Consider the following 105,855-nt stretch of genomic DNA (forward strand, 5'->3'; position numbering starts at 1 on the left):
GCCGAGTACGTGCTGGAGGGCGAACTGCTGCCGGACACCATGCCGGAGAACCCCAGGGGCACCGCCGCCACCCCGGAGTTCCTCGGCTACCAGGGCACCGCGCACCCGGCCCTGCCGACCGTCCGGATCACCGGGATCACCGCCCGGCGCGGCCCGATCCTCCAGGCGGTCTCCGGCCCGGGCCACGAACAGTCCGTCCTGCTCGGCTTCGGGATGGAGGCGGCCGTGCTGGCCGTGCTGCGCCGCCGCGGCGCCCCGGTCCGGGCGGTGCACTGCCACACCGCCGGCGGGGGACAGCTGATGGTCGTGCTCCAGTGGGAGGCCAAGCGCTCGGCCGAGGACGACGCGCTGGTCCGCGAGGCCTCGCAGGCCGTCCTGGAGGAGTTCCGGATGGCCAAGCTGGTGCTGTCCGTGGACGAGGACGTGGACCTGGAGTCGGACCAGGACCTGTGGTGGGCGATGGTCACCCGGTGGCAGGCGGACCGGGACCTGCTGGTCCTGCCGGACCGGGAGGGCTTCCCGCTCGACCCGACCCAGTCGGTCGCCTACTCGCCCGCCCTGTCGGCGGACGGCCGCACCGCCAAGGCGGTGTTCGACTGCACCGTCCCGTACGCGCAGCGGCGCCGCTTCCGCCGGGCCCGGTTCACCGACGCCCCCGGCTCCGGCTGACGGGCCCGGCGCCCGCGGCCTCCCGGACCGCCGTGGCCTCACGGACCGCTGTGGCCAGCAGCGCCGTGCCCTCGGCGATCCGGGCGCCGGGCAGGGCGGCGTAGCCCATCAGGAAGGTCGGCTCGGCCGGCGGCTCCCGCACGAAGTAGCCCGAGGCGGGGTAGACCCGCACCCCGAGCGCCGCGGCCCGGCGGACGATCTCGTCCTCGCCGACGCCGCGCGCCCCGGTCAGGGCGACCAGGACGTGCAGGCCGGCGGCCGCCCCGGAGATCCGCACCTCGGCGCCGAAGTGCGTGTAGAGGCCGTCCAGCAGCGAGCGGCGGCGCTCCCGGTACAGCCGGGTCATCCGGCTGACGTGCCGGGCGTAGGCGCCGGTGGCGACGAAGTGCGCCAGCGCCTCCTGGTCGACCGTCGGGGTCAGCCGGTCGGTGATCCACTTGATGCCGAGGAACGGCCGCACCAGGCGCTGCGGCACGATCGCGTAGCCGATCCGCAGCGCCGGGAAGAGCGTCTTGCTGAAGCTGCCGACGTAGACCACCGTGCCCTGGTGCCGGGCGGCGGCCAGGGCCGGCAGCCGCTCGGCGGCGAAGGTGAACTCGTTGTGGTAGTCGTCCTCCAGGACGGTCGCCCCGCGCCGCCCGGCCCAGGCCAGCAGGGCCCGCCGCCGGGCCTCGGACATGATGAACCCGGTCGGGAACTGGTGCGAGGGCGTCACATAGATCAGCCGCACCCGGTCCGGGTCCTGGCCGTGCGCCCGGACGTGGGCGTCGATGTCCGAGACCCGCAGCCCCTCCTCGTCCACCGGCACCGGCACCACGGTCCCGGCGGTGGAGCCGAAGACCTGGCGCAGCACGGTGTGGCTCGGGTCCTCGATCACCACCACGTCGCCCGGGCCGACCAGCAGCCGGGCCAGGATGTCCAGCGCCTGGGTGGCCCCGCTGGTCACCAGGATGCTGTCGGGCGAGGCGTCCAGCGCCCGGCTCTGCCGGACCAGCGTGGCGATCTCCGCCCGCAGCGCGGCGGAGCCCTCGGCCGGCCCGTACCCGAGCGCGGCGACGTCCGCCCGCGCGTACGCCTCGTGCACGGACTGCCGCCAGCGCGACACCGGGAAGTTGGCCAGCGCCGGGGTCCCGTGCCGGAAGTCCAGGGCCGCACCGGCCTGTTGCATCGGCGGCGGCTCCCACGGCTGCCACAGCGCGTCCCCGCCGTCGGTGGCGAGCGGCGGCTGCGGCGCGAGCGCCGTCCGGGCCGGACCCGGCACGGCCCCCTCCCCGGCGGCGCGCTCCGCCACCCTGGTCCCCGATCCCCGGCGGGCCGTCAACAGCCCGTTGGCGGTCAGCAGTTCGTACGCCCGCAGGATCACCGTGCGCGACACCCCGAGCTGCGCCGCCAGCTCCCGCGAGGCCGGCACCGCCTCCCCGGCCCGCAACCGCCCCGACCTGACCAGCCCGGCGATCCCGTCGCACACCTGCTGCTGCAGGGGCGTCGCACTGCCCCGGTCCAGCACGATCAGCAGCTCCGACGATCCCACGCCTCTCCCTCCGGCCCCGTTTTCCCGAAGTGTCGCATGCACGACACCTCGTGGGGCCGTCCGGCCACCGGCCCACCCGCCCGGCGTGCCGTTCCGGTCCTTCGGTGGCCGAAGGGGGCGGGAGCGGGGTACCGGCCGGTCCTGCGGAGGGCGACCGGGGGCGGGATGCCCCGTTGTCGGGCGTAATGGAAGGACCCGCCCCCGCGCGCGCACCGCACCGGTCGGGCCGGTGTCGAGTGCCGCGACCGGAGGAGGACGGCGGTGCAGGAGGAAGGCGGTGAACAAGGATGAGCGACGAGCGGCAGTCCGGCCCGGCGGGCCGGGACCGGTGGTCGGAGGGGCGGGGCGAACGCCTGCTGGGGGAGCTGCTCGACCGGTCCCACGAGCTGCCGCCCCAGCTGATCGTCCCGTTGGTCGCCGCCGTGGTGCACGGGCTCGGCGGCCGTGACCCGCTGCTCCTGCTGCAGGACTACGGCCAGGTGGTGCTGGCGCCGCTGCCGGGGCGGGGCGCGGTCGCGGGGGAGCCGGTGCCGATCGACGGCACCCCCGCGGGTGCCGCCTTCCTGGGCGGTGCCCCGGTCGAGGAGCCGACGGCCGACGGGGTGCGGGTGTACCTGCCGCTGCTGGACGGCGGCGACGAGGTGGGGGTCCTGGCCCTCACGCTGGACGCCGTCGAGGAGGACGACCGGCCGCTGCTGCGGCGCCTCGCCGCCCTGGTCGCCGATCTGCTGGTCACCAAGAGCGGCTACAGCGACCGGATCTTCCAGGCCCGGCGGGTCGGGGCGATGAGCCTGGCCGCCGAGATCCAGTGGTCACTGCTGCCGCCGCTGTCGATGACCGTGCCCCGGGTCGCCGTGGCGGGCATCCTCGAACCCGCCTACCAGGTGGCCGGCGACAGCTTCGACTACGCGCTCAACGACGACGTTCTGCACGTGGCCACGATCGACGCGATGGGTCACGGGCTGGACGCCGCGACCATGGCGACCGTGGCCATCGGCGCGTACCGGCACGCCCGGCGTGCCGACATCGGACTGGCCGAGATCTACGCGTTCATGGACCGGGCCATCGCCGAGCAGTTCGGGCCGGACCACTTCGTCACCGCGCAGATGATGCGCCTGGACACCGGGACCGGCCACCTGCAGTGGGTCAACGCCGGGCATCCCCAGCCGTTGCTGATCCGCGGGCACGTGGTCGTCGAGCGGCTGGAGAGCGCCACCACCCTGCCGGTCGGCTTCGGCGGGGAGGAGCCGGTGATCAGCGAGCGGGTCCTGCGGCACGGCGACCGGGTCCTGTGCTTCACCGACGGCCTGGTCGAGGAGCGCGAGGCGGGCGGGGAGCAGTTCGGGGAGGAGCAGCTCATCGACTGGGTCAACCGGGTCGAGCGCTCGCAGAGCGGGGTGCGGGCCGTGGTGCGGGCGCTCTCCCACGTCCTGAAGGAGCGGCGGGGCGGTCGGACGAGCGACGACGCCACCCTCTTCCTGATCGAGTGGCGCTGAGGCCCCTGCTCCGGCTGGGGCCCGGGCCCGGCGCCGGCTGGGCCCGGGCCCCGGCTGCGGCCTCCGTCCCGGCTGCGGCCTCCGTCCCGGCTGCGGCCTCCGTCCCGGCGGGTCGGCTCGGCGCGGGCGGAGTACGGTGGGGATGTCGGAGCGGGCCGGCTTCCTCGGGCGGAGCCCGCTTCCCCGGGCCGAGCGCTCCACCCGACGTGACGCCTGCTCGGGCGAACAGGAAAGGCGGGGCGGAGAGATGTCCGTCTACGTGAAACTCTCGTCCGAGGCCCGGGCGCCGGCGGAGCCGTCGAAGGGGCCGCTGGACCTCCAGTACGAGGACGGCGCGGACGGCGTCACCTTCGAGTACGACCTGCATCCGAGCGGTGCGCTGCGCGTCCTGCGGGTCTACGAGGACACTCCGTACCGGATCGAGGTCTGCTTCGGCCCCGGGGCGTGGCTCCAGGTCGTGGGCAGCTACCTGCGGAGCGGCGCCGAGTACTGACGGCCCCGGCGGCGGGTGGCCGACTGCGCCGACCCCCTCGACTGCCCCGGTTGCTCGACTGCCCCGACTGCCCCGACTGCTCGACTGCCCGGCGATCCCCGGTGCGGGAGGCGGAGGTACACGATGCCCCACTACCGATGGGTCCTGGAGACGCAGGACGACGGCGGCCACTGGTCCCGGCAGGACGGGACCGCGCTGCCGGATCCACTGGACTACGACGGGCCTCCCCAACGGGCGGCCAACCATCTGCGGGACGTGTTCGTACGTACGCTCTCCCGTCCCGCGCCCGGCCCCCGGGCGATCAGGATCCGGCTCTGGGACGGGATCGAACTCGCCGGCCCGCCCCAGGCCGAGGCGGAGTGGTCACGCGAGTGACACCCGGCCGCGGGCACTGTCCGGCTACGCGGTCACTGTCCGGTTGCACGGGCACCGGTCCGGCTACGCGGTCACCGGCCAGGAGGCGGCCCGGCCGCGGGCGACGTCCGCCCGCCTGGCCGCCGCACCGTCGTTGTCGGAGGGAGCGAGGGCCGACGGCAGGAAGTCGGCACGGGATCCCGGCCCCCGGCCTCCGCCGCCCGTCCCCACGGCGAGCAGATCGCTCGCGCCCGTGGTGTTCGCGGAACCGGCGGCCTCGGCCATCAGCCGGGCGGCGTCGTCGGCGTCCGTCTCCGGCGGGACGACCAGCAGGTTCAGTCGGCGCGGGGCGTACGAGAACACCGCGATCGTGTGCTCGTCCTGTTCGGTGGTGAACCAGCCCGCGTGCACGGTGTGCCCGGCGACCGGGATCCGCCGGGGGATGACGGGCCACTGCGCGGGGTTCACGGTGATCCGGGTGATCCGGCCCCACCGCGCGTCGATGTCGGCGGCCAGGGCGGGGAGTTCGAGCAGAAGGTTGCGCGAGCGGGGCCACCAGGCCCCGTCCAGGCGGCCGGGACGCACGCCGCCCGGCCGCACGCCGTCGGGTGTGAGGGAGAGCCGTGCGGTGGGATCCGGGGTGGTGGGCGTCGTCGCACGATCGAGCGTCGTGGTCATGATCGAGAACCTGTCCCCGGGCCCGGCACACGAGGCCGGGTCCGGCGTTGCCGTGCGCCGGAGACGACGCCAGTGTCCGGTGCCGGCATGCGAAGTGCCTTCGGTGATACCCAGGTTACTCCCCGTCCGGTCCGAACCCGGCATGGTTGCGGCGGCCGGTTCCGGTGCCCGGCCTCGGAACCGGCCACCGTTCGGCCGACCGTCGTTCAGCCCAGCAGGAGTTCCGCCGCCGGGGTGTGGTTCCCGGTCGCCGAGGCGCCCGCCATCGCGGCGGAGGCCGTCGCCGCGCTGGTGCCGGGCGGAACCACCAGCAGGAGGAAGTGGTCCTGGAAGCCGCGGGTGACGCTGATCGTCGCGTCGCTGCCGGTGAACCAGTTGATCCTGATCGTCAGGCCGTTCGCGGCGACGGAGCGGGGCACGCCGTCCCAGGCCGAGCTGTCGAGGCCGACCCGGACGATCCGCCCGAAGTGGGCGCCGAGCGCGGTGATCAGGTCCGGCAGTTCGGCGGCGATGTGCTTGGTACGGGGCCACCAGGCGCCGTCGAAGACCCCGTCCCGGGACATCGTCGGTTCCAGCAGCAGGCGGGGCAGCAGTGGCACACCGGGCACCACCCACGGCCCGACGGAGGCGGGGAGGGGGATCGGCATCATCGGAGGCCGCCCGTCCGGTCCACGAGGGACCCGTCATCACCCAGGGCGACGTCGACGCTGATGCCGGTGTGCGGAATGTCCTCGGTTGTCCTCCACGGTACTCCGCGGCGGTCCGCTCCGGCCGTTCCGATCCGCTCACGGCGCCCCGGTCCGCCCGCCGTCGGAGTAGGGTCGTAGACATCCAGGGCATCACGCATTCCGGTACCTGTTCCGGCTTCGTTCTGGGTGAAGGACGATCCGGCGACCCCCGGCGGGCCACCGGAGACGGGAACGGTGAACACCGTGACCATCCACACCCCGCAGACGGAACGGCCCGGCCACGGCCTCACGGTCGCCGACGCCATGGACCTCTGCGACTACCAGATAGCCCACGACAGCACCGTCGACCAGGCCAACGACATCCTCCGCGGCGCCGGCGTCGAGTACCTGCTGGTCCGCGACCACGACGGCCGGTGCGAGGGGCTGGTCACCCGCACCGGGCTCCATCCGTTCCTGGCCCGCTCCTGGTACACCGAGCGCACCGCGATCGGCGCGACCGCCCACCAGCGCGGGCCGTTCGCCTGGCCGACGATGGGACTGTCCCTGGCCGCGATCGCGATGCGGGTCAAGCACCTGGCGCTCTGGCCCGTCGTCGACGAGGACGGCTACATCCTCGGCGTCCTCGACGCCGACCGCGCCAGCGGCCTCCTCACCACCGGTCTCCTCGCCACCGCGTCGACCCCGTGAGCGGCTCCGTGAGCGGCTCCGTGAGCGGCTCCGTGATCGGCTCCGTGATCGGCTCCTTCTAGGACTGAATCTGTCCTAGAAGGTCCCTACTGTCTCTCCCGAAGGCAATGGCCGGAACGGTGACGGGGAGGGATCCGCCATGATTCTTGTGATCGGTGCGACGGCGCACTTCGGGCGGCAGACGGTGGAGGCGCTGGCGGGCGCCGGGCGGAAGGTCCGGGCCCTGTCGCGGACCCCCGAGAAGGCCGGGCTGCCCGAGGGGGTGGAGGTGGTGCGCGGGGACTTGGCCCGACCGGAGACACTCGGGGCAGCGCTGGACGGTGTCACCGAGCTGTTCCTGGTGCTGCCCTACGGCACGGACGTAAAGCCGTTGCTGGAGCGGGTGCGGCAGGCGGGAGTGCGGCAGATCGTGTTCCTGTCCTCGGGCGCCGTCGTCGACGGCGCGGACCCGCAGCCCGATGTGATCGCCGCCTACCACGCGCGGGTGGAGCAGGAGATCACGGCGACGGGCATCGACCGGACGTTCCTGCGACTGTTCTTCCCCGCGATCAACTCGCTGGCCTGGGCGATGCAGTTGCAGGGCGGCGACGTCCTCCGCGGCCCGCATGCCGCGGCCGCCGCCTCGCTCGTGCACGAGCGCGACGTCGCCGACGCGGCCGCCGCCGTGCTCGGCAGCCCCGAACACTTCGGCCGGGTGTACGAGCTGACCGGCCCGCAGTCACTCACCCAGACCGAACAGGTCGAGACGCTCGGCCAGGTCCTCGGCCGCGAGCTGCGCTTCGAGGAGGTGCCCGCGCCGGCCGTGCGACAGCAGCTCAGCCAGTTCATGGACGCCGACTTCGTGGCCGCCCTGCTGGACCTGATGGCCGACACGGCCGGCAGGCCGGCCCCGGTCAACGACGCCGTCGAGCAGCTGACCGGTCACCCGCCCCGCCCGTACACCCAGTGGGTCACGGACAACCTGGCCGCCCTCCGCTGACCACGCGCCCCGGCGGAACGCCGAGGGGCCCGACCGCGTGCGCGGTCGGGCCCCTCGCGGCGTTCACGGTCCGTCCGCTCGCTCCCGCTGCTCAGTCCGCTACTCCGTCCGCAGGACCTCCGCGACCGGCGCCTTCGCCGCGCCCCGGGACGGGAGGTATGCCCCCAGCGCGGCGATCACGGCGCCGGAGAGCGCCAGCAGCACCACCGTCGGCCAACTCCACACCTGCAGCAGCGAGTCCGGTAGATCGAGCCCGGTGCCGCGTCCGGTCAGCGGGACGACGATCCGGTGCGCGAGCATCCCGAGCGGCGCGCCGATGATCCCGCCGACCGCTCCGAGCGCCGCCACGGACGACACCGTCATCGCGATCACCTGGCGCGGCGTCATGCCGATGGACTTGAGCATCCCCAGGTCCTTGCGCCGCTCACGGGTGTTGAGGAGCACCGTGTTGAACACGCCGAGGCCGGAGACGACGACCAGCATCAGGGTGAGCGTCGACACCACACTGATGATGACCTTCTCGACGGTGTCCGAGGCGCCGTTCACCGAGGCGTTCAGCCCCGGGTCCGTGCCGGCCGCCGCGGTGGCGTAGTCCTGCGCGTCGGTGCCCTCGGTGAGCTGGACGGAGAAGCTCTGGGCACGCTGGACCGGGCTGAGCAGGACGAACCGGTCCCAGTCGAGGGTGGTCACGTCCCAGCCCTCGGTGGTCTCGCCGACGACCTTCTGCGGCTGCGGCCCGTCGCTCGTGTCCAGCGTGATCGTGTCGCCGAGGGACACCTTGTGCCGGTGCCAGAACTCGGACGAGACCACCACCTCGTTCGGCCCCTCGATCCAGCGCCCCCGGACCAGGTCCGGGTGCATTGCGGCCGTGTCGCCGCTCTCGACGCCCACCCGGACGATGTCCGGCGAGCCGGCCGTCCGGGTCTCCACCACGCTCAGCGCGGACACGTGGGCGGTGCCGGGCAGCGCGCGCAGCAGCGCGAAGAGCTGCTCGTCGGAGTGGACCGGGCCGGGCTGATTCCACTTGGGGTTGTTGAGGTCGACCCGCACCTGGACCCGGTCGGTCCGGTCCCGCAGCTTCCCGAACTCGACGACCGAGGCGGAGATGCCGAGCGCCATCGTCACCGTCATGACGCCGAGCACGACGGTCGACAGGGTGAGGGCGGTGCGACCGGGCCGGGTGAACGGCCACCCCAGGCCCAGGCTCACCGGGCGCGGCAGCCGGGACCCGCCGAGCCTGCGCTGGACCGCCAGTCCGCGCCCGGTCCGCTGGACGCCGCCCGCGCCGATGGCGACGGCGGCGGGGAGGCGGCGGGCGCGCAGCGCCGGGACGAGCGCGGACACCGCGACGAGCACCGGCATCCCGAGCAGCACGACCGGGTGGACCCAGGTCGGGACGGCCGCCCGGTCGATGACGAGATCGTTGCCGAAGATGCCGAAGAACGCCTGGTGCACCAGCTTCTTGCCGACGAGGCCGCCGATCACCGAGCCGAGCGCGCTGCCGATCACCGCCGGAACGGTGACCATGACGAGGTAGACCGCCGTCACCTGGTTCGGCGTGAATCCGAGCGCCTTGAGGACTCCGATGTGCCGGAAGCCCGAGACGACCGCGCCGCTGACGACGTTGCCGACGATCAGGACCGAGACGATCAGGCCGAGGACGCCGAAGACCGTCAGGAACGGCACATAGGTGTTGGGCCCCTTGGCGAGCTCCGCCTTGATGGCCAGGTAGGAGCCGGTGCCGGTCAGGGCGTCCGACGGCAGGCCCGCGGTGGCGGCGGCCGTGCCGGCCTTGAGCGCCGAGTCGGACCCGGCGTCCTCGAAGCGGTACATCATCTGGAACGAGGCCGGGTTCAGGGCCCGGGCCTGGTCCGGTGTGACCCAGCCGCCCGCGGACCGGCTCGCCGAGGCGGCGTAGCCGACGACCTCGAGCCGCACGCCGTCCGGGGTGACGACCTGGTGCTCGGACCGGATCTCCGTCCGGCCGAGGGACGCGGGCGCGTTCAGGACGATCTCGCCGGGGCCGGAGGGCCAGCGGCCGGCGCTGAGTTCGAGGGTGTCCACCGGGGTGTCCGGCCGGTCGCGGCCGACGACGGTGAACGAGCCGGACATCCCGATCGGGTGGTCGCCGGTCTCCGAGGGCGAGTGGAGGACGGCCATGGGATACGGGCCGGCGACGGCCTCGACGCCGGGGGCCTTCGCGGCCCGGTCGATCTGCGCCGCGGTGACCTTGGAGCTGTCGAACTCGGCGACGACGTGCGCCCCGTTCGCGGCGTCGTAGGCCCGGTCGAAGGGGCCGGACACGGCCGCCAGCAGGCCCAGGGTGGCGATGGCCATGGCGCTGGAGACCATGACGACGACGCCGAGGACGAAGGTCTGGAACCTGCGCCGGTTCACGGCTGCCCGGGCGGCCCGCCGGACGGCGCTCATCGGGCGACCTCGGCGACCCCGGTGATTGCCGCGTCCGCCGCGCTGTTCGTGGCGCTGTCCCGGGCGATGCGCCCGTCCGCGACCTCGACGACCCGGCGCGCGCACCGCGCGGCGAGCCGCGGGTCGTGGGTGACGACCAGGAGCGTCTGGCCGAGCCGGTTCAGGTCCATGAGCAGTTGCATCACCTGGTCACCGGAGCGGCTGTCCAGGGCACCCGTCGGCTCGTCGGCCAGCAGCAGCGCCGGCCGGTTCATCAGGGCTCGCGCGGTGGCGACCCGTTGCCGCTCGCCGCCGGACAAGGAGGCGGGATAGACGTTCCTCCGGTCGGCGATCCCGAGTTCGCCCATGAGCTCCAGGGCGCGCTTGCGGGCCACCGGGGCCTTCAGGCCGACCAGTTGTCCGGACAGGGCGATGTTGTCCAGGGCCGGCAGGTCGTCCAGCAGGTTGAAGAACTGGAAGATCATGCCGACCCGGCGGCGGCGGAACAGCGCCAGACCCTTCTCGTCCAGCCCGACCAGGTCCTCCCCGCCGACGACGACCGATCCGCCGGACGGCCGGTCCAGCCCGGACACCATGTTCAGCAGGGTCGACTTCCCGGAGCCCGAGGGCCCCATCACGGCGACCGACTCGCCCGCGCCGATCGTCAGCGAGACGCCGTCCAGGGCCGCGTAGTCGCCGAAGTCCTTGCGCACGTCCGTGAGTCGGACGACGACGTCCCGTTCCTCGTAACCGCCACTGTTGCTCATGGCGAGAACACTGCCGATCGCCCTGGTCGAGGGGCATCGGACCGCCGTCCACACCCCGGGGCCGGGATACCGACCCAGGGTGTACACCCTCGGTCCGATGCCCCCCGGACGATCACGCCGTTACGATCGCGCCATGCCCACGACCCCGCCCGCGACGCTGCTCCACCGTGTGACACCCGGCGCGTGGACGGCGCTCGTCTGGTGCGTGTCCACGCTGTACTCGTTCGTTGTCCAGATCCGTTGGCCGGGTGAACAACTGCAGCCCTGGGGCGAGAAGAGCCACCGCATCGAGCCGTTCGCGATGCGCCCCGGCGAGCAGGCGATGCTGCTGCTCGCCGCCGCCCTGCTGGTCGGTGCCTGCCTGCTGCTGACCCGCCGGGCGCTCGTCTCGACGACGCTGCTGGTGCTCAGCGCGCTGGTCCTGACCAACGGCCCGCTGCACACGACCAGCATCGCGCCGCAGCAGTACCTGCCGGTCTGCGTGGCCCTCTGCTTCGCCGCCGCCATCGAGACGCGGCGGACGTCGCTCTGCTGCGCGGGGCTGGCCCTGGCCGGGCTCCTCGGCTACGTCGGCACCCGCCTGGCGCTGGGATTCCGGGTGGGCACCTCGGTCGAGGCCGTGGTCCTGATGACGGTAGTGGTCGCCTGGGTGGTCGGGAACTCGCGACGTCAGGAACGCGAGCACACCGAGCAGATGCGCGCCCGGGTCGCGGAGCAGGCGGTGACGGCCGAACGGCTGCGGATCGCCCGCGAGCTGCACGACATGGTCGCGCACAGCATCGGCGTCGTCGCGATCCAGGCCGGGGCCGCCAAACGCGTCATCGACACCCAGCCGGAGGGCGCCCGCAGGGCCCTCGGTGTCATCGAGGACACCAGCCGGGAGACGCTCGCCGGGCTCCGGCGCATGCTCGGCGCCCTCCATGACGCCGAGTCGGGCGACGCCGGGAAGCCGCTCGCCGGGCTGGCGGACGTCGACCGGCTGGTGGAGAACGTCCGCGACGCCGGCATCCGGGTGGACGTCGAGTGGCGCGGGGAGCGGCGCCCGCTGCCGCCCGAGGTCGACCTGTCCGCGTTCCGCATCATCCAGGAGTCCGTCACCAACGTGGTGAAGCACTCCCGGACGCAGCAGTGCCGGGTCTCCGTGGTCTTCCGGCCGGGCGACCTGTCCGTGGTGGTCGTCGACAGCGGCACCGGAACCGGCCGGGGCGAGGGCACCGGCTACGGTACCGCCGGAATGCGAGACCGGGTGAAGCTGCTGAACGGCGACTTCACCGCCGGTCCGCGCCCCGAGGGCGGCTACCGCGTGACCGCCCGTCTTCCCGTCCCGATGGAGGTCTGATGCCGGTCCGCGTCGTGCTCGCCGACGACCAGCCGCTGATCCGCGCCGGCCTGGTCATGGTGATCACCGACATCCCGGACATCGAGGTCGTGGGCGAGGCCGGGAACGGCGCCGAGGCCGTGCGACTGGTCCGGGAACTGGCCCCCGACGTCGTCGTCATGGACATCCGCATGCCCGGCATGGACGGCATCGAGGCCACCCGGATGATCACGAAGGAGGCCGGCGCCCCGCACGTCCTCGTCCTGACGACCTTCGACGACGACGACAACGTCTACAACGCCCTGCGGGCCGGGGCCTCGGGGTTCCTCGTCAAGGACATGGCCCTGGACGACATCATCACCGCGGTCCGGGTCGTCGCTGCCGGGGACGCCCTGATCGCGCCGAAGGTGACCCGCCGCCTGATCGAGGAGTTCGCCGCCCGCCCCCAGCACCCCACCGCCCCGCGGCCCAAGGAGATCCAGGGCATCACCGACCGCGAACTCGAGGTGCTGACCCTGATCGGCCGAGGCCTGTCGAACGCCCGCATCGCCGAGACGATGTTCATCAGCGCCGCCACCGTCAAGGCCTACGTCACCCGCCTGCTCGCGAAACTCGACGCCCGCGACCGCGTCCACCTCGTCATCCTCGCCTACGAACACGGCCTGGTCTCCCCGACCGGCTGACCCCGCCACCATCGGCACTTCCCCCGGGCCCGGGAATCCCGCGACCGGACGGGGCCGGTGGAACGACGAAGGCCCGCACCGCTGAACGGTCCGGGCCTTCTGCCGGCGGAGGATACGAGATTCGAACTCGTGAGGGGTTGCCCCCAACACGCTTTCCAAATCTCCCGAACCCCGTCCGCCGGGGTCCATGCCCGTCCTGAACTGCGGCGGAACGATCCGCCGGCGTGGCTCTGAACCGCGCCGGACGAGGGCGAACGAGACCAAAACGGAGACCAGGCCCGCCAGAGGCCGTGTGGGCGGTGATGCCCAGAGGGTGCCGTTTCGTGTCCGGGGCGCGGCCCCGCTCCCGGGTGGTGGGGCTGGTTGCGACGGATGAGTCGGTCGACAGCGGGTGCGTGCCACGACGGGCCCGCGCCAGGGTGCCGAACGCGGCCTGAGGCAATCCGTCACATCACACCCACGCTGCACCCGGGGCTGCCTGCCAGGGATTCTCGGGTGCCGGGGGTTCGGCGGTGGGGCGGCGGCAGATTTCGTGATGCTGCAGATGGGCGATCAGCGCCGCCTCCAGTCGGGAGGCGACACGGAGCTTGCCGAGCAGTGCGGTGACGTGCTTCTTGACGGTTCTTTCGGTGATGCCCAGCCGCCGGGCTATCGGCGCGTTGCCCATGCCCAGGGCCACGAGCAGCAGGACGGAACGTTCCCGAGCGGTCAGGGTCTTCAGGTCGCGCGGGGCGCGAAGAGTGCTCGCCGCACACAAGCAGGCGCTGGTGTGCGGCGGGGCGGAGAGCATGGGCACGGGGAGTTCCGTTCGTTCGTGAGGGGCGAAGGCACGGGGGTGGGGTCTCGGGGGCGGTCAGGGCAGGCGCACGTCGTGCATGTGGTCCAGGGCTCGGCCGATGGCCGGTTCGTGCCGGTGGGGTGCGAGTCTGCGGCGGTACTCCCCGGCCAGTCCCGTGGGGAGCGCACCGGTGAGGTCGACGGCCTGGTGGGCCGCCTGGGCGGCGACGTCGAGCTGGCCCAGGGCGAGATGGGTGTCGACGGCGTACAGCAGCCACACCGCGGTACGGGGCAGGGGCGCGGTGGCGCGCGGGGCGAGGAGGAACTCGGTGACGGGCCGGAAGAGTTGCTCGGCCTTGCGCGGCTCGTTCAGGTACCACCACATCGCGCCCGCGCTGGCGTTCAGATAGAGCTCGTAGCCGATCCGCCGGTTGTCCCAGAGGGATCGCGCGGTGGCGGTGGCGGCGTCGGCCAGGCATCGGCCGGCGCTGTCGAGCGAGGCTTCGGCGTCGCGTGCGCGGGCGAGCCGGGCCAGGATGACGGCCTCGAAGTTGTGCAGCGACACCGTGGGCGCCTCGGCGGTACACGGTTCTGCCTCGCGCGCCGCGCGGACGAGGAACAGGGCGTCGTGCGCTTCGCCCGTGACCAGGTGGTGGCGTGCCAGCAGGGCCATGGCCCGGGCGACGAGCGGAGCGTGGCCGGCCGCCGCGGCCGCCCGAACTGCGGCGAGCAGGTGGCGCTCCGCCCGCCTGGCCTCGCCCAGCGCCCCGCCGAGCCAGCCGCACACCAGCCCGGTGCGGGCGGCCAGCGCGAACAGCCGCGCCGCCGCCGGGTGCCCGTGCCCCAGCCGTGCCAGCAGGAACACCACAAGACGCTGTTCCGCGTGCGCCGCCGCGTACAGGCCCACCGGTGACAGCAGAGTGCCGTGCTCGTGGGCTTCCAACGCCTCCACCCGCGCCTCGATGCCCGCCAGGCGCCCGGCCATCTCTGCGGGCACCGGCCCCGGTACCAACGGGGACACGGCGGCCAGACGGGCCAGGGCCTCGCGCATCTGGCGCTCGAGCGGAGCACCGCACAGCACCAGGCCCGGAGGCCGGCCGTCGTCGTCCGGTTGCGCGGTGGCACTCAGGACGCTCGTCGCCCCCTGAGCGGTGTAGGGCTGGCTGAGCAGGGCAGCGTCCCGGGTGGCCAGATGGGTCCAGTACGGCCAGCCCAGACGGCACACCTCGGCAGCCGGGATCCCGTGCAGGTGGGCCATGGCCACCTGAGTGGTGAAGTCGGGGACGATGCGTCCCGACTCCCAGCGGGACACCTTTTCCCGGCGGGCGGCGAGCGTTCCCAGGCCGAGGTCACGGTGCGTGCGCGCCACCAGGAGGGCGTACTCGGGCTGCGACAGCCCCAGCATTGCCCGGAGCAGGGTGAGGGTATGTGCCATGGAGATCGCCTGGTTCTTTCGTGCCCGGTACGCTCATTCGATCGTAGGAAGACCGTCCGGCACATGCCAAGTGGCGGGGCACCCCCGGAGCACCCCCGGGGTCCCGTGCTCCTGCCCGCCCGGACGGTCGGACGAGCAGCACGGTCGTCCGGTGGCCCGCCGCAGGGTGACGGTCCTCGGGACCGCGGCGTCCGCGCCACCCGGTCCGTCCCGGCGGGCGCCCCTGGATGGGAGTGGTGCCCTTCGGGACACCGGCCCCAAGGTGCCCTGTCGCCGTTCCTGTGTGCCGGAGAGACTTCCGCTGTTGCCGGACGAACCGCCACAGGCACCGGCGGAACCGGAACAGTCGGTCGATCGTCTGCTCGGTCGGCATTCCACCTGGAAGGAACCAAAAAACGCTATGCGTACCCGTACGCGGATTGCCGCCGCAGCTCTCGTCGCCACCGCTTCGCTGATGGCCGTCGCCCCGCTCGCCACCGCCTCACCCTCCGGCCTCCCCGCTGCGGGTCCCGCCGTCACCGTCGACAGCGGGACCACCCGGCTCACCCCCGCGGAGGCCGCCGAGCTCGACCGGCTCATCGCCGAGGTCCAGCGCGAATTCGCCCAGACCGGCACCCACAAGGCCGACGTCACCACGTTCGGTGCCAAGGAGGAGGCAGGCAAGAAGGTCATCGCGGCACTCAAGAAGGCGGGACCCAAGGTCTACCGCGCCGCGATCGACGCGGCCAAGGGCGGTACCGCCTCCTTCAACAAGTGGGTCGGGGGCCTCGCTTGGTACCACCCTGTGCGCATGCTCATCAGCGCCGGTGGCGGTGAGCTCGTCGACTGGCTCGTCGGCCAGCTCATGGGCGGCTAGGACCAGGCCCCGTGACTCCGGACAACCCGTCCTCTCCAGGAGTCAAGGCGGAGCGCCAGCTCTGGGGATCGGCCCTGGTGTTCACCGCTGTGTGTCTCGCCGCTCATCTCGGGCTGACTTCCGACAGTGGCGCCCTGGCTCGCCTTGGCGAACGTTACGAGCACAGCACATCGTTCCTCTATGCCGTCGGTTGGCTCGGGCCTGTTGGCGCCCTCCTGCTCTGCGTATGGCACCGCAGAGCGCCTTGGGGCGGAGCGATCGTCCCGATTGCCGTCCACGGTGCCCTGGGCCTGTACCTGGCATTCGGGTGAGCCGTCCCGGTCGGGCCGGTCGGCGGACCGGCCCAGCATTTGTTCATCTCTCCGGTCGGCGCGTGCAGGCGCCCGAAGGTCACGTGCTGCCATCTGCGCGCCGCGCTCGTGCCCTTCCCGTCGTTGTCTCCCACGCCTTCGGCGTCTTCGACAAGACTCTTTGCGGGATGCAGGAAATCGGCATGTCGCCATCGGACAACTGGTGGTCGTCCTCGAAACGGGGAGCGCCTGTGGTGCCTGCCGGGCGGAGGCGAGTGCCATCGACGCCCGCTGGCCGCAGGCAATGAGGGGCGAAAGCGCGCGGGTCAGTGTGGCCCGTCGCCATGATTCCTTCCCGTTCGACGTCGACTCGCGGGTGATCCGGAAGATCATCAGCTCGATCATCCCGAAACGGCCCATGGCTTCGGAACGATGCAGACGGGTTCCGTAATGTCGACACCGCTAGGGCGCTTGCGAGCCTAAGTGCCGGACTCATGCGATCGCTCGGCTGGAAATTCCCAGCCGAGCGATCGCATGAAGGAGCTGGCTAGATCGGTGACCCTCCGTGCGGGGCGGAATCTCTCCGGAGCCCTAAGGGTCGGGAGGTGCCGGGCGCCTGGAGTGCCTGCCCGGCTGCGGGGTCGACTGCGACAGCAAGCCCGGCTGCTGCAAGCAGCTGCTGCGCAGGAACGAGGACACCACAGACGCCAAGTCGAACGCGGCTCCCGAACCGGGGCGTTGAGACTACGGATGAGACTGTGAACGACGAAGGCCCCGACCGGTTTCCCGGTCGGGGCCTTCGTGCTGCCATGGCTGGCAGAGGCGGAGGATACGAGATTCGAACTCGTGAGGGGTTGCCCCCAACACGCTTTCCAATTCTCCTCGGCGCTGTCCGCTGGGATTCACGCCTGTCCTGACCTGTGGCGGAGCCAGCGGCTGGGAAGCGGCTGAACCTCGTTGAATGGGGGTGAATGAGACCAGAACTGAGACCACACCGCTTGGCGTCCACGGCCGGATCGACCCGCTCCGTTGCTGGTCAGCTGTCCGTGTCCTTGGGGTGCCGGGAGGAGGCGTAGACGAGGTGGACGGTCCGGCCCGGCTCGTCGACGAGGTAGCGCACGCGCCCGCCGGCGGTCACCTCGTACTCCCACTGCGGTAGTTCGTCCCCGCCGAGAACACGCGTCGAAAGGCGGCCTCGTAGCCGGTGCTGCCGATCGGGGTCACTGGCGGACAGGGGGTCGGTGCGGAGGGCTTCGAAGCATCGTCGGGTGTTCCCCGGCGCCTCCGCGCAGAGGTCGCCCCATCCCTTGGCAGCTTCGTTGGTGGCGAACCGCAGCCGCCACTCGTCGCCGACCGGTGGCGGCGGGACGTCGTCTCCGCGTTTGGGGCTCACGGGGCGAGCACCTCGCCGTGGTCATCGCCGGGGAGCGGCTCGGTGAGCCGGTCGCTCAGGTCGGGGTCTGCCAGGATTCTCGCGGTTGCCCTCCACTCGACGATAACCCGGTGCAGGTTGGCGTGGACGTCCAGCTCCACCACGTCACGGGTGGCATTCACGAGGTCGACGACGAACTCGCGCACCTCCTCGGCTGACAGGTGCCGGGTCCAGGGGAAGACCTCGGGGAGGGCGAGGAGGACCGCGCGCGCACCCTCGTCGCTGGTGATCAGCGCCGCGAACAGCCGCGCGGTGACATCGGCGGTCTCCTCGCGCTGGCGGTCGTGACGCTCGGTGGTGAGGTACAGGTCCTCCCCGTCACGTCGGGTGACGTGGACGCGCTGCGCCTGCTCGACGGTGTCCGCGACGCGCTTCGAGTTCTTCGACAGGTCGGAGAACGACACAGTGAGAGTGGACATGGCTCGACGGTACTTCGGAACGTGTTCCGAAGTCAATCGAAATTGAACGGCAGTGGGTGCGGCCGGGGCCGTGCCTCCGCCCTGCGGCGGAAGCTACGGAGAGTATCCAAGATCATCATGCCCTTCAGGGGGAGTCGGATTCCCAGAGAGCCCTGAAGGCTTCTCGTGGCATGCCCTCCCAGAAAATGTGAAGTTCACGATTTTCTTCATGTGTCGGCCGACTGTAGGGATGAGTTCGCGGCTCGTCTGTAAAAGAGCAGTTCAAGGCCCACCAACTTGCGTGGCGACCTGCGCTTCCCTCGAAGGTTGCCACAGTAGCGTTCTTGCGCACTTCAGTGCGCAGTTGATGGCCTGGTGGCCGGCCATCTAGCTTTGCCTCAACGGGGAGCCGACTGATGAGGGGGAGAGTGACTGCGTTGAGTGAGAAGAGTAGGGACAGAGGACTCGTCTCGCGAGCCGAGATCGCAGAGCTGGCCGGCGTCGGGGCCTCTGCGGTCACGAACTGGCGGAACCGCCATCCGGACTTTCCGCAGGAGCTGCGGCGCGGTCCCGATCGGCTCTTCCGGCTCGCCGACATCGTGCGATGGCTTGACGCCCGGTCCGTGCCCAAGTCGGCGCGGAGGGAGGAGGAGCCCGCAGGGGTCACTTACGGCGACAGGGCCCGAGCTTGGTTCGGGCAGTCCGAGGGAGTGCCCGTGGCCGGCCGGGCTACTGGGTTCGTCGTGCCTTCGCCGAGTGCCGAGCAGCAGCGGTCGCGGTCTCGGCAGGTTCTGGCGGAGTTGCTGAAGCCCCGGATGGTGAAAAGTTGGGGCGCGCCGTCGCTGACGGCTTATCTTCCCCTGCCGACGTGTCTGATCTTCTTGAGATGGGGAGCACCCGAAGACTGGGCAATCCTGCAGGAGCGGGTCGACGCACACCTGACGATTACTCCCAAGGGCTTCCTCGGCGAGGTGGGGGAGCGAACCGATCGGTTGCTGAAGACCTGTGGGGTGGCGCCGGCCATGCGGCTCGCGCTGCAGGGTTTTGAGCCCCTCCCCGTTGCTGACGTACCGCAGTTGATGTCCTCAGCGGCCGAACTCGACCGGGATGCCTTCCGGGATCTGCTCGACGCGCATGCCGACGTCGTGCGCATGGACAGTCGTAGTGCCTTCACGCCCAGAACGGTGGTGGCCCTGCTGAGCGAACTGGTTGCTCCGGCGGGTGTGTCGGGCCGGATCCACGATCCCTATCCGCGTGGCGGTGAACTGCTGTCGGCCATGGTGGCGGCCGATGGCGGCGGCTCGGTGTCGGCGGTGACGGTCGGAAAGCCGGACGAGGCGACGCTGCGCCTGACCGCGATGAACTTGATGCTCCACGGTGTGACTCCACGGGTGGGCACCCATGACCTCGCACCATGGCCCGAGCCGTCGGAGCGACGGCAGGAACCGGTGGACCTGATTCTGACCAATCCGCCGTTCAACGCCGAATCGGGCCGGGGCGTGGCCGGAGGGTGGCGATATGGGGCCCCGCCTCCGTCCAATGCCAACTTCGCCTGGATCCAGCACGTCCTCTCCACTCTCGGGCCCGGCGGGCGAGCTGCGGTGATCATGGCGGACAACGCTGCCGTATCCGACCAGCCGAGGGAGCGTGCGATCCGGCAGGCCCTGGTCGAGGACGGGGTCGTCGACGGCATCCTCGCCCTTCCTCCGCACCTCTTCACCGGGACCGCGGTGTCGGCCTGCATCTGGTTTCTGTCGGCACCGTCGCAGCGCGCCAAGGTGCACTTCATCAATGCCCGCGAGTTGGGTGAGTTGGTCACTCGGACCCGCCGAGAGCTGAGCGCCGACGATGTGCGGCTCCTGGGGCAGATTCACCGATCGCTGCGTGCTGGGGACCCGATGCCCGACGAAGCGCGTGCGCTCGGTCGATCGGTCTCCGTGGAGGAGATCGAGCAGCGTGGTTACTCGCTCAGCCCTGTCGACTACGTCAGCCTCGGTGCGTACGAAGCGGCGACACCCGCCCAGGTGGAATCCGCTCGTCGAAAACTCGACGGTGCCTTGGATCTGGCGGGATCCCTGGACGAGGAAGCGCGGCGGTGCTGGGAGCGGGCCGCGCCCGGCCGCAGTCCGGAACCCAGTGCGGGTGGCCGACGGAACGTGCTCCTGCAGGATCTGTGCAAGGTGCAGCCCGGACCGTCACCCTCCTTGCTGAAGCCCGGGATGTACTCCAAGGACGGCCCTGTTCGAGTGGTGCTGCCCAAGCACCTGCGAAACCGGCGGATCCACGGCAGCGAGGACACCAGGATCTCGGCACGCGACGCGCAGCAGCTCGAACGATTCCTGTTGAGCGAGGGCGACATCCTTTGCACGCGTACCGGGACGGTCGGACCCGTGGCACTGGTGGGAGCGGAGGGGGCCGGCAGCCTCTACAACGGAAATCTCCTTCGGCTGCACGGCTTCGAGCCCGGCGTGGACCCGCGTTTCGTTCTGGCATACCTCTCCCTTCCGGGAACCCAGGCGTGGATCAAGGACCGGGCGGCGATGTCGACCGTTGACTCGATCAAGACCAGCGCGATGAGGCAGCTCCCGGTATCGCTGCCGCCGTACGAGGAGCAGCACCGCATCGGAGAGCTTCTGCGCGTGTTCGACGACCAGGTCGCAGCCCACCAGCAAGTGGCTGCCGCAGCCGATGCCGCCAGGGGCGAGCTCGCGACGCTCTTGATGGACACCGCGGCGATGCCGACCGCCCACCAGCCCGATACCGGACTCGTCCCCCCTTACATCGACCACACCGCAGAAGAGGAAGCCGAAGATGAGTAGCCTGCCCGTCGTCACGCGAGTTCCGTGGCTGATCGTCTCCGCGCTTACTTCCGTGATCATCGCCCTGCTGGCCTTCATGCTGAAGCGGAGCGCCGGCACGGACCGGCACAGTGCTGTCATCACGGCCGGCGCGGCCTTCGCCAGCTGCATGCTGCTCTGCCTCGCGGTTCTCTCCGCAGCCATGAGCGGTTGAACCGGAACACCGAAAACGACGAAGGCCCGGACCGCTGAGCGGTCCGGGCCTTCTGCCGGCGGAGGATACGAGATTCGAACTCGTGAGGGGTTGCCCCCAACACGCTTTCCAAGCGTGCGCCCTAGGCCTCTAGGCGAATCCTCCGTGGGAGAGCTTAGTACATGTTTTGGGGTGGTCGCGACCACGTATCTCGCAGGTAGGGGGTGGGGGTGGCCTGCGGATGGTGGGACGGGGTGGTGGTGGAGGGGTGGGCCCGGGATCCGGTAGTGTTGGGGCCAGCCCCTCGTGTGGCGCTATCTCTCTGAACTCCCCCAGGGCCGGAAGGCAGCAAGGGTAGGAGGGCTCTGGTGGGTGCACGGGGGGTCTTTGCGTTCCCGGGGGCCGGTGGGGCGCGGGGGGTCGAGGGGCGACGCGTTTGTCGGTCCGTCCCGATATCGTCGGGGGTGTGTCCCTAGCCCTGTACCGCCGCTACCGCCCGGAGACCTTCGCGGAGGTCATCGGGCAGGATCACGTGACCGCTCCGCTCCAGCAGGCCCTGCGCAACAACAGGGTCAATCACGCGTACTTGTTCAGCGGCCCTCGCGGCTGCGGCAAGACGACGAGCGCTCGCATCCTGGCCCGCTGTCTGAACTGCGAGCAGGGGCCGACGCCCACGCCGTGCGGTGAGTGCCAGTCCTGCACGGACCTCGCCACGGGCGGGCCCGGGTCGATCGACGTGATCGAGATCGACGCGGCCTCGCACGGTGGTGTGGACGACGCGCGCGACCTCCGCGAGCGGGCGTTCTTCGCGCCGGTGCACAGCCGGTACAAGATCTTCATCCTGGACGAGGCGCACATGGTGACCTCGGCCGGCTTCAACGCGCTGCTCAAGGTGGTGGAGGAGCCGCCGGAGCACCTGAAGTTCATCTTCGCCACCACCGAGCCGGAGAAGGTGATCGGGACGATCCGGTCCCGGACCCACCACTACCCGTTCCGGCTGGTGCCGCCCGGCACGCTGCGCGACTACCTGGCGGAGGTGTGCGGCCGGGAGGGGATCCAGGTCGAGGACTCCGTGTTCCCGCTGGTGGTGCGGTCGGGCGCCGGTTCGGTGCGTGACTCGATGTCCGTGATGGACCAGCTGCTGGCCGGCGCCGCCGAGGGCGGTGTGACGTACGGGATGGCCACTTCGCTGCTCGGGTACACGGACTCGGCGCTGCTGGACGAGGTGGTGGACGCGTTCGCCGCGCACGACGGGGCGACGGTGTTCCAGGTGGTCGACCGGGTGGTCGAGGGCGGTCACGACCCGCGCCGGTTCGTCGCGGACCTGCTGGAGCGGCTGCGCGACCTGGTGATCCTCGCCACGGTGCCGGACGCGGGGGAGAAGGGGCTGATCGACGCCCCGGCCGACCGGATCGCGGTGATGCAGGCGCAGGCGGACGCGTTCGGGGCGGCGGAGCTGAGCCGGGCGGCGGACCTCGTCAACACCGGGTTGACGGAGATGCGCGGCAACGCGGCGCCCCGGCTCCAGCTGGAGCTGATCTGCGCCCGGGTGATGCTGCCGGGCGCGTACAGCGACGAGCTGTCGTTGCAGGCGCGGCTGGACAAGCTGGAGCGGCGCGCCGCGAGCGGCGGGTTCGCCGTGGCCGGCGGTGTCGCCATGGCCGGCGGCCCGGTGATGGCGGCGCCGACGATGCCGATGGCACCGGCGCCGATGGCACCGGCGGTGTCCGAGATGCCGCAGGTCGCGCCGCCGGCGCCGGTTCAGCCGGTTCAGTCGATGCCCGCGCCCGCGCCGACCCCCGCTCCCGCTCCCGCCCCCGCGCAGCCGGCCGGGCCGGCGCCCGGGGCGTGGCCGATCAAGCGGAGCTTCCCGGCCGCCGGGGAGGCGCCCGCGCCGGAGGCCCCGGCCCCCGCGCAGCCCGCTCCGGCGGCCGCTCCGGCCGCACCCGCACCCGCGCCCACCCCGGCCCCCGCCCCCGCTCCGGCGCCCGGCGGGCAGCCGTCGGCGGCGGCGCAGCAGGGCGCGGGCCAGGTCCGGCAGCTGTGGCCGCAGATCCTGGAGGCGGTGAAGAACCGGCGCCGGTTCACCTGGATCCTGCTCAGCCAGAACGGCCAGGTGGCCGGGTTCGACGGCAGCGTGCTCCAGGTCTCGTTCATCAACGCGGGTGCCCGCGACAGCTTCGTGAGCAGCAACAGCGACGACGTGCTGCGGGCCGCCCTCGCGGACGCGCTCGGCGTGGACTGGCGGATCGAGTGCATCGTCGACCCGTCCGGTGGCGCGGGTGGCCCCGGCGGCGGCTCGGGTGCTGTCGCCGCCCCGAGCGGCAGTGGTGGCGGGGGCGGCTGGGGTGCCCCACCAGCGCGTCCGGCGGCGCCCGCGCCCCAGATGGCGCCCGTCGCACCGGCTCCCGCGGCCGCGCCCGCTCCGGCGCCCCGCCCGGCCGCGGCGCCGAACCCGGCGCCGGTCGCGCCGGTGCAGCCGTCCGTCCAGGCACCGCCCCCGCCGTCCCCGGCGTACCCGGCGCAGGGGGTGGCCCCGGAGGACGACGTGCCGGAGGAGGACGACCCCGATCTGAACGAGGACGTGTTCTCCAGCCAGGAGCTGATCATCCGCGAGCTGGGTGCCACGGTGCTGGAAGAGATCCGGCACGGCGGCAACTGAGCAGCACGTAGGCTCGTCGAGGACGTAGTAGGAGCGGACCGAACGCAAGGAGTGAGCCGTGTTTCCCGGTGGTGGCCAGCCCAACATGCAGGCGCTGCTCAAGCAGGCGCAGAAGATGCAGCAGGACCTCGCCCAGGCGCAGCAGGAGCTGGCCGAGGCCAAGGTGAGCGGTTCGGCGGGCGGTGGCCTGGTCGAGGCGACGGTGACCGGTTCCGGCGAGCTGGTGGCGCTGACCATCGCGCCGGCCGCGGTCGACCCGGAGGACACCGAGACGCTGGCCGACCTCGTCCTGGCGGCCGTTCGGGACGCCAACCAGGCCGCGCAGAAGATGCAGGCCGAGCGGATGGGCCCGCTGACCCAGGGCCTCGGCGGCGGGATCCCGGGCCTGCCGTTCTGACGGCGGCCCTCCGGGGCCGAGGTTCCGGCCCCGGTCTTCCGGCCCCGGTCTTCCAGTCGTGACGGCCCGGTCGTGACGGCCCGGCCGTGACAGCGGGTACGGGCCGGGACACCGGAGCGTACGGGGCGGACGGTCGGGTCCGGAGTTCGGACAACAGACCTGTGTGATTAATGCGGGAGTCGGGCGTCGGGCGATGCGCCCGGCGTCCGATTCGTTGGATGATGGCACCGGAGCACCCCGCGCGGGTGCCACCGGTCCAACCCGAGGGAAGGCGCGACGTTGTACGAGGGCGTGGTTCAGGACCTGATCGACGAACTGGGCAGGCTGCCCGGCGTCGGGCCCAAGAGCGCGCAGCGGATCGCCTTCCACGTCCTGCAGGCCGACCCGGTCGACGTCCGCCGGCTGGCGCACGCGCTGCTGGAGGTCAAGGACAAGGTCCGGTTCTGCGCCGTCTGCGGCAATGTCGCGGAGGCCGAGCAGTGCCGAGTGTGTCTGGACCCGCGCCGCGACCTCGCGGTCATCTGCGTGGTCGAGGAGCCGAAGGACGTCGTCGCCATCGAGCGCACCCGGGAGTTCCGCGGCCGCTACCACGTGCTGGGCGGCGCGATCAGCCCGATCGAGGGCGTCGGCCCGGACGATCTGCGGATCCGGGAGCTGCTGGCACGGCTCGCCGACGGCACTGTCACCGAGCTGATCCTGGCCACCGACCCCAATCTGGAGGGGGAGGCGACCGCCACCTACCTGGCCCGGCTCTGCAAGCCGATGGGCCTGAAGGTGACCCGTCTGGCGAGCGGCCTGCCCGTCGGCGGGGATCTGGAGTACGCGGACGAGGTCACACTCGGTCGCGCCTTCGAAGGGAGACGACTGCTCGATGTCTGACCGGACGATCAACCAGCAGCCCCACGCGCCCCATCAGGTCGGGCCGGAGGAGGAGCGGGACACCGCGCAGGTGCCGCGCCCCCCGCACACGCACGCCCACGGCTCGGAGCCGGACGACTTCGCGGTGCAGATCGCGGACTCGGTGGAGAGCTTCGTGCTCTCGGTGACCGAGGTCGCCAAGGGTGACGAGCCCGGCAGTGCCGTCTCCCTCCTCCTGCTGGAGGTCTCGCAGCTGCTGCTGGCCGGCGGCCGGCTGGGCGCCATCGAGGACGTCGTCCCCGAGGACCGGTTCGAGCCCGACACCGGTCCGGAGCCGGACGGCGAGCAGCTGCGGGAGCGGCTGGCCGTGCTGCTCGCGCCGATCGACGTCTACCACGAGGTCTTCGACCCGTACGGGCCGCCGGAGAAGCCGAGCGCGTTCCGGATCTCCGACGACCTGGCCGGGGTGGTGAGCGAGCTGCAGCACGGGCTCACCCACTACCGCGAGGGCCGGGTCAGCGAGGCGCTCTGGTGGTGGCAGTTCTCGTACCTGTCCAACTGGGGCACCACCTGCACGGCCGTCCTGCGGGCGCTGCAGTCGCTGATCGCGCACGTCCGGCTGGACAGCCCGATCGGGGCGGCGCCGGACGGTGCGGACACCGACAACGACGGGCTCACCGACGAGCAGCTGGAGCAGCAGGCCGGTGACCTGATGGCGGCCGAGCTCGGCCTGGGGCACTGACGCTGCCTGGGGCACTGACGCCGCCCGGGCGCGCGGGGACACCGGCCGCCCGGGGCCACCGGCGGCGGGAGTGTGACGGAAACCTCACTCCGGGCCACCGGACGGAAAACCCCGGGGCGGCCGTCCCTTCGTCCGCCGATTCTTCGGAACGGCGGACGCCCGCCCGCAGACCTGCCGGTGGCGGTATCCGCACCCCCGCTCACCTGCCGAAACGTGTGTCTCATCATATGGAAAGCGGAGGTTGGGACACCCCCGCTCGGTAGACTGGCGCCGACCGCACAGCCCCCGCCACCCGGGGGTGCGGGGGCCGAGGGCCCCCGGAAACGACACAAGTCGAGGAGCGCACGTGGGCCTTGTCGTGCAGAAGTACGGCGGCTCATCCGTTGCGGATGCCGAGGGCATCAAGCGCGTGGCCCGTCGAATCGTTGACGCCAAGAAGGCCGGCCATGAGGTCGTCGTCGTGGTGTCCGCGATGGGCGACACGACGGACGAGCTCATCGAACTCGCGGAGCAGGTGTCACCTCTCCCCGCCGGCCGCGAGTTCGACATGCTGCTGACCGCTGGAGAGCGCATCTCCATGGCACTGCTGGCCATGGCGATCAAATCCCTGGGCCACGAGGCGCAGTCGTTCACAGGAAGCCAGGCCGGCGTCATCACCGACTCCGTCCACAACAAGGCGCGCATCATCGATGTGACGCCGGGCCGCATCCGCACCGCCCTGGACGAGGGCAACATCGCGATCGTGGCCGGCTTCCAGGGCGTCTCGCAGTCGAGCAAGGACATCACCACGCTCGGCCGGGGCGGCTCGGACACCACCGCCGTCGCCCTCGCCGCCGCCCTCAAGGCCGAGGTCTGCGAGATCTACACCGACGTGGACGGCGTTTTCACCGCCGACCCGCGCGTGGTGAAGAAGGCCCGCAAGATCGACTGGATCGCCTACGAGGACATGCTGGAGCTGGCCTCGTCCGGTTCCAAGGTGCTGCTCGACCGCTGTGTGGAGTACGCGCGCCGCTACAACATCCCGATTCACGTACGCTCGTCGTTCTCGGGTCTTCCCGGGACGATCGTCAGCAACGACAACCCGCACCAGCCCGAAGGGGGCGAGATGGAGCAGGCCATCATCTCCGGAGTCGCCCATGACACGTCCGAGGCCAAGGTCACGGTCGTCGGCGTCCCCGACAAGCCGGGCGAGGCGGCGCGCATCTTCCGCGCCATCGCCGACGCCGAGGTCAACATCGACATGGTCGTGCAGAACGTCTCGGCGGCGTCGACCGGTCTGACCGACATCTCCTTCACCCTGCCGAAGGCCGAGGGCCAGAAGGCCATCGACGCGCTGGACCGGGTCCGGGAGGGCATCGGCTACGAGTCGCTCCGCTACGACGACGCGATCGGCAAGATCTCGCTGGTCGGCGCGGGCATGCGCTCCAACCCGGGCGTCACGGCGACCTTCTTCGAGGCGCTCTCCGCGGCCGGCGTCAACATCGAGCTGATCTCCACCTCGGAGATCCGGATCTCGGTGGTCACCCGCGCCGACGACGTCAACGCGGCCGTGCAGGCCGTCCACTCCGCCTTCGGGCTGGACAGCGAGACGGACGAGGCCGTGGTCTACGGGGGCACCGGGCGATGACCCGGCGGCCGAACCTCGCCGTCGTCGGCGCCACCGGCGCGGTCGGCGAGGTGCTCCTCGGCCTGCTCTCCCTCCGCCAGGACATCTGGGGCGAGATCCGCCTCGCCGCCTCCCCGCGCTCGGCCGGCCGCAAGGCGGTCGTGCGCGGGGAGGCCGTCGAGGTCCTCCCGCTGTGCGAGGAGCTCTTCGACGGGGTGGACGTCGCGCTGTTCGACGTCCCCGAGGACATCTCCGCCCGCTGGGCGCCGATCGCGGCGGCCAAGGGCGTCGTGGTGGTCGACAACTCCGGTGCGTTCCGGCTGGACGACGCCGTTCCCCTGGTGGTGCCCGAGGTCAACGCGGCCGCCGTCCGGATGCGCTCGCGCGGGATCGTGGCGAGCCCGGACTCCACCACCCTGACCATGCTCGCGGCGATCGGCGCCCTGCACGCCGAGTACGGCCTGGAGTCGCTGGTGGTCGCCTCCTACCAGGCCGCCTCCGGGCTCGGCCGGGACGGCACGGACACGCTGCGCGCCCAGCTCGCCCAGGTGGCCGGCACCGAGGTCGGCGAACAGACCGGCGACCTGCGGGCGGTGATCGCCGACAACGGACCGTTCGCCGCCCCGCTCGCGCTCAACGCGGTGCCCTGGGCCGGTGTGCTGACCGACGGCGGCTGGTCGTCGGAGGAGCGCACGGTGCGCGACGAGTCCCGCAAGATCCTCGGCCTGCCCGGGCTCAAGGTCTCGGCGACCTGTGTGCGGATCCCGGTGGTGCGCACCCACGCGCTCGCCGTGCACGCGGTGTTCGAGCGCGAGGTCACCCAGGAGCACGCCCACGAGATCCTCCGCGACGCCCCCGGGGTGCTGCTGTACGACGATCCGGCGGCGGGCGAGTTCCCGACGCCGAACGACGTGGTGGGGACGGACCCGGTCTGGGTCGGCCGGCTGCGGCGCGCCCTGGACGACCCGAACGCGCTGGACCTCTTCCTCTGCGGCGACAACCTGCGCCGTGGTGCGGCGCTGAACGCCCTTCAGATCGCCGAGCTGGTGGCGCGGGAGATCGCCGACCGGGCCGCGACGGCCGAGGACGCCGGGCCGGCCGGCGGGACGGGTGCCGGGTCGGGCGCCGGGGGTGCCGAGGGTGCCGGAACGGGCGCGGACGGTGCCGGAGCGGCCTGAATCCGCCCGTCCGCCCGGAGTCTGCGCCGTTTGTTCGCGGACTGCTTGACGAATCCTCGCCGAATTCCCTGGAGGGGCGTTCGGCCCATGCGCGAGAATGTGCGCCGGGCCGGGCAACCATGACAGGGGATCGAGTGTCAAACGGGCGTGGCGAACGTGATGGTGGGGGCAGGAGCGGGCATCTCGGCGGCAGCCGCGGTGACGTTCCCGTCGCGTGTCCAGTGGCCTGCGGATAGGCCGGAAGAAAGCCAGATGACGGCAGTTGCACCCGGTGCCGCGGGTCCTGGCGCCGGTACCGCTGCCGGTACCAGCGAGGACCTGCTCACCGAGACCTATCAGGCGCACTACCGCTCCTTGCTGCGGCTGGCCGCGCTGCTGCTCGACGATCTGTCGAGCTGCGAGGACGTGGTCCAGGAGGCCTTCATCCGGGTGCACGCGGCCAGGCGCCGGGTGCGGGAACCGGAGAAGACCCTCGCCTATCTGAGGCAGACCGTGGTCAACCTGTCCCGGTCGACGCTGCGGCGCAGGATCCTCGGGCTGCGGCTGCTGCCCAAGCCGATGCCTGACATGGCCAGTGCAGAAGAAGGCGCCTACGATGCGCTGGAGCGGGACCAGTTGAAGGTCGCGCTACGGGGTCTGCAACGCCGTCAGCGGGAGGTGCTGGTGCTGCGCTACTTCGTGGACATGACGGAGGCGCAGGTCGCCGAGACCCTCGGCATCTCGCTCGGTTCGGTGAAGGCGTACGGCTCACGGGGGCTCGCCGCGCTGAGGGTCCAGATGGAGGCCGGGCATGGCTGAGGACGGTCGGACGGTTGACGGCGGCGGCGCGGGCGTCCCGGCGTCGGCCGGTCACGAGGAGCGGCTGGTCCGGGAGCTGATGCTGCGGGCGGTCGCCGAGGTCCAGCCGGACCCCGGCGGACTGCAGCGCATCCGCCGGGCGGTGCCGCGGCGGAGGGCCGCCCGGCGCGGGGCCTGGACCGGCGCCGCCGCCGTGGCCGTGGTCGCCTCCTTCCTCCTGCCGGCCCTGCACACCACGGACCACCTCGGCCTGTCCGGCGGCCCCGGCTCCTCCGGCGTGGGCAGCGGCAGTGTCTCCCCGAGCGTCGCCGGCACCGTCCCCGGCGGAGGTTCCGGCGGCGCCCACCGGCCGCCGGTCTCCGACAGCGGGACCTCGACCGCCCCCGGCAGCCCGTCCGGCAGCGTCGACGGTGGGGCGAGCGCCGGTGCGAGCAGCACCGGTCAGCTGCCCGGCACCTTCGGCCCGAGCCCCGCCGCCACCGGCGGCGGGACCGACGCCCCGGTCCTGGACCTGTGCACCCGGGCCGACCTCGGACAGGGCACCGCGCAGCTCGGTGCCCCGGACGCGGACGGCCGGGTCTACGGCTCCTTCACGATGACCAATGTCTCCGGACGCAGCTGCCGGCTCGGCGGGCCCGGATCGGTCACGGTCACGGGCCGGACGGGAGCCGGCGGCACCACCGGCAGCACGGGGGCGGACAACGCGAGGATCCGGATCGCCTTCCACACCGCCGGAGACCCGGCGACCGGTCTGCCCGCGCCCGGGCCCTCGGCCGGCCCTGCGGCGGGGGCCGACGCCGGGAGCAACGGCCTCGTGCTCGCGCCGCGCGCGGTCTACCGGGTCGACATCGCGTGGATCCCGGACCCGGCGGGCTGTCCCGTCCCGAGTGGGACGACCTCACCGAGCGCCTCCGCCGGTTCCGGGGGAGCGGGCTCGACCGGTGGCGCCACGGCGGGCGGGGCGAGCGGCGGCGGGGCGGCCGGTGGCGGTGCCACCGGGTCCGCGGTGGGTGACGGCGGCGCGACCGGCGGCCCGGGGACGGGCGGGGGCGGCGCCCTGCCGGGGGCCGGCGGTCCCGGCGGTGCGGGCGGCCCGAGCACCACGGGCTCCGGTTCCGGTTCCGGCTCCGGGTCCAGCTCCGGTGCGGGTTCGAGCGGAGGCACCGGCTCGGGTCCCGTCGGCATCGCGGCGACCGGCGCCCGGCCGGGCGGGCCGGGCACGTCGACCGGTGCTCCCGTCGGGGCGAGCGAGCAGAGCGGGGCGACCGGGGCGACTCCGGCGGTCGGTCCCACCGGGTCGCCGAGCACGGCCCCGCAGCCGAGCGGCACGACGACCGGGGGGAGCACCGGGACCCCGAGCCCGTCCGCGACCCCGGTGCCCGGGCCGAGCAGGGCCTCGTCGAGCGTCACCCTGGCGTACACCCCGGCCCCGGGCAATCCGACCGCCGCCCGGGTCGTCCTGGCCGATGCCTGCGCGGGCACGGTCTACCGCACCGCGCCGCGGGTCGTCGCGCCGGACGCCCAGGCCCCGACGCCCGGCGCCTCGCCGTCGGCGGGGTGAGGACGGCGGGGTGAGGACGGAGGGGTGAGGGCGGCGGGGGCGACCTCCGCGACCTCCGCGACGTCCGCGACGTCCGCGACGTCCGCGGCCTTCACGACGTCCGTGACGTCCGCGGGGTGACCGCCTCGTCGGCCCCCGCCGGAGCCGCGCGGGAAGTCGGCGGGGCCGACTTTCCGGTCCGAGGTGGGGGCCTGGGGACGGGCGGAGTGTGAGGAGTGGTTACCGTGGGGGGTGTGTACCGGTTTCTCCTCACCCCGCGCTGGCTGAGCGGCACCGCGCTGGCCGTGGCGGCCGTCGCGGTGTGCGTCTGGCTCGGCTCCTGGCAGCTCGGCCGGTTCGAGGACCGCGTCTCCTCGCACGAGGAGATCAGCCGGGCCGTGAACGACGTCGGCGCGCCCCGTCCGCTCGGCGAACTGCTCGCCGCCGACCGGCCGCAGGTCACCACCGACACCGTCGGCCGCGCCGTGACGGTCACCGGCACCTTCGACCCGCAGCACCAGCTGCTGGTCCCCAACCGCGTGCTGGACGGTCGGCAGGGCTACTACGTGCTCACCCCGCTGCGCACCGACGACGGCCGGACGGTCGCGGTCGTCCGCGGCTGGGCGCCCGGGACACCGTCGGCCGGGGCGTCCGCGCCCGGGGCCCCGGTGGACACGCCCACCGGCGAGGTGACCCTCGGCGGCCGGCTCCAGGCCGGCGAGACCAGCGGCAGCAACGGCGCCGTGGCCGGCGGTCTCCCGGAGGGGCAGCTCGGCACCATCAACCGTGCCGCCCTCGTCAACAAGCTCGCCCTCGACGGCTGGTACGACGGCTGGGTGTCCGCCGACGTCGCGCCGGAGGGCCTCACCCCGGTGCCGACCGTCCAGCCGCAGGGCGGTGACGGCCTCTCCCTGCGGGCGTTCCAGAACCTCGGCTACACGCTGGAGTGGTTCGTCTTCGGCGGTTTCGTGGTGTTCATGTGGTTCCGGCTGCTGCGCCGGGAGGCGGAGGCCGAGCAGGACCGGGCCCTCGGACTGGACCCGGTCCTGGACTGACCGACGACTGCGGCGCGCCCCGGCCCAGGGGCGCGCCGCAGTCGCGTCAGCGGGTCGGCTTGGCCGGCGGTACGGCCGGTACCGCCGGGGCCGCCGACTTGGGCGGCAGCACCGGCGACGGTGCCTTGCCCGACGGCGTCGGGGCCGCCGCCGTGCCCGACGGCGTCGGTGACGGCGAGCCGGTCGGGGACGGCGAGGCCGTCGGCGGCGGGTTGTCGCACCGGCGGGCGTTGTTGTTGCCGCTGCCGTTGGAATCGTCGTCCGAGTCGTACCGGTCGGTGTGGTGACGCGTCGTGCGGCCGCTCTTCGAGCTCTTGGAGCTCTTCGACCCCTTCGAGCCCGACTTGGCGAGCAGCACCACACCGCCCTGCTCCCCGACCCCGCCACCGGCCACCGCCGTGCGGAAGGCGGCCTTCACCGCCGTGGAGGCGGCCGCCGACGGAGCGACGGCCACCGGAGGGGACGACGAGGGCGGGGACGACGGCGCGGCGGAGGACGGCGAGGAGGACGGCGGACAGGCCGCGCTCCCGCCGCCGTCACCGCCGTCCTGCCCCGAGCAGCCGGTGAGCACCAGCGCCCCGGCCACCCCCGCCCCCAGGATCGTCAGCAGGCGTCTCACCCGTGTCCCCCGTTCGCCACTACTCGATGTCCGCCCGATTCTCGCCGACCGGCAGGCCGCCGAGGTGCCGGCGGACGAAGTCGATCTCCAACCGCAACTGCTTGATCCGCTCGTCCACGACCAGCGAACCGTGCCCGGCGTCGTACCGGTACACCTCGTGCGGCTTGCCGAGCCGCTCCAGCTCCTCGACGTAGTTGTCGATCTGCTTGATCGGGCAGCGCGGGTCGTTGACCCCGGCGCTGATGTAGACCGGCACCGCGACCCGGTCGATGTACGTCAGCGGGGAGGAGGCGGTCCAGCGCTCGGGCACCTCCTCGGGCGTGCCGCCGAAGAGCGTGCGGTCGATCGCCTTCAGCGCCTCCATCTCGTCGTCGTACGCGGTCAGGTAGTCCGCGACGGGAACGGCGGCGACGCCGAGGCTCCACAGCTCGGGCTGCACGCCGAGCCCGAGCAGCGTGAGGTAGCCGCCCCAGGAACCGCCGGCCAGCACCAGCCGGTCCGGGTCGGCCAGTCCGCTCTCCACCGCCCAGCCGCGCACGGCCGCGATGTCCTCCAGCTCGATCAGGCCGACCCGCTCGCGCAGCGCGTCCGTCCAGGCCTGGCCGTAGCCGGTCGAGCCGCGGTAGTTGACCCGGACCACCGCGAAGCCGTGGTCCAGCCAGGCGGCCGGCCCGGCCGCGAAGGAGTCGCTGTCGTGGTGGGTCGGACCGCCGTGGACCTCGAACACGGTCGGGAACGGGCCCTCGCCCGCCCCGGCCGGCCGCTGGACCAGCGCGTGCACCCGGCCGCCCGGCCCGTCCACCCAGACGTCCTCGACCGGCACCGAGCCGGGCGGGACGGCACCGGGCGCGCGCAGCACGACCGTGCCGGCGGTGGAACGGACGGCGGACGGGTCGGCGGCGGAGGACCACAGGAACTCCACCGTGCCGTCGGGGCGCGGGGTGGCGCCGCCGACCGTGCCGCGCGGGGTGTCCAGCCGGGTGAGCACGCCGTCGTCCAGGGAGTAGGAGAACAGCTCGCTGCGCGCCTCGTACTCGTGCTCGATCAGCAGCGCGCGGGCGCCGGGGCGCCACTGGGCGGAGAGGTCGCCGGGCAGCTCGCGGCCCTGCTCGTCGCGGAGCGCCAGGGCGGTCTCCTTGCCGGTCGCGACGTCCCAGATCATCGGCTCCCAGCGGCCGGTGCGCTGGTGGGCGACCAGCAGCCGGGTGTCGCCGTCGACGGGCGCGAAGCCCAGGCAGGCGACCCCGCGCGGGTGCTCGTGGCCGGTGACCTCGTCCAGCTCGGCGACGGTGGGGACGGCGGAGACGCCGTCGGTGGCGGTGGCGTCGTCGCCGGAGAGGCGGACGACCCGGATCGCGCCGTGCATGGCGTCGCCGTGCTCGGTGTGGTCGATGGCCAGCAGGGTGCCGTCGTGGCTCAGGTCGCCGACACCGCCGTACTCGGCGTGCCGGTAGATCTCGACGGCCTCGGCCGCGCCCGGGCGGCGCAGGTGCAGGGTGGTGCCGTCCTCGTCGGTGGACCGGCCGACCACCACGGTGCCGTCCCGGCCCAGGGCGAGACCCGCTTCGTAGGACGGGGCCAGACCGGGGACGGCCTCCTCGTCCGGACCGGTGGCGCCCTCGGGACGGCCGGCGAACGGCTGGCGGCGCCAGACGCCGTACTCGTCGCCGTCGCTGTCGTCGAACCACCAGATCCACTCGCCGTCGGGGGACAGCTCGGCATCGGTGGTGCCGTTCGGGCGGTCGGTGGCCCGCCGGTGGGTGTCGGTGGCGCGGTCCCAGGCGTAGACCTCGTAGGTACCGCTGGAGTTGGACACGTACAGCGCCCGGTCGGGGGCGTCCTCGGCCCAGTCCGGCAGGGAGACCCGTGCCGCCCTGAACCGCTGCTCCCACGCCGGAACGGCGCTCTTCTCCTCGCTCATCCACCCACCCAACCAGATCGGGGCGAGGAAACGGAACGGGACGGGGAAACGGGGGAGGGGAGGGCCGGTGCGGCCCTCCCCTGCCCCGTTCCTCCGGGCCTCGCGCTCCTGCGGGTCCTGCCGGTCCTGTGGGTCGTTCCGGTCCTGTGGGTCGTTCCGACGGTTCCGGTCCTTCCCCGGCCCGTTCACCCCGTCCGGCGGGGCAGCAGCTGGACCAGGCCCACCAGCAGCACCTCCAGGACCGCCAGCGCTCCCAGGCTGCGCCCGAAGGCGGTGGCCGGGTCGGCGGCGCCGTAGTAGAGGATGCCGATCAGCGCGACCCCGAGCGCCCCCGCCACCTGCTGCACGGTGGCCACCAGGCCCGCGGCGGAGCCGGCCAGCCGGGGTTCGACGCCGGCCAGCACCAGCGAGGTCACCGGGGCGATCACCAGCCCCATCCCGAGCCCGTCCACGAACAGGCCCGGTGCCAGCCACCAGACGCTGCCGGTGGTGCCCGTCAGGTGCACGGCCAGCCAGAGCAGGCCCAGACCGGCGGCCATCAGCAGCCCACCCAGCGCGATCGCCTGCCGGCCGAGCCGGGCGGCCACCCGGTGCGCGGCGGTGGAGGTCAGCAGGTAGCCGAGGCCGATCGCGGTGAAGACCAGGCCCGCCCCGAGCGCGTCCAGGCCGAGGCCCGGCTGCAGGTAGAGGGCGAGCACCAGGAAGAACGAGGCCTGGCCGAGCCAGAAGACCAGTTGGGCGAGCAGACCGGTGGTGAAGGCGCGGTCCCGGAACAGCCGGGTGTCGACCAGCGGCGAGCCGCCCGACCGCCCGCGCCGGTGCTGATGAACGGTGAGGAGTACGAGCAGCGCCGCAGCCCCGGCCAGGCAGAGCCCGGTCCACAGCGGCCAGCCGCTCTCGCGGCCCTGGATCAGCGGCAGCACCAGGCCGGTCAGGGCGAGGGTGACCAGTACGACGCCCACCGGGTCGAGTCCCGGCCGGTGCGGGGCGCGGGACTCGGGCAGGCAGCGCCGCACCAGGGCCAGGGCGGCCACGCCGACCGGCAGGTTGAGCAGGAAGCAGCTGCGCCAGTCCAGGCCGAACAGGTCGGCGCGGATCAGCACGCCGCCGATCAGCTGGCCGAACACCGCTCCGAGCCCCATCGTCAGCCCGTACATCGCGAACGCCCGGGCCTGCGCCGCGCCGCTGTACGCGGTCCGCAGGATCGCCAGCACCTGCGGGCCCATCAGCGCCGCCGCCAGCCCCTGGGCGACCCGGGCGCCGACCAGGGTGCCCGCCGTCGGGGCCAGGCCGCAGGCGGCCGAGGCCAGGGTGAACAGGGCCAGGCCGAGGCCGAACGTCCGGCGGCGGCCGTACCGGTCGCCGAGCCGGCCGGCGGTGATCAGCCCGACGGCGAGGGCGAGGCCGAAGCCGGCGACCACCCATTGGACGGCGGCGGGGCCGGCTCTCAGGTCGGTCTGGAGGGAGGGGATGGCGACGTTGACGACGAAGACGTCGAGGGCGGTCATGAAGGTCGCGGTCAGCAGGACCGGCAGCAGGCCGCGCGGGGCGGGGGCGGCAGCGGCCGGGGCGGCGGTGGTGCGGGTGGTGCGCCGGTCGGTGCTTCGGTCGGTGCTTCGGTCGGTCAGGGTGCTGGACATCGTCTGCTCCGGGTCGGTACGTGGCGGGAGTGCGTGCGGCGGGACATGGCGGGCGTTCCGGGACCAGGGCCGGGGCCGGGGCGGGGCGGGCGCAGGTGTCGCCCGCCCCGGTGGGTACTGCCGGCGGTCGGAGGAGGCCGACGGCTCAGGCGCCGGGGACGCGGTCGAGGAAGCCGTGCACCGAGGCGATCCGGCCCTCCGCGTCGGCGACCAGCACGTCGAAGCCGATGACCAGCGGCTCCTCCCCGGCCGGGCCGAGGTTCCACGTGAAACGGGCGATGTCGTGGTGGGCGTCGACCGGGCCGAGGGTGAACACCAGGCCGGGGAACTGCCCCTGCGCCGCGCCGATCAGCGCGTCGACGCCCTCGCGCCCGGTGACGGCGGCCAGCGGGTCGGTGTAGCGGCCGTCCTCGGCCCACGCCTCGTCGATCAGCTTCCGGCGGGCGGCCGGGTCGGTCTCGTTCCACGCGGCGAGGTAGCGGGCGGCGAGCTGTCCGAGGTCGGTGGGCAGGTTGGCGTTCATGGTCTTCTCCCTTGTCCGGTGCGGTGGTTGGTGCGGTGCTCGGTGCGGCGGCCGGTGGGCCGTTCCCGCTGGTCGAAAACTTACGGACGCCGGCCGGCGGGCGAATCGGTCACGGATAGGTAGGGGGTACCGAGGTGGGCGCCAGTAGGGTCGAACCCGCCGGACACGGGGGTCGGCGGGGAGGGGGACCGGGGTGCTGTACGGACGGGAACGGGAGCGGGCCGCTGTCGACGCGCTGCTCGACGGGGCGCGTGGCGGTCGCAGTGGCGTCCTGCTGCTGCGCGGCGAGCCGGGGATCGGCAAGACGGCCGTGCTGGAGTACGCGGTGGCGGCGGCCGGCGACGGGTTCCGGGTGGTCCGGGCGACCGGTGTCGAGTACGAGGCCGAACTCCCCTTCGCCGGACTGAGTCTGCTGCTGTCGTCCGGCCTGGACCGGCTGGACGCCCTGCCCGGCCCGCAACGGCGTTCGCTGGAGGGCGCGTTCGGACTCGGCGAGCCGGCCGGTGGCGCCGACCGGCTGCTCACCGGGCTGGCCACGCTCGGGCTGCTCGCCGAACTCGCCTCCGAGCAGCCGCTGTTGTGCGTGGTCGACGATGTGCAGTGGCTCGACCGCTCCTCGCTGGACGCCCTGCTGATCGCGGCCCGCCGGCTCCAGGCCGAGGGCGTCGCCCTGCTGCTCGCCGCCCGGGACACGGGGGCCGGGGAGGGCGGCCCGGCCCGGCCGGGGACGGCGGTCGGACCGCTGGCCGGCCTGCCCGAGCTGCGGCTCACCGGCCTGGCCGAACCGGACGCGGTCCGCCTGCTCGACGACCGTTCGGGAGCGGCCCGCACCGGACCTGCCCTGACCGGTCCGGCCCGTCGCCGACTGCTCGCCGAAGCCGCCGGCAATCCGCTGGCCCTCGTCGAACTGCCGTCCACCGAGGCTGACTTGGCGTCGGGCGGGCTCGCCCTCACCAGTCGGCTCCGGATCGCCTTCCACGGCCAGGTCACCGGTCTGCCGCCCGCGACCCAGACCCTGCTGCTGGTCGCCGCGGCCGAGGAGAACGGCGAGCTGGACGTCGTCCTGGCTGCCGCCGCCGCGCTCGGGGCGGGCGCCGACGCGCTGGAGCCCGCCGAACGGGCCGGACTGGTCGCCGTCGGCACCGACCGCCGGTTCGCCTTCCGGCACCCGCTGCTGCGCGCGGCCGTCCTCCAGCGGGCCCCGCTCCAGCAGCGGTTGGCCGCCCACCGGGCGCTCGGCGAGGTTCTGGAGGAGGGCGACCGGCGGACCTGGCACCTCGCGCTCGCCGCCACCGCGCCGGACGCCGGACTCGCCGACGCGCTGGAGCGGACCGCCGCGCGGGCCGAGGCCCGGGGCGCCCACGGCGGCGCGGCCGCCGCGTACGAGCGCGCCGCCGGGCTCACCCCGGACCGCGACGGTGCCACCCGCCGCCTGGTGCTGGCCGCCGAAGCCGCCACCGAGGAAGGGAAGTTGGAGCTGGCCGAGGCGCTCGCCGACCGGGCCGGCGAGCGCACCGACAGCGTCTTCGCGCACGCGCTGCTGGACCAGGTCCGGGCCGTCGCGCACTTCTGGCGCGGCGCCTACCCGGCCGCGTACCGGCTGCTGCTGGACGCCGCCGCGACCGACATCGAGCCCGCGCACGCGGCCCGGATGCTGCTGCAGGCCTTCCACGCCGCCTGGTACGTCGGCGAGGAGCCGGTGGCCACCGTGCTCGACCGGCTGGCCGCCCTGCCGCTGGGCGCGGACGAACCGCTCGCCCCGCTGGCCCGGCACCTGCCGGCCGCCGTGCTGCCCGCGCTGGGGCGTCCCGCCGGCCCCCTGCCCGACGTCCGCGCCACCGCGGCGGCGGCCCGGAAGGCCGGGGCGGAGAGCCCGGTCGACCTGGTGCAGCTGTGCGGGGCGACCCTCGTTCTCGGCCGGGATCACGAGACGCTGGAGCTGGCCGCCGAACTCACCGCCGAGGCCCGCGTCAAGGGGACGGTCGGGGTGCTGCCGACGCTGCAGTTCTTCCTCGCCGAGGCCGAACTGTTCCACGGCCGGCACCGCGACGCCGAGGTGACGGCGACGGAGGGCCTGGCGCTCGCCCGGGACACCGGCCAGGCCCAGTGGACCAGCCAACTCGCCTCGCTGCTGGCCTGTGTGGCGGCCCTCGCGGGGGCCGACGAGCGGTGCGCGGAGCTCGCTGCGGCGGCGCTGGTCCCCGGTTCGGCCGCGCCCGCCGCCGGGGAGCCGTGGGCGCACTGGGCGCGCGCCCTGCTGGACCTCGGCCGGGGCCGCGCGGCGGCGGCCGCCGACCGGCTGCACACGCTCACCACCGGGCCGTACCGGCACCATGTCGGCGCCACCCGGGCCGTTCCCGACCTGGTCGAGGCGGCCGTCCGGCTGGGCGAACCGGAACGGGCGGCCGAGCCGTACGAGCGCTTCGCCCGCTGGGCGGCCGCGGCCGGGACGCCCTGGGCAGAGGCCCTGCGACTGCGCTGCCAGGCGCTGCTCGGGCCGGACGAACTCGCCGAATCCGCCTACCGGGCGGCCCTCGACCTGCACGAGGGTGCCCACCGTCCGTTCGAACGCGCCCGCACCGCGCTGCTGTACGGCGAGTGGCTGCGGCGGGAGCGCCGCCGTACGGACGCCCGCCCGCATCTGGGCGCCGCCCTGGAGGTCTTCGAGCGGCTCGGTGCCGAACCCTGGGCGGACCGCGCCCGCACCGAACTGACCGCCACCGGCACCGCCGCCCCGGCCCCGGCCGCCGCCGAGGGCGCGCTGACGGTGCTCACCCCGCAGGAGCTGCAGATCGCCCGGCTGGCGGCCCGGGGGCTGACCAACCGGGACATCGCCGCGCAGCTCTTCCTCAGCCCGCGGACCGTCGGGCACCACCTCTACAAGGCCTATCCGAAGCTGGGGATCGCCTCGCGGACGGAGCTGGCGGCGCTGTTCCGCGCCTGACCCCGCCGCTCCGATCCCATTGCAACGGTTCGTGCGGCGGGGCATTGCATTTCGACTTCGGATCCATTGCAACGAATGGAAATCTGCCCAGTATTTACGGGCTTGGCTCTTCATTTGGCGTTGACGAACCCATGAACGCAATGTAGCTTCCTCAGTGTTCAGAAGTTCACGAACACAACAGGGCGGGGAAGGTCAACATGACCAGCAGCAACGGCGGCTTCACCGACGAGGGCCTGCGCAAGGTGCGCGAGGTGCTGACGCGGCACGTCGAGTCCGGTCGGATCCCGGGCGTCGTCGCCCTGATCGGCCGGGGCGGGCAGACACACGTCGAGGCCATCGGCACCATGCGCCACGACGGCGGCGCGCCGATGGGCCGGGACACGATCTTCCGGATGGCCTCCACCTCCAAGCCGGTCACCATGGCCGCCGCCGCGGTCCTGCTCGACGAGTGCCGGCTCCGGCTGGACGACCTCGTGCAGACCTGGCTGCCGGAGCTCGCCGACCGCCGCGTCCTCAAGCGGATCGACGGCCCGCTCGACGACACCGTGCCGGCTCGGCGACCGATCACCGTCCGGGACGTGCTGACCTCGACCTTCGGCCTCGGCATGGACATCACGGCGCTGGGCAGCCCGATCATGGGCGCGATCATCGAGAACGGCCTCACGCCCGACCTGCCGCAGCCGATGCCGGAGCCGGACGAGTGGCTGCGCCGCCTCGGCACGCTCCCGCTGATGCACCAGCCCGGTGAGCGCTGGCAGTACCACATCGCCAGCGACCTGCTCGGCGTGCTCGTCGCCCGGGTCACCGGCCAGTCGTTCGAGAGCTTCCTCCGCGAGCGGGTCTTCGGTCCGCTGGGGATGACGGACACCGGCTTCCACGTGCCCGCCGAGAAGATCGACCGGCTGCCCGCCCTCTACGCCCCCGACCCGCAGACCGGCGAGTTCCACGTCTGGGACGAGCCGGCGGACGGCCGCTGGAGCAAGCCCCCGGCGTTCCCCGGCGGTGGCGGCGGCCTGGTCTCCACCGTCGACGACTACCACGCCTACTTCCGGATGCTGCTCGACGGCGGGCTGCACGGCGGCGAGCGCGTCCTCTCCCGCCCGGTGGTCGAGCTGATGACCACCAACCGCCTCACCCCGGAGCAGACCGCCCTGCGCGAGACCCTGGCCAAGGACAACGTGCACCTGTCCTACGGCCAGGGGCAGCACGGCGGCTGGGGCCTCGGCTCGGCGGTGCGGACCTATCGCGGCGACTACGCCCCCGTCGGCCAGTTCGGCTGGGACGGCGGCAGCGGCACCTCCACCTACGCCGACCCGGAGCACGGGCTCGTCGGCATCGTGCTCACCCAGGTCGGGATGACCGTCCCCGACTCGGCCCGTCTGATCCACGACTTCTGGACCACGGTCTACCAGGCCGTCGACGCCTGACCGGGCCGTGCGGTCGCGGCCCGGCGGCGAGGTGGCCGTGCGGCTAGGCGGAGTGCCGGAGGGTGCCCCCGACCCGGACGGCCAGGTCCCGGCCGAGCGCGTACGCGGCCGAGACCAGCGTCATGTGGTGGTGCCAGCCGGTGTACGAGCGGCCGGAGAAGTCCAGCAGGCCGAAGTCCGAACCGAGCCGGTCCACGGTGCTCCGGGTGGCCGAGGCGGCGTCCAGCAGCGCGAGCACGCCCGGGGCGTCCTCGGCCAGATCGGTCAGCCAGTACCGCCGCGGCCCGCCGTCGCCGTCGCACCGCGCCCACAGCCGGTGCACCGGCGCCGCCGACGCCGCCGACGCCACCGAGGCCGGTGCGGCCGCCGGGCCGGGCGGCAGCACGGGGGTGCCGCGCAGCACCGCCACCGTGCCCGCCGCCGTCCGCGACCGCCACCGGGGGAACAGCGACTCGGCGGCCACGGCACCCTGTCGCACCCGCCCGTGCCGGCCCGTGGTGGCCTGCAGCACGGGCCGGACGGCCTGGCCGCCGCGGACCTCCAGCAGGTACGGGACGGAACGGCGGGCGAGCGCGGCGGCCAGCCGGATCGGGTCGTCCGCCGCGTCCAGGCCGGCGACCAGCGGCGCCACCGGATGGTGGGCGGCGAGCCGGTCCACCATCCCGACCAGCAACTCGCCCGCCGGGAGCGGGGCGACCTCCCCGGGGATCCGGGCCCGGGCGCGCCGCTGCGGGTCGTCCGTCCAGCTCGGGTCGAGCAGCAGAGACCAGTCCACCGGGACGGCATCCCGGTCGGTGGCGACGAATAGACCGCATGCGGCCTGGCACTTGACGGTCCGGCCGGTCGCCGGGTCGAACCGCCGATGGACCCCCACCACCTGGTCGCCGCGCTTGGGGACGACCGCGAGCCCGGCGGTCCAGGCCCGCACCGGGCGCGGCCCGGCGGCCAGTTCGGCGAGCACCCGCCGGGCCGGACGCCAGTCCCAGGGGCTGCCGTTGATGAACTGCTGGAGCGAGAGCGAGACGGTGGCCGCGGCGGCCGGCCCGCTGGTCAGGCTGGCGGCCATGTTGGCCAGCGACTTGCGGCCGGGCGCCGCGAGCAGTCCCTGCAGATAGGCCCTGGCCCAGCGACGCTGGTCGGTCCGGCCCAGATGGGCGAAGACCTGCTCGGCGAACCGGGAGACGGCGGCTTCGCCGACCAGTGAGAGGGGTTGCGCGTCCATGTGATGAGCTCCCCGGGGTGGTGTGGTGCCGTGAGGTGCCGTCCTCGGGAGGATAGTGAACGATCGCTTTGTTCCGACTCCCCTCCGCGCCCCGGAACCGCTTTGGCGAATTCCGGTATCCCGGTGGCCGACGGCCGCGCAACGCACACGGTCAAATGTTCGGCACAGAAGGCCGGTTGAGCTCCACCCCCGCCCCCGGACCTCCTCCGGAGCGGCCGCCATGCAGTGCGCCGGCGTCTCCAGACCGACCTCGTCCAGCACCGGCGCCACACCCCCGGGCCCGGCCGACCGCCCACGGACAACCCCCGGATTCCCACCCCACACCCCGGCGACCACACCCCACGAGCCCGACCCCGCTCGGCCCGGCTCCGCCGGCCCACACCTCGTACGGCCCGCCCCCTGGGCTGTCCCTGGATTCCTATGTGTCACTGGGCCCGTGCCAGCCCAGCCCCGAGTAGTGCTCACGGTGATACGCGAGATGCTCCCGATCGACCTGATGGCCGGGAGCTTCGCGCAACTGCCCGATGACCGATCCCGAAGACCGGTCGGTAACGGTCAGATCGTCATCGATGATCAGCATGCCGAAATCAAAAAGGGTGTGATGGTTGGGGCAGAGGCAGAGCACGTTGTCGGCAATGTCAGGCCCGTGGTGCGGGCGCCCGAGTCCCCGAATGTGAGCGGCCTCTGCATAGGGGTAGGTCGGGGCGGTGAGACGCGTTCCGCACACCTGGCAGTGGAAGTCGTGCACCTTCTTGACGTAGTTCGCCACGGCAGTGCTCCGGACAATGCGCTGGGCCGTGGCCTCCACACGTGACGGCGTCTCGTTGCCGGCAGGCACGTCGAGTGTTGCGGCAGATCGGGCGGGCGTCGCAGGGCCGGTGAGCTGAACGAGCCGGAAGCGCCAGACGAGGTATCCGGAACGCCCCTGTTCGGACCAGTAGTCCTCGACCCGGAAGAGCCCGTCGTAGCGGTAGTGCCGTGCCGACGAGCTGCCTTTCCGCTCCTTCTCCGCGCGAATGACGCGCACCGGGGCACCTGTGGCGAGACTGGTGACCAGGGCAGCATTGCCCAGAGTGAGCTTCTGGTCGCGGACCTGCTGACCGGAGCCGGGGTCGCGCCCACCCTGCCCGGTGTAAATGAGGATGTCGCCGTAGTCTTCGTCGTCCTCGTAGCCGCCGGACACGACTATGGACTCCGCCCCACTGTCCTTCGTGCCGCAGATTCCCGCTTGAAGTGGCCGGTGGACCCGCGCCTCGGCGAGCTCCTTCCGGTTCGGGAAGGTCTGGCCGTCGCTGACACCGGGGACTGCCCCGAAGCCGTCGAAGACAGCGGTGCCCCTGTGGATCTGCTGCAGGAGATCTTCGGGCTTGGAGGATTCGAAGAAACGATCCGTCAGTCTGTCGACGACCTGCTGTCGTGCGACGGGGTCGGTCGCCATGAGGGTGTGGAACGACTCGGTGAGGCCGCCCTGCGGATTCTGTTCCAGAAGCCAGTTCTTCAACTGCGAGCCACGAGCCGTCGGGACGTCGCCGTCAACGTCCTTGAGCTCCCAGAGGCTCGATCGACTCAATGCAACGAACGGGTACTCCGGTGAGGGGTCCGAGCCGTGGCGTCCATAGCGCTTCAGCAACTGGTGGAGCTCACCCTGTACCTCGCTCCACGACGCCAATCGCGGCTGGCCGGTGGCTGCCCGCGCGACGGCCCACAGCAGGGTGATCGGTTGGTGAAGTGCCGGCTTGCCGGAGGATCGGTCGACACGGAGGGCATCTATCGCAGCGCAGAACTCGTCACCGGGACGTGCCGGCACCATGGGACTCTCCTGTCGGTAGGCGATCATCGCGTGATGAAAAGGATTGGATGATCACAGGCCGTGGGTGACCTGTTGGCTCAGAATCTTGAGGGTTGCTCACTCGGGTCGGTCATCCAGGTCGGCACTCAGAACGCCGGAGGGCCTGTCGGTCTCTCCGACAGGCCCTCCGGACCGGGTCGGGACGGCTGGCTGCAAACCCATGGCCGCTTCGTTCCGAAGCCGGTCCGGCACTGCTCAGCCGGAGCCCCTCACTGACGCCAGCGCTCGCGTTGCTGGCGCACGCAGTTGAGGTCGATCTTGTGCTGGGGGTGGGTGCGGAGGGGCCCTATCGCGATGCCTCCCTTGATGACGATGAGGTCGTCAGTCAAGACGATGGCGCCTGCGTCAAGCATGACGTGGCAGTTCGGGCAGAGGCAGAGAACGTTCGCGGCGATGTCAGGCCCGTTGTGAGGACTGCCAAGCGCTTGGATGTGGGCGCCCTCGCTGTAGCTGCCGCCGGGGACCTCGATGCGCAACGCGCAAACCTGGCACCGGTTGTCGTGCCAGGCCTTGACCTGTCGCTTCACGGCGCTGCTACGGACGATGCGCTGCACTGTACTGGTGGTCCGGTCGGGTGTTTCGTTTCCGGCGGCGGGCTGGTCGGGGTCGTCGTCGAACGGGAGTTCGTCGACCGCGGGCAGGTCTGCCTCGTCTGCAGGAGCGGGGATCGGCGTGCCCTCACAGGCTTCCAGGCGGAACTGCCAGATCAAGTGACCGTCGATGCCGAGCTTGCTGCCGTACCCCGTGACGCGAAACAGTCCGTCGTACCGGTAACCCGTCTTGGGCGCGTACTTGGAGTCCTTGTGCGCCCCGCGCAGCACTCGGACGAGAAGCCCTTCCAGGTAGCTGGTGACCAGGGCGGCGTTCCCGGGGTCGTCCAGAGTTTGGTCGGCAACCTGGTTCTTCGACGAGTCCTGTCCACCATGGCCGGTGTAGACCACTACGTCCCCGTAGTCCTCGTCGTCCTTGTAGCCACCGGAGAGGACGATCGACTCGGCGCCGGTCGCCTTCGTGCCGCAGATGCCGGCCTGTGGCGGACGGTGCACTCCCGCCTCGTGGGCCAAACGGCGGGTGCTGAACTCCTGGCCGACGTAAGCGTCGGGCGGCTCGCCAATCATGCGTCCAGCCTCGCACAGCGTGACGACAACCTGCCGGCGATTAAATCCGCGCACGGAGGAGGGCCGTCGTCCGCCGGTCGGGCCCCTCGTGAACTGCGCCACAGCTTCGTGTCCGCGCTCTCGGACAGCGGCGTGCCCCTGGAAGAGATCTCTCGCTTGATCGGCCACTCCAGTACGGCAGTCACCGAAGAGGTCCACCGCCGCCGGATCCGCGCGATGATCCGGACCGGGGCAACGGTCATGTACGACCTGTTCTCCCAGGATCCTGAGGCTTGGTCACTCAGGTGGGTACGCAAAACGCCAGAGGGCCTATCGGATCTCTCCGATAGGCCCTCTGGACTGGGTCGGGGTGGCGGGATTTGAACCCACGGCCTCTTCGTCCCGAACGAAGCGCGCTACCAAGCTGCGCCACACCCCGGTCTTTCTGTTTGTCGCTCCGTCTCCTTCGCGACGAGTAGAACTCTACCGGACGCTCGCCGAGAGACGAAATCCGGTTTCTCGGCGAGCGGGGCGGGTGGGTCAGTGGGGGGTCGGGGTGAGGGTGAGGAGGGTGGCTTCAGGGGGGCAGGCGAAGCGGACGGGGGTGTAGCGGTTGGTGCCGCAGCCGGCCGAGACGTGGAGGTAGGAGCGGCGGCCGCCGGCCTGGTGGGTGGAGAGGCCCTTGACCCGCTTGGCGTCGAGGTCGCAGTTGGTGACCAGGGCGCCGTAGAAGGGGACGCAGAGCTGGCCGCCGTGGGTGTGGCCGGCCAGGATCAGGGGGTAGCGGTCGGCGGTGAAGGCGTCGAGGACCCGAAGGTACGGGGCGTGCACGACGGCGAGGGAGAGGTCGGCGTCGGGGGAGGGGCCGCCGGCGACCTCGCTGTAGCGGTCGCGCCGGATGTGGGGGTCGTCCAGGCCGGTGAACTCCAGGTCGAGGCCGGCGACGGTGAGGCGGCCCCGGGTGTTGGTGAGGTCGAGCCAGCCGGCGGCGTCGAAGGCGTCGCGGAGCTTCTCCCAGGGGTTGTGGACGGCGCCGGTGATGCCGCGGCGGGCGGTGCCGTCGGCGTTGTTCATGCCGTGGCTGCCGGTGCGCATGGCCTGGAGGTAGCGGGCGGGGTTCTTGCGGGCGGGGCCGTAGTAGTCGTTGGACCCGAAGACGTAGACGCCGGGGAAGTCCATCAGTGGGCCGAGCGCGTCCAGGGTGGCGGGGACGCCCTCCGGGTCGGAGAGGTTGTCGCCGGTGTTGACCACCAGGTCGGGCCGGAGGCCGGCGAGGCTCTGCAGCCAGCGCTGCTTCCTGCCCTGGCCGCTCACCATGTGGATGTCGGAGACCTGCAGTACCCGGATGGGTCGGGCGCCTCGGGGGAGGACCGGGACCTCGACCCGGCGGAGGCGGAAGGAACGGACCTCGTACCCAACGGAGTAGGCGAGGCAGGCGGCGCCGGTGGCGGCGATTCCGAGGGGAACGGAGTACAGCGGTCGCATCGGTCCATGCTCTCAGACGGCGGATCAGCAGGTGAACTGTCGGGGTGCGCCCGGGGACACGTCCGGTCACCCCTCGGGTCGTTCGCGCCGGGCGCGCAGGGCCCGGACCTTGTGGCGGTTGCCGCAGCGCTCCATCGAGCACCAGCGCCGTCGGCCCGGTCGCGAGGTGTCGACGAAGAGCAGCTGGCAGTCGTCGGCGCCGCATTCGCGGATCCGGTCCGCGTACGGGCCGGTGAACAGGGCGATGGCGTCGCGGGCGAGGGTGGAGGCGAGCTGGTCGCCGTCGCCGGGCAGGGGCGGCGCCGCGGTGCCGTCGGGGGCGATCTGCGGGGCGAGCGGCGGCCGGGCGGCGGCGCGGTTGAGCACCGTGTGGTCGGCGGGATCGGCGGGGGCGCGGCCACCGCTCGCGCGGGCCGCGGTGAGGCGCCGGAGGGCGTCCCGCAGGGTGCGGACGGCGGCCAGTTGGTCGTCGCTGATCCGGACGGCGTCCGCCGGCAGGCCGAGCCGGGACTGTCCGAGCCACTCCAGCAGGCCGGACGGCCGGTGCAGGATCTCGTACCGGGCGTAGGGGCCGGGGCCGCCGGTGGGCAGCAGTTCCAGGCAGAGCGCGCCCGGGTCGAAGTGGAAGCGTGCTCCGCCGGGGTAGTGCAGGACCAGACCGGGGCTTCGCTCGTCCGTCATGTAACCAGTTTAAGAGGTTATCGATGGTGAGGGAAGGGCGCAGGGGAGGGGGAGCGGACGGGCGGCGTTAATGGTGGGCACCGGAACGTGGCAGGTGGGAGACTCGGGGCCATGACGACGCTCAAGGAGCAGCTGCACCAGGACCTGACGGCTGCCATCAGGGACCGGGACGAGCTGCGCTCGTCCACCATCCGGCTCACGCTGTCGGCCGTCACCAGCGAGGAGGTGGCGGGGAAGACGAAGCGCGAGCTCTCCGACGCCGAGGTGCTCAAGGTGATCGGCCGGGAGGCGAAGAAGCGCCGGGAGGCCGCGGAGGCGTTCGACAACGCCGGCCGGGTCGAGCAGGCCGCCCGTGAGGTGGCCGAGGGCGAGGTGCTGGCGGGTTACCTGCCGAAGCAGCTTTCCGACGACGAGCTGACGGCCATCGTGGCCGCCGCCGTCGCCGAGAGCGGCGCGGTCGGTCCGCAGGGCATGGGCGCCGTGATGAAGCTGGTGCGGCCGAAGGTCGACGGCCTGGCCGAGGGCGGCCGGGTGGCCGCCGCGGTGAAGTCCGCCCTCGCCGGCTGACCGGTCCGCTGAGCGGCGCCAGGGCAAGGGCAAAGCGGAGAACGAAGAAAAGAGGGGCGCCCCCCGAGCGAGATGCTCGGGGGGCGCCCCTCTTTTCTTCGTCCTGCCGGAGGCCGCGAGGGCCGGCCGCTCAGTGGTGGCCGCGCCCGTTCCCGCCGCCGTCGTTCCCGCCGATGACCCCCGGCGGGAAGGTGAACCCGCCGCCGATCAGGCCGCCGGCGTTGGTGCCGGGGGCGCCGGGGTTGCCGGCCGGGGGCGGCGGGTTGCCGCCCGCGTTCGGGTCGCCGCCCGCGGGGGGCGTGGCCGGGGCGGTCGCGCCCGGGGTGGCGTTCGGGTCCGGCTTGGGGGCCGGGTCCGGGATGTCGATGGTCTGGAAGGTCTCCTTCGGGGAGCCCTTCAGCGCCGCGTCCATGGCCATCTTCCAGATCGGGCCGGGGCCGGTGGCACCGAAGACGCCGTCGGCACCGTAGTAGGTCTCGCCGATCTTCATGTTCTTCATCTCGACGCCGCCGGTGGGGCCGCCGATCCAGACCGCGGTGGCGAGCTGCGGGGTGTAGCCGCTGAACCAGGCGGCCTTCTTCTTGTCGGTGGTACCGGTCTTGCCGGCGATCTGGCGACCGTCCTCCAGGCCGAGGGTGGCGCCGGTGCCCTTCTCGGTCACATTGAGCAGGACGGTGTTCAGCGCGTCGGCGGTCTGCTCGGAGAAGGCCTGGGTGCAGGCGGTCTGCGGGACCTTGATGTCCTTGCCGTCGACCGTGCTGATCTTGTTGATCGCGATCGGCGTGCAGTGCTTGCCGCGGGCGGCGAAGGTCGCGTAGACGTTCGCCATGGTCAGCGGCGACATCTCCTTGGTGCCCAGGGTGATCGAGGGCACCACGTCCAGCTTGGCGCCGGAGGCGGTGGTGGTGATGTTGAGCTTGTCGAGCATCTGCTTGACGGGGCAGAGCCCCATGTCCTGCTCCATCTGAACGAAGTAGGTGTTGACCGAGAGGGCCATCGCCTGCTTCAGCTCGTAGGGGCCGACCTCGCTCTTGCTCTCGTTCGGGACGTATCGCTCGTTGCCCTTGTAGGTGTTCTTCCAGGTGCCTTCGCAGGTCTTCATCGTCGGCCACTCGATGCGGTTCTCGGACGGGTACGGCTTGGTGGGCGCCATCCCGTTCTCGAGCGCGGCCGCGGCGATGATCGGCTTGAAGGTCGAGCCGGGCTGGAATCCGTTGCCGCCGCCCATCGCCGCGTCGACGTTGAGGTTGACGACGGTCTGGTTCTTGGACGGCTCCAGGCCGTACGAGCGGGTCTGGGCCATCGCCAGGATCTTGCCGGTGCCCGGCTCCATCATGGTGGCGGCGGCCGACACCGGGTCGGTGACCTTGACCTTGCCGGTGACCGCGGCCTGGGCGGCGGCCTGCTTGTCCGGGTCGAGGGTGGTGTAGATGTTCAGACCGCCCTGGTCCCAGAACTTCTTCCGCTCGGCGGCGTTCTTGCCGAAGGCCGGGTCCTGCTTGACCACGTGCCGGACGTAGTCGCAGAAGAAGCCCATGCCCGCCTGGGCGGTGATGCAGCCGTTCTGCGGGTCCTTGTACTTCAGGCCCAGCGGGGCGGCCTTGGCCTCCTTGGCCTGGTCCGCGGTGACGTGCTTGTTCTCGACCATCTTGTCGATCACGGTGTTGCGCCGCTTCACCGCGTTGTCCGGGAAGCGCACCGGGTCGTACTGGGACGGGTTCTGCACCAGGCCGGCCAGGGTCGCGGCCTCGGCGATGGTGAGGTCCTTGTTGCTCTTGCTGAAGTACCGCTGGGAGGCGGCTTCGATCCCGTAGGCCTGGTGACCGTAGAAGGTGATGTTCAGGTAGTTGGTGAGGATCTGGTCCTTGGTCAGATCCTCCTCCAGCTTGATCGCGACCTTCAGCTCCTGGATCTTGCGGCCCAGGGTCTTGCGCTGGGCCTCCAGGACGGCGGCCTGGTCGTCGCCGGCCTTCTCGACGTTGACGTTCTTCACGTACTGCTGGGTCAGCGTCGAGGCGCCCTGGGAGGCGGTGCCGCTCTCCGCGTTCTTGCTGATCGCGCGGAGCACGCCCTTGAGGTCGACGGCGCCGTGGTCGTAGAAGCGGGCGTCCTCGATGTCGACCTGCGCCTGGCGCATGTAAGGGGACATCTGGTCGGCGGTGAGGACGGTGCGGTCGCGCTCGTAGACCTTGGCGATCAGCCCGCCCTTGGCGTCGAAGATCTGGGTCGCCTGGGTGAGCGGCGGCGTCTTGAAGTCGTCCGGGATGTTGGAGAAGCCCTCCGCCGTGTTCTTGGCGGTCAGGCCGAGCGCGCCGACGGCGGGCAGGGCCATGCCTGCCAGCAGTACTCCGGACAGCACGCTGACCCCCAGGAACTTCACTCCGTGTCCCGCGTAGTCGAGCGGTGACCCGCGGCGCTTGCCGCGCGGAGCTCCGGTGTTGCCTGGGGGCTGGGGTGCCTGGGGGCGCTTCGGTGCCATGGGGAGAACCCTACGTTGCCGAATGCCGCACACCGGGGCAGGTGTTCGCCTAGGCTTGTCACAAGCTTGCGACAGCTTCGCTGCGTCAGCATCGATCACTCTTGTGAGTGATGAGAATTGCCCGAATTATCTACCTTCAGGGCGTTTTTGAGGCAGCTGATGGCGGCTGCACCCCTGTGTCCGGTAGCGCTGTGTAGTGGTCCGCGTGGCGAGAGTGGTGAACGCGGACCTGGCAATGCTTGCGACCTGCGATCACTCCAACGAGTGAGCTGATCGCCACCCATAGTCCAATCGGGTCATTCGAGATTGAGCCCGAAGGGGCTGTTGCAAGCTGTCGTTCTTCCGTAACGTCCTCAACTGGCAACGGTGAATATGCCGTTGCCGCCGTGGGGGAGCCTCGATTCGGGAGAGGACGGCGCCGGCATGGGCTGGGTAGACGACTGGAGTGCGCAGGCCGCCTGCCGCACGAGTGATCCGGACGAACTGTTCGTCCAGGGGGCGGCGCAGAATCGCGCCAAGGCGGTGTGCAGCGGGTGCCCGGTGCGCACGGAATGCCTGGCGGACGCCCTGGACAACCGGGTGGAGTTCGGGGTCTGGGGCGGGATGACCGAGCGCGAGCGCCGGGCGCTGCTGCGCCGTCGGCCGACCGTGATCTCGTGGCGGCGGCTGCTGGAGACAGCCCGCACCGAGTACGAGACCTCGCTGGCCACCGGCGTGATACTGACGGACTACGCCCAGGCGGGCTGAGTCACCGCCGCACGGGCTTCGGCCGCACGGGCTTCGGCCGCACGGGCTTCGGCCGTGCGGAGCACGGTCGGCGCGCACCAACCCGGGTCGGGGGGCTCGGGTCCGGAGGTCCGGGTCGACGGCCCGGACCGGTGCGACAACCCGGGCCGGTCCGAGAACCTGGACCGGCCCCGCCGAGTGTCAGTCCGCGGACCCGCTGAGCCGCTCCCCGATCGTCCGCAGTCCTTCCAGGTCGTGGACGTCCCCGGGCAGCGCGGCGACCTCGACGATCGGCACGTCCGGGTACACCGAGACGAAGCGGTCACGGGTCCGCCGCTCGCGCACCATCACCTGCATCCGCTCGGCGTGCAGCCGCAGCAGCCCGGCCGCCAGCAGCTCGGCGTCCGGCGAGACCTGCTCCGAACCGTTCTCCTCCAGCGCCTCGGCCGCGGCCAGCGCCCGTTCGGCGGTGAGCTGCGGGGCGCCGGTCCCGTGCACCCGGTTGAGCACCAGTCCGGCCAGCGGCATCCGGTCGGCGGCCAGCCGGTCCACGAAGTACGCCGCCTCGCGCAGTGCGTCCCGCTCCGGGGCGGCCACCACCAGGAACGCCGTGCCCGGCGCCTGGAGCAGCTGGTAGGTGCGGTCCGCCCGCTCCCGGAAGCCGCCGAACATCGAGTCCGTCGCGCTGACGAAGGTCTGGACGTCTGTCAGCAGCTGGGCGCCGAAGATCTTCCCGAGGGTGCCGGTGAGCAGGCCCATCCCGGCGTTCAGGAACTTCATCGCGGACCGCCCGCCGACCTTGGCCGGGGCGGTCAGGATCCGGATCACCTTGCCGTCGAGGAAGGACCCGAGCCGGTTCGGCGCGTCCAGGAAGTCCAGCGCGGACCGGGACGGCGGTGTGTCGACGACGATGAGGTCCCACTCCTCGGCCGCCCGCAGCTGGCCGAGCTTCTCCATCGCCATGTACTCCTGCGTGCCCGCGAAGCCGGCCGACAGGGACTGGTAGAAGGGGTTCTCCATGATCGCGCGGGCCCGCTCGGGGTCGGCGTGCGCCAGCACGACCTCGTCGAAGGTCCGCTTCATGTCGAGCATCATGGCCTGGAGCTCGCCGTCGCCGGTCACGCCCTTGACGATCCGAGGGGTGTTGTCGAGCTCGGTCAGCCCCATCGACTGCGCCAGCCGCCGGGCCGGGTCGATGGTCAGGACGACGACCTTGCGGCCGCGCTCGGCGGCCCGCAGGCCGATCGCCGCCGCGGTGGTGGTCTTGCCGACGCCGCCGGACCCGCAGCACACGATGATCCGGGTCTTCGGGTTGTCGATCAGCTCGTCCACGGCGAGCCGGCTGCCGCCGGCGCCCGCGCCGCTCTGTCCGGTGGTGCCGGTCCGCCCGCTCACGCTGCCCCCTGACGCTTCAGTTCGCCCGCCAGCCGGTAGAGCGTGCCGAGGTCCACACCCTCACCCAGCAGTGGAAGTTCGTACGTCGGGAGCTTCAGGTGCTGCAGGTCGGCGCGCCGGGCGCGCTCCAGTTCCACCCGCTCGGCGTGCTCCCTGGCCTGTGCCAGCAGTGGATCGAGCAGCGGTTCGACCGCTGCCCGGACGGTCTCCGGCTTGCGCGAGCGGCCCCCGAGGCCCGCCTCGCCGAGGGCCAGCGCGACCTCCTCGCGGTGGTCGCCGTCGACCGCGGCCACCGCGGCCGCGTCCAGCAGCGGCGGCCGGACCATGTTGACCAGCACCCCGCCCACCGGCAGACCGGCCTCGCGCAGCTCGGCGATGCCGTCGACGGTCTCCTGGACCGGCATCTCCTCCAGCAGGGTGACCAGGTGCACGGCGGTCTCCGGCGACTTCAGCACCCGCATCACGGCCTGCGCCTGGCTGTGGATCGGCCCTATCCGGGCCAGCCCGGCCACCTCGGAGTTGACGTTCAGGAACCGGGTGATCCGGCCGGTCGGCGGTGCGTCCATCACCACCGCGTCATAGGTCCGCCGTCCGTCCGGGCCCTTGCGGCGGGCGGCCTCGCAGGCCTTGCCGGTCAGCAGCACGTCCCGGACGCCGGGGGCGATGGTGGTCGCGAAGTCGACGAACCCGACCTTCTGCAGCGCCTTCCCGGCCCGGCCGAGCTTGTAGAACATGTCGAGGTACTCGAGCAGGGCCTGCTCGGTGTCGATGGCGAGCGCGTGCAGCTCACCGCTCACCGAGCCGCCCGGCGTGCCACTTGCCGAGCCGCCCGCCGAGCCGCTCGCCGGCAGGCCCAGCTGGGCCGGGGTGACCGTGGCGATCCGGCGCTCCTCGTAGGGGAGTGCCGCTATGCCGAACAGCTCCGCGATGCCCTGACGGCCCTCCACCTCGATCAGCAGGGTCCGGCGTCCCTCCGCGGCGAGCGCCAGTGCCAGCGCCGCGGCCACGGTGGTCTTCCCGGTCCCGCCCTTGCCGCTGACCACGTGCAGCCGTACGCCCTCCCAGTCGGGATCGCGCCGGGCCGCCTGGCCGGGGGTGCGTGCCACGCTCCGTCTCCGTCCGTCTCCGAGGGCCGGCACCACGCAGGTGCCCTCCCGCGAGGGTAACCAGGGACCGCACCGGATGCCGGGACTACCCGGGGCGCCGGACCCGAATCATGCCCGCTTTGTGGGCCACCTCACACGCAGGAGCGCGCCCGGACGCGGACCGGGGCCGATCGCCGGGACGGAACGTCTAGAGTCTGGCCATGACCAAGTGGGAATACATGACGGCACCTCTGCTGGTGCACGCCACCAAGCAGATCCTGGACAACTTCGGCCACGACGGCTGGGAGCTGGTCCAGGTCGTACCGGGTCCGAACCCGGAGCAGCTGGTGGCCTACTTCAAGCGGGAGAAGCAGGCATGAGCAAGGTCGAGGAGAAGCTGGCCGAGCTGGGTCTGACCCTGCCGCCGGTGGCCGCCCCGGTCGCCGCCTACGTGCCCGCGCTGCGTACCGGTGACTTCGTCTTCACCTCCGGCCAGCTGCCGATGGTGGCGGGCAAGCTCCCGAGCACCGGCAAGGTCGGCGCCGAGGTCACCCCGGAGGAGGCCAAGGAGCTCGCGCAGATCTGCGCGCTGAACGCCCTGGCCGCGGTCAAGTCGGTGATCGGTGACCTCGACCTGGTCGAGCAGGTCGTCAAGGTCGTCGGCTTCGTCGCCTCCGCCCCCGACTTCACCGGCCAGCCCGGCGTGATCAACGGCACGAGCGAGCTGCTCGGCAAGGTGCTCGGCGACGCGGGCGTGCACGCCCGCAGCGCGGTGGGCGTCACCGTGCTGCCGCTGGACGCCCCGGTCGAGGTCGAGATCCAGGTCCGCGTCCGCGCCGGAGCCTGACCGACCGACCGCACCCGCGGCCGGACACCCCCGACGCGCTCGACACCCTCAACACGCTCTGCACCCTCGAGCGCGCCGGACACCCTCACGTCGGAGACCCTCGCGCCGGAGACCCTCGACGCGACGGACACCCTCGACGCCCCGACCGCCCCGGACCCGCACGGAGTCCGGGGCGGACGTGTGTCCGGGCGAGGACGCCCCGGCCCGCGAAGGGACGGTCCGCACAACGGATCACCCCTGTCCAAGCCCGCCCCCGGGCGCTTAGCATCCGGGCATGGACCAGCGAGCAACGACGCTCCCGATGCCCCCCGGCTGGCCCGCCCGGATCAGGGCGGCCGAGGCCGGGGAGCTGACCCCGCCCGTGCCCAGGCAGTCCGCCACCGTGGTGCTGCTCCGGGACACCGGGACGGACGCCGGCCCGGAGGCGTACCTGCTGCGGCGGCGCACGTCGATGGCCTTCGCCGCCGGGATGTACGCCTACCCGGGCGGCGGGGTCGACCCGCGGGACGCGGAGGCCGAGCTCGGCTGGGCCGGTCCCGGCCCGCAGGAGTGGGCCGAACGGCTCGGCGTGGACGCCCGGACCGCGCAGGCCGTGGTCTGCGCCGCCGTCCGCGAGACCTTCGAGGAGGCCGGCGTCCTGCTGGCCGGTCCGGACGCCGACAGCGTCGCCGAGCCCCGGGACTGGACCGCCGAGCGTGCCGCCCTGGAGGCCCACGAGCTCTCCTTCGCCGACTTCCTGCGCGACCACGGGCTGCTGCTCCGCAGCGACCTGCTGGCCGGCTGGGCCCGGTGGATCACCCCGGCCTTCGAGGAGCGCCGGTACGACACCTGGTTCTTCGTCGCCGCCCTGCCGACCGGGCAGCGTGCCGCCCGCGAGGTCGGCGAGGCGGACCGGGTCGCCTGGCTCACCCCGGCCGAGGCCGTCCGGGGCTACGAGGACGGCCGGTTCGGGATGCTGCCGCCGACCGTCACCGTGCTGCGCGAGCTGACGCCGGTGCGCAGCGCGGCCGAGGCGCTGGGCGCGGCGGCGGACCGTTCGCTGGAGCCGGTGCTCGGCCGGGCCGAGGTGCGCGGGGAGCGACTGACCGTCCGCTGGCCGGGGTACGACGAACTGACGATCGACGGTACGTTCCCCGAGGAACGCGTCGGCTGACCGCGCCCCACCCGTTCCTGCACCGCCCGTTCCTGCACTGCCCGTCCCTGCACCGCCCTTGCAGTACCCCCGCTCCACCCCCGAGTGATCCGTACGAGAAAGGACCGACGCCCGATGACCCACAACGATGTGGCTCGCCGGACGGCACCCGAGATGCCCGCCCGCCGCCTGATCCCGCGCCGCCCGGCCTGCGACTCCGTCAGCTTCACCGAGGTGGCGCAGCGCGCCCTCACCCGGGCGCTGCCGCTCCGGGCGCTGCACCGCGTCACCGAGGACCGCAGGTGAGCGGACTGCTGCCGGGTGACCCCGCCGCCGGGATCGGCGGCGAGGCCACCCCCCGTGCGCTCTGCGTGCTGGCGCCGAACCCGTCGCCGATGACGCTGGACGGCACCAACACCTGGCTGCTCTCCGAGCCGGGCTCGGACCTCGCGGTGGTGATCGACCCGGGCCCGCTGCACGAGGGCCATCTGCGCCGGGTGATCGAGACCGCCGAGCAGCAGGGCAAGCGGGTGGCGCTCACCCTGCTCACCCACGGGCACGCCGACCACTCCGAGGGAGCGGCCCGGTTCGCCGAACTGACCGGCAGCGAGGTCCGCGCACTGGACCCGGCGCACCGGCTCGGTTCGGAGGGGCTCACGGACGGCCAGCGCCTGGACGTCGGCGGCCTCGACCTGCGGGTGATCGGCACCCCCGGCCACACCTCGGACTCGCTCACCTTCCACCTGCCCGCGGACGGCGCGATCCTGACCGGCGACACCGTCCTCGGGCGGGGCACCACGATGGTCGCCCACCCGGACGGCAGGCTCGGCGACTACCTGGACTCGCTGCGGCACCTGCACGGCATGGCCGCCGAGCACGGCGTCCGGACGGTGCTGCCGGGGCACGGGCCGGTGCTCGCGGACGCGCTCGGCGCGGTGGACTACTACCTGGCCCACCGGGCCGGCCGGCTGGCCCAGGTCGAGACTGCGGTCGAGGCCGGCTGCCGGACGGCGGCCGAGGTGGTGGCGCGGGTGTACGCGGACGTGGACCGCGCGCTGTGGCCGGCGGCCGAGCTGTCGGTCCTCGCGCAGCTCCAGTACCTCAGGGACCACGGGCTAATCCCGGACTGACCGGACTGACCGGACTGACCGGACTGACGGGACTGACGGGACTGACCGGGCGCCGCCTGCTGCCCGCCGGACGCGCGAAGGACCGGCGAAGGGCCCGTACGCCGGAGCGTACGGGCCCTTCGCACAGGTGCTCGGGGAGCGCGGACTACCGCGAGCGGCGGGAGAGCCGCTCGACGTCCATCAGCACGACCGCCCGGGCCTCCAGCTTCAGCCAGCCGCGGCCGGCGAAGTCGGCGAGCGCCTTGTTGACCGTCTCGCGGGAGGCGCCGACCAGCTGGGCCAGCTCCTCCTGGGTGAGGTCGTGGGCGACGTGGATGCCCTCGTCGGACTGCACGCCGAAGCGGCGGGAGAGGTCCAGCAGGGCCTTGGCGACGCGCCCGGGCACGTCGGAGAAGACCAGGTCGGACATCACGTCGTTGGTGCGGCGCAGGCGGCGGGCGATGGCGCGCAGCAGTGCGATCGAGACCTCGGGGCGCGCGTGCAGCCAGGGCTGGAGGTCGCCGTGGCCGAGGCCCAGCAGCTTGACCTCGGTCAGCGCGCTCGCGGTGGCGGTGCGCGGGCCCGGGTCGAACAGCGACAGCTCGCCGATCATCTCGCTGGGGCCGAGGACGGCGAGCATGTTCTCGCGGCCGTCCGGCGAGGCCCGGTGCAGCTTGACCTTGCCCTCGGCGACGACGTACAGCCGGTCGCCGGGGTCGCCCTCGTGGAACAGCGACTCGCCGCGGGCGAGCGTCACCTCGGTCATGGAAGCGCGCAGCTCGCCGGCCTGTTCGTCGTCGAGTGCCGCGAAGAGTGCGGCGCGCCGCAGAACGTCGTCCACGTGCTTCCTCCTTCTCGGCCGGCCGGCCGTCAAGCCCTCCGGCACAAGTTCGTACAGTGCTCTGCATCACCAAGCATGGCGCATGTCGCTCCGATCATATGAGGAGGGGGTGTGCCGAGGTGTGCTGCGCGGGGCCATTCGTACCGCCGGAACCGCTCCGGACCCGGGCTCCGAGCGGCTCGGGGACGGGCTGGGGGAGCGGTTCGGGACCAGCTCGGCACCGGCTCGGAGACCGGTTCACGACCGGCCCGGGAGCCGTCCGGCGGTCGCCGCGGGTTCACCCGGCCGGATCCGCCGCCCGGCCGTCCGCGTCCGCCGCGAGCAGGGCGTCGGCGACGGCGGTGCGCGTGTGCAGGACGGCGTGTCCGGCCCGCTGCGCGCTGGTCAGCCCGGCCGCGCGCAGGGCGGTGAGGTGCTGGGAGGTCCCGGCGGTGGAGAGCCCGGTCCGCCGGGCCAGCTCGGTGGTGGAGGCCGGCGCGTCCAGTTCGGCGAGGAGCCGGGCCCGGGAGCGCCCGAGGACGGCGGCGAGCGCCTCGGCCGGGTCCGCGACCGGCCCGGACTCCCACAGGGTGGCGACGCCGCGCGCGGGGTAGGCGAGCTGCGGCGGATCCGGCGGCAGTGTCCGGGTCAGCACCCGGGGCCAGGCGAACACCGAGGGCACCAGGACCAGCCCGGCCCCGGCGTCCAGCCGCTGGACCGCGCAGTGCCGCTGCTCCAGCCGCAGCGCGCCGCCGTCCCAGCGGACCGATTCGTGGAGGTCGTCCAGGACCTGGGCGCTGCCGCGTCCGGCGGCCTGCCGGGCGCGGTGCAGCACGTCCGCCTCCAGCAGCGCGCGGATCCGGGCCCAGTGCGGTCGCAGCGCGAACTCCCAGTACTCCTCGATGTCGGCCACCAGCAGGGGCAGCAGGCCGGACGGGTCGCGGTGCAGGGGTTCGAGGACGGCGGGCAGCCGTCCGCCGCGCTCGCCGGCCAGGATGTCGAGATCGGCCCGCACCCGGTCGGGCGGGGTCGCGGCGATCGCGGCGAGCTCCTCGGCGAGTGCGGGAGAGGCGCCGGCGGGGACCGGGGTGAGGAAGTCCGGCAGGTGGCCGGCGGCCGGGACCAGCGCGGCCAGCCGCCGCACGGCGGGTCCGGTGGCCTCCGCCGCCCGGCGGACCTGTGCGGCCCAGGGCCGGTGCAGGGCGGGGACGGCCCGTTGGGCCAGCACCCGGAGGCTGGTCACCACCTCCCACATGGGGGAGACGGCGAACCTGGTCCGGGCCAGGTCGTCCGTCGAGAACGCGAGTTCGGTCCGCATCGGTGCCCGCCCACTCTCCCGCTCCGGCCCAGGATTCAGCCTCAGCTTAATCACTGGAGGGCGCCCGAAGACCGGCCGCAGGATGTCGACGGCGCGCAACCGCCACTCCCGCCCCGGCGGCTCCCGGAACCCCTCCCGCGATCCCTCCCGAACCGAAAGCCGGTGACCCCTCATGCCCACCTCCTCCCCGCTCCCGCCGTCCACCCTCCGCACGCGGGCCGAGCGGCTGAGGGCGCTGGTCGCGGACGGAGTGCTCGTCCTGCCGAACGCCTGGGACGCCGGGAGCGCCGCAGTGATCGCCTCGGCCGGGGCGGCCGCGATCGCCACCACCAGCGGCGGCGTCTCCTGGTCACTGGGCCGGGGCGACGGCCAGCGCCTCGACCGCGCGACGGCCGTCGAGGCCGCCCGCCGGGTCGCCGCCGCCGTCGACGTGCCGGTCACGGTGGACGCCGAAGGCGGCTACGGGCCCGCGCCGGAGGATGTCGCCGAGACGGTCCGGGCCCTGGTGGGGGCGGGCGCGGCCGGGGTCAACCTGGAGGACTCGGCGGCGCCCGGCGGCCCGCTGTTCACGGTGGACGAGCAGGTCGGACGGCTGCGCGCCGCACGGTCGGCGGCGGAGGCGGCCGGCCTGCCGGAGCTGCTGGTGAACGCCCGGACGGACGTCTTCCTGTTCGGGCTGGGCGGGCTCGACGACGTGCTCGTCCGCGCCGAGGCGTACGCGGCGGCGGGTGCGGACGGCCTCTTCGTCCCCGGTCTGCTGGACCTCGACGCGCTGGCCGCGCTCTGCGCCCGCTCGCCGCTGCCGGTCAACGCGATGGCCGTGGCCGGCGGGCCGGGCGTCGCGGAACTCGCCGCCGCCGGGGTGCGCCGGATCAGCGTGGGCACCGCGCTGGCCCAGTTCGCCTACACCGCCGCCCACCGGGCGGCCGCCGAACTGCTCGGCCCCGGCACCCTGACGGAGCCGGCCGGCGCGCTCGGCTACGGCGAGGTCGACGCGCTCTTCCGGGGCTGACCGGCCCGTCAGCTCCCTGCCCTCGCCCCTCCTTCCCCGCCCGGTCCTGGCCGATCCGCCGCAGGAGCACGGCCGTCCGGCGTAGCCTTCACGCATGGCAGAGAGCAAGGTCCGGACGACCGCGTCTGCGGGGAAGCCGGTGGGGAAGGCAGGCGGGGCGCCCAAGCCCGAATCGCGGCTGGCGATGGTGCGGCGGGCGCGGAGGATCAACCGGGAGCTGGCGGAGCTGTACCCGTACGCGCACCCGGAGCTGGACTTCGACAACCCGTTCCAACTGCTGGTGGCCACCGTGCTGTCGGCGCAGACCACCGATCTGCGGGTGAACCAGACGACGCCGGCGCTGTTCGCCAAGTACCCCTCGCCGGAGGACATGGCGGCGGCGAACCCGGCGGAGCTGGAGGAGATCATCCGGCCGACCGGGTTCTTCCGGAACAAGGCGAAGTCCCTGATCGGCCTCTCGATCGCGCTGCGCGACGAGTTCGGCGGCGAGGTCCCCGGCCGGCTGGCGGACCTGGTCACCCTCCCCGGGGTCGGTCGCAAGACCGCCAACGTCGTCCTCGGCAATGCCTTCGGCGTCCCCGGGATCACCGTGGACACCCACTTCGGCCGCCTCGCCCGCCGGTTCGGGTGGACCACCGACGAGGACCCGGTGAAGGTCGAGGCGGCGGTCGCGGAGATCTTCCCGAAGTCCGAGTGGACGATGCTCTCGCACCGCGTGGTCTTCCACGGCCGGCGGATCTGCCACTCCCGGAAGCCGGCCTGCGGAGCCTGCCCGATCGCACCGCTCTGCCCCTCCTACGGCGAGGGCGAGACCGATCCCGAGAAGGCGAAGAAGCTGCTCAAGTACGAGATGGGCGGACAGCCGGGCCAGCGGCTGCGCCCGCCCGCGGACTTCCCCGGCGAGGCCGGCGCCCGCGCGGACGCCGCCGCCCACCACGGCGAGGTCGCCGACCTGGCGGTGGCCGAGTGAGCGACCGGGGGATGGTGCGGGGGGTCGAGCGGGACGGGCTGCCGACCTGGCTGGAGCCGGTCAGGGACGCCGCGGAGCGGGTGCTGCCGGAGCAGCTCAGCCGCTTCCTGCCGCCGGAGGACGGCGGCCGCGCCGCCGCCGTGCTGATGCTCTTCGGCGAGGGTGCGTCCGGCCCGGACCTGCTGCTGATCGAACGGGCCCGCTCGCTGCGCTCGCACGCCGGCCAGCCCTCCTTCCCCGGCGGCGCGCTGGACCCGGAGGACGGCGACCCGGCCGGCCCCGGCCCGGTGGCGGCGGCGCTGCGCGAGGCCTGGGAGGAGACCGGCCTGGACCCGGACGGGGTGCAGGTGTTCGCGACGCTGCCCGCGCTGTACATCCCGGTCAGCCGGTTCGTGGTGACGCCGGTGCTCGGCTGGTGGCGCCAGGAGTCGCCGGTCCGGCCGGTGGACCTCGGGGAGACCGGCGCGGTGTTCCGGGTGCCGATCGACGAGCTGACCGACCCGGCGAACCGGGCCAGGCTGCGGCACCCGTCCGGCCACATGGGACCGGCCTTCGCGGTCGGCGGCCGACTGGTCTGGGGCTTCACCGCCGGGGTGATCGACCGGGTGCTGCACCACAGCGGGCTGGAGCGGCCGTGGGACGCGGGCCGGGTTGTCGAGCTCTCGGACGAGGCGCTGGAGCTGGTGCAGGGCGACCGGGAGCGTTCCCGGGCGGTGCTCGGCCACGACGCCGGGGCGCAGTGAACCGGACGGCGGGCGGATTCGACCATCGCCCGCCCGGCGGGGTGGTCCGTCGTGGGAGGGTGTCCGGGTGAATGTCCTGGATGTGCTGTTGATCGCCGCCGCGATCGGATTCGCCGTGTCGGGCTACCGGCAGGGCTTCGTGGTCGGCGTGCTGTCGGTCCTCGGCTTCCTGGGCGGCGGACTGCTCGCCGTCCAGTTGCTGCCGCTGCTGCTCGACCACCTCAGCCCCGGGACGACCGCCTCGGTGATCGCGGTGGTGGTGGTGATCGTGCTGGCGGCGATCGGCCAGGCGATCACCACGCACTTCGGCTGGAAGCTGCGCGGCCACATCGACCGCCGCCCGGCCCGGGCGCTGGACGCCGCCGGCGGCGCCGTGGTCAATGTGATCTCGATGCTGCTGGTGGCCTGGCTGATCGGCTCCGCGCTGGCCGGGACGTCCCTGCCGACCGTCTCCAAGCAGGTCCGCACCTCGGCGATCCTGGGCGGGGTCCAGGACACCCTGCCCTCCGACGCCCCCAACTGGTTCTCGGACTTCTCCAAGGTGCTCGCCCGCAACGGCTTCCCGCAGGTGTTCAACCCCTTCGAGCACGAGCCGATCACCCAGGTCGACATTCCCGATCCGACGCTGGCCGGCAGTCCCGCGGTGGCGAAGGCCCGGCAGAGCCTGGTCAAGGTCGTCGGCACCGCCACCTCCTGCGGCAAGACGCTGGAGGGCAGCGGCTTCGTCTACGCCCCGCACCGGGTGATGACCAACGCCCACGTGGTCGGCGGGGTCAACGAGCCGACCGTGCAGATCGGCGGGGTCGGCCAGCTGTACGACGCCACGGTGGTCCGCTACGACTGGCAGCGCGACATCGCCATCCTCGACGTGCCGAAGCTGAACGCGCCGGCCCTCACCTTCGCCGGCGAGGCGAAGACCAATGACAACGCGATCGTGGCGGGCTTCCCGGAGAACGGCGCCTTCAACGTCCAGCCGGCCCGTATCCGCGGCCGGATCCAGGCGAACGGACCGGACATCTACCACCGCGGCCAGGTGGTCCGCGACGTCTACTCGGTGCGCTCGCTGGTGCGCCAGGGCAACAGCGGCGGGCCGCTGCTCACCCCGGACGGCCAGGTGTACGGGATGGTGTTCGCCAAGTCGCTGGACAGCGCGGACACCGGGTACGTGCTGACCGCGGCCGAGGTGCGCGAGGACGCCGAGCAGGGCAGCGTGGCCTCGGGCCGGGCGGACACCCAGGGCTGCGCGCTCTGACCCACCGGGCCGCCGTCGGCCCGCCACCGGGCCGGCTCGTGGGGCCGGCGGCGGGTCGAGGGGGCTGTGGCGGGTCGAGGGGGCTGCGGGGCTGCGGGTCCCTGGCTCTGCGGGGCTGTGAGTCCGCGGGGTTGCGGGTCCGCGGGGCTGCGGGTCCGTGGACGTGGGTCCGCGGACGGGGGTCGATCAGGTGTCGCGGCGGAGCCGGGCACCCACCCAGCGGGCGCGCCGGCCGAGGATGCGCGGGATACCGAGCCGGTCCTGCGCCGCGCGGGGGTGGCCGTCCGGGCCGTCGAAGCCGCCGTCGTACCCACTGTCGTAGCCGTTGTCGTAACGGCGGTCGTAACCGCGGTCGTGACCGCGGCCCTCCGTCCACTCGGAACGGTGGGCGGAACGCTGCGAGCTGTCGCTGTGCTGTCGGCCGCGCGGGGCGCTGCCGCGATCGGGCATCCAGGTCATACCGCAATGGATGCCCCTGGGCCGACGGGGGTAACCGCCCGTCCGGCCATCAACGTGGCCTATGCGCTTGTCATATGTGCGTCACCTGAAGGGAGTTGGGACCTACGGCCTGGTTCCCCCGATCGGGTGTCGGGACCTTCTGCCCCGATCCGGGGCCCCTACGCCGCCGGGCCCCGCACCGGTTCAGTCCTTGTGCCGGCCGATCCAGTCCAGCAGCTCGGCCGTGAACTGCTCCGGCGCCTCCTCGTGCGGGAAGTGCCCGATCCCCGGCAGCAGCCGCCAGCGGTACGGCGCGGCCACGTACTCGCCGCCGCCCAGCGCGGTGTGCGACAGCAGCACCGGGTCCGCCGCCCCCTGGATGTGCAGGGTGGGCGCGGTGATGGGCTTCTTCATCCGGCGCGCGAACTGGATGCCGTCCGGCCGGGCCATCGAGCGCAGCAGCCACCGGTAGGGCTCGATCGAGCAGTGCGCGGTGCTGGGGATCCGGATCGCCTCCCGGTACGCGGCCACCGCCGCGCGGTCCAGCTGGTTGCGTCCGGTCCAGGCGTCCAGGTAGCGGCCGACCAGCGCGGCGTCGTCGGCGACCAGGCGGCGCTCCGGTATCCACGGCCGCTGGAAGCCCAGGATGTGCTCGAAGGCGGCCATCTGCCGCCGGTCGGTCAGCAGGGCCCGGCGGAGGTCCCGGGGGTGCGCGGCGGAGACCACGGTGAGGCTCTGGATCACCGAGGGCCGCATCACGGCGGCCACCCAGGACAGCGTGCCGCCGGAGGCGTGGCCGACCAGGTGCGCCCGGTTCTCGCCGAGGGAGCGGATCACCCCGGTGATGTCCAGCGCGAGGTTGCCCGGGTCGTAGCCGCGGGGGGTGCGGTCGCTGCCGCCGATGCCGCGCAGGTCCAGGGCGACGGCCCGGTAGCCGGCCTCGGCGAGTGCGGTCAGCTGGTGGCGCCAGGCCCACCAGTACTGCGGCCAGCCGTGGACCAGCAGGACCAGCGGGCCCTCGCCGAGTTCGGCGATGTGGAAGCGGGCGCCGTTGGCGGCGAGGTCGCGGTGGGTCCACGGTCCGGCCTGCCGGACGTCCCAGGGGGCCGGAGGCGTGCCCTGGACGTCGCCGCCGTCACCGGGGGAGGTGCCGACGGACCCGGAGGCGGTGTCGCCGGAACCGGCGGACGGCTGTGCGGGCACGGGCTTCTGGTCGAGCGACATACCGAGAGCGTGTCACATCCGCGCGCCGGACACGCGCCCGGCACTCGCACTCGGGCCGTTCGGGCCCGCCGAGCACCGGCCGCGCGTCCACGACGCGGTCGCCGGGCCTACGGGATGCGGCCCAGGGCGCGGTCGATCTCCTCCTTGGTGGCGGGACGCGGCCGCGCGTTCTTCAGGACGTCGGCGGTCTTCTGCGCGCCCTCGATGGTGCGGACCGGCTTCTCGATCTTCTTGAACGAACGCAGCGCCAGCAGGCCCAGCAGCACGGCCAGCAGCAGGTACGCGCCGGCCACGACCAGGAACGACCAGCCGAGCGAGAGGCCCAGCGCGTGGATGCCGAACGCCGCGGCGGCGCTGAGCATCGGGACGGCGGCCAGGGCCACCACACCGGCGACAGCCAGCGAGACGCCGCCGGAGACACCGCGCTTGACGTCGGCGCGGATCTCGGCCTTGGCGAGCGCGATCTCGTCGTGGACCAGGGCGGACAGGTCGGCGGTGGCCGCGGCGAACAGCTGCCCCACCGAACGCTCGCCCTCATAGGGCGCCCGGCCGTTGCTGGACGGGTCTGCGGCTCCTGCGGGCATCAGCGGTTCTCCTCTTCGGCCGTGCGGCGAGTGACGCCGCCGCACGGTGCGGCTCCCCGGTGGTTCCGGGTACCGGGGCGGGCCCGGTGGCGTCGGTGGACTGTCGACAGTTCAGAATCATGCCCCTACCGGACGAGCGGACACCACTCCGGGGGGCCCGGCGAGGGACGTGTTCCGGGCAGGTCCGGCCCGGGCCCGGCTCAATGCGGGTGGTGCGGGCCCTCGTCGGCCGGGTGCGCGCCCGGTTGCGGACGGTCCGGTCGGCCCCGCAGTCCGGCCGTGCGCGCCTGCCAGGCCGGGTCGTCCAACTGGTAGACGTCGGGGATGCCGTCGCCGTCGAGGTCGCGGTCCTCCTCCTCGCACAGCTCGCGGTAGTGCCGGTTGCGCAGCTTCAGCAGCACGGTGGCGATCAGCGCGCAGAGCAGCGAACCCACCAGAACGGCCGCCTTGGCCCGGTCGGCGAGGGCCGGGTCGTCGGGGAAGGCCAGTTCGCTGATCAGGAGCGAGACCGTGAAGCCGATGCCGGCCAGCACCGAGACGGCGAACATGTCCGCCCACTTGAGCTGCGGGTTCAGTTCCGCGCGGGTGAAGCGGGCGGCCAGTCGGGTGCCGCCGAAGATGCCCACGGTCTTGCCGACCAGCAGGCCGAGCACGATGCCGAGCGGGGCCGCCTGGGTGAACACCTCGCGCAGGGCCGGCCCGGAGATCGTCACCCCGGCGGCGAACAGCGCGAAGACCGGCACGGCGAACCCGGCCGAGATCGGGCGGACCAGGTGTTCGATGTGCTCGCCGGGGGAGGACTTCTCGTCGCCCTCCCGGTGGCAGCGGAGCAGCAGGCCCATCGCGACGCCCGCCACCGTGGCGTGCACGCCGCTCTCGTGCATCAGCGCCCAGATCACGAAGGCGAGCGGTACGAACAGGTACCAGCCGTGGACCCCGCGCCGGTGCAGGAACCAGAACAGCACCAGTCCGGCGAAGGCCAGTCCGAGCGCCCAGAACTTGATGCCGGAGCTGTAGAAGATCGCGATGATCAGGATCGCGATCAGGTCGTCCACCACCGCGAGGGTGAGCAGAAAGGCGCGCAGCGCCGAGGGCAGGTGGCTGCCGACCACGGCGAGCACGCCGAGCGCGAAGGCGATGTCGGTGGCGGTCGGGATGGCCCAGCCGTTCGGATGCCCGCCGGGGCCGGCGTTGGCCACCGCGAACACGATCGCGGGCAGCGCGACGCCGCAGACGGCGGCTATGACGGGGAGGATCGCCGCGCTGGGGCTGCGCAGCTCACCTGCCACGAACTCGCGCTTGAGCTCGATCCCGGCCACGAAGAAGAAGATCGTCAGCAGTCCGTCCTTCGCCCACGCGTCCAGACTGAGGTCCAGGTGGAGCGGGGCGGAGGGGCCGACGGTGTAGTCCAGGACGGACTCGTAGGCGGCCGGCCAGACATTGGCCCAGATCAGTGCGACGACCGAGGCGAGCAGCAGCAGTACGCCGCCGACGGTCTCGGTGCGCAGCGCGTCCGTGATGTAGGTGCGCTCGGGAAGGGACAGCCTGCCGAGGAGCTGGCGGCGTCGGGTCGTCGGCTCGTTGACGGGCGGCTGGCTGGCCACGGACGGCCTCCTGGGGGCGGGGACGGTGTACGGAGATGCACCGGTGGTGCATTGCCGACCAGACTTCCCGGCTCGCCCTGTGACGCGAATCTTGATGCGTCGTTGACAGTATAACGGGAACGACAAGGCGAGATCCGGATTGTCATACTTCAGGACCTAAGCCTGGGTGGCCTGTTGTGCACCCGTCCGTACGGCCGATCGGCACCCGAACGGAGTCGGCGGCGTGCAGACGGGTGAACGGCTCTCTATCGTCGACCGCAGGGCCCGGCCGAGGTCGGAGCCCCGGTCCAGGGGATTTCCCCGGGTCCCTCACCTTCGCGCTGTGGAGGCGCCGCCATGCCCAGACCGCCCCTCTTATCCTTCCGTTCGTATACGTCTCGTGGGTCCTGTCCGTGCTGCGGGCGTCGTTCGTCCTGCGGGTCCCGTGCGTTCTGCGCGCCGCTTTCGTCCTGCGCACCGCGTTCGTCCTGCGCGCCTCGCACGTCCCGGCCCGGCCGCCGGAGCGCCCTCCGATGAATGCCCCGCTGTACGGCCCGCCCGACCCCGAACTCGACCGCCTGCTCCGCCCGCTGTTCCGCGCCGCCGCACCGGCCGGTGGCGCCGCCGTCGTGGTGATCCGCGGCGACGAGCGGACCGTCGCCTGCCGAGGCCACGCCGTCCGCTCCACCGAACGCCCGGTCCGCGCCGACACCCGCTTCGAACTCGGCTCCGTCACCAAGACGTTCACCGGCCTGCTGCTGGCCGAGATGGCCGCCCGGGGCGAGGTCGGCTACGACGATCCGATCGACCGCTACCTGCCCGCGGACGCCGCCCCCGGCTACCCGCAGGAGCGCCCGATCACCCTGCTCCACCTGGCCACCCACACCTCCGGCCTGCCCCGGCTGCCGGACGGGGTGCTGCCCGGACAGGTCCCGCGCTGGTTCACCCGTCCCTACGCCACCTTCGGGCCGGCGCACCTGCTGCGGGCGCTGCCCCGGACGGCGGTGCGCGGCACGCCGGGCACCCAGGTCCGGTACTCCAACCTCGGCTGCGGGCTGCTCGGCCTGCTGCTCGCCAACGCGGCCGGGCAGCGGTACGACGATCTGCTCGCCGCCCGGGTCTGCGGGCCGCTCGGTCTGATGGACACCTCCTGCGGCCCCGGCCGGGAGGAGGACGCCGGATACCGGCGCGGGCGCAGGGTGCCGTCCTTCCGGCTGCCCGCCCTGCCGGGCGCCGCCGCGCTCCGCTCCACCGCGGACGACATGCTCCGCTACCTCCAGGCCCACCTCGCGCTGGACGCCGTTCCGCTCCCCGAGCGGGCCGACGCGGCGGCGCTGCGGACGGCGCTGAACGAGGTGCGGCGCCCGCGCACCGACGGGCGGCGCGGCGGGCCGCGGATCTGCCTGGGGTGGAACCACCGCGCCCTTCCGGCGGGGGTGGCGGAACCGCGGGCGGCCGGGAAGCCGGTGCTGCCGGTGCCCGCGGCGTCCGACGGGGCAGCGTCCGACGGGGCGGGACCCGACGGGGCGGGGTCGGTCGAGACCGGTGAGGTGGTCTACCACGTGGGTGCCGCCCGGCGGTCCACCGCCTTCGTCGGGTTCAGCCCCCGGGCCCAGGTGGGCCTGGCGGTCCTGGCCGGCGGACAGCCGCTGCGCAGCCGCGCCCTGGTGCAGAGCGCGCACGAGACCCTGCGCGTGCTGATCGCCGAATTCGGCGAGAGCTGACCGCCGGACCTGTTCCGGAGCCGACGGTGCCCCGGGCGGTAGCTACCGCCCGGGGCACCGTCGTGCCTGCTGCACCGCGCCGCCTTCAGGGAGTGGCGCGGAGCAGCGGCCGAGGTCGGACCTCCTGGATCAGCCCTCGGAACCGGCCGGCGGGAGCTGGGCCTGGATGAGGTTCATCACGGTGGAGTCGGCGAGGGTGGTGGTGTCACCGATCTCGCGGCCCTCGGCGATGTCGCGCAGCAGGCGGCGCATGATCTTGCCGGAGCGGGTCTTCGGCAGCTCGCCGACGACCTTGATCTGCTTCGGCTTGGCGATCGGGCCGAGGGTGCGGCCGACGTGCGCCCGCAGCTCCTCGACCAGCTCCGGGCTGTCGGTGGCGGTGCCGCGCAGGATGACGAAGGCGACGATCGCCTGGCCGGTGGTGGCGTCGGTGGCGCCGACGACCGCCGACTCGGCCACCGAGGGGTGCCCGACCAGCGCCGACTCGACCTCGGTGGTCGAGATGTTGTGGCCGGAGACCAGCATGACGTCGTCGACCCGGCCGAGCAGCCAGATGTCGCCGTCCTCGTCCTTCTTGGCACCGTCGCCGGCGAAGTAGCGGCCCTCGAAGCGCGACCAGTAGGTGTCGATGTAGCGCTGGTCGTCGCCCCAGATGGTGCGCAGCATGGAGGGCCACGGCTCGGTGAGCACGAGGTAGCCGCCGGAGCCGTTGGCGACCTCGGTGCCGTTGTCGTCGACCACGGTGGCCGCGATGCCGGGCAGCGCGCGCTGGGCGGAGCCGGGCTTGGTCTCGGTGACACCGGGCAGCGGGCTGATCATGATGGCGCCGGTCTCGGTCTGCCACCAGGTGTCCACGATCGGGGCGGTGGAGGCGCCGATGTGCTCGCGGTACCAGATCCAGGCCTCGGGGTTGATCGGCTCGCCGACGCTGCCCAGCACCCGCAGGGAGGACAGGTCGAACTTGGCGGGGATGTCGTCGCCCCACTTCATGAAGGTGCGGATCGCGGTGGGCGCCGTGTAGAGGATGGTGACGCCGTACTTCTGCACGATCTCCCAGAACCGGCCCTGGTGGGGAGTGTCGGGGGTGCCCTCGTAGATGACCTGGGTGGCGCCGTTGGAGAGCGGGCCGTAGACGATGTACGAGTGCCCGGTGACCCAGCCGATGTCGGCGGTGCACCAGTAGACGTCGCTCTCCGGCTTGAGGTCGAAGACGGCGTGGTGGGTGTAGCTGGCCTGGGTGAGGTAGCCGCCGGTGGTGTGCAGGATGCCCTTGGGCTTCCCGGTGGTGCCGGAGGTGTAGAGGATGAACAGCGGGTGCTCGGCCTCGTGTGCCTCGGGGGTGTGCTCGGTGGACTGGCGGGCGGTGAGCTCGTGCCACCACACGTCCCGGCCCTCGGTCCAGGCGGTGTCCTGGCCGGTGCGGCGCACGACCAGGACGTGCTCGACGCCCTCGGCCTTGGTGAGGGCCTCGTCGATGGCGGGCTTGAGGGCGGAGGGCTTGCCGCGCCGGTAGCCGCCGTCGGCGGTGATGACGAGCTTGGCCCGGGCGTCCTGGATGCGGGAGGCGACGGCGTCGGCCGAGAAGCCGCCGAAGACCACGGAGTGCGTGGCACCGATGCGGGCGCAGGCGAGCATCGAGACGACGGCCTCGGGGATCATCGGCAGGTAGATCGCGACGCGGTCGCCCTTGGTGACGCCGAGTTCGAGCAGGGCGTTGGCGGCCTGGGAGACCTCGTCCTTGAGCTGGGCGTAGGTGATGGAGCGGCCGTCGCCGGGCTCGCCCTCGAAGTGGATGGCGACGCGGTCGCCGTGACCGGCCTCGACGTGGCGGTCCACGCAGTTGTAGGCGATGTTGAGCTTGCCGTCGGCGAACCACTTCGCGAAGGGCGGGTTGGACCAGTCGAGCGTCTGCGTGGGCTCGACGGCCCAGGTGAGGCGGCGGGCCTGCTCGGCCCAGAAGCCGAGGCGGTCCTCGGATGCCTGGGCGTACGCGGCCGCGGTGACGTTGGCGGCTGCGGCGAGCTCTGCCGGCGGGGCGAAACGCCGCTCCTCCTTGAGCAGGTTGGCCAGGCTCTCGTTGCTCAACGCGCACTCCTCATGAGTCATGATCGGGGTCGTTTCCCGTGCGTGGGGATTGTCCCGTGTGTCCCAGCGCACAGCTCACCAGGCGAAGAGGTCAGTTGACAAGAGGCTCTGGCTAATTGGTGTAGACCTTTGATCGCTCGTCGAACGGCCGCCCGAGGTCGGAGGCGTCTCGGGCGGCCCGAGGAGGTGGGCCCGCGTCCTTGGCCCGCCCGGCTGGACGCGGGCCCGGCTCTCAGGCGGCCAGGCCGGGGCCTCCCCCGTCCCTGGCCGGATCCGCGGCGACGGTACCGGTGGTCGGAACCTGTTCGAATTCATTCACTCGTTCGGGCGTGTCGTGCTCCCCGCGCGGGGTGGACGGCAGTGCCGAGGGGGCGGGCAGCGGTGCGGGCGCGGGTGCGGCGACCGCCACGGGCGCGGGTGCGGCGGCCGGTGCGGGCGTGGGCGTGCATACGGCGGCCGGCGTCGACGCCAGTGCCTCGACCGGGCCGAACCGGCCGCTCTCCGGGTCGAGCACATAGGCCTGTGCGGTGGCGAAGTCGAAGTACATGCCGACCAGTCGCAGGGTGCCCTCGGCGACCCGCCGCTCGACGGCCGGGTTGGCCATCAGCTGGTCCAGCTGCTGGACGACATTGGTGACGCAGAGCTGCTCGGTCACATCGACCACCGGGCGGTCGGTGAACTCCGCCGGGACCCGGCGCAGCCGGTCCAGCGAGCCCCGGCCGTTGCGCAGCCAGCGGGCGAGCGGAGTGGGCCGGCCGGGCTGCTCGTGCACCCCGTCCAGCAGGGCCTTCATCGCCCCGCAGCCGGAGTGCCCGCAGACGGTGATCGACCGCACCTCCAGTACCTCGACCGCGTACTGCACCGCCGCCGCCACCGAGTCGTCGGCCGCGCCCGGCTCGTGCGGCGCCGGCACCAGATTGCCGACATTGCGCACGGTGAAGAGGTCGCCCGGGCCGCTGTTGGTGATCATGCTGGTGACCATCCGGGAGTCGGCGCAGGTCAGGAACAGCTGGGAGGGTGTCTGTCCCTCCCGGGCGAGCCGGGCCAGTTCGGGCCGGACCAGCGGGGCGGTGTGCAGCTGGAACACCCGAACCCCGTCGAGCAGCCGGACGTGCGGGTCCTCCTGCTGTTCGATGCAGTGGTGGCCGACCCAGGGCGTCCACGCGCGGCAGCGGTGCGGGCCGGGGGAGCTGCCGGTGCGGACGGTGCCGTCCGGGTCGAGCACCTCGTCGTCCTGGCGGCGGGTCACCATCGACACCCGTCCGCCGCCGGCCTGGTGGCCGTTGCGCCAGCTGTGCAGCGTCTCGTAGGCGGCGTGGTCCAGGAAGGAGCCGTCGTGCACGACGGTGACCTCGGCGCCGGCCGGCACACCGGCGAGTGCCCGGCTCAGCCGGGGCACGGCGGCGAAGGTCAGCGGGCCGTGCGTCTCCACGGTGAACGCGCCGTCGGGGCCGGTCAGCACGTCCACGTGCGCGCGGGTCAGGCGGTAGAGCGCGAGCAGCACGGCCGTCGCGGCGCCCAGCGCCACACCCGGCAGCACGCCGAACAGCACCACCGAGACCACGGTGACCAGGTAGACCGGGAACTCCCGGTGCCGGTGGACCTTCCGGATGTGCGCGAAGCTCACCATCTGCAGGCCGACGACCAGTACCAGGGCGGCGAGCGCGGCGAGCGGGATCCGGCGCAGCCCGCCGGTGAGGGCCAGCGCGGCCGCCAGTACCCACACCCCGTGCAGCACCGAGGACCAACGGCTGCGGGCCCCGGCCCGGACGTTGGCGGTGCTGCGCACCGCGCCGCCGGCGATCGGCAGTCCGCCGACCAGCCCGCTGATCATGTTGGCCAGTCCCTGGCCGCGCAGCTCGCGGTCGAGGTCCCCGGTGCGGTGCGACATCCGGTCGACCGCGACGGCGGAGAGCAGCGATTCGACGCTCGCCACGGCGGTGACGGTCAGCACGGCGGCGAGGACGGCGAGGGGCGGGCCGTGCGGCAGGTCGGGGACCAGGTCGTGCGGCTGCCAGGCGGGCAGGTCGACCCGGGCGAGCCGCAGGTCCAGCGTGATCGCGAGCGTGGTGGCGGCCGCGACGGCGGCCAGCGGGCCGGGGACCTTGGTCAGCCGGGCGCCGAACTCGCCGTACCGGCCGGGGAGTCGGCCCAGCCGGGGCCAGCCGAGCAGCACCGCGGCGGTGACCGCGCCGACCACCAGGGCGGACGGGTGCGGGGCCGCCAGCTGGCTCGGCAGGGCGAGCAGATTGGCCAGGGACGAGCTCTGCGGGGAGCCGCCGAGGACGACGTGCAACTGCGCGATCGCGATGGCGAGGCCGACGCCGGCCAGCATGCCGTGCACGATGGCGGGCGAGACGGCCAGCGCCGTCCGGGCCACCCGCCTGACGCCCAGCAGGAGTTGGAGCAGGCCGGCGGCGAGCGTGATGGCGCAGGTCGCCTGCCAGCCGTACTGGGTGATGAGACCGGCCGTGATCACGGTGAGCGCGGCGGAGGGGCCGCTGACCTGCAGCGGGGTGCCGCCGAACAGTCCGACCACGATGCCGCCGACGGCCGCGGCGGCGAGGCCCGCGGTGAGCGGGGCGCCGGTGGCCAGGGCGATGCCGAGGGAGAACGGCACGGCGATGAGGAAGACCACCAGGGAGGCCGAGAGGTCCTGCGCCCAGGAGGCGCGGGGGCGACGCCCCGGCGGGGCGTGGTCGGTGGTGTCGGAGGCGATGGGTGCGCTGGAGATGTCGAGGGTCATGGGTCTTCCCGTCTGTCCGGGGGAACGAACGCAGTCAGGTCCGGCGGTGAGTCCGGTCATGGGCTCGGTGGAGCGGATCGGCTGTCGTGGGTCGCGACGGTGTGGCGGGATGGCGTGGACGGGCCGGGAGTGCGGGTGTCACCGGCCGGGCCTTGGACCATCGGGGGCCCCGGCGGTCGCTCGGCGGGGCGCTGGGAGGAGCCAGGCCACGGCGAGGAGCACCGGAACGGATGCGGATCATCAAGACTCGGTAAACCGAGGGTAATGAGAGCTTTGCACAGCGTCATCCGGAGCGACAGGCAATATCCGCCTCATTCACCCCATTGGGTGGTGGTCGAACGGACGTGAATCTGCTGGTGGCGGCGCTGCGGCCGCGGCGGGGGCGGCGCGGGGGCGGACGCGCGGGGGCCGCGGCCCCGTTCTGGGACCGCGGCCCGTGGTCGCTGCGGTGGTTCTGCGCGGTGGTGCCGCGTCGGCGCTGGGCGCCGCCGGTCCGGTCAGACGGCCGCGCCGGCCGCCGCGGGCTCGTCGCCGAGCACGAAGTCCGGGTCGACCTGGGTGGCGAGGTCGATGCCCACCTTGGCGTTCGCCCAGCTCTCGGCGTTGCGCAAGTGGAACAGGACCGCCTGCTCGGTGTAGCGGCGCGGGTCCCGCAGGTCGTACGCGGCGTCCGCCGCCGCCCTCAGCTCGTCCAGCACCGCGCGGTTGACGGCTTCGAGGGCGCGCAGCGGCGGCTGCGCGCCCTGCTCCAGTCGGCGCACCCAGTCGGAGTGCCCGAAGGAGGTCAGCAGGTCCTCGCCGACCTCCCGGCGGAGGAAGTCCAGGTCGTCCTGGCTCTGCACCTTGTTGCCGACCACTCGCAGCCGGACGCCGAAGTCCTGCGCGTAGTCGCGGTACTGGCGGTACACCGAGATGCCCTTGCGGGTGGGCTCGGCCACCAGGAAGGTGAGGTCGAAGCGGGTGAACAGGCCCGAGGCGAATGAGTCGGAGCCGGCGGTCATGTCGGTCACCACGTACTCGTCCCGGCCGTCGACCAGGTGGTTCAGCAGCAGCTCGACCGCGCCGACCTTGGAGTGGTAGCAGGCGACGCCGAGGTCCTCCTCGGTGAACGCGCCGGTCGCCAGCAGCCGCACCGAGCCCTCGTCGAGCGCGATCGGGCGGGCACAGGCCGCGTAGACCGGGTTCTCCTCGACGATTCGGAGCAGCCGCGAACCGCGCCCGGGCGGGGTGGTCTTGATCATCTCCTCGGCGGAGCGGATCAGCGGGTTGCCGCCGCGCAGGTACTCCTTGATGCCGGGCAGGTGGGCCCCGAGCGAGGGCAGGGCGGCGGACTGGTCGTCCGTCAGCCCGAGGGCCGGGCCGAGGTGCTGGTTGATGTCGGCGTCGACGGCGAGGACCGGGCGGCCCGCGGCGGCCAGGTGGCGGATGAACAGTGCGGACAGCGTGGTCTTGCCGCTGCCACCCTTGCCGACGAAGGCGATCTTCATCTTGGGACTCCGGCTCTCGCTCCAGGACCCGCCGCGTCCGCGGTCCGCGCCGCGACGAGGTCGACGATCTCCCGAGTTGGAAATCGTTATCGTCTTCGACAGCCATGCTATCCGGGGTTTCGGGCCGTTTGCGGGAGGGAAGTGAGGATTGCCTCGAACGGGTGATGCGTGGTTGCTGTTCCGGCCGGGGCCCCCGGGTCATTACTCTCGGGTAGGTGAGCACTGGAACAGATCCCCTCGCCCCGCTGGCCCAGCTCCCCGGGGTGCCCGACGCGGTGGCCGAGGTGCGCAAGGCCGTCGACCGCCTCTACGGCCACCGGGTGATGCGCCGCCGCGCGGCCGAGGTCACCTCCGAGTCGGCCCTGCGCGGCGCCCGCGCCTCCGCCGCGCTGGCGGGCTCGGACTGGCCGCTGGAGGAGGTCCGCCGTCGCAGCGACTTCGGCGCCGACCCCGAGACCCGGACGGTGGGTGCCTCCCTGCGGATCGCCGCCGAGGCGGGGCAGCTGCTGAGCATCTGGCGGCACTCGCCGCTCCAGGTGCTGGCCCGGCTGCACCTGCTGGCGGTCGGCGACGCCGACCCCGTGGCGGGCCGGCCGAGGCAGGCCGGGGAGGGCGTCGAGGACCTGTTCCCGCTGGAGCTGAAGCCGGCCGAAGGGGTCGCGGCGGACGTCGCCCCGGCCGTCGTGCCGCCCGCTCCGGCGGGGCCCGTGCCGGCCCTGCCGGCGGCGCCCGGCCCGGAGGAGGTCGCCGCCCGGCTGGACCAGCTGTCCCGGCTGCTGGTGGCCCGCGCCGAGGGCCAGGGCGTCGGGACGCCGGCCCTGGTGGTCTCCTCGGTCGTGCACGGCGAGCTGCTGGCGCTGCGGCCGTTCGGCTCGTACAACGGTCTGATCGCCCGCGCCGCCGCGCGGATCGTGCTGATCGCGGAGGGCCTCGACCCGAAGTCGATCTGCCCGGCCGAGGTGGGGCTGGTGGAGCTGGGGACGGACGCCTACCGGTGGGCCCTGGCCGGCTACCTGGCGGGGACGCCGGAGGGACTGGCGGCCTGGATCGGCCACTGCGGGCGGGCGCTGCGGCTCGGGGTGCGGGAGAGCACGGCGGTCTGCGAGGCGATGCAGCGCGGCATGGTCTGAGCGGGCGGCGTGCGGGCGGGGCCCGCTCGGGCGGGCTCCGGTCCGGCCGGCATGCGGCCGGGCCGGGGGAGGCCCCGGGCGGGCTCAGGACGGGCTCCGGACGGGCTCCGGAGACAAGGATGCGGCGGCACCTGAACTTGCCGGGTGCCGCCGCTGGCACAGATGCCGGGTGACCATGCATGCACCGGAAAGTGCCGATCAGACGGGGATCCTGCCCGTTCGTCTGGTGCGGCGGCCCGACAGCGGGTCGGCTGCATGTGGGTGCTCGGTTATCTGTGCACACGGTCCGTGGGGCCTGAACTGCGTTGTCGGTTTGACCTCTTAGGTCCTGACCGGGTCTCGCGGGCCGTGATTCCTTTGTATCGCGTTTCGGGCGAAAGGGGAACCCGAAATGAGAAGTCTTCGACTTTTGCCCGTTTTGTCCAAGGGGTGTCGGGCCGGTGCCGCCTCGGTCGGGGCCCCGCCGGGTCAGGCCGGCAGGCGGCGGCGCCGGCGGGTCGCGTACCAGACCGCGCCGGCCGTCAGGACCGCCGCGCCGACCGCCACCGCCGTCAGCACCGAGCGGCTCGGCGCCGAGAACTCCGGGAGCCGCCGCCGGAGTTCCACCGGCCGGTCGAAGACCAGCACCGGCCACTCCCGCGCCAGCGCCTCCTTGCGCAGCGCCCGGTCGGGGTTGACCGCCGACGGGTGGCCGACGGCCTCCAGCAGGGGCAGATCCGTCGACGAGTCGCTGTAGGCGTAGCACTCCGCCAGGTCGTAGCCCTCGACCTCGGCCAACTCCCGGATGGCGGCGGCCTTGTTCTCGGCGTAGGCGTAGTACTCGATCTCGCCGGTGTAGCAGCCGTCCTCGATCTGCAGCCGGGTGGCGATCACGTGGTCCGCGCCGAGCAGCGCGCCGATCGGCTCGACCACCTCGGATCCGGAGCTGCTGACGATGACCACGTCCCGCCCGGCCGCGTGGTGCTGCTCGATGAGCGAGGCGGCCTCGTCGTAGATGATCGGATCGATCAGGTTGTGCAGCGTCTCGGCGACGATCTCGCGGACCTGCTGGACGTTCCAGCCCCGGGTCAGCGCGGAGAGGTACTGCCGCATCTTCTCCATCTGGTCGTGGTCGGCGCCGCCCACCAGAAAGACGAACTGGGCGTACGCACTTCGCAGGACGGCCCGACGGTTGATCAGGCCGCCCTGGTAGAACGGACGGCTGAACGCCAGGGCGCTCGACTTGGCGATGATCGTCTTGTCCAGGTCGAAGAAGGCGGCGGTCCGCGGACCGGCCGGGCGCGGGCGCGCGGCCGCCGGACGGGGCGCGGACGGGCCGGAGCCGGTCCCTCCGGGCCGCGCGCCGGTCACGGCCGTCCCGTCGGCCCCGGGGGCCCCGTCGGTTCCGGCGGAGGCTGCGGCGGTGGAGTCCGGGGACTCGTCGGCGTACTCGTCGGCGTTCTCGGTGGTGTCCACGGGAACCGAGGATAGAGGGCTCCGCAAAACTGCCCGCCATTCGGCGTACTCGCGGGCGTGCGGGTTTGTGTTTCTGGCCGCTCGGGTACACCATGGAAGTCACGGATCGTTCGCGACCGTGCTAACCCGGTCCGGCTCCTCCCCCCCGAGTCGGGCCGTGGATAGACGACCCCCGCTCTCCCCCCCGGCGGGGGTCGTCGCACGTCCGGAGCCATTTTCGGGGCTCGGGCGGCCGGCCCGGCGGATCCGCCGGTTGATCCGGGCGATCTCTACAGGGGGTGTCGGCCCGCCCGACTGTCTCGACGTTTTCGTCACTCTCCGTAGAGCTTTGGTCATGTCACGCTCCGGAGCCGCCACCCCTGGAATGAGGCTCGGACCTGCTCCGGGGAGTACCCGGTGCGTGCGTCGCTATCCCGCCCCGCCAGCTATGGCGGTTCATCTCGGTGAGCCCGATTAGTCAATTCTTTGTCCAATAGCCCCCCGTCCGGGTGAACGTTTTCCTCCACAGCCCCCGAGTTGTCCACAGGGAATCGGAACCCGGAGGACGGAATCGGGATCACCGTCCAACGTGAGGCCCGGCAGCGGTTGCCGGGCCCGATCCCTCGGGCCCCCGGCCGGCTGCCGGACCTTTCGTAGGTGTGCCCGGCCGCTGTGCGCGGCCGGGCACCGGGACAGGGGAGCCGCCATGTCGAAGCCCATCACCGACCACGCCGCCACCGGCGGGCCCGAGCCCGCCCGGCCGCTCGTTCTCACCGGGAACGACGCCCTGGCCGAGCACCTGCTGCGGATCTGCGCGGCGGCCGGCACCGATCCGAGGCTGATCCGGGGCGCGCCGCCGCGCGAGCTCTGGGAGGAGGCCTCGCTGGTCCTGGTCGGCGACGACCGGGCCGGGCACTGCGCCGCGATGCCCCGCCGACCGGGGGTGCTGCTGCTCGGGCTGGACCTCGACGACGCGGGCGTCTGGGTCAGGGCCGTCCAACTCGGCGCGGAGCACGTGCTGTTCCTGCCGGACGCGGAGACCTGGCTGCTCGACCGGATCGCCGACGCCGTCGAGGGCGTCGGCCCGCCCGCCCGCACCGTCGCCGTCCTCGGCGGCCGGGGCGGCGCGGGTGCCTCCACCCTGGCCTGCGCGCTCGCGGTCACCGCCGCGCGCCGCGGCCTGCGCACCGTCCTCGTCGACGGCGACCCGCTCGGCGGCGGGCTCGACATCCTGCTCGGCGGCGAGACGGCGGCGGGGCTGCGCTGGCCGGACCTCGCCGGCTCCCGGGGCCGGGTCAGCGGCGCCGAGCTGGCCCGGGCGCTGCCCGCGCTCAAGCGGCTCGGCACGCTGGCCTGCCTGTCCTGGGACCGCGGCGACACCCCGGCAGTGCCGCCCGAGGCCATGCGCAGCGTCCTCGCCGCCGCGCGCCGGGGCGGCGGCCTGGTGGTGGTCGACGTGCCCCGGCGGTTGGACCCGGCGGCCGGGCAGGCGCTGGAGCAGTCCGACACGGCGCTGCTGGTGGTGCCGGCGGAGCTGAGGGCGGTGGCGGCCGCCGACCGGGTGGCCGCGTCCGTGCGGATGCGGCTCGACGACGTGCGGGCGGTGGTGCGTCCGCCGGGGCCGTTCGGGCTCCCCGCGCACCGGATCGCCCGGGGGCTGCGGATGCAGCTCGCCGGGGTGCTGGATCCGGAGCCGGGCCTGGCCGTCGACCTCGAGCAGGGGGTGCCGCCCGGCATCCGCGAGGGCGGGCCGCTCGCCAGGTTCTGCGGGGCCTTCCTCGACGAGGTGCTGCCGACGGTGCCGGCGGTCGAAGGGGGCGTGTACTGATGGTGCGACTGCGGAGGGCCGGCGGGGCCGGGGAACCCGGCGGCGGACGGCCGGGCACCGGCGGGGCCGGTGGAGCGGCCCCGTCGGGCGGGTACCGGTCGGGGCACGGGGGTGACGGACCGGGTGAGCGGCGGGTACTGCGGGGCCTGCCCGGCCCCGGGAGCGGCCCGGCGGCGCGGCCGGGGCCGGAACCGAACCCCTACGGGCGGACGGCGCGGGAGGAGCGCGCCGCCGCGCTGGTGGACGCCGTCCGCCTGCGGCTGGCCGAGTCCGGGGCCGTGCCGACCGCCGGTTCGGTGGCGACCGCCCTGCGGGCCGCCCGGCCGCCGCTCGGCGGTGACGACGTCCTCGACACCGTGCGCTCGCTGTGCGCCGAACTGGTGGGCGCGGGCCCGCTGGAGCGGCTGCTGGCGGCGCCCGATGTCACGGACGTCCTGGTCAACGGGCCGGACGAGATCTGGTTCGACCGGGGCGGCGGACTGCGCCGGGCCACCGGCGTCCGGTTTGCCGACGCCGAGGCGGTGCGGCGGCTGGCCCACCGCCTCGCCACGGCGGCCGGTCGGCGGCTCGACGACGCGCGGCCCTGGGTGGACGCCCGGCTGCCGGACGGCACGCGACTGCACGCCGTCCTGCCGCCGATCGCCGCCGGATGCACCCACATCTCGCTGCGGGTGTGCCGCTCCCGGCCCTTCACCGTCGACGAGTTGGTGGCGGGCGGGGCACTCCCGCCGCGCGGCGGCGAACTGCTGGCCGCCGTCGTGCGGGCCCGGCTCTCGCTGCTGGTCAGCGGGGGCACCGGCACCGGGAAGACCACGCTCCTCGCGGCGCTGCTCGGCCTGGTCGGTCCGGAGGAGCGGATCGTCGTCGCCGAGGACTCCGCCGAGCTCCTGCCCGACCACCCGCACGTGGTGCGGCTCCAGGCCAGGCCGCCCAACCAGGAGGGGCTGGGCGAGCTGACCCTGCGGGACCTCGTCCGCCAGGCGCTGCGGATGCGGCCCGACCGGCTGGTGATCGGCGAGGTGCGCGGCGCCGAGGTGGCCGACCTGCTGGCCGCCCTCAACACCGGCCACGAGGGCGGCACCGGGACGGTCCACGCCAACACGGCGGCGGACGTACCGGTCCGGCTGGAGGCGCTCGGCTCGCTGGCCGGGATGGACCGGCCGGCCCTGCACAGCCAGCTCCGGGCGGCCCTCGACCTGGTGGTGCACCTGGTGCGGGAACCGGGCACCGGGAGGCGCCGGGTCGCCGAGATCCACACCCTGGGCGGTGACCGGCACGGGTTGGCCGTCACCACGCCCGCCGTGACGTTCACGGCGGACGGCGGCACGGTGGCGGGGCCCGGCTGGTCCCGGCTCGGGCGGCTGCTCGCCGCCCGCGGGGTCGTGCTCGTGGACGGGCCGCCGTGACGGCGGGGCCGGTGGAGGGGGTGTTCCTGCTGATGCTGTGCGGCTGCGCGGTGGGTGCGCTGCTGCTTCTCGGGCCGGGGAGCGGGTGGAGGGGCCGACGGCGGTCGGGCGGTGGTCGCGGCCGGTGTCGCGCTCGGTGTCGTGGACGGCCTGTCGGCCGGCGCGGTGCTCGTTGCGGTGGTCGGTGCGGTGGTGGATGTGGTGTTCGGGACGAGGAGGGCGGCAATGGCTTTGGAGCTGTACGGGATTGTGTTGGGGTGCTGGCTGGTGATGGCCGTCGTCGCGGTGGCGGGGTGGTGGCGGCTGCAGGGGCAGTTGGCGGGTGCTCGTCGGGCCGGTGCGGTGCTGACCGGGGCCGCGGGCGACTCCGGCGGGAGCAGAGGCAGGAGTGGGGGCGACGGCGAAGGGCGTACGGGGGCGCGAGCGGTGGGAGCGGTCGTGCGGTGGTCGGGCGGTCCCTGGCGGGCTGTTCGGCGGGCGCCGGAACTGCTGCTCGTGCCCGGCGGGTTGGCGGTGGGGTGGGCGACGGCGTCGCCCGTCCCGGTGCTGGCGGCGCTCCCCGCCGTCCTGCCGGCCCGCAGGTGGCGGTCGCGCCGCGCTGCGGCGGCCGAGGCGCGGTACCGCTCGGCCGCTGTGGTGGAGCTGTGCGCCGGACTGGCGGGCGAGTTGCGCGGCGGGGCGACACCCGAGCAGGCGCTCCACCTGGTGACCACGAGGATCGCGGCCGACCGGTCGGCGCTGGAGCGGATCGGTGCCGAGCCGGTGGCCCGCCTCGCGGCCGGCCGGTACGGCGCGGACGTCCCCGCGGCGTTCCGGCTGCTCGCCGAACGGCCGGGCGGGAGCGGGGCGGCGGCGGTGGCCGCCTGCTGGGAGGTCGCCTCCACCGGTGGTTCGGGTCTGGCGGCCGGGCTCGACGGGGTGGCCGAGGCGCTGCGCGTCGAACGGGCGCTGGCGGAGGAGATCGCCGCCGAACTCGCGGCGCCGCGCACCACGATCGCGGTCCTGGCGGCCCTGCCGCTGGCGGGGCTGCTGCTCGGCGCGGCGCTCGGTGCCCGGCCGCTGGAGGTGCTGCTCCACACACCCGCCGGGCTGGCCTCCCTGGCGGTGGGCGCGGTCCTGGAGGGGCTGGGCCTGGTCTGGACGGCCCGCATCGTCGGGGCGGCCGCCGACGGTGCGCTGGTGGCCGCCCCGGGCTGTGAGTCGGGTCATGAGTCGGGCCAGGCGTCGGGCCGGGGGCCGGGCGGGAGCGGCGGGGAGGGGCCCGAGGAGTGGCGCTGCGGGATCACCCGCACCCGGGTCCGCGCCCGGTCCGGGCCGGCGCGGCCGAGCGGGGCGTTCCAGCGGGAGGTGCTGCCGTGGTGACCCGGGTGCTGGGTCGGGCGTGCGTGGTGGCGCCGGGGCGCGTGCCGGCCCGCGAGGGCGGCCGCAGCGGTGGGCGCAGTGGTGGTCACACAGGAGGGAGTCGGGCGGGAGGAGGGACACGGATGGAGTGGGTGACCGAGCGCGCGGCACCGTTGGTGTGCGTCGTGGCGGTGCTGGCGGGAGCGACGGCCGGTGGCCGGGCCCGGCGCCGGTGGCGTGCGGGTCGGAGGGCGGCCGCCCTGCTGGACGAGGAGGAGCGGCCGCGCCGGGGGCGGGCCGCCGGGAGGACGCCGCGGCGCCGGCCGACGACCGGCGAGAGTGCGGCCCTGTCGGGGCGGGTCCGACGTGCGGCGACGGCGCTGGGCGCCGGGCTCGGAGCGGCGGCCTTCCTCGGCGGCACGGCGGGTCTGGTGACGGGCGCACTGCTGGCGGCCGGGTTGCACCGGTGGCTGCCCCGGGCGAGGTCACCGGCGGAGCGGCGGGCCGAGCTGGACGAGGCACGACTGCTGCGGCAGTTGCCGCTCACCGCCGAACTTCTGGCGGCCTGCCTCGGTTCGGCCGCCTCGCCGGCGGCGGCCGTCGCGGCGGTGGGCGGGAGCGTCGGCGCCCCGATGGGGCCCCGGCTGCTGTCCACGGCGGCCGAACTCGCCCTGGGCGCGCCCCCGGAGCTCTGCTGGCACCGGCTCGGGGAGGAGCACCCGCCGCTGGCGCCGCTGGCCCGCTGCCTGGTCCGGACGAGCCTGAGCGGAGCCCCGGCGGCAACGGCGCTGGCCGGGCTGGCCGGCGGCCAACGGGCCGAGGCCGTCCGGGCGGCGCACGCCCGGGTGAGGCGGGCGGGAGTGCTTGCGACGGCCCCGCTCGGGCTGTGCTTCCTCCCGGCGTTCGTCCTGATCGGTGTCGTCCCGGTGGTGGTTGGGCTCACCACGCGTTTTTCGCAGTCGATGTGACGCACCGTCCACGTGCGTGGGGCGGTCTGCCGATCGGTCGGCGCGGCCGCCGGTGCGGCGGTCTCTTGTCGGATTCGAAGCTTCGAAGCAAGGAGGAACTCATGAACCTGGCGATCGGTCCCGTGGCCGTGGCGGGCGCGGTGAAGGGGATGACGGGCGTGGGCGCGAGGCCGGGCGTGGGGCGCCCGCCCGGGAGGCCGGCGGTCCGGGACCGGCACTCGGCCCGCTTCCTGGTCCTGCTCCTGCTGCGGCGTGCGGTTCGGCGTCGGGGCCGGACCGGTCTCGGCGGTCCGGACGCGGGAATGACCACGTCGGAGTACGCGGTCGGCACGCTCGGGGCGTGTGCGGTGGCGGCCGCGCTCTACAAGGTGGCGACCAGTGCGGCGGTCATGGAGGCGCTGCAGGCCGCCCTGGACCGGGCGCTCCATGCGACCTGACCAGTCGTCGGGGCCGACCCCGGAGCCGTCCCCGGAGCCGAGGCTGCCGAGGCCGCCTAGGCCAGCGAGGCCGCCGAAGGGGCGACGGCGCGGCGACGCCGGGTTCGTCACCGCCGAGACCGCCGTCGTGCTGCCGGTGCTGGTGCTGCTGGTCGCGCTGCTGGTCTGGGCCGTCCTCGCGGCAGCCGCCCAACTCCGCTGTGTCGACGCGGCGCGAGTGGGAGCCAGGGCGGCCGCGCGCGGGGAGGCCGATGCCGCCGGGGTGGCCCGGGCGGCCGCGCCACCCGGGGCGGCGGTCCTGGTCGACCTGGCACCCGACACCGTCCGGGTCACCGTGGACGCGCCGTACGGGGCACCTGGGCGCTTCGCGGAGGTGCTCGCGGTGCGGGTGAGCGCCGCGGCGGTCGCGGCCAGGGAGGACACCCTGCGAGGGGCGGAGGGAGGTGGTGGTCCGTGGCCGGGGTGAGGTCTCGTCGGCGGCGGTCGGACACCGGCTCGGCGACGGTCTGGGTGCTGGCGGGCGTGCTGATCGGCTGTGTGGCGTTCACCGCCGCGCTCTCCCTGGGCGCGGTGGTCGGGGCCCGCCACCGCGCGGAGTCCGCCGCGGACCTGGCCGCGCTGGCGGCGGCCGACCGGCTGTTGGTGGACGCGGACGGAGGCTGCGCCCGGGCGAGAGCCGTGGCGGCGGCGCAGGCGGCCGCCGTGGTCTCCTGCGCGGCCGACCTCCCGGCGGACGCCGTGGAGGTGGTGGCGGAGGTGCCGGTCACGGGGCTGCCGGTGCGACTTCCGGTCGGTCCCGCCCGGGCCCGGTCCCGCGCCGGACCGCTTCGGGCTGCGGTCCTGCCGACGGACGAGGATGCGCGGGTCGCCCTGGGCGAGGCCGGTCCGACCGGAGGCAGCCCGTGAGCCCCCGGCCGGTCGGGCCGCCGGTCAGTCCGCCGGTCGGTCGGCGGGTCGGTCCTCCGGGCGGCCGGTGGATCCGTCGGCCGTCTCGGCCGTCGCGGCCTCCTCGCCTGCCTCCGCCGTCCCAACGACTTCCGGGTACACCTCCGCCACCCCCGAGTCCCCCGCCTCTGCCCCCGCCTCCGTCCCGGACGTATCGGGAGCGCCGGCGAGCAGGACGTCCAGCAGCCGGACGGCGGCCGCCTTGTCGAGCGGGTCGTTGCCGTTGCCGCACTTGGGCGACTGGACGCAGGACGGGCAGCCGCGCTCGCACTCGCAGGCGGCGATCGCCTCCCGGGTGGCGGTCAGCCACTGCACGGCCCGTCGGAAGCCCCGTTCGGCGAAGCCGGCCCCGCCGGGGTGGCCGTCGTAGACGAACACGGTGGGCAGTCCGGTGTCGGGGTGCAGCGGCACCGAGACACCGCCGATGTCCCAGCGGTCGCAGGTGGCGAAGAGCGGGAGCAGGCCGATCGAGGCGTGCTCGGCGGCATGGGCGGCGCCGGGCAGTTGGTCGGGCGGGATGTCCGCGTCGATCAGCTGGTCCTCGGTGACGGACCACCAGACGGCCCGGGTGCGCAGGGTGCGGGGCGGCAGGTCGAGCTTGCTCTCGCCCATGATCTCCCCGGTGGAGATCCGCTTGCGGAGGTAGCCGACCACCTGGTTGACGACCTCCACCGAACCGAAGCAGAGCCGGCCCTCGCCCCAGTCGACGGTGGTGTCGGTGGAGAGCACGGAGATGGAGGTGATGTCCCTGGCGGAGGTCGTGTAGGGCGGGTCGGCGGGCTCGACCAGGGCGACCGAGTTCTCCAGGTCGAAGTCCCGGACGAGATAGGTCCGGCCCCGGTGGAGGTGGACGGCCCCGGTGTGCACGGTGGTGTGGGCGGCGGAGGCGTCCACGGTGCCGAGCAGTCGGCCGGTCGGCCCCTCGACGATCTGCACCGGGCTGCCGCCGCTGCCCCGCAGGTCGACGGCGTCGGCGGCCCGCTCGCGGCGGGTCCAGTACCAGGCCTCGCCGCGCCGGCGGAGCAGCCCGCGGCGCTCCAGCACCGGCAGCAGCGGAGCGGCCGAGGGGCCGAACAGCTCCAGGTCGGTGTCGGTGAGCGGCAGCTCGGCGGCGGCGGCGCACAGGTGCGGGGCGAGGACGTGCGGGTTGTCCGGGTCGAGCACGGTGGCCTCGACCGGGGTGGCGAACAGCGCCTCCGGGTGGTGCACCAGGTAGGTGTCCAGCGGGTCGTCCCGGGCGATCAGGACGGCGAGCGCTCCCTGGGCCTCCCGCCCGGCCCGGCCGGCCTGCTGCCAGAGCGAGGCCCGGGTCCCCGGGTATCCGGCCATCAGGACGGCGTCCAGACCGGAGATGTCGACCCCGAGTTCGAGGGCGGAGGTGGAGGCGAGGCCGAGCAGCCGGCCGGACTGCAGGTCGCGCTCCAGGGTCCGGCGCTCGTCGGCGAGGTAGCCGCCACGGTAGGCGGCGACCCGGTCGGCGAGCGGGCGGCCCAACTGGTCCTGGGCCTGGAGCGCGACGAGTTCGGCGGCCCGCCGGGAGCGGACGAAGACGACGGTGCGGGTCTCCCGCTCGACCAGGTCGGTCAGCAGGTAGGCGGCCTCGGCGGTGGCGGTCCGCCGGACCGGCGCACCCTGCTCGCCGACGTTCTCGGTGAGGGGCGGCTCCCACAGCCCGAAGACCATCGGGCCGCGCGGGGAGGCGTCGTCGGTGACCGCGGCGGCGGGCAGGCCGGTCAGCCGGCGGGCGGTGACGGCCGGGTCGGCGGTGGTGGCGGAGGCGAGCAGGAAGACGGGAGAGGAGCCGTAACGGGCACAGATCCGCCGCAGCCGGCGCAGCACCTGGGCCACGTGCGAGCCGAACACGCCGCGGTAGCTGTGGCACTCGTCGACCACGACGTAGCGGAGCGTCTTGAGGAAGGAGGACCAGCGGGCGTGCGCGGGCAGGATGCCCCGGTGCAGCATGTCCGGATTGGTGAGGACGTAGGAGGCGTACTGGCGGACCCACTCGCGTTCCTCGGGCGGGGTGTCGCCGTCGTACAGGGCGGCCCGGACGCGGGGCGGGGCGAGTTCCGCGGCCCGGCGGCGCTGGTCGGCGGCGAGTGCCTTGGTGGGGGCGAGGTAGAGCGCGGTCGCGCCCCGGCCGTTGCGTGCCTCGGTGCCGTCCAGCAGGTCGGACAGCACCGGCGCCAGGTATCCGAGCGACTTGCCCGAGGCGGTTCCTGTGGCGATCACCACAGATTGACCGGATTTGGCCAGATTCATCGCCTCCGCCTGGTGGGCCCAGGGCTCCCGGACGCCCAGGTCCTGGGCGGCCGAGACGATCTCGGGCCGGATCCGGTCGGGCCACGGCGCATAACGGGCGGGCCGGGCGGGAAGGTGCTCCGTATGGGTGAGCCGGTCCGACCGCCCCCGGGCGGTGGACAGGGTCATGAGCAGTGCCTCGGGCAGGCTGTGACGCGGCGGCATGAGGACCCAGTGTGTCACCGGCGTGACGGAGAATCGTCCTAAGCCATCGTGCGGTCATGGTCGCAAGTGGTTGAATGTGGCGGTGACGGCCGTACGGCCGGGGGTCGCAGCGCCGAGGCTTGCCACGCATTCGCTGGGTGTGCCCGGGGTTCGCGACCATGCGGTGACGGCCGTCCGGCCGAGGATCGCAATGACGTAGCAAGGCAAGGTGCTGGAGGTTCCGTGGACCTGTCCCTGTCGACCCGTACAGTCGGCGACCGCACGGTCGTCGAGGTTGGCGGCGAGATCGATGTGTACACCGCCCCCAAGCTGCGCGAGCAGCTGGTCGAGCTCGTCAACGACGGCAGCTACCACCTCGTCGTCGACATGGAGGGCGTGGACTTCCTGGACTCCACCGGCCTCGGTGTGCTGGTGGGCGGGCTGAAGCGGGTGCGTGCCCACGAGGGCTCGCTGCGCCTGGTGTGCAACCAGGAGCGCATTCTGAAGATCTTCCGGATCACCGGTCTGACCAAGGTGTTCCCGATCCACACCTCGGTCGAGGACGCGGTCCAGGCGACCGACTGATCGGTCGACCCGATCGACCGGACCGGGCCGGTCCTCCGTGGCCGGCCCGTCCGTTCCTCATGCGTCCGGGCACCGGGGCCGTGTGGCCCCGGCCCGTCCGGCCGTCCCCGGGTCGGCTGTTGCCGGCCCGCAGCGACCGGGGCCGTATGTCCGGCCTCGGTCGGAACACCCCGAGGGGGAAGACATGGCAACCGTCGAACTTCGATTCAGCGCGCTCCCCGAGCACGTGCGGACGGCCCGGCTGGTGGCCGCGGCAGTGGCCAGACGGGCGGGGGTCGACGAGTCGGTGCTCGACGAGGTGCGCCTCGCCGTCGGCGAGGCGTGCTCGCGCGCGGTCGGCCTGCACCGTCGCGGCGGTGTGACCGGCGCGGTGCGCGTCGCGCTGGTCGACCAGGAGAAGCGTTTCCTCATCGAGGTCGAGGACGAAGCGGGCCTCGACACCGTCCCGGCCACGGCGGCGGACGGCGGCGACCCGGACGAGGACACCCTTGGCCTCGCCGTGCTCACCGGCCTGGTGGAGGACCTCGAGGTCACCAGTGGCGCCGGCGGCGGTCTGATCCGGATGAGCTGGCCGGTCTCGGCGGACGCGCTCGCCGTCTGAGTGCGACGGGCGGTTGCGTGACGGGCGGGGCAGGAGCGCCCGGGGTCGGGCGGAAGAGGCGGAAGAGCGGGTCCGAACGGGAATCGGGGGTCGAGCGGCGGCCGTGTAGGTTCGCAGTTCGACGACCGAAACCGAAAGGGCTCTCCCGGTGAACAAGCGACTGCTGGCCGTACCCGCGCTCGGGGCGCTGCTCGCGTTCGGCGCCGTCGGCTGCGGCGACGACAACAGCAAGCAGCTGGAGTCCTGGGCGGCGAACGTGTGCGGCGCGGCCAAGGACCCGATCGCCCAGGCGCAGACCGCCCTGGCGGACACCGGCCAGGTGAAGACCGGCGAGGCCCCGGCCGACCTCCAGAAGCGCCTCTCTGCGGACATCGGCCGACTGGCGAAGACCAACCAGGACATCGCCGCCGCCATCGACGGCGCCGGTGCGCCCAAGGTCGACGACGGCACGAGCCTGCAGAAGGACACCGTCACCGAGCTCACCAAGGCGGCCGACGGCTACCTGGAGGTCCAGAAGAAGCTGGACGCGCTCCCCAACGCCGACCAGGCGAAGTTCGCCGACGGGCTGCGGAGTGTGGCCGACCAGGTGCAGCAACTGGCCTCGCTCTCCACGCAGGCGCAGGGCAAGCTCCAGCGCGGCGACCTGGGTTCGGCGATGGCCAAGCAGGAGGGCTGCAAGCCGGGTTCGGCCGCGGCCGCTCCGACGTCCCCGGCGACCGGCGCACCGTCCGACGGGGCCACCGGAGCGCCCGCGGACGGGACGGCGGGCGGTGCGAGCCCGGCGGCGACCGATGCCCCCGGTACCCAGGCGCCGTCCGCTCCGGCCCCCTCCGCCTCGGCGAGCTGATCCCGCTTCGACCCGGGGCCGTCAGGCCCACCGGCCCTGTCACGACCGTCCGGTCCCGACGGGCCCCCGACGCGCACCCCCTCGGTCATCGGCCGAGGGGGCGGCGGTGTTGGGGACGGGACAGCCGGGCGGGCGGGGGACAATGGCGGGGTGATCAGTAGCCCCGTTCTCGACCCGACCCGCCTCGCCAAACTGCGCGAGGCGCTGCTCGCCGCCTCGTACACCGCCGACGGCTGCCTGGACCTGCTCGGGCCCACCGGGTACGCGGCGCTGGCCCGCAGCGAGGCGGTGCCCGCGCTGCGGGCGACCCGTGGCGGCAGCCCGCTGGAGACCCTGGTGCGGCTCTTCCTGCTGCAGCAGCCGGTGCCCTACCGGGCGGCCGCCGCCGCGCTGCCGGTGGAGGACTGCCTGGCCGACGGCTGGCTGCGCCCCGACGGCGACTCGGTGCGCGCCACCGTGGACGTCCGGCCCTATGCGAACGAGGTGCACGGGCTGCCGAGTTCGGACGCCTGGGTGGTCTCCGACCTGGGCTGCGCGGTCGGCGGCGCGGGCGGCATCGGCTCCGGGGAGACCGCGCACGGCGTGGCCCGCAAGGACCTCGTGCTCGGGGTGGGCGGCGCGTCCACCACGCTGGCCAACATCACGGTGCGCCGGCCGGTCCGCTCGGTGCTGGACCTCGGTTCCGGCTCGGGTGTGCAGGCGCTGCACGCCGCCCGGCACGCCCAGCGGGTGACCGCCACCGACCTCAACGAGCGGGCGCTGCGCTTCACCGAGCTGACCCTGGCGCTGTCCGGTTTCGACAACACGGAGACCGTCGCCGGCAGCCTCTTCGAGCCGGTGGGGGAGCGGCGGTTCGACCTGGTCGTCTCCAATCCGCCGTTCGTGATCTCGCCGGGTGGGCGGTTCACCTACCGGGACGGCGGGATGGCCGGCGACGACCTGTGCCGCAGCCTGGTCCGCTCGGCCGCCGACCACCTGGAGCCGGGCGGGTACTGCCAGCTGCTGGCCAACTGGCAGCACGTCAAGGGCGAGGACTGGCAGGACCGGCTGGCAGGCTGGGTGGCCGGGACCGGGCTGGACGCCTGGATCGTCCAGCGCGAGGTCCAGGACGTGGCCCAGTACGCGGAGCTGTGGCTGCGCGACGGCGGCGACCACCGCGGTGCCGGCGGCGACTACCAGGCCCGGTACGGGGAGTGGCTGGACGCCTTCGAGGCCGGCCGGGTCGAGGGCATCGGATTTGGCTGGATCACCCTGCGCGCGGGCGGCGCCGAGCGTCCGACCGTGCGGGTGGAGGAGTGGCCGCACCCGGTGGAGCAGCCGCTCGGCCCGCACATCGAGGAGTGGTTCGACCGGCAGGACTTCCTGCGGACCCACGACGACGCGGGACTGCTGGCGGCGCGGTACGTACTGGCCGACGAAGTGGTCCAGGAGCAGGTGGGCGCCCCGGGGGCGGAGGACCCGGAGCACGTCGTCCTGCGCCACAACCGCGGGATGCGGCGGGCCACCAAGGTGGACACGGTGGGCGCGGGCTTCGTCGGGGTCTGCGACGGGACGCTGTCGGCGGGCGAGATCGTCGACGCGATCGCGCAACTGCTGGGCGAGGACCGGGTGGTGCTGCGTGACCGGGTGCCGGAGTCGCTGCGGCTGCTCACCGAGCAGGGGTTCATCCAGCCCGCGTCCTGACCACGTCCCCGGCCACGCCGCCGACCACGTCCCCGGCCATGGCCCTGACGTTCTGAGCAGGTCCCGACCCGTCCTGACCGCAGGCACCCGGGCCGGGCACCCGGCGTACCCCGGCGCCCGGTGGTCGGTGCCTGCCGACGGCACCCGGTTCACCCCACCGTTTCCCCTGGTTCGCCCTGCAGTCGTCGAACATCTCCCCCTTGTTGGTCCGGGACTGTGAGGCTCTGTCCACAGGCTGTGGACAGAACTGGGGGCGGCCGGGGTGGAAACGACGACGGCGACGGCGGGTGGCGTGATACTCGCCCTCTTCGGCGGCGCACTCCTGCTCTGGTGCGCCGCCGAAGCGCGCTTGCGCCACCGGATCCGGCGCCGGGGGCTGCCGGCCGTCGCCACCGTGGTCCCCGAGACCGACGTCCACGGGACGCTGGACAGCGCGCCCCTGCTCTCCTTCGCCACCCGCCCGGTCCCCGCCGGCCGGACCGGGGGCGCGCCGGGCGTCGAGGCCGGTGAGCTGGTGCTGACCCGGCCCCGGGGTCACACCCCGCTGCGCCGCCCGGCCCATCTCGTACCGGGCGGTTCGGTACGTATCGCCTACGATCCGCGTCGCCCGGGCCACGCGGTGCTGGCGGCGGAGGAGGCCGGTCCCCGGCCCCTGGTCGCCGACCTGCTGTGGACGGCGCTCGGCCTCGGCTGCCTGGCCGCCGGAGCCGTCCTGCTCCTCGCCGCGGCCTAGCCGCGAATCCCCAGCCGGCCCCTGCTCAGCCCCTGCCCAGCCCCTGCTGGTCCCCCCGACCGAGCGGCGCTGCCCACCGCCTACCATCCGCGACGCCCGGACGCACCCATATTCCGTTGACAGATTTTGAAATCCGTCATTCCATCCTTCGAAACCCGCCGAAGCCCCCTCCGCAGGGCGCGATCCGTCGTCGTCGGGTTACCGTTCGAGTGGCGTCGGTCGGCCTTGCCGGTGAAATCGCGGGAACCGTCCGTTTGACAAGGGTGGCCGGGGTACGGTCACACTCCGCTGGTGGGGTCGTCGTACAGCGGCAGCCCCGGGTCGGTGGAGGGGTCGGGCGGAGCGCAGCCCGTGCTGCCAGCGCCGACCAGCTCACATAACGACCGGGAGAGAAGAGCGAAGGTGTCCCCGAGCAGCGAGACCGCGCACGGACAGCGACTCGTCATTGTCGAGTCGCCGGCCAAGGCGAAGACGATCAAGGGCTACCTTGGCCCCGGCTACATCGTCGAGGCGAGCGTCGGGCACATTCGCGACCTCCCGAGCACGGCTGCCGAGGTCCCGGACAAGTACACCGGCGAGGTGCGCCGCCTCGGGGTGGACGTGGACCACGACTTCGCCCCGATCTATGTGGTCAACGCGGACAAGAAGTCCCAGGTCAGCAAGTTGAAGTCGCTCCTCGCGGAGTCCGACGAGCTCTTCCTCGCCACCGATGAGGACCGCGAGGGCGAGGCCATCGCGTGGCACCTCCAGCAGGTGCTCAAGCCCAAGGTGCCGGTGCACCGGATGGTGTTCCACGAGATCACCAAGGCCGCAATCCAGGAGGCCGTGGCCAACCCGCGCGAGCTGAACCAGCGCCTGGTCGACGCCCAGGAGACCCGCCGCATCCTCGACCGCCTGTACGGCTTCGAGGTCTCGCCGGTGCTGTGGAAGAAGGTCATGCCGAAGCTCTCGGCGGGCCGCGTGCAGTCCGTGGCGACCCGGCTGGTCGTCGAGCGCGAGCGGGAGCGGATGGCGTTCCGCTCGGCCTCGTACTGGGACCTGGTCGGCACCTTCGGCACCGGCCGGACCGCGGCCGACGCCGCCAACCCGGAGAACTTCGGCGCCCGGCTGTCCTCGGTCGACGGCAAGCGGATCGCCAGCGGCCGCGACTTCGGCCAGGACGGCCGGCTCAAGGCGGGCAGCGCCAGCACCCTGCACCTGGACGAGCAGGCCGCCCGCGCGCTGGCCGCCGCCCTGGAGCAGACCGCGTTCGCGGTGCGCGGCGTCGAGTCCAAGCCGTACCGCCGCTCGCCGTACGCGCCGTTCCGCACCACCACGCTCCAGCAGGAGGCCAGCCGCAAGCTGGGCTTCGGTGCCAAGCGGACCATGCAGGTGGCCCAGAAGCTGTACGAGAACGGCTTCATCACCTATATGCGTACCGACTCCACCACGCTGTCGGAGACGGCGATCAACGCCGCCCGGGCGCAGGTCACCCAGCTGTACGGCGCCGACTACCTGCCGGACGCGCCCCGCACCTACGCCTCCAAGGTGAAGAACGCCCAGGAGGCGCACGAGGCCGTCCGCCCGTCCGGCGACCGCTTCCGCACCCCGGCCGAGACCGGCCTGTCCGGCGACGACTTCCGGCTCTACGAGCTGATCTGGATGCGCACCGTCGCCTCCCAGATGAAGGACGCGGTCGGCCAGTCGGTCACCGTGAAGGTGGGCGGCCGGTCCGCCGACGGCCGGGACGTCGAGTTCTCCGCCTCCGGCAAGATCATCACCTTCCACGGCTTCCTCAAGGCCTACGTCGAGGGCGCCGACGACCCGAACGCCGAGCTGGACGACCGCGAGCGCCGGCTGCCGCAGGTCACCGAGGGCGACCCGCTGGCCGCCGAGCAGCTCACCCCCGAGGGCCACGCGACCAAGCCCCCGGCCCGCTACACCGAGGCCTCGCTGGTCAAGGAGCTGGAGGACCGGGAGATCGGCCGCCCCTCCACCTACGCCTCGATCATCGACACCATCATCGGCCGCCGGTACGTCTTCAAGAAGGGGACGGCGCTGGTGCCGTCGTTCCTCTCCTTCGCCGTGGTCAACCTGCTGGAGAAGCACTTCGGCCGGCTGGTCGACTACGACTTCACCGCGAGGATGGAGGACGACCTCGACCGGATCGCCGCCGGTGAGGCGAAGTCCGTGCCGTGGCTGAAGCGCTTCTACTTCGGTGAGGGCGCGGGTGAGGGCGCCGGCGAGGGCCTGATCGCGGGCGGCGCCGCCGAGGCCGGCAACGGCGACGGCGACCACCTCGGCGGTCTGAAGGAGCTCGTCACCGACCTCGGCGCGATCGACGCCCGGGAGATCAGCTCGTTCCGGATCAGCGACGACATCACCCTGCGGGTCGGCCGCTACGGCCCCTACGTGGAGCGCGCCTCCGAGGTCGAGGGCGAGCCCGGCCAGCGCGCCGACATCCCGGACGAGCTGCCGCCGGACGAGCTGACCGTCGAGCTCGCCGAGGAGCTGCTGGCCCGGCCCAGCGGCGACTTCGAGCTCGGCCCGGACCCGGTCTCCGGCAACATGCTGGTCGCCAAGGACGGCCGCTACGGCCCGTACGTCACCGAGATCCTGCCCGAGGGCACCCCCAAGACCGGCAAGAACGCGGTCAAGCCGCGGACCGCCTCGCTGTTCAAGACGATGTCGCCGGACACCGTCACCCTGGACGAGGCGCTGAAGCTGCTCTCGCTGCCGCGCGTGGTCGGCGTCGACCAGGAGGGCGTGGAGATCACCGCGCAGAACGGCCGCTACGGCCCGTACCTCAAGCGCGGCACCGACTCCCGCTCGCTCACCGGCGAGGAGCAGCTGTTCACGGTCACGCTGGAAGAGGCGCTGGCGATCTACGCCCAGCCCAAGCAGCGCGGCCGGGCCGCCGCCGCGCCGCCGCTCAAGGAGCTGGGCACCGACCCGGTCAGCGAGCGTCCGGTGGTGGTCAAGGACGGCCGGTTCGGCCCGTACGTGACCGACGGCGAGACCAACGCCACGCTCCGCAAGGACGACGAGGTCGAGACCATCACGCCCGAGCGCGGCTACGAGCTGCTCGCCGAGAAGCGGGCGCGCGGGCCGGTGAAGAAGACGGCGAAGAAGGCCCCGGCGAAGAAGGCGGCGGCCAAGAAGACCGCCACCAAGACCGCGGCCAAGAAGACCACCGCGGCGGCCAAGACCGCGGCGAAGAAGACCACCACCGTGAAGAAGGCCGCCACCAAGACGGCGGCGGCCAAGACGGCGGCCACGAAGACCGCGGCCGGCAAGACCGCCGCGAGCAAGTCCACCGCCACCGACGAGGGCTGATCCCCGGTCGGTGGCACCCGGGCCCGCGTCCGCTCCGGCGGCGCGGGCCCGACCCGTTCGTGGTCGCGGGCCCGGCCCGTTCGCGGGCGGGGCGTGACAGGGGCGTACGCGGTCTGTCACAACCCGGTGGCGGCGCCCGTCCGGAGCCGTGCTCCCCTCTTTTGCGCCATGCCCCGACCGCTACGCTGACCGTATGACGAGCGAGGAGCAGCCCACCCCCAGCGCCCCGGCGGCCGGACCGGGCGGTACGCCCGGCCTGCCCGAGGTCGCGCCCGCCGGGACCGCCGGCGAGCGGATCCGGGCGCTGCTGCGGCTGCGCCCCTACCGGCGCCTGTGGACCACCCAGCTGATCGGCGGCACCGCGGACCGGCTCGGCCTGCTGGTGCTGCTGATGCTCACCGTGGTCGCCGCCGTGCTCGGCCGGCAGTTCGGCGACCTGCCGCGCAGCCTCGCCTTCGCGGTCGCCGCCGTCCTCGCCACCCGGTTGGCCGCCACCGGACTGGTCGGCGCCGCCCTGCTCGGCCCGGTGCACGGGCTGCTCACCGGGAAGCTCGACCGGCGCTGGACGCTGTTCGGCGCCGACGTGCTGCGCGTCGTGCTGATCGGCATCGCCCCGTGGTGGATCGTCTGGCTGGGCTCCGGCACCGAGCCCTCCGGCGCCGCGACCTGGGTGCTGCTCGCCACCGTCTTCCTGACCGGCGCCGCCGAACGGGTCTGGGCTATCGCCAAGGCCGCGGCCGTCCCGGCCCTGCTGCCGCCGGTCGATCCCTACGCGCCGGCCGGCGAGCGGCGGCCGTCCGCCGCCAACCTGGCCACCGTCCGCACGCTGGACCACCGCACCGGGTGGGCCGCGCTGCCGCTCGGCGCCGGCGCGCTGGTCGCGCTCACCCTCCTGAACAACGTCTTCGCGGCGCTCGGCTCGGACTGGCTGCGCGCCCACCAGACCACCTTCGCCGCCCTGGGTGCGGCCGCCCTGTTCGCCGTCTCGGCCGCCCGGGTGTACGTCCAGGAGCTGCCCGGCGGTCCCGTCCGGGTGCCGCCGGCCTCGCCGCTGCGGGGCCTGCGCGCCCCGACCGACGCCACCCCCGGCCCCGCCCTGGCCAAGGGCCGCACCGGCGCCGCCCCGTACTTCACCTTCGCGGTCTCCGCCGGGTACGCGACGATGGCCGGCGTCGCCGCGCTGTCCCTGCTGACCGCCGTCGAGCACCGCGCCGGGCCGATCGGCTACGGCATGCTGGTGCTGGCCGCGACCGGCGTCCCGGCACTGGGCATCCGGATCACCCGGGCCGTGCTGCCCACGCTCTCCCGCCGCCGGCTGCTCGCCCTGGCGCTGCTCACCGAGGGCATCGCGCTGGTGCTGGCCGGCCTGGTGCTGGACTTCGTGCTCCTGCTGCTGCTCACCGCGCTGGCCGCGCTGGCCGCCGGCGTGGTGATCTCCACCGGCCGCAGCCTGCTCGCCCTGGAGGTCGAGGAGGCCCGGCTGCCCAAGGTCACCGAGCACCTCTACGCGGTGCTGCGGGTCGTGGTCGGCACCTCGCTGGTCGGCCTGCCGCTGATCGCCGCCGCCTACGGGGACGTCCAGTACGGCGCCGTCGAGCCCGGCTCGTTCACGTTCATCCACGGCGGCGCGGCCCTCGCCGTCGGCACCGCCGGACTGCTCACCCTCGTCCTGGCCGTCGTCGTGCTGCTGCGCACCGACGACCGGCGCGGCACCGTGCCGTTCGGCCGGGACCTGGTCGACTCGGTGCGCGGCGCCACCGGTCCGGCCCCGCACCGGGCGGGCACCGGCTTCTTCATCGCCCTGGAGGGCGGCGACGGCGCCGGCAAGTCCACCCAGGCCCAGGCGCTCGCCGAGTGGATCCGGGGCAAGGGCCACGAGGTCGTGCTCACCCGTGAGCCCGGCGGCAGCCCGATCGGGCAGCGGCTGCGCAGCCTCGTCCTGGACGTCGGCAACACCGGGCTCTCGCACCGGGCCGAGGCGCTGATCTACGCGGCCGACCGGGCCGAGCACGTCGAGAACGTGATCCGCCCGGCGCTGGCCCGCGGCGCCGTGGTCATCACCGACCGGTACATGGACTCCTCGATCGCCTACCAGGGCGCGGGCCGCGACCTGGCCGCCACCGAGGTGGCCCGGATCTCCCGCTGGGCGACCGGCGGGCTGATGCCCGACCTGACCGTCGTCCTGGACGTCGACCCGACCCGGGCCCGGGAGCGGTTCACCGAGGCGCTGGACCGGCTGGAGTCCGAGCCGACCGAGTTCCACCAGCGGGTGCGCTCCGGCTTCCTGGCGCTCGCCGCCGCCGACCCGGCGCGCTACCTGGTCGTCGACGGCAGCCAGGCCCCCGGACTCGTCACCACCTCCATCCGCCACCGGCTCGACCGCGAGCTGCCGCTCTCCGAGCAGGAGAAGGCCGCCCGCGCCGAGCAGGAGCGCAAGGCCGCCGAGGAGGCCCGGCGCCGGGCCGAGGAGGAGGCCCGCAAGCGCGCCGAGGAGGAGGCCGCCGAGCGCAAGCGCCAGGAGGTGCTGGCGCAGCTCAGGGCCGAGCAGGCGGAGAAGGAGCGGCTGGCCAAGGAGGAGGCCGAGCGGGTCGCCGCCGAGGCCGCGCGCAAGGCCGCCGAGGAGGCGCGCCTGCGGGCGGAGGAGGAGGCCCGCAAGCGGGCCGAGGAAGAGGCGAAGCGGCGGGCCGAGGAAGAGGCGCGCCGGGCCGTCGAGGAGGCCGAGCGCAAGCGGCTCGCCGAGGAGGCTGCCGCCCGGGCGGAGCTCCAGCGCCAGCGCGAGCTGGCCCGGGAGGAGCAGCGGCGCCGGGCGGAGGAGGCGCTGCAGCGGGCCGAGGAGGCCCGGCTGGCGCAGGCCGCCGCGCTGGCCGCGGCCGCTGCGGCCGCCGCCGAGGCGGCGGAGCGTGCGGAGCGCACGGGCCGGGGCGGGGACGTCCCGGGTGCCGCCGGGGCGGGTCCGGACGACGAGATGACCACCGAGCTGCGGGTCGTGAAGGACTCCGGGCCGTCGGACCGGCGGGACGGCAGCGACGCGACCAGGGAGCTTCCGGTGCTGGGCGGGGGCGCCGTCGGGCGGCCCGGCGAGGCGGCGGGTGGCATGGCGGACGTCGCGGAGACGGCGGTGCTGCCGGTCGTCCCGGCGGCGCCGGCCGGGACCGGTGCCACGGGTGCTCCGGCGGACGAGACGGCGGTGCTGCCGCGGATCCCGGCGGACGAGACTGCGGTGCTGCCGCGGATTCCGGCGGACGAGGCCGACCGGACCGCGGTGCTGCCGAGGGTCGAGCCGGGGCGTCCCGGGGGCCAGACGCCGTCGGGCCAGGTGCCGTCGGGTCAGGCGCGGTCGGGCCAGGTGCCGTCGGGGCCGGCTCCGCAGGGCCAGGTGCCGCAGGGCCTCTGGCGGGACGCCCGGCCGGGCAGCCCGGCCCGTCAGGCGCCGGCGGACCGTCCGGTGGACAGCACCCGCGAGCTGCCGGTGGTCGACCCGCAGCAGGAGCAGCCCGCCGCCGACCCGAGGCCCCGGCCGGACTGGGCGGAGGAGACCCCGCTCGACGATCTGCCGAGCCTCACCGACACCCTGCTCGGCACCCGCGAGGAGTGGGCCAGCTGGGGCCAGGGCGGTCAGTCCGCTCCGTCCGGTCCGACGGGCCAGGCGGGGCAGGCAGGCCCGGGCGCCGGTGACGCGCGGCGTGACGGCGGCCAGGACGACGGCAAGGGCAAGGCCCGGCGCTGGGGCCGCCGGAGCTGACCGGCCGGAACAGCCGGGACGGCAGCAACGTCCGGCCGGGCCTGCGGTAGGCCCGGCCCGGTGCCGGTGGGGCCGGTCCGGTCTCGGTGGGGCCGGTCCGGAAGCACCGGGCGACGTCGTACCGGACACGTATGCTCGACGGCGGGAAGCGGGAGACGAAGGCCGGACGGGTCCGTCCGGCGGCCTCCGGCTCCCGCCGTCGACGGTGTTGTGGGCGGGGGTGGCAGGTCCGTACCGAGCGTGGGAGCAGCAGTGGCCGTCTGGGACGACCTGGTGGGCCAGGAGCGGGTGGTCGAGCAGCTGACCGGCGCCGCCCGGGCGGCCGGGGCGATCGTCGATGCCGGGCGGGGCGCCGAGCCGGTGTCCGGTGCGAACGCCTCGCTGATGACGCACGCCTGGCTGTTCACCGGACCTCCCGGGGCCGGCCAGATCACCGCCGCGCGGGCCTTCGCCGCCGCGCTCCAGTGCACCAGCCCGGACCTCGCGCTCGGCGGCACCCCCGGCTGCGGCTTCTGCGACGGCTGCCACACCGTGCTCGCGGGCAGCCATGCCGACGTGAAGTACGTCCGCACCGACGGCCTGTCCATCGGCGTCGGCGACATGCGCGACCTCGTGCTGCGCGCCTCCAGCTACCCCACCGGCGGCCGCTGGTCGGTGATCCTGGTCGACGCCGCCCACCGGCTCACCGAGGCCGCCGCCAACGCGCTGCTCAAGGGCGTGGAGGAGCCCTCCCCGCGCACCGTCTGGCTGCTCTGCGCCCCCTCCGTGCAGGACGTGCTGCCGACCATCCGCTCCCGTTGCCGGCTGCTGGTGCTGCGCACCCCGGCCGCCGAGGCGGTCGCCGACATGCTGGTGCGGCGCGACGGGGTCGATCCGCAGACCGCCCGGCTGGCCGCGCTGGCCGGTCAGGGCGACATCGAGCGTTCGCGCCGGCTGGCCGTCGACGACCAGGCCCGGTCGCGGCGCGCCGAGGTGCTGCGGATCCCGCTGGAGGTCGGTGACATCGGCGGCTGCCTGGCCGCCGCCCAGCGCCTGGTCGACACCGCCAAGGCCGACGCCGAGGCGCTCGCCGACACCCAGGACAGCAAGGAGACCGACGACCTCAAGGCCGTGTACGGCGCGGCCGAGGGCGGCAAGGCACCGCGCGGCATGGCCGGCGCGGTCAAGGAACTCGAGAAGCGGCAGAAGAGCCGGGCCACCCGCACCCGCCGCGAGACCCTCGGCGTCGCCCTGCTGGACCTGCTCGGCTTCTACCGGGACGTGCTGGCGATCCAGCTCGGCTCGACCGGCGCGCTCGCCAACGAGGACCAGCGGCAGGCGCTCGACCGGGTCGCCCAGGCCGGTCCGCCGGAGTCCACCCTGCGCCGGATCGAGGCGATCCTCGCCTGCCGGGTGGCGCTGGACCGCAACGTCGATCCGCTGCTGGCCGTCGAGGCGATGACGGTGGCCCTGCGCGCGGGCTGACCGCCGCGCCGCGCCGGGGCCGGTACGGCTTCCCGCACCGGCCCCGGCGTGGGCTCCCGCGCCTGGCCGGTTCGGCTTCCCGCGCCAGTGCCGCGTCCCACGTTCGAGTGAACGAGCGATACGCGCCGGGCGCACCGTCGTAGGACGTCCCGCCCGACCTGCACGCTGGGGGCCGACTGCGCCCCGCCGCCGGGGCCGTCGCGTCCCGTACGGTGCCGGGCCCGACCGCCCCGTCCGGCCCTCCCCGAGGTGGTGCGTCCCATGGTCCGTTCGCTTCTGCTCGTCCCCCTGCTCGCCGTCGCCGGGGGAGGGGTCTGGTTGGCCCGTGGCGCGCTGGTGCGCTGGCGGGACCTACGGGTCGCCGAGACGTACGAACTGAGCGGGGACCAGTGGCCGATGCTGGTGCGGGCGGCCGGGGCGATGGTCTGCGGGATCTGCGTCACCGTGCTGACGCTGCTGACGGCACTGGGCGCCTTCGGGAGCCTCGACGGCGGGGTCGCCGGGCGGACCGGTTCGGCCGCCGACCGGTTCGAGGGGAGCGAGGCGGGCAACGGGTTCGGCGGTTCCGGTGGCGGGGCCGACGGGCCGGGCGCCGGTCGGCCCGCCGCCCCGCCGGTCGAGGCCGTCGACGCCGCGGCCCCCAGCACCACCGCGAGCACGCCGACGCCCTCCCCGCTGCCGGTGGTCAGCCGGTTCGACAGCGTCGGCCACCCGGGCGGCGGCGAGCTGCTCCAGTCAGCCGTCCCCGGCCCGGACGGCCACCCGCGCAACGTCCGGGTCTGGCTGCCCGCCCAGTACGCGAAGGACCCGAACGCCCGCTTCCCGGTCGTCGTGATGCACGCCGCCACCCCCCGGAAGACCGCGGACACCGAGGTCCCGGACGTGTTCGAGGGCCTCGCCTCCGCCGTGCAGAGCGCCAAGTCCAAGCCGTTCATCCTGGTCGCCCCCGAGGCGCCGAACGGCACCGCGCACCCCTGCGAGCTGGTCGCCGCCGCCCCGATGGCCGTCGCCGACGACGCGGCACTGCGCACCACCATCGCGGCCACCTTCCGCACCCTGCCGCCCGGCCCGGCCGCCTGGGGCACGCTCGGGGTCGGGGACGGCGCGCCCTGCGCGGCCGCGGCCGGCCTCGCCCGCCCCGACCTGTACGGCGCGGCGGCCGCCGTCTCCGGCCGGTACGACCCCGCCGCGCTCGCCCGGACCGGCGCCGAGGCGCCCGCCGCCGGGACCCCGAGGCTGCTGCTCGCCGCCGGGAAGGCCGACACCGCCGGGCTGGACGCCGCCCGCAAGCTCCAGTCGGCCCTGCGCGGCGGCACCGGCGCCGCCGCCCGCGCCGAGGTGCGGATCTCCGACAACGCGACCGACTACTCGGCGGACCGGATCCGGCTGCGGCTGGTCCGGCAGGCGGCCCAGTACCTGGGCGAGACGCTCGGCAAGGCGTCCTGACCAGGCCCGGTGCGGGCACTACGCTTCCGGTACCCCCGGGCGGCGGCGCGGCTGCCGACGGGTGCGGACGGCTGAAGGGATCCCATATGCGGGCCGACGGGCGGCAGGACGTGTCATCGCGGGATCGGGCATCGCAGGTTCGGGCAGCGCGGGTTCGGGCGTCGCGGGGGCGTCGTACGAGTGTGGTGGCCACGGTCGCGCTGGCGGCCGCGGCCGGTCTGGTGGCGGGCGGCTGCTCGGCCGGTGGCGCGCCTACTCCCGCTGCCCCCTCCGACAGCGCGTCGCCCGCTGCTGCCCCCTCCGGTGCGGCCCCCTCCGGTGCTGTTTCCTCCGGTGCCGCCCCGGCGGGCCTCGCGGGGGCGGCCGGCGGCGCGGCGGCCGTCACGCCGCTGGAGGCGCTGCCCGCCGAGGTACCGCCCGCGCTCGCCCCCTACTACGCGCAGCGGCTCGGCTGGACGCCCTGCGACGACGGCTTCGAATGCACCACCTTCCGGGTGCCGCTGGACTACGACCGCCCCGCGGACGGCGACCTCACCCTGGCCGCTGTCCGCGCCCCCGCCGTTCCGGCCGCTCCGGCCGGGGCCGGCGACCCGGTCGCCCCCGGCGAGCGGCTCGGCTCGCTGCTGCTCAACCCGGGTGGCCCCGGCGGCTCGGCCGTCGAGTACGTCGAGGGCGTGGCCCGCACCTACGACGCCGGCGTCCGCGCCCGCTACGACCTGGTCGGTCTCGACCCGCGCGGGGTCGGCCGCAGTTCACCCGTCACCTGCCTCGACGGGGAACGGATGGACGCCTACACCGCCGTCGACATCACCCCCGACGACCAGGCCGAGGTCGACGCCCTGGTGACCGCCGCCAAGGAGTTCGCCGAAGGCTGCCGGCAGCGGTCCGGCGACCGGCTCGGCCACCTGAGCACCGTCGAGGCCGCCCGCGACCTGGACGTGCTGCGCGCGCTGCTCGGCGACGAACGGCTCCACTACGTCGGCAAGTCCTACGGCACCTTCCTCGGCGCCACCTACGCGGGCCTGTTCCCCGGCCGCACCGGCCGGATGGTGCTCGACGGCGCGATGGACCCCTCGCTCGACTCCCTCACCGGCAACCGCACCCAGGCGGGCGGCTTCGAGACCGCCTGGGCCGCCTTCGCCCGGGACTGCGCCGCCCGCGAGGACTGCCCGCTCGGCCGGACCGAGCAGCAGGCCGGCGAGCGGCTCAGCGCTCTGTTCGCCGAGGTCGACGCCCACCCGCTGACGACCACCGACGGCGCCCGCCGGCTCAGCGAGGCACAGGCGACCACCGGCGTCATCCAGGCCATGTACGCGGACTTCCTCTGGCCCCGGCTGCGCACCGCGCTCGCCGAGGCCGCGACGGGCGACGGCACCGGCCTGCTCAGGCTCTCCGACGACTACTACGGGCGGGAGGTGGACGGCTCGTACCCCAACCTGATGTTCGCCAACATGGCGGTGAACTGCCTCGACCTGCCCGCGCCGTTCGCAGGCCCCGACGACGCCGCCCGTGCCGTCCCGGACTTCGAGCGGACCTCGCCGAGGTTCGGACGCGACATGGCCTGGATGGCGCTGACCTGCACCTACTGGCCGGTCCGGCCGACCGGCACACCGCACACCGTCCGGGCCGCCGGAGCCGCCCCGATCGTGGTCGTCGGCACCACCCGGGACCCGGCCACCCCCTACGCGTGGGCGCAGGCACTGGCCGGGCAGCTGGAGTCCGGACGCCTGCTCACCTACGACGGCGACGGCCACACCGCGTACGGCCGGCACGACACCTGCCTCGACGGCGCGGTCAACCGCTTCCTGCTGGGCGGCGAGCCGCCGGAGGACGGCAAGACCTGTGGGCGGTGAGGGAGTGCCCGTTACGATGGGCGCCCCCTCACCTCCTCGTCCCTCCCGGAGCCCACCGTGCTCGGAGTCAACGACCTGACGACCTACGTCCTCGGCGCCCTCGTCATCGTCCTCCTCCCCGGCCCCAACTCCCTCTACGTGCTCTCGGTCGCCGCCCGCAAGGGCGTCCGCACCGGGTACCGGGCCGCCGCCGGCGTCTTCGTCGGCGACTTCACCCTCATCAGCCTGACCTCGCTCGGCGCCGCCTCCCTGCTGAAGGCCAACCCGGCCGTCTTCGCCGTGGTGAAGTTCGGCGGCGCCGCCTACCTGCTCTGGATAGGCATCGGCATGCTGCGCGCCGCCCGCGGCCTGTGGCGCGAGCACCGGGCCTCCGACGAGCCGGCCGACGGCGCCGCCGAGGCCGCCGGGCCCACCGAGCGCCCGTTCCGCCGCGCCCTGGTGATCAGCCTCCTGAACCCCAAGGCGATCCTCTTCCTGCTCTCCTTCTTCACCCAGTTCGTGGACCCCTCCTACGGCAGCCCGGTGCTCTCCTTCACCCTCCTCGGCGGGATCCTGCAGGGCTTCAGCGTCCTCTACCTCTCCGTGCTGATCTTCGCGGGCACCTCGCTCGCCACCGCCTTCCGCCGCCGCAAGCGCCTCTCCGCCACCCTCACCGGCAGCGTCGCCGCCCTCTTCGCCGGCTTCGCCGCCAAGCTCGCCGTCTCCTCCGCCTGACCCGGCCCCGCCCCCACCCCCTTCCCACCGCGTTACGGATCACCCGCGAACCTGTGTAGACTGGCCCGCGTTGCCGAGCCTTCGGCAGCGGTGCCGCCTTAGCTCAGTTGGCCAGAGCAACGCACTCGTAATGCGTAGGTCGCGGGTTCGAATCCCGCAGGCGGCTCTGTAGAAGCCCCAGGACTCACTCGCCGTGACCTGGGGCTTTTGCCTTTACTGCGCCCGTCGGCGCCGTCGTGCGCGGACGGTCTTCGTGTTCGCGGTCTCAGTTTTCGGCCGGGCTGGGGGAAAGTCCGAGGAGACGCGGTCGCAGCAGATCCAGGACGTGGGTCCAGTTGTACTTGTCGCGGCCCCCGCCGGACTTGGGCTTGTGGGGGACGTAGTCGCCGATCAGGACACCCATCGACCGGAGCCTGGCCAGGCTCTCCCCGTATGCGGGGTGGGCGGCCTGGGCGGCGTTGACATAGGGCTGGACGGCGACGGGGATGCCGAGGCCGTACGCCTCGCAGAGGATGCCGAGCGCGAGGGTGTCGGAGATGCCGGCGGCCCACTTGTTGATGGTGTTGAAGGTGGCCGGGGCAACCGCGATGGCGTCGGCCGGGGGCAACGGCTGGGGGATGCTCGGCGTGCGCCAGGCTGAGCGGATCGGGTAGCCGGTCTGGGCTTCGACGGCCTCCTGGTCTATGAAGCCGAGCCCGTTCGGGGTCGCGATCACGCCGACTCCCCAGCCCTCGGCATGGGCTGCGGTGATCAGTTCGCCCACTCCGTCGGCGATGCCCGACGCGCAGACGACGACGTAGAGGAACGGCTCGCGGTGCTCGGTCAAACCTGGACTCCCAACTCCTGACAGAAACGGCGAAGCTCCGGGACGGCGCCACGCGGGTCGCGAGCGGCCATGTCACCGGCCAGCTCGAGCACGCTGGGCCGTCGGCGGATGTCCTCCGAGGCACAGCTCTCTGCGATCCTGAGCGCTTTGTATCCCTCGGCCAGTCTGCCCTGCTGGCTGTAGGCCCGTGCAGCCTCCACCCACAGGGCCGCCCGGCGTTCGGGGACCGGGATGCGCCTGCGCATCAGCGGCTGGGCGGCTTCCAGCGCCGCTCCGGCGTCGCCGAGGACGACCGAGGCGCTCACCGAGTGGAGCGCGACGTTGGTGGGACTGAAGTTTGCCCAGGCTTCGGCGCTGTCGAGGTCGACGTAGCGCGCGACCTCCTGAGCCTCGGAGAGGAATTCGGCGGTCGTGGCGCGGTCACCGCCGGCGCTTGCGGCCGTCACCCCGCGAAGGAGCATGAGCCCCAGCGCGGCGAGGTACTCGGGTGGGCGCCGGTCGTAGCTGCCGGAAAGCTGGTCGGCGGTGTGCCGGATGAGGGTGACGGCGGGCGCGGTGTGCCGGTCGCGCGCTAGGACGTGCGCCTGAACGCGGACGCTGGAGGCCATCACCACGGGGTCGGCGCTCCGTTCGGCCTCGGCCATGGCACGGTCGACCGCCAGCCAGGCGTTGCCGTGGTCGCCGAGCTTGAGCAGCAGGCTGACCGCGGTCTGGTACGCCGTCGCGAGGAGGCCGGACAGGACTTGATCGTCGCCGCGGGAGGCATCCTGGGCCTGGCGAAGGTCGGCGATCAGCGAGGGCAGAGCGCCTTCGAGTTCGGCGTACCGGCAGGTGTAGAACAGCCTCCGAACCTGGGAGAGCCGGGCCGCGAGTGCGGCCCGGGGTTGTGGCGCGTGATCGGCTGGAACAGGTCCGGGCAGCAGCGCCTGGACCAGCTCTATCCTCACGCGGGGACGGGGCGTCGGGGTCGCGAGCGCGGCGACGCTCGCGGCCAGGAAGTTGCGACGGTGCATGTCGTCCGTCCTGCTGTCCGCACTGGTATGGGAGGACAGGCCGAGGCTTTCCAGTGGGATGTCAAGCACGGCTGCGACAGCGCGCAGGACGTCGATGTCCTGCGTCCCCTTGCCGCTCTCCAACCGGCTGATCTTCGACTGGTGGTAGCCCAGTTCGGTGGCCACGTCCGCCTGCGACCGGCCGCTCAACACTCGCGCGCGGCGGATCACCTCTCCGATCCCACCCGCAGCGGAGTGTCCTGTGGCCGTCCGCGACATGGCTTCTCCTGCCAATGCTGATCCTGCCCTGGCGAGCCGAGCGTAGCCGCACCAGGACAACCCGTCATGCACGATCTGCATGGGTCATGCACGCGGAGCCCATGCCCTAACCGTGGTGCACCGAGATGGAGTTGTCTGGACGTCGGCAGCTCGACCACCCTCGCAGCTCGCGATTCCACGCTCCCGCATGACTGAGGCCCATCTGCGGTCTCTCGCATGCGCGGCTCTACCCAGTGGCTAAGACCGTGTCCTATGTGGTGAAGCGGGCCAGGTGCTTGTAGCAGCACAGGGTGGCGGCAAGGCCGAGAAAGGCCAGGTAGTTTCGGGGGTCGCGTTCGT

At 73.6% G+C, this 105,855-nt stretch carries 87 protein-coding genes, 3 tRNA genes, 1 other RNA gene and 2 pseudogenes (1 of these 93 running past the window's edge); 56 read left to right on the forward strand and 37 right to left on the reverse strand.

Translation table 11 applies throughout. The features are described 5' to 3' along the window. Nucleotides 1-669 carry the end of a UbiD family decarboxylase gene (locus IF01_RS0108065; protein ID WP_030392599.1) on the forward strand. It extends 804 nt beyond the left edge of the window, so only the last 669 of its 1,473 coding nucleotides appear in the window; the start codon falls outside the window, past its left edge; the stop codon is at nt 667-669. Here IF01_RS0108065 and pdxR read toward each other — a convergent pair. Further along, nucleotides 644-2,200 (reverse strand): MocR-like pyridoxine biosynthesis transcription factor PdxR, encoded by a 1,557-nt coding sequence (gene pdxR, locus IF01_RS0108070; RefSeq protein WP_051755011.1) that lies wholly within the window; start codon nt 2,198-2,200, stop codon nt 644-646. The two genes, IF01_RS0108065 and pdxR, sit on opposite strands and share 26 nt — an antisense overlap. A 287-nt stretch (nt 2,201-2,487) precedes the next feature. Here pdxR and IF01_RS0108075 point away from each other — a divergent pair, with 287 nt between their 5' ends. The 3 genes from IF01_RS0108075 (at nt 2,488) to IF01_RS0108085 (ending at nt 4,564) form a co-directional block, all read left to right on the forward strand. Then, the gene (locus tag IF01_RS0108075; protein WP_030392601.1) at nt 2,488-3,696 is read left to right on the forward strand and encodes a PP2C family protein-serine/threonine phosphatase; all 1,209 of its coding nucleotides are present in this window, start codon (nt 2,488-2,490) and stop codon (nt 3,694-3,696) included. Nucleotides 3,697-3,943: 247 nt separating this feature from the next. Continuing rightward, nucleotides 3,944-4,189, forward strand: a complete 246-nt coding sequence (locus tag IF01_RS0108080; RefSeq protein WP_030392602.1) for a hypothetical protein — start codon at nt 3,944-3,946, stop codon at nt 4,187-4,189. Nucleotides 4,190-4,312: 123 nt separating this feature from the next. Further along, nucleotides 4,313-4,564: a hypothetical protein gene (locus IF01_RS0108085; RefSeq protein ID WP_030392603.1), complete on the forward strand. Its 252-nt coding sequence runs from the start codon at nt 4,313-4,315 to the stop codon at nt 4,562-4,564. Between the two features lie 63 nt (nt 4,565-4,627). Here the strand turns inward: IF01_RS0108085 and IF01_RS0108090 are convergent, their stop codons facing one another. Then, nucleotides 4,628-5,221 (reverse strand): DUF5994 family protein, encoded by a 594-nt coding sequence (locus IF01_RS0108090; RefSeq protein WP_051755012.1) that lies wholly within the window; start codon nt 5,219-5,221, stop codon nt 4,628-4,630. 206 nt (nt 5,222-5,427) lie between these two features. Then, entirely contained in the window at nt 5,428-5,820 is a 393-nt protein-coding gene (locus tag IF01_RS0108095) for a DUF5994 family protein (RefSeq protein ID WP_157855178.1), read from the reverse strand. A gap of 333 nt (nt 5,821-6,153) precedes the next feature. On the opposite strand from IF01_RS0108095, the gene IF01_RS0108100 reads away from it, so the two are divergent. Together IF01_RS0108100 and IF01_RS0108105 are read left to right on the forward strand one after the other, a co-directional pair. After that, a complete protein-coding gene (locus IF01_RS0108100; RefSeq protein WP_149030313.1) occupies nt 6,154-6,597 on the forward strand; it encodes a CBS domain-containing protein in 444 nt (147 codons plus the stop codon). Nucleotides 6,598-6,736: 139 nt separating this feature from the next. After that, nucleotides 6,737-7,576: an NmrA family NAD(P)-binding protein gene (locus tag IF01_RS0108105; RefSeq protein ID WP_030392607.1), complete on the forward strand. Its 840-nt coding sequence runs from the start codon at nt 6,737-6,739 to the stop codon at nt 7,574-7,576. Nucleotides 7,577-7,675: 99 nt separating this feature from the next. Here IF01_RS0108105 and IF01_RS0108110 read toward each other — a convergent pair whose 3' ends face one another. Then, a complete protein-coding gene (locus IF01_RS0108110; RefSeq protein WP_030392608.1) occupies nt 7,676-10,006 on the reverse strand; it encodes an FtsX-like permease family protein in 2,331 nt (776 codons plus the stop codon). Then, complete coding sequence (locus tag IF01_RS0108115; RefSeq protein ID WP_051740489.1) at nt 10,003-10,752, reverse strand: ABC transporter ATP-binding protein; 750 nt, start codon at nt 10,750-10,752, stop codon at nt 10,003-10,005. Before IF01_RS0108115 ends, IF01_RS0108110 begins: the two co-directional genes overlap by 4 nt. Before the next feature lie 133 nt (nt 10,753-10,885). Between IF01_RS0108115 and IF01_RS0108120 the strand changes: the two genes are divergently transcribed. Both IF01_RS0108120 and IF01_RS0108125 read left to right on the forward strand, forming a co-directional pair. Then, nucleotides 10,886-12,091 (forward strand): sensor histidine kinase, encoded by a 1,206-nt coding sequence (locus IF01_RS0108120; RefSeq protein ID WP_030392610.1) that lies wholly within the window; start codon nt 10,886-10,888, stop codon nt 12,089-12,091. Beyond that, nucleotides 12,091-12,753: a response regulator gene (locus tag IF01_RS0108125; RefSeq protein WP_030392611.1), complete on the forward strand. Its 663-nt coding sequence runs from the start codon at nt 12,091-12,093 to the stop codon at nt 12,751-12,753. The genes IF01_RS0108120 and IF01_RS0108125 overlap by 1 nt, the downstream gene beginning before the upstream one ends. Nucleotides 12,754-13,204: 451 nt before the next feature. Here the strand turns inward: IF01_RS0108125 and IF01_RS43675 are convergent, their stop codons facing one another. Next, on the reverse strand, nt 13,205-13,543 hold the full coding sequence (locus IF01_RS43675) for a response regulator transcription factor (RefSeq protein WP_063764166.1): 339 nt from the start codon (nt 13,541-13,543) through the stop codon (nt 13,205-13,207). A 63-nt stretch (nt 13,544-13,606) separates the two neighbouring features. Next, the gene (locus IF01_RS0108135; RefSeq protein WP_030392613.1) at nt 13,607-14,965 is read right to left on the reverse strand and encodes an NsdA family TPR-like regulatory protein; all 1,359 of its coding nucleotides are present in this window, start codon (nt 14,963-14,965) and stop codon (nt 13,607-13,609) included. A gap of 400 nt (nt 14,966-15,365) precedes the next feature. Between IF01_RS0108135 and IF01_RS0108140 the strand changes: the two genes are divergently transcribed. Beyond that, nucleotides 15,366-15,821, forward strand: coding sequence for a hypothetical protein (locus IF01_RS0108140; RefSeq protein ID WP_157855179.1), 456 nt, complete (start codon nt 15,366-15,368; stop codon nt 15,819-15,821). A 1,326-nt stretch (nt 15,822-17,147) separates the two neighbouring features. Here IF01_RS0108140 and IF01_RS0108150 read toward each other — a convergent pair. Together IF01_RS0108150 and IF01_RS0108155 are read right to left on the reverse strand one after the other, a co-directional pair. Further along, nucleotides 17,148-17,504: a hypothetical protein gene (locus tag IF01_RS0108150; RefSeq protein ID WP_030392615.1), complete on the reverse strand. Its 357-nt coding sequence runs from the start codon at nt 17,502-17,504 to the stop codon at nt 17,148-17,150. Next, nucleotides 17,501-17,962, reverse strand: a complete 462-nt coding sequence (locus IF01_RS0108155) for a hypothetical protein (protein ID WP_030392616.1) — start codon at nt 17,960-17,962, stop codon at nt 17,501-17,503. The genes IF01_RS0108150 and IF01_RS0108155 overlap by 4 nt, the downstream gene beginning before the upstream one ends. 779 nt (nt 17,963-18,741) lie before the next feature. Here IF01_RS0108155 and IF01_RS0108160 point away from each other — a divergent pair. Together IF01_RS0108160 and IF01_RS0108165 are read left to right on the forward strand one after the other, a co-directional pair. After that, nucleotides 18,742-20,760: a type I restriction-modification system subunit M/S gene (locus IF01_RS0108160; protein ID WP_167349730.1), complete on the forward strand. Its 2,019-nt coding sequence runs from the start codon at nt 18,742-18,744 to the stop codon at nt 20,758-20,760. After that, nucleotides 20,753-20,953, forward strand: a complete 201-nt coding sequence (locus IF01_RS0108165; protein ID WP_030392618.1) for a hypothetical protein — start codon at nt 20,753-20,755, stop codon at nt 20,951-20,953. The genes IF01_RS0108160 and IF01_RS0108165 overlap by 8 nt, the downstream gene beginning before the upstream one ends. A 59-nt stretch (nt 20,954-21,012) precedes the next feature. On the opposite strand, the gene IF01_RS0108170 is transcribed toward IF01_RS0108165, so the two are convergent. Further along, nucleotides 21,013-21,097: transfer RNA gene (locus IF01_RS0108170), tRNA-Ser, on the reverse strand. Nucleotides 21,098-21,230: 133 nt separating this feature from the next. On the opposite strand from IF01_RS0108170, the gene ffs reads away from it, so the two are divergent. The 10 genes from ffs to IF01_RS0108220 all read left to right on the forward strand — a co-directional run bounded on the left by ffs (nt 21,231) and on the right by IF01_RS0108220 (nt 31,768). After that, nucleotides 21,231-21,321: signal recognition particle sRNA small type (gene ffs, locus IF01_RS44940), an RNA gene on the forward strand. 77 nt (nt 21,322-21,398) lie between these two features. Next, nucleotides 21,399-23,594: a DNA polymerase III subunit gamma and tau gene (locus IF01_RS0108175; RefSeq protein ID WP_030392619.1), complete on the forward strand. Its 2,196-nt coding sequence runs from the start codon at nt 21,399-21,401 to the stop codon at nt 23,592-23,594. A 58-nt stretch (nt 23,595-23,652) separates the two neighbouring features. Next, nucleotides 23,653-23,991: a YbaB/EbfC family nucleoid-associated protein gene (locus IF01_RS0108180; protein ID WP_078879765.1), complete on the forward strand. Its 339-nt coding sequence runs from the start codon at nt 23,653-23,655 to the stop codon at nt 23,989-23,991. Between the two features lie 279 nt (nt 23,992-24,270). Next, nucleotides 24,271-24,870, forward strand: coding sequence for a recombination mediator RecR (recR, locus tag IF01_RS0108185; RefSeq protein ID WP_030392621.1), 600 nt, complete (start codon nt 24,271-24,273; stop codon nt 24,868-24,870). Then, the gene (locus IF01_RS0108190) at nt 24,863-25,591 is read left to right on the forward strand and encodes a DUF5063 domain-containing protein (RefSeq protein ID WP_030392622.1); all 729 of its coding nucleotides are present in this window, start codon (nt 24,863-24,865) and stop codon (nt 25,589-25,591) included. The genes recR and IF01_RS0108190 overlap by 8 nt, the downstream gene beginning before the upstream one ends. Before the next feature lie 346 nt (nt 25,592-25,937). Next, nucleotides 25,938-27,218 carry an aspartate kinase gene (locus IF01_RS0108195; protein WP_030392623.1) on the forward strand — a complete coding sequence of 427 codons (1,281 nt, stop codon included), beginning with the start codon at nt 25,938-25,940 and terminating at the stop codon, nt 27,216-27,218. Beyond that, nucleotides 27,215-28,375 (forward strand): aspartate-semialdehyde dehydrogenase, encoded by a 1,161-nt coding sequence (locus tag IF01_RS0108200; protein ID WP_078879766.1) that lies wholly within the window; start codon nt 27,215-27,217, stop codon nt 28,373-28,375. The genes IF01_RS0108195 and IF01_RS0108200 overlap by 4 nt, the downstream gene beginning before the upstream one ends. Nucleotides 28,376-28,627: 252 nt before the next feature. Then, nucleotides 28,628-29,173, forward strand: coding sequence for a SigE family RNA polymerase sigma factor (locus IF01_RS0108205; RefSeq protein ID WP_045941962.1), 546 nt, complete (start codon nt 28,628-28,630; stop codon nt 29,171-29,173). Continuing rightward, a complete protein-coding gene (locus tag IF01_RS48125) occupies nt 29,166-30,734 on the forward strand; it encodes a hypothetical protein (protein ID WP_051755013.1) in 1,569 nt (522 codons plus the stop codon). The genes IF01_RS0108205 and IF01_RS48125 overlap by 8 nt, the downstream gene beginning before the upstream one ends. A gap of 233 nt (nt 30,735-30,967) precedes the next feature. Further along, complete coding sequence (locus IF01_RS0108220; protein ID WP_030392627.1) at nt 30,968-31,768, forward strand: SURF1 family protein; 801 nt, start codon at nt 30,968-30,970, stop codon at nt 31,766-31,768. A gap of 46 nt (nt 31,769-31,814) precedes the next feature. On the opposite strand, the gene IF01_RS48130 is transcribed toward IF01_RS0108220, so the two are convergent. The 4 genes from IF01_RS48130 to IF01_RS0108240 all read right to left on the reverse strand — a co-directional run bounded on the left by IF01_RS48130 (nt 31,815) and on the right by IF01_RS0108240 (nt 36,471). Continuing rightward, entirely contained in the window at nt 31,815-32,387 is a 573-nt protein-coding gene (locus IF01_RS48130; RefSeq protein WP_157855180.1) for a hypothetical protein, read from the reverse strand. Nucleotides 32,388-32,406: 19 nt separating this feature from the next. Further along, entirely contained in the window at nt 32,407-34,308 is a 1,902-nt protein-coding gene (locus IF01_RS0108230; protein ID WP_051740684.1) for a S9 family peptidase, read from the reverse strand. Nucleotides 34,309-34,493: 185 nt separating this feature from the next. After that, nucleotides 34,494-35,948: a DHA2 family efflux MFS transporter permease subunit gene (locus IF01_RS0108235; protein ID WP_030392630.1), complete on the reverse strand. Its 1,455-nt coding sequence runs from the start codon at nt 35,946-35,948 to the stop codon at nt 34,494-34,496. Nucleotides 35,949-36,093: 145 nt separating this feature from the next. Then, on the reverse strand, nt 36,094-36,471 hold the full coding sequence (locus IF01_RS0108240; RefSeq protein WP_030392631.1) for a nuclear transport factor 2 family protein: 378 nt from the start codon (nt 36,469-36,471) through the stop codon (nt 36,094-36,096). 193 nt (nt 36,472-36,664) lie between these two features. On the opposite strand from IF01_RS0108240, the gene IF01_RS0108245 reads away from it, so the two are divergent. Next, the gene (locus tag IF01_RS0108245; RefSeq protein ID WP_030392632.1) at nt 36,665-39,415 is read left to right on the forward strand and encodes a helix-turn-helix transcriptional regulator; all 2,751 of its coding nucleotides are present in this window, start codon (nt 36,665-36,667) and stop codon (nt 39,413-39,415) included. Between the two features lie 197 nt (nt 39,416-39,612). Next, a complete protein-coding gene (locus IF01_RS0108250; RefSeq protein WP_030392633.1) occupies nt 39,613-40,842 on the forward strand; it encodes a serine hydrolase domain-containing protein in 1,230 nt (409 codons plus the stop codon). Between the two features lie 43 nt (nt 40,843-40,885). Here the strand turns inward: IF01_RS0108250 and IF01_RS0108255 are convergent, their stop codons facing one another. The 3 genes from IF01_RS0108255 to IF01_RS0108265 all read right to left on the reverse strand — a co-directional run bounded on the left by IF01_RS0108255 (nt 40,886) and on the right by IF01_RS0108265 (nt 45,031). Beyond that, nucleotides 40,886-42,064, reverse strand: a complete 1,179-nt coding sequence (locus IF01_RS0108255; protein WP_051755014.1) for an IS701 family transposase — start codon at nt 42,062-42,064, stop codon at nt 40,886-40,888. 418 nt (nt 42,065-42,482) lie between these two features. Beyond that, complete coding sequence (locus IF01_RS0108260; protein ID WP_244215462.1) at nt 42,483-43,901, reverse strand: YDG/SRA domain-containing protein; 1,419 nt, start codon at nt 43,899-43,901, stop codon at nt 42,483-42,485. 221 nt (nt 43,902-44,122) lie between these two features. Further along, nucleotides 44,123-45,031, reverse strand: coding sequence for a YDG/SRA domain-containing protein (locus tag IF01_RS0108265; RefSeq protein WP_030392636.1), 909 nt, complete (start codon nt 45,029-45,031; stop codon nt 44,123-44,125). Nucleotides 45,032-45,115: 84 nt separating this feature from the next. Here IF01_RS0108265 and IF01_RS51890 point away from each other — a divergent pair. Then, nucleotides 45,116-45,298: pseudogene (locus IF01_RS51890) on the forward strand (site-specific integrase); the annotation flags it as partial. 77 nt (nt 45,299-45,375) lie between these two features. On the opposite strand, the gene IF01_RS0108270 reads toward IF01_RS51890, so the two are convergent. From IF01_RS0108270 to IF01_RS0108280, 3 genes are all read right to left on the reverse strand, one after another. Further along, nucleotides 45,376-45,449, reverse strand: a tRNA-Pro gene (locus IF01_RS0108270). A gap of 101 nt (nt 45,450-45,550) precedes the next feature. Beyond that, nucleotides 45,551-46,495, reverse strand: a complete 945-nt coding sequence (locus tag IF01_RS0108275) for a metallophosphoesterase (protein ID WP_030392637.1) — start codon at nt 46,493-46,495, stop codon at nt 45,551-45,553. Nucleotides 46,496-46,561: 66 nt separating this feature from the next. After that, complete coding sequence (locus IF01_RS0108280; protein WP_030392638.1) at nt 46,562-47,176, reverse strand: CGNR zinc finger domain-containing protein; 615 nt, start codon at nt 47,174-47,176, stop codon at nt 46,562-46,564. A gap of 111 nt (nt 47,177-47,287) precedes the next feature. On the opposite strand from IF01_RS0108280, the gene IF01_RS0108285 reads away from it, so the two are divergent. Further along, nucleotides 47,288-47,743 (forward strand): GatB/YqeY domain-containing protein, encoded by a 456-nt coding sequence (locus tag IF01_RS0108285; protein ID WP_030392639.1) that lies wholly within the window; start codon nt 47,288-47,290, stop codon nt 47,741-47,743. A 130-nt stretch (nt 47,744-47,873) separates the two neighbouring features. On the opposite strand, the gene IF01_RS0108290 is transcribed toward IF01_RS0108285, so the two are convergent. Continuing rightward, nucleotides 47,874-50,222 (reverse strand): transglycosylase domain-containing protein, encoded by a 2,349-nt coding sequence (locus tag IF01_RS0108290; protein WP_078879768.1) that lies wholly within the window; start codon nt 50,220-50,222, stop codon nt 47,874-47,876. A gap of 423 nt (nt 50,223-50,645) precedes the next feature. Between IF01_RS0108290 and IF01_RS0108295 the strand changes: the two genes are divergently transcribed. Next, a complete protein-coding gene (locus IF01_RS0108295; protein ID WP_037779213.1) occupies nt 50,646-50,969 on the forward strand; it encodes a WhiB family transcriptional regulator in 324 nt (107 codons plus the stop codon). A gap of 180 nt (nt 50,970-51,149) precedes the next feature. Here IF01_RS0108295 and bagB read toward each other — a convergent pair whose 3' ends face one another. Next, nucleotides 51,150-52,343, reverse strand: a complete 1,194-nt coding sequence (bagB, locus tag IF01_RS0108300; protein WP_030392641.1) for an ATPase BagB — start codon at nt 52,341-52,343, stop codon at nt 51,150-51,152. After that, nucleotides 52,340-53,449: an ATPase BagA gene (bagA, locus tag IF01_RS0108305; RefSeq protein ID WP_051740475.1), complete on the reverse strand. Its 1,110-nt coding sequence runs from the start codon at nt 53,447-53,449 to the stop codon at nt 52,340-52,342. Before bagA ends, bagB begins: the two co-directional genes overlap by 4 nt. Nucleotides 53,450-53,649: 200 nt before the next feature. On the opposite strand from bagA, the gene sp36 reads away from it, so the two are divergent. From sp36 to IF01_RS0108330, 5 genes are all read left to right on the forward strand, one after another. After that, nucleotides 53,650-53,808: a Sp36 family protein gene (gene sp36 / locus IF01_RS48905; RefSeq protein WP_093860985.1), complete on the forward strand. Its 159-nt coding sequence runs from the start codon at nt 53,650-53,652 to the stop codon at nt 53,806-53,808. Continuing rightward, nucleotides 53,805-54,275, forward strand: coding sequence for a RidA family protein (locus IF01_RS0108315; protein WP_030392643.1), 471 nt, complete (start codon nt 53,805-53,807; stop codon nt 54,273-54,275). Before sp36 ends, IF01_RS0108315 begins: the two co-directional genes overlap by 4 nt. A gap of 274 nt (nt 54,276-54,549) precedes the next feature. Then, on the forward strand, nt 54,550-55,428 hold the full coding sequence (locus IF01_RS0108320) for an NUDIX hydrolase (RefSeq protein WP_208624292.1): 879 nt from the start codon (nt 54,550-54,552) through the stop codon (nt 55,426-55,428). Nucleotides 55,429-55,542: 114 nt separating this feature from the next. Continuing rightward, a complete protein-coding gene (locus IF01_RS48135; protein WP_157855182.1) occupies nt 55,543-55,713 on the forward strand; it encodes a hypothetical protein in 171 nt (56 codons plus the stop codon). Beyond that, nucleotides 55,710-56,537, forward strand: a complete 828-nt coding sequence (locus tag IF01_RS0108330) for an MBL fold metallo-hydrolase (RefSeq protein ID WP_030392645.1) — start codon at nt 55,710-55,712, stop codon at nt 56,535-56,537. The genes IF01_RS48135 and IF01_RS0108330 overlap by 4 nt, the downstream gene beginning before the upstream one ends. Before the next feature lie 145 nt (nt 56,538-56,682). Here IF01_RS0108330 and IF01_RS0108335 read toward each other — a convergent pair whose 3' ends face one another. Further along, a complete protein-coding gene (locus tag IF01_RS0108335) occupies nt 56,683-57,357 on the reverse strand; it encodes a Crp/Fnr family transcriptional regulator (RefSeq protein WP_030392646.1) in 675 nt (224 codons plus the stop codon). Nucleotides 57,358-57,634: 277 nt separating this feature from the next. Continuing rightward, the gene (locus IF01_RS0108340; protein WP_030392647.1) at nt 57,635-58,654 is read right to left on the reverse strand and encodes an ArsR/SmtB family transcription factor; all 1,020 of its coding nucleotides are present in this window, start codon (nt 58,652-58,654) and stop codon (nt 57,635-57,637) included. Between the two features lie 172 nt (nt 58,655-58,826). Between IF01_RS0108340 and IF01_RS0108345 the strand changes: the two genes are divergently transcribed. The 4 genes from IF01_RS0108345 to IF01_RS0108360 all read left to right on the forward strand — a co-directional run bounded on the left by IF01_RS0108345 (nt 58,827) and on the right by IF01_RS0108360 (nt 62,631). Next, nucleotides 58,827-59,666, forward strand: coding sequence for an isocitrate lyase/PEP mutase family protein (locus IF01_RS0108345; RefSeq protein WP_030392648.1), 840 nt, complete (start codon nt 58,827-58,829; stop codon nt 59,664-59,666). 94 nt (nt 59,667-59,760) lie between these two features. Further along, nucleotides 59,761-60,636, forward strand: a complete 876-nt coding sequence (gene nth, locus IF01_RS0108350) for an endonuclease III (RefSeq protein ID WP_078879769.1) — start codon at nt 59,761-59,763, stop codon at nt 60,634-60,636. A gap of 11 nt (nt 60,637-60,647) precedes the next feature. Next, the gene (locus IF01_RS0108355) at nt 60,648-61,379 is read left to right on the forward strand and encodes an NUDIX hydrolase (protein ID WP_030392650.1); all 732 of its coding nucleotides are present in this window, start codon (nt 60,648-60,650) and stop codon (nt 61,377-61,379) included. A 67-nt stretch (nt 61,380-61,446) separates the two neighbouring features. Continuing rightward, nucleotides 61,447-62,631 (forward strand): MarP family serine protease, encoded by a 1,185-nt coding sequence (locus IF01_RS0108360; RefSeq protein ID WP_030392651.1) that lies wholly within the window; start codon nt 61,447-61,449, stop codon nt 62,629-62,631. A gap of 186 nt (nt 62,632-62,817) precedes the next feature. On the opposite strand, the gene IF01_RS0108365 is transcribed toward IF01_RS0108360, so the two are convergent. From IF01_RS0108365 to nhaA, 4 genes are all read right to left on the reverse strand, one after another. Then, on the reverse strand, nt 62,818-63,090 hold the full coding sequence (locus tag IF01_RS0108365; protein WP_030392652.1) for a hypothetical protein: 273 nt from the start codon (nt 63,088-63,090) through the stop codon (nt 62,818-62,820). A gap of 183 nt (nt 63,091-63,273) precedes the next feature. Beyond that, nucleotides 63,274-64,293 (reverse strand): alpha/beta fold hydrolase, encoded by a 1,020-nt coding sequence (locus tag IF01_RS0108370; RefSeq protein ID WP_078879770.1) that lies wholly within the window; start codon nt 64,291-64,293, stop codon nt 63,274-63,276. A 107-nt stretch (nt 64,294-64,400) separates the two neighbouring features. Beyond that, a complete protein-coding gene (locus IF01_RS0108375) occupies nt 64,401-64,877 on the reverse strand; it encodes a phage holin family protein (protein WP_030392654.1) in 477 nt (158 codons plus the stop codon). A 200-nt stretch (nt 64,878-65,077) separates the two neighbouring features. Next, nucleotides 65,078-66,481: a Na+/H+ antiporter NhaA gene (gene nhaA / locus IF01_RS0108380; protein WP_078879771.1), complete on the reverse strand. Its 1,404-nt coding sequence runs from the start codon at nt 66,479-66,481 to the stop codon at nt 65,078-65,080. Nucleotides 66,482-66,873: 392 nt separating this feature from the next. On the opposite strand from nhaA, the gene IF01_RS0108385 reads away from it, so the two are divergent. Beyond that, complete coding sequence (locus tag IF01_RS0108385) at nt 66,874-68,184, forward strand: serine hydrolase domain-containing protein (protein ID WP_051755017.1); 1,311 nt, start codon at nt 66,874-66,876, stop codon at nt 68,182-68,184. A gap of 129 nt (nt 68,185-68,313) precedes the next feature. Here the strand turns inward: IF01_RS0108385 and acs are convergent, their stop codons facing one another. From acs to IF01_RS0108400, 3 genes are all read right to left on the reverse strand, one after another. Further along, complete coding sequence (gene acs, locus IF01_RS0108390) at nt 68,314-70,290, reverse strand: acetate--CoA ligase (protein ID WP_030392657.1); 1,977 nt, start codon at nt 70,288-70,290, stop codon at nt 68,314-68,316. A gap of 211 nt (nt 70,291-70,501) precedes the next feature. Beyond that, a complete protein-coding gene (locus tag IF01_RS0108395) occupies nt 70,502-73,015 on the reverse strand; it encodes a SulP family inorganic anion transporter (protein ID WP_078879772.1) in 2,514 nt (837 codons plus the stop codon). A gap of 497 nt (nt 73,016-73,512) precedes the next feature. Next, nucleotides 73,513-74,502: an ATP-binding protein gene (locus IF01_RS0108400; protein WP_030392659.1), complete on the reverse strand. Its 990-nt coding sequence runs from the start codon at nt 74,500-74,502 to the stop codon at nt 73,513-73,515. 215 nt (nt 74,503-74,717) lie between these two features. Here IF01_RS0108400 and IF01_RS0108405 point away from each other — a divergent pair, with 215 nt between their 5' ends. After that, complete coding sequence (locus IF01_RS0108405) at nt 74,718-75,632, forward strand: Fic family protein (protein ID WP_030392660.1); 915 nt, start codon at nt 74,718-74,720, stop codon at nt 75,630-75,632. A 468-nt stretch (nt 75,633-76,100) separates the two neighbouring features. Here IF01_RS0108405 and IF01_RS0108410 read toward each other — a convergent pair whose 3' ends face one another. Next, entirely contained in the window at nt 76,101-77,087 is a 987-nt protein-coding gene (locus IF01_RS0108410) for an HAD family hydrolase (protein ID WP_255360201.1), read from the reverse strand. 685 nt (nt 77,088-77,772) lie between these two features. On the opposite strand from IF01_RS0108410, the gene ssd reads away from it, so the two are divergent. From ssd to IF01_RS0108445, 7 genes are all read left to right on the forward strand, one after another. Beyond that, a complete protein-coding gene (gene ssd, locus IF01_RS0108415; RefSeq protein WP_030392662.1) occupies nt 77,773-78,894 on the forward strand; it encodes a septum site-determining protein Ssd in 1,122 nt (373 codons plus the stop codon). 2 nt (nt 78,895-78,896) lie between these two features. After that, nucleotides 78,897-80,300, forward strand: a complete 1,404-nt coding sequence (locus IF01_RS0108420; RefSeq protein ID WP_375340973.1) for a TadA family conjugal transfer-associated ATPase — start codon at nt 78,897-78,899, stop codon at nt 80,298-80,300. Between the two features lie 225 nt (nt 80,301-80,525). Beyond that, a complete protein-coding gene (locus IF01_RS41450; protein ID WP_208624293.1) occupies nt 80,526-81,662 on the forward strand; it encodes a type II secretion system F family protein in 1,137 nt (378 codons plus the stop codon). A 122-nt stretch (nt 81,663-81,784) separates the two neighbouring features. Then, nucleotides 81,785-82,609: a type II secretion system F family protein gene (locus tag IF01_RS0108430; protein ID WP_030392665.1), complete on the forward strand. Its 825-nt coding sequence runs from the start codon at nt 81,785-81,787 to the stop codon at nt 82,607-82,609. Between the two features lie 101 nt (nt 82,610-82,710). Further along, the gene (locus IF01_RS45320) at nt 82,711-83,046 is read left to right on the forward strand and encodes a DUF4244 domain-containing protein (protein ID WP_078879774.1); all 336 of its coding nucleotides are present in this window, start codon (nt 82,711-82,713) and stop codon (nt 83,044-83,046) included. 127 nt (nt 83,047-83,173) lie between these two features. Then, nucleotides 83,174-83,512 (forward strand): TadE family type IV pilus minor pilin, encoded by a 339-nt coding sequence (locus IF01_RS41455; protein WP_037779216.1) that lies wholly within the window; start codon nt 83,174-83,176, stop codon nt 83,510-83,512. Beyond that, complete coding sequence (locus IF01_RS0108445) at nt 83,500-83,952, forward strand: Rv3654c family TadE-like protein (protein ID WP_051755018.1); 453 nt, start codon at nt 83,500-83,502, stop codon at nt 83,950-83,952. The genes IF01_RS41455 and IF01_RS0108445 overlap by 13 nt, the downstream gene beginning before the upstream one ends. 24 nt (nt 83,953-83,976) lie before the next feature. On the opposite strand, the gene sftH is transcribed toward IF01_RS0108445, so the two are convergent. Further along, entirely contained in the window at nt 83,977-86,457 is a 2,481-nt protein-coding gene (gene sftH / locus IF01_RS0108450) for a DNA 3'-5' helicase SftH (protein ID WP_078879775.1), read from the reverse strand. A gap of 222 nt (nt 86,458-86,679) precedes the next feature. Between sftH and bldG the strand changes: the two genes are divergently transcribed. From bldG to IF01_RS0108510, 12 genes are all read left to right on the forward strand, one after another. Continuing rightward, complete coding sequence (gene bldG, locus IF01_RS0108455) at nt 86,680-87,021, forward strand: anti-sigma factor antagonist BldG (protein ID WP_030392670.1); 342 nt, start codon at nt 86,680-86,682, stop codon at nt 87,019-87,021. A 184-nt stretch (nt 87,022-87,205) separates the two neighbouring features. Further along, nucleotides 87,206-87,622 carry an ATP-binding protein gene (locus tag IF01_RS0108460; RefSeq protein WP_030392671.1) on the forward strand — a complete coding sequence of 139 codons (417 nt, stop codon included), beginning with the start codon at nt 87,206-87,208 and terminating at the stop codon, nt 87,620-87,622. A gap of 148 nt (nt 87,623-87,770) precedes the next feature. Beyond that, nucleotides 87,771-88,469, forward strand: coding sequence for a hypothetical protein (locus tag IF01_RS0108465; RefSeq protein ID WP_030392672.1), 699 nt, complete (start codon nt 87,771-87,773; stop codon nt 88,467-88,469). A gap of 150 nt (nt 88,470-88,619) precedes the next feature. Further along, nucleotides 88,620-90,152: a DUF7059 domain-containing protein gene (locus IF01_RS0108470; RefSeq protein ID WP_030392673.1), complete on the forward strand. Its 1,533-nt coding sequence runs from the start codon at nt 88,620-88,622 to the stop codon at nt 90,150-90,152. A 292-nt stretch (nt 90,153-90,444) separates the two neighbouring features. Further along, the gene (locus IF01_RS0108475) at nt 90,445-90,885 is read left to right on the forward strand and encodes a DUF3592 domain-containing protein (protein WP_030392674.1); all 441 of its coding nucleotides are present in this window, start codon (nt 90,445-90,447) and stop codon (nt 90,883-90,885) included. A 402-nt stretch (nt 90,886-91,287) separates the two neighbouring features. Continuing rightward, nucleotides 91,288-94,200: a type I DNA topoisomerase gene (topA, locus tag IF01_RS0108480; protein WP_030392675.1), complete on the forward strand. Its 2,913-nt coding sequence runs from the start codon at nt 91,288-91,290 to the stop codon at nt 94,198-94,200. A gap of 193 nt (nt 94,201-94,393) precedes the next feature. Next, the gene (gene tmk, locus IF01_RS0108485) at nt 94,394-97,942 is read left to right on the forward strand and encodes a dTMP kinase (protein ID WP_030392676.1); all 3,549 of its coding nucleotides are present in this window, start codon (nt 94,394-94,396) and stop codon (nt 97,940-97,942) included. A 252-nt stretch (nt 97,943-98,194) separates the two neighbouring features. Next, on the forward strand, nt 98,195-99,406 hold the full coding sequence (locus tag IF01_RS0108490; protein WP_030392677.1) for a DNA polymerase III subunit delta': 1,212 nt from the start codon (nt 98,195-98,197) through the stop codon (nt 99,404-99,406). 261 nt (nt 99,407-99,667) lie between these two features. Beyond that, entirely contained in the window at nt 99,668-100,852 is a 1,185-nt protein-coding gene (locus IF01_RS0108495; protein ID WP_030392678.1) for an alpha/beta hydrolase, read from the forward strand. Nucleotides 100,853-100,938: 86 nt separating this feature from the next. Continuing rightward, nucleotides 100,939-102,705: an alpha/beta hydrolase gene (locus IF01_RS0108500; protein WP_078879776.1), complete on the forward strand. Its 1,767-nt coding sequence runs from the start codon at nt 100,939-100,941 to the stop codon at nt 102,703-102,705. 57 nt (nt 102,706-102,762) lie between these two features. After that, complete coding sequence (gene leuE / locus IF01_RS0108505; RefSeq protein WP_030392680.1) at nt 102,763-103,419, forward strand: leucine efflux protein LeuE; 657 nt, start codon at nt 102,763-102,765, stop codon at nt 103,417-103,419. Between the two features lie 92 nt (nt 103,420-103,511). Further along, nucleotides 103,512-103,585, forward strand: a tRNA-Thr gene (locus IF01_RS0108510). A gap of 99 nt (nt 103,586-103,684) precedes the next feature. Here IF01_RS0108510 and IF01_RS0108515 read toward each other — a convergent pair. The 3 genes and pseudogenes from IF01_RS0108515 to IF01_RS49230 all read right to left on the reverse strand — a co-directional run. After that, nucleotides 103,685-104,245 (reverse strand): flavoprotein, encoded by a 561-nt coding sequence (locus IF01_RS0108515; protein ID WP_030392681.1) that lies wholly within the window; start codon nt 104,243-104,245, stop codon nt 103,685-103,687. After that, the gene (locus IF01_RS0108520) at nt 104,242-105,516 is read right to left on the reverse strand and encodes a helix-turn-helix domain-containing protein (protein WP_030392682.1); all 1,275 of its coding nucleotides are present in this window, start codon (nt 105,514-105,516) and stop codon (nt 104,242-104,244) included. The genes IF01_RS0108515 and IF01_RS0108520 overlap by 4 nt, the downstream gene beginning before the upstream one ends. Before the next feature lie 250 nt (nt 105,517-105,766). Further along, nucleotides 105,767-105,855 (reverse strand): annotated as a pseudogene (locus IF01_RS49230) (IS5/IS1182 family transposase); the annotation flags it as partial.

This window comes from Kitasatospora purpeofusca (assembly GCF_000718025.1).
GTDB classification, from domain to species: Bacteria; Actinomycetota; Actinomycetes; order Streptomycetales; family Streptomycetaceae; genus Kitasatospora; species Kitasatospora purpeofusca.

Coding starts and splice junctions, on each gene's coding strand:
- IF01_RS0108075 (WP_030392601.1), top strand. CDS start 2,488: ATGAGCGACGAGCGGCAGTCCGGCCCGGCGGGCCGGGACCGGTGGTCG.
- IF01_RS0108080 (WP_030392602.1), top strand. CDS start 3,944: ATGTCCGTCTACGTGAAACTCTCGTCCGAGGCCCGGGCGCCGGCGGAG.
- IF01_RS0108085 (WP_030392603.1), top strand. CDS start 4,313: ATGCCCCACTACCGATGGGTCCTGGAGACGCAGGACGACGGCGGCCAC.
- IF01_RS0108090 (WP_051755012.1), bottom strand. CDS start 5,221: ATGACCACGACGCTCGATCGTGCGACGACGCCCACCACCCCGGATCCC.
- IF01_RS0108105 (WP_030392607.1), top strand. CDS start 6,737: ATGATTCTTGTGATCGGTGCGACGGCGCACTTCGGGCGGCAGACGGTG.
- IF01_RS0108110 (WP_030392608.1), bottom strand. CDS start 10,006: ATGAGCGCCGTCCGGCGGGCCGCCCGGGCAGCCGTGAACCGGCGCAGG.
- IF01_RS0108115 (WP_051740489.1), bottom strand. CDS start 10,752: ATGAGCAACAGTGGCGGTTACGAGGAACGGGACGTCGTCGTCCGACTC.
- IF01_RS0108120 (WP_030392610.1), top strand. CDS start 10,886: ATGCCCACGACCCCGCCCGCGACGCTGCTCCACCGTGTGACACCCGGC.
- IF01_RS0108125 (WP_030392611.1), top strand. CDS start 12,091: ATGCCGGTCCGCGTCGTGCTCGCCGACGACCAGCCGCTGATCCGCGCC.
- IF01_RS43675 (WP_063764166.1), bottom strand. CDS start 13,543: ATGCTCTCCGCCCCGCCGCACACCAGCGCCTGCTTGTGTGCGGCGAGC.
- IF01_RS0108135 (WP_030392613.1), bottom strand. CDS start 14,965: ATGGCACATACCCTCACCCTGCTCCGGGCAATGCTGGGGCTGTCGCAG.
- IF01_RS0108140 (WP_157855179.1), top strand. CDS start 15,366: ATGCGTACCCGTACGCGGATTGCCGCCGCAGCTCTCGTCGCCACCGCT.
- IF01_RS0108155 (WP_030392616.1), bottom strand. CDS start 17,962: ATGTCCACTCTCACTGTGTCGTTCTCCGACCTGTCGAAGAACTCGAAG.
- IF01_RS0108165 (WP_030392618.1), top strand. CDS start 20,753: ATGAGTAGCCTGCCCGTCGTCACGCGAGTTCCGTGGCTGATCGTCTCC.
- IF01_RS0108190 (WP_030392622.1), top strand. CDS start 24,863: ATGTCTGACCGGACGATCAACCAGCAGCCCCACGCGCCCCATCAGGTC.
- IF01_RS0108200 (WP_078879766.1), top strand. CDS start 27,215: ATGACCCGGCGGCCGAACCTCGCCGTCGTCGGCGCCACCGGCGCGGTC.
- IF01_RS0108205 (WP_045941962.1), top strand. CDS start 28,628: ATGACGGCAGTTGCACCCGGTGCCGCGGGTCCTGGCGCCGGTACCGCT.
- IF01_RS48125 (WP_051755013.1), top strand. CDS start 29,166: ATGGCTGAGGACGGTCGGACGGTTGACGGCGGCGGCGCGGGCGTCCCG.
- IF01_RS0108230 (WP_051740684.1), bottom strand. CDS start 34,308: ATGAGCGAGGAGAAGAGCGCCGTTCCGGCGTGGGAGCAGCGGTTCAGG.
- IF01_RS0108235 (WP_030392630.1), bottom strand. CDS start 35,948: ATGTCCAGCACCCTGACCGACCGAAGCACCGACCGAAGCACCGACCGG.
- IF01_RS0108240 (WP_030392631.1), bottom strand. CDS start 36,471: ATGAACGCCAACCTGCCCACCGACCTCGGACAGCTCGCCGCCCGCTAC.
- IF01_RS0108250 (WP_030392633.1), top strand. CDS start 39,613: ATGACCAGCAGCAACGGCGGCTTCACCGACGAGGGCCTGCGCAAGGTG.
- IF01_RS0108255 (WP_051755014.1), bottom strand. CDS start 42,064: ATGGACGCGCAACCCCTCTCACTGGTCGGCGAAGCCGCCGTCTCCCGG.
- IF01_RS0108260 (WP_244215462.1), bottom strand. CDS start 43,901: ATGATCGCCTACCGACAGGAGAGTCCCATGGTGCCGGCACGTCCCGGT.
- IF01_RS0108265 (WP_030392636.1), bottom strand. CDS start 45,031: ATGATTGGCGAGCCGCCCGACGCTTACGTCGGCCAGGAGTTCAGCACC.
- IF01_RS0108275 (WP_030392637.1), bottom strand. CDS start 46,495: ATGCGACCGCTGTACTCCGTTCCCCTCGGAATCGCCGCCACCGGCGCC.
- IF01_RS0108280 (WP_030392638.1), bottom strand. CDS start 47,176: ATGACGGACGAGCGAAGCCCCGGTCTGGTCCTGCACTACCCCGGCGGA.
- IF01_RS0108285 (WP_030392639.1), top strand. CDS start 47,288: ATGACGACGCTCAAGGAGCAGCTGCACCAGGACCTGACGGCTGCCATC.
- IF01_RS0108290 (WP_078879768.1), bottom strand. CDS start 50,222: ATGGCACCGAAGCGCCCCCAGGCACCCCAGCCCCCAGGCAACACCGGA.
- IF01_RS0108295 (WP_037779213.1), top strand. CDS start 50,646: ATGGGCTGGGTAGACGACTGGAGTGCGCAGGCCGCCTGCCGCACGAGT.
- sp36 (WP_093860985.1), top strand. CDS start 53,650: ATGACCAAGTGGGAATACATGACGGCACCTCTGCTGGTGCACGCCACC.
- IF01_RS0108315 (WP_030392643.1), top strand. CDS start 53,805: ATGAGCAAGGTCGAGGAGAAGCTGGCCGAGCTGGGTCTGACCCTGCCG.
- IF01_RS0108320 (WP_208624292.1), top strand. CDS start 54,550: ATGGACCAGCGAGCAACGACGCTCCCGATGCCCCCCGGCTGGCCCGCC.
- IF01_RS48135 (WP_157855182.1), top strand. CDS start 55,543: ATGACCCACAACGATGTGGCTCGCCGGACGGCACCCGAGATGCCCGCC.
- IF01_RS0108340 (WP_030392647.1), bottom strand. CDS start 58,654: ATGCGGACCGAACTCGCGTTCTCGACGGACGACCTGGCCCGGACCAGG.
- IF01_RS0108345 (WP_030392648.1), top strand. CDS start 58,827: ATGCCCACCTCCTCCCCGCTCCCGCCGTCCACCCTCCGCACGCGGGCC.
- nth (WP_078879769.1), top strand. CDS start 59,761: ATGGCAGAGAGCAAGGTCCGGACGACCGCGTCTGCGGGGAAGCCGGTG.
- IF01_RS0108355 (WP_030392650.1), top strand. CDS start 60,648: ATGGTGCGGGGGGTCGAGCGGGACGGGCTGCCGACCTGGCTGGAGCCG.
- IF01_RS0108365 (WP_030392652.1), bottom strand. CDS start 63,090: ATGACCTGGATGCCCGATCGCGGCAGCGCCCCGCGCGGCCGACAGCAC.
- IF01_RS0108370 (WP_078879770.1), bottom strand. CDS start 64,293: ATGTCGCTCGACCAGAAGCCCGTGCCCGCACAGCCGTCCGCCGGTTCC.
- IF01_RS0108375 (WP_030392654.1), bottom strand. CDS start 64,877: ATGCCCGCAGGAGCCGCAGACCCGTCCAGCAACGGCCGGGCGCCCTAT.
- acs (WP_030392657.1), bottom strand. CDS start 70,290: ATGACTCATGAGGAGTGCGCGTTGAGCAACGAGAGCCTGGCCAACCTG.
- IF01_RS0108395 (WP_078879772.1), bottom strand. CDS start 73,015: ATGACCCTCGACATCTCCAGCGCACCCATCGCCTCCGACACCACCGAC.
- IF01_RS0108400 (WP_030392659.1), bottom strand. CDS start 74,502: ATGAAGATCGCCTTCGTCGGCAAGGGTGGCAGCGGCAAGACCACGCTG.
- ssd (WP_030392662.1), top strand. CDS start 77,773: ATGTCGAAGCCCATCACCGACCACGCCGCCACCGGCGGGCCCGAGCCC.
- IF01_RS41450 (WP_208624293.1), top strand. CDS start 80,526: ATGGCTTTGGAGCTGTACGGGATTGTGTTGGGGTGCTGGCTGGTGATG.
- IF01_RS0108430 (WP_030392665.1), top strand. CDS start 81,785: ATGGAGTGGGTGACCGAGCGCGCGGCACCGTTGGTGTGCGTCGTGGCG.
- IF01_RS45320 (WP_078879774.1), top strand. CDS start 82,711: ATGAACCTGGCGATCGGTCCCGTGGCCGTGGCGGGCGCGGTGAAGGGG.
- sftH (WP_078879775.1), bottom strand. CDS start 86,457: ATGCCGCCGCGTCACAGCCTGCCCGAGGCACTGCTCATGACCCTGTCC.
- IF01_RS0108460 (WP_030392671.1), top strand. CDS start 87,206: ATGGCAACCGTCGAACTTCGATTCAGCGCGCTCCCCGAGCACGTGCGG.
- tmk (WP_030392676.1), top strand. CDS start 94,394: ATGACGAGCGAGGAGCAGCCCACCCCCAGCGCCCCGGCGGCCGGACCG.
- IF01_RS0108495 (WP_030392678.1), top strand. CDS start 99,668: ATGGTCCGTTCGCTTCTGCTCGTCCCCCTGCTCGCCGTCGCCGGGGGA.
- IF01_RS0108500 (WP_078879776.1), top strand. CDS start 100,939: ATGCGGGCCGACGGGCGGCAGGACGTGTCATCGCGGGATCGGGCATCG.
- IF01_RS0108520 (WP_030392682.1), bottom strand. CDS start 105,516: ATGTCGCGGACGGCCACAGGACACTCCGCTGCGGGTGGGATCGGAGAG.